Here is a 110,739-nt window from a genome sequence, read left to right as displayed (position 1 = left end):
TTCGATGCCGCGTCCTGTTGGCTGAAACCAGTTGCCGAGACCTGGCCTCGGGCTGGTTCGCCCGCTGAAGCGCTGCAAGCGCCAGCTCGCGCCGGTAGCAGCCGCATGACTTCACCTTCCCTTTGCGCAGGTCACCGGGGCGGACGCTGATGGAACCGCCGCAGCGACACAGGCAGAGAACGGTGCGCCCGCCGAATATCCTGACGTCTGACGGGCCTGATACAGTCAGCCGGCCGAACTGGCAACCGGCCATTTCGATAGGGGCTGGCATGGCTGCGCCTCAGTAGCGAATGGAGACATTGCCGACCTGGCCCCGGGCGATCGCGACGATCGTTGCCTTCGCCTGTTCGTCCGTCAGCCCGGCATGCTCGACCAGCGCGCGCATCGCGGCCGTGTTGATGGCCCGCTTGTGCTGCACGTCGGCCTCGCGGCGGGCTTGCTCGGCGGCCTGCTCGCGCTGCGCTGCCTCGACGCGCTGGCGCTCCTGCTCGATGGCAGCGGCCCGGGCTTGTTCAGCACGCTCGGTCGCTTCGACCTTCTCACGCTCGGCGCGGGCTTCGGCTTCCAGCGCCCGGCGCTCAGCCTCCTGTTGTTCCCGCTGGGCGCGCTCGGCGGCCAGCTTGGCTTCGGCTTCACGCCGACCGGCCTCGGCCAGCTCCGCCGCCACGCGTGCCGCTGCATCAGCCTCTGCGCGCTCTGCTGCCTCGCGGGCAATGCGTGCCTCATGCTCGCGCTGCGCCTGCTCGGCGGCCCGCCGGGCCTCTTCGCGCTGACGGTCGATCTCGCGATCCATCAGCAGCGCGATTTCGTGGTCGGTCTCAACCTGCAGGGCCAGTGCTGCGGCAGCTTCAGCAGCCTTGCGCTCGCCCTCGATGCGGGCCTGTTCCGCCTCCCACTCGGTCAGCGGCCGGCGTACCTCGTCGCGCAGTAGGTCGCACATGTCGGCAAACTCGCGCAGCTCGGTTTCGATCAGCTTCGGCAGGGCCTTGATGGATTTCAGGTACTCGCGGCCAGGCCGCTCGACGGCGGTCTTGCTGCGCGATACCTGGGCGGCCAGAGAGGCGATGCGGTCGCGGCCCCGTTTTGTGGACAGGTCCGGCGCCTCGTTGACACTGGCGCGGATGTGCTCGAAATACTGGCCCAGCCCGGCACCACGGAAAATGGCCGGCGCCGTGTCGGGAGTGATGTCGAGCGTGACGGTGGGGAGGGTTTCCTGCATCACGCGGTCTTTCTGCTCAGTTCGTTGATGGTGTGGTCCAGTTCGGCGAGGAATGCGCGGACCTCGGCCAGCATTTCGGAGATGAACGCGTCATCCCGCATGATTCGGGTCTGGAAATACGCCAGATGCTCGGGCAGCCGGTCGTCGTAGCTGACGAAATCGCACCAGGCACGACCGGTGCATGCCATTTGCGCCTGCATCTGGATGAAGTATTTGCGCTGCGGCTCGCCGCTCTTGATGGTCTCGATGTGCGTCCAGGTGTTCGGGCACTTGATTTCGATGAGGCCGTCACTACCGACCAGTCCATCCGGCGAGGCCGCGAAATTCGCGATTTCCGGGTGGTCGACCAGGCCGGTTTCGGTGACGATTTCGCCGGTCTCCAGCATGTAGACCGCGCGGGCGTCCGGCTCCAGCTCGGTGCCGCGCCGCATGGCCGCATTCACAAAAACTTCCTCCTGCTGGCCGGTCAGCCGCTGGCAGATCAGTTCTGCCATGTAGTTCTGCCGGCTGGCGGCCGGGCCGGATTTAGTGCGAGCCATCAGGTCGGCGACGCGAGACCCGGTTACCTTGCCGAGCCGGGCGGCAAACCACTCGTCGGTGCGCTGTTCCATTACACGCCCTCCTCAAAATCGACATCAATTACATTCGGGGCGCTGGCGACTGCGCTGGCAGCGGCGCCGAGCTGGCCCATTTTTTCGGACCCGATAATGTGGCGGTCCTCACGGGTCAGCTGCTGGAAATGGACGCGTAACGCATCCACATCGCCGGTGTTGGCAATGGCCTCGGCTGCGCGGAGCAGTTCGGCGCGACGCGGGTTATCGGTCTCGCCGCGCATGACGGTACTGGCAGGCGACACATCCCGCTCGCCCTGTGTGATGCGCTCGGCCTCGTCCTGGTCGTAGATGCCGGCAAATCCGAACGCGAGGCGGGCGCACTGGATCATGGCCTTGTGGCGCAGCATGCGTTTCGGATGCGATTGCCACGGTCCGGTGCCACGTTTGCACTCGTCCATGAACTCGGTGACCGCCACCGGGCGACCGCGGTCTTTGCGGTAAATTTTGCAGGTGCATTTCGTGTCGTCCTGCTCGAATTCGATCCCGTCGAAACGGTCATCGCCGTTGATGATGCGGGACCAGCCATCCACGCCGACCACCGGCACGATGCCGTTGTTTTTGTCCGGGAACGCGTAGACCTCCTTCGTCCACGGGTTCAGCCCGTATTGGTTGGCGACGATCAGCAGCGCGGTCATCTGGGCGTCGCTGACGTTTCCCTTGAATGCGGTCTGCTTGAGCGTTTCGATCAGCTCGGTGGAATCGCCGATGTCGAATCGCGCAGCGAGTTTCCCTGTCAGGGTGGAGAGTGCAGTGCTCATGGTGGTTCCTTGGCTCCCGGGTCCGCCCGGGAATAGGGTTCAGTGATGTTTCGGCCCGAACACGGCGCCGATCAGCTCGTCCAGGCCCTCGCGAAAACGCCGAGCATCAGCCCGGCGTCGGTCGTATTCGTTCCCGCGTGCTGGCCCGCCGGCATCGGACGCCCGTCGTTCCCGCGCCCGGCGGATGTAGTCCTGCAGTTGGCGCTGCGTGAACGATGCCCTCATTGCAGGCTGCTCATCAGGTCGTGCGCCGAGTCGATCAGCGCCTGCCGGCCCTCGGCCAGTCGCCCGCGGCGCACCAGGGCGGCAGCGGCCTCGATGTCGGCCACTGCCATATCGGCAGCCGTGGTCAGATCGTCGGCCTCGTCCTGCCGGCACGGGTCGGTGCCCAACCGTGGGTCGTTCGAGTGCCAGGCGGCGCCCAGCGGCGCTTCGATCATTCTCATGGCAGCAGCCTCCACAGCAGATCCAGCGGCACGGCGTCGTAGCAGATGGCGGCCAGGGTGGCAGCAGCAGCGGCGTAGAGCAGGGCGCCCAGCGTGGTGAGCGCGACATCGCAGGCAACGGCCAGCGGTGTGTCGGCCGGGTCGCGGGTGAAAATGCGGCGGCGGATCGGTCCCATCACATCCTCCAGCGGTAGATGAAGAACAGGGTCATGCCGCGCCGGATGATGCATTTCGCGCGATAGCCCTGAGCACGGAGCCGAAGCACCGTGGCGTCGTCCAGTTCGGTCATGACCATGTTGGTCTCCTAAATGAGAAAGCCCGGCGCAGGGCCGGGCAATTTCTTGAATTGTTACTAAGTGTTTCCTAAATTCATCGTAGCCCTACCGGATGGTCCGGAGTGGCTGAAGGCCCCCGGTACGCATGCCCGGGGGCCTTCCCGTTTTCAGCAGCACTGCTTTACCTTGCACCACAAAGCAGTGCTGCTATATTGAAATTGCCCCTGCGTTGAAAGCAAAGCTCATCCGTAGGGACCGGGAAGGCCTCAACTGCTACTCAGCAGTCGGGGCCTTTCCGTTTTTGTGCCCGCGTCTCAGCTCGGCCTCGATCTTCATCCAGGCTGAGTAGGGGATAACGACGTGGGCTCCTGCTCGGACCCGCGTCCATGGATCTACCAGAAATTCCCACCGCCCCTTGTCCATATCTGCAGCCAGGCTTTCTACCACCTGTGCCGATGCAACTGCATCATCGACAGTCGCGAATGGGACCGGGAATCGTTGTTCTGACATGCCTATCCTTTGAGAAAAAAATTTACCAGCGGCAGAAAATTCGGATAGAAATTTTCGTCATGACGCATAAAATGAGCAATGCCATCTAACTAATCATTGGGAGAAATGCTCATGACTACTCCTATCAACACCCCCATCACTTGCCCTGAATGCACTGGCGATAAGCTCAAGTACGCCGAGACAAGCGAAGGGCCGGACAGCTACGCCTGCGTTGGCTGCGGGCATGTTCTTCATCCTGAAGAGATCCACGAAATCACCAAGGCCTTGAGCGAGCGCCTTTTTGCCGGGTTCCTGTCAGGAGCCACGAAGGGCTGACTCCTCGCTCCCATGATCAAGCAGCCCGGCACGCAGTGTCTGCAGATTCGCCGGGCTGACCTTTGGCCACCAAAACCGCCTGTCTCGGCTTTGGTGAGCGGCCTCTGGTGAGGCCGTTCATGCATCGTTGAGAGGGCTATATACGCATTCGATCCGCGTGTAGCATCGGCGAACCGTCCCCCTGCAAGGGGCCGGCCTGGCATAGCAGTGCCAGGCGGCGCGGCTGCTACTGCGCTGAAGGTGAAACCCGCCATGGTCGCCCTTGGGGCACCGCCGGCCGGTCAAGCCGAATGTCAGATTGCGTGCTAGCCGCAGTCAGGCATCCGCCAGCAAGGGCGGAATACAAGTGCTCAAGCGGGTTAAATGCCCGTGGCCACGGGCTTTCAATCAGGGACATCGAATGAAAGCCGTCGTGAAGGTGAGCATCAAGATAAACGTGGCCCAGTGCATTCTCGCATTGACCACGCTTGTTCTGCTGATGCTGTGACCAAGGGGCCCGCTTCGGCGGGTCTCCGAACTTCTACAGCCCTCTCAACGATGCCGGCTCATTGAACCGGCCCTTTGCCCGTTACTTGCCACGGGCCGGCGTTCTGCGTTCCTCCTGTTGAACACCAAAACCGCCTGTCACGAGGCTTTGGTGATCGGCCTCGGGTGAGGCCGCTCCTTCCAGCACACCTGCCACGTCGTCATCTGCGTTAAGACATTTCGCCATCGCGCCGGATTGGGCATCGCCGTCCGACGTCGCGCATGGGCGCAGCGTGTGTGCTGGTTTGTCCGTTCGGCCCGTGCCTGCGATGGGCGGTGCCGCCATTGGCGCGAGGTGGACTCTCGCGCTCTCCCGCTACCGTGTATTCGACCGGCTGTGCCGACGGCGGGTGGTGCTGGGTAGGTTGTGAGAGATCGGCGGCGGTGTGTTGCCGTGGTGTGTCGTCACTATCGCAATTGCGATTATTGTTGTCAAGCGCATTTGCGATAATTCTATCGCTGATGCGATTGGATGCGTGCTTCGGGGAATAAAAAAGCCCGCCGGGTGGCAGGCTGTGTGGGTGCGTGTACGGCTACCGCAGCTGTTTGCGGACCTCAACGGCCGTGCCGATTACAAAGCAGTGGGTTTCGTCGGACCGCAGGGTTGGATAGTCGTCGTTCAATGGCACCAGCTCGAATATGTCATCTCCGTGCTGATCGATGCCGCGCGACCTGTACTTTTTGAACGTAGCCTCTTCCCCGCCGTTTTTGGCAACGACAAAGCTGCCGGGCCGAGGGGCTACCGCCGGGTCGACCACGATCACATCTCCCTCGACAAACTCCGGCGACATTGAGTCACCCCGGATGCGCAAAGCGAACGCGCTATCAGATAGCTCAGAGAAGCTGATGATGTATTCGAACGCCGCCCCGGGCGGGAATGGGTCGGCGATCTCGTGCCACATGCCTGCCTGCACGTAGTCAATGATCGGAACCTGACGGCCTGGCGTGGTGATGGGCCGGACGTTGTTATCCAGCCTTGACGCGGACTTGTCGCCAATGCCATCTGCCAGCCATTCGGGTGAAACATTGAGTACCCGTGCGATTTTCGTGATGTAGGTGCTCCCTCTGTTCCGCCCATTTTCTATGGACGCAACAGTGGCCTGCCCAATACCGACCAATTTGGCCAGCGCAGTCTGACTCAGCCCCTTGTCGGAGCGAGCCTCTTTGAGTCGTTCGGCAAGTGTTTTCATATCGCTATTGTGATACATGCTTCTATCGCAATGGCGCTTGCTATTAAGCGCAAAAGCGATAGAATTGCCAGTATGGACTGGAAACAACTCATCAAAGACCTGGTCGGGCGTGGCCTCACCCAGAACGAAATCGGGAGAGCGGCCGACGTGAGTCAGCCGTACATCAGCGATCTGCTCAATGGGCGGCGGCGGCAGCCGTCGTGGGAGATCGGAGACAAGCTTCTCCGGCTGAGCCGCCGCACCACAAAGAGGCTCGCTCATCGGCAAAGGCAGGTCGCATGAGCAAGTAGTCATTTCGCTGAACTCCGTGTTGTCGTTTCGTTGACTGAAGTATTGCCCGCCAAGCCGGCGCAAAAAATGATCAAAAAGGAAAGTTATGGCCTTGAGCATCAATGATGCCGCCCACAAAACGGTCTATGCCGCCGGTGGGCCAAAGGTGATCGCTGCCCGGCTGGACGCATCCGAGTCCGTCATCCGGGCCAAGGCAAATCCGAATGATGACTCCCGGTGGTTCTACCTGCCGGAGGCGGTGGAGCTGATGAGCCTGACCGGTGACCACCGCATTCTGGAATCGATGGCTGACGAATTCGGCTACCTGCTGACCCAGATCCCCGAGGAAATCGACTCTGCCGACCGGGCGCTGATCCACATGGTGTCCGACTCGATCAAAGGGCAGGGCGACGAGGCCAACATCCGGCGAGCACTGGCGGGCCTCAAGAGCATCAACGGCTCGACCCTGCGCCGGAAAATCAACCAGCTCCAGGCGTACCTGGCTCAAGTCGCGCAGGCCGTCGATGACTGAAAACATCCACTTCCGCAGCGACACGAACGAATGGCCGACGCCGCGCGCGCTGTTCGACGTCCTGAACGCCGAATTCGGATTCACCCTCGACGTGTGCGCCACGCCGGCGAACGCCAAATGCGCCCGGTATTTCACCCGGGCCGACGACGGTCTCGCGCAGGACTGGACTGGCGTCTGCTGGATGAATCCGCCGTTCGGTCACCCCATCAAGCTCTGGATGGAAAAAGCGTTGTGCGCCTCGTGCCATGGCGCCACGGTCGTCTGCCTGGTGCCGGCGCGGACCGACACCCGGTGGTGGCACCGCTATGCGATGCGTGCCAACGAGATCCGCGCACTGGACAAGCGCCTGCAGTTCATCGGCGGCGCGGCCAAGGCGCCGTTCCCGGCCGTGGTCATCGTGTTCCGCCCGAAGGCGGCCGGCGCCCAGCGGCAGCCGGTCACGCTCACGGCCATGGCTGTGCCTGACGAGGCGGGGGGCGTATGAGCGCCAAAATGTCCGGCATGGTGTTCGATCGGTTTCCCGATGGCGGCGGCATCTTCACGCTGGCGCTGGCTATCGCAGACCACGCCCACGATGACGGCACGCACGTATTCCCATCGGTCGCGTCTCTCGCCCGCAAATCCCGCCAGTCCGATCGCTCTGTCCAGTACCAGCTCCGTCGGTTGGAGAAAGACGGCTGGCTGATCCTGGTCGGAAATGCGAATGGCGGCCGGGGAACGGCGCGCGAATATGCCATCAACCCGGCGTGGATTTTGGGTGCCGAGTACGCCGATTTGGCCCCCGAAAAAAAGGGTGCAGAAATTGCGCCCTTTAAAAAGGGTGCAACTGACGACGTAAAGGGTGCAAACCAGAACACAAAGGGTGCAACTGACGACGTAAAGGGTGCAACAGCTATTGCACCCGAACCATCAATAACCATCAAGAACCATCAGGAACCAAAAACAAAGAAGCGCGCGCCTCGTGCCGAGCCGGGTTTTGTTTTGCCTGACTGGGTGCCTGCTGCTGCATGGGACGGGTTTGTCGCCATGCGGCAGAAGATTCGCAAGCCGCTGACCGACCGCGCCGTGGAACTGCTGGTGAAGGAACTGGACAAGCTGCGGGCTGAAGGGAATGACCCGGAATCCGTGCTCGATCGATCGGTGATGAACAGCTGGCAGGGCATTTTCGCACTGCCGGCTGACCAATCTGCCCAGCCAGCACCAGCCGGTGGCAAGGGCGCCAAGTTCGACCCGTCCGCCTACGTCAACAGAAACCGCCAGAGAGGGAATTACGATGAATACGCCGACAACGAGACAATCGACGGCCAGTATCAGCGCGTGGTTTAGGCCCCGGGCGCAACTGGAAAACATCTCGGTGATGACCCACCTGTACAACCGCCTGGACGGCATGTACCCGAATATCTGGCGGGCGAATTTCAAGGGCGCCGCTGCCATTGATAGCTGGGAAAAGGCGTGGGCCGAGGCGTTCGACGAGGACGGAATCAGCATGCAAATGGTGGCGGATGGCTTGAGGGCCTGCCGCGCTCGCCACGACATGCCGCCGAGCCTGCCCCAGTTCATCAAATGCTGCCGGGCCACCGACGACGATCAAGAGAAGGCGTTCTACATCGCTGCCGACCAGATGGTCCGCCGCCATGCTGGCCAGCCGGAGCTGTGGCCGAGCCCGCGCCATTTCTGGGCTGCCCAGCGCGTTGGCGGCGACATGCAGCACCTGTCGTGGCGCGATCTGGCCGGCCGCTGGCGCGCCGCTTGGGAACAGTCTGCCGCCGACGTGAGCAGGCCGATCCCGGCTGCAGCCCCGCCCGAACAGTCGCTGCCGGCGCCTGGCCGTACGACCCGCAACGAGGCGGACGTGTCCCGCATGCTGTCCGAGGCCCGCGACCAGGTACTGGCGCCGCGTGCGTCGAAATACCCGGCCGGCGTCGACCTGAGCTGGACCGAGAAAATCAACGACGCCCCTCGCAACTGGCCGACGATTTCCTGCCGCTACGCCGCCGAGGCCCGCGCGAAATACAACCTGCCCGTCAGCGATACCCTGCGCAAATTCCTTGGCAAGCCACAGGAGGTCGCCGCATGACCACCACCACACGCAACAACGCCTACCGCAACCACCGCGCCAGCGGCCGGGCCGGCACACAGTCCGAGCAGATCCTCGCGCTGCTGCGCCGCAGCCGGGTTCCGCTGCTGCGGGCGGAAATCGCCGGGAATCTGGGCATGTTCCAGTCGAGCGTCTGTGGACGGCTTGATGAGCTGCGCGCCGCAGGTGCTGTGATCGTCGCCGAGAAGCGGCTGAACCCCGCAACCGGTGTGGAGTGCGACACCTACCGAGCCGCGCTGCTGTGGGACAAGACCGAGGCAGGGCAGGTCGACATGTTTGCGGGGGTGGCTGCATGACCAGACGAACCCAGAAGCCGGCCGTTTTCCTGCGCGTCGCCAAGGGCGCACTGGTCCCGGCCGACGCCTATGCGCAGAGCCAGTTGCGGGCGAAGGGCTACACGGTGGGTGATGTCCTCTCGGCCACCCTGAAAAAGCTGAACAACCCGCGATTCCACCGGTTGATGCATCGGATCGGCACCCTGTGCGCTGCAAATATCGATTCGTTCACCGGCATGGACGCACACCAGGTGCTGAAGCGCATCCAGTGGGAGGGCAGCATCGGCTGCGAGGAAATGGGTGTCATGGTCCCCGGCGTCGGTATGGCCATGGTGCGGTTCCCTCTGTCGCTGTCGTTTGAATCGATGGATGACGGCGAGAGGCATGAGGTGGCCCGAGCTATGTGCCGGTACATCAGCGAGAAATATTGGCCGTCGATGCGCCCGGAGCAGATCGAGGAAATGGCAGAAAGCTGGGTGGAAGAGGCATGAGGATCGAGAGCAAAAAGCTTCGTGCGAGCGCGCGCGGCGAGGACTGCACGCTGAACATTGCCGGCGTGTGCTGTTACGACAGCGCCACTGTGGTGCTGTGCCACCTGCCGGATGAGTCCCACGGCATGGCGCGCAAATCGGATGACATCTGCGCTGCATTCGGCTGCGCGGCCTGCCACGACGCCATCGACGGCCGGGCCGGCAGCCTGAGCGCCGAGGATCGGATGTTCTACATGCACCGTGGAATGACGCGGACCTGGCGCCGGTGGATCGAGCGCGGCCTGGTGAAGGTGCCGGCATGAATCGTTGCGTGCAGTGCAAGGAATTCAACATCAAAGCAGCGGGCCCGATGGCCCGCCACGGATTCGGCAAGTGCCGCCACGACGTGCCAGGCGTGTCCAAATCGGTGGAGCACGCCCACGTCTGTGCTCGGTACATCGCATGCGACGCTGAGACGGTCGCAGCCCGGGCGGCCTGGGTGGCGAAACTGGATGGGGGCAGGGAATGACCACGAATGAACTGACGCACGCCCTGCTGCCGGCTGAGGCCATTGCCCGCCTGCAGCGCGCCGCCCGGGTCGAGCCGAGCGCAGCACACCCGGACAAGCGCATGCGGGCGATCGACACGGTAACCGAGGGGCTGCGGCGCGAGCTGCCCAGCCTGTTCAGGGAGGATGACGCCGCATGACCGGACGCATGAGCAGAGACAAGGGCGCCCGCGGTGAACGCGAGCTGGCATCCATGCTGGCCGAGCGCCTGGGCATCAGCATTCAGCGCCGGCTCGGCGCCGCACGGGATGGTGGCCACGACATCGATGTGCCGGGATGGGCGGTCGAGTCGAAACGAACCGAGGTGTTCGCCGAGGCCTACTGGAGGCAGGCCCTGCAGCAAGCCGAGGCGACCGGTAGCCGTCCGGTTCTGTTCTGGCGCGCCAGCCGCCGGCCGTGGGTGGCCTACGTGGACCTGCACGACGTGAGCCAGGCCGCATTTCCGGTGCGCGGCCGGCACCGCTGCGCGATGTCGCTGGATGATTGGTGCCAACTGGCACGCGAAGCCGCCTGAACAACCAAAACCAAAAACGAGACAGGAACAAGAGCAATGATTCGCGAACAGTTCATGGTCAAAGAGATGATCCCGGCCGAGATCAACGAAAAGCTGGAGGCGTGGGGACGCTGGAACAGGCAGCCATCCAGTCGCAGCAGAGGGAATGTGTCAGTCGAGTCCCGGTTCCGCGACAACCGGTGCCCGCTCTGCTACGAGAAGCCAGACCCGTGCGATGCATGCAAGCGCGTCATCAGCATGGGCGAACAGCCTGCGACCCCAGATGTCCTGAACATCGAGCGTATCGTCAGCAGGTACGTCCCTCGGCTGTCTCGCGACCAACTGATCGCACACTACGTGTACCGGTGCCGGCCAGAGGCGACCAGCCGGAAGTTGGGTATCAGGAAGACCGACTACGACATGCTGTTGCGCCGGGGCGTGACCATGGTGGCGAACAACCTGCAGAAAATCTGCACAGGAGCATTGTGCATGATCTGATTTTATGTGCTACTATGTAGCACATAATCTATCCAATCCGCTTATATGCGTGTACTCCTGCCTTGTGGCGGGAGTCGTTCGCCCATCGATCATCCGGTGGGCGTTTTGCGTTTACCGCCCCCGTCCCATGCTGGTCTGGCACTCAACGATCATCCGCCAAGAAATGCTGTGCCCAACGTGATCCAGTGCATTGGATGGGAGTTCGTCGCCTACGTGGCAAGCAACCTCAAAACCACATACTTTGCATCGATAGATCCCGGAACGAGGCGCAGGACTGCCCGGAACTGATACCAAGGTGCTTCTGGTGCTGACCGTGTGGATAAACCTGGTGTCGTGAACAATGGCCATTGGTTGATTATCTGTTTTGGATAATTTTTATTATACAAAATCCATAAGCCATTTTTCTGGCTGTGGTCATGGATGTGTCACGGCTTGGTAAAGCACACCGAACACTCGCCGGGTTCCGATCGGACAACTCGACGTCCTGCCGGCAGACGGCCGCTCAGGCGCTGCAGGCCGACTTGGCGGCGGGAAGGCAGGCGATGAGACCGACCCGTTTGACAGCATGGGCGGCTGAGAGAGCATTACCCTGAATTCTTGGCTTTGCAGGCCTCTTCGGCATCAGCCTTGGAATGAAAGATCCCGTACAGCCGTCGCTCTCGCACCGTGTCATAAAGATAGAACTGCCTGATGGGGATATTGGCACTTGCCTGCGGCCTGCTCCCTTGATGAATTACAGCAGGGTGGACCGACCTGACGATGTACCTTGGCCCCATAAGCGGCTCCTTTATCCATGGCGATGAGAATATTGAGTGGCGTCAATTTTATGCCATTGTCAGCTTGATTTGGTAGCTGTTTTTGATTTCATCCGCAACCCGCTCCGGCGGGTTTTTCCGTTTCTGGAGGGTATGCAATGCAGCAATACATCGGCACCAAGATTATCAACGCCAAGCCCATGACCCGGCTCGCCTACAACCAGTTTCGCGGATGGGAACTGCCGGCTAGCGAGAACGGCACCGATGAAGGCTTCCTCGTCGAATACGTCGACGGCGGCAAGGCCAACACTGCCGAGTACGCCGGCTACGTGTCGTGGTCGCCCGAGGATGTGTTCGAGCGCGCATATCGCCCGGCCGCCGGCATGACGTTCGGGCAGGCCATCGAGGCGATGAAGCTCGGACAGTGTGTCGCCCGCGCCGGATGGAACGGAAAGGGAATGTTCCTGTACCTGATTAAGGGCTCCGATCTGCAAAGCGGCCTCAAGTATGGCTTCGGAGAACTCATCGGCGAGCCGGAATTCGTCAGCACGATTTGCATGAAGACTGCGGACAACAAGCTAGTCGCTGGCTGGCTCGCATCGCAGACCGACATGCTGGCCGAAGACTGGTACATCGTGGGAGAGCCAGCATGAACGACCAGCAAATCGAGCAGGAAATCCAGGCCAAGGGCCTGACCGCGCCGCGCATCACGCCGGCAGATATTGAATCGAACATCGACACCGAGATTTACTTCACCGCAGACCACGGCATCGAAGGAGCTCTGGCCAAGATGGAGCTGCATGCCCGGCACCCAGGTGGCGGACACGTCGGAAGCCTGCGCCTGCTGACCTTCTGCGTCCTCGTCCTGAAGAACGGCTTCACCGTCACCGGAGAGAGCGCGTGCGCCAGCCCTGAAAACTTCGACACCGAGCTTGGCCGAAAGATCGCGCGCGAGAATGCCATCGCCAAGGTCTGGCCGCTGATGGGCTACGAGCTGCGTACCCAACTGTCGCGCCCGGCTCTGACCGAGGCAGATGCCATCGCTGACCTCAATGGCATACCGAGACCGGTAGCCGCCGCATGACCACGATCGCATTTGATGGCCGAACGATGGCCGCAGACGGCCGAGCCACCGCCAATGGCGTGATCGAGCGTGACAACTACGTGAAGGTGTTCCGGCTCGGCGACCGTCTGGTCGGGTTTGCTGGCGATACACGGTACCTGCCGGGCGTGAAGCGGTTCCTGCTGGACGAAGAGAAGTCGCTGCCAACCCCGGCCGGTGAATCTGAATTCGATGTACTGGTATGGGACGGCCATGTGCTGCGTGCCTACACCGACGGCGTTGACGAGCCTGACGACTTCGAATGGCCATGGGCGATCGGCTCGGGCGCCATGCCGGCGATTGCTGCCATGCGGGCCGGCGCTGACGCTGAACACGCTGTCCGCATCGCCATGACCATGGACGTGTTCACCGGTGGCCAGGTGACGACCTTGACGCTGGTCGAGTGAGATTTGCGCGCGGGCGCCTCGGAAAGGGGGTGGTCCGCGCAGCCCCCAAACACAAGTCCGCCACCTGGCTGGTTTCTGTTTGACGGCTGAAATTACAACAACCAACCCCATGAACGAGGTGCATGCACATGGCCCTCTGCGGAGCAAAAACCCGCAGCGGGGAGCCATGCAAGCGCCATGCGGCGGTTGGCTCGACCCGCTGCAAGCTACACGGTGGCCGGAGTACCGGCCCACGCAACCAGACCGGCAACCGCAACGCCGCCCGCCCTGGCAGCCTGTACAGCCGATTCCTGTCAGATGAGGAGCAGGGCATCGCGGCCAGCATCGAGCTGGGCAACGTCGACGAAGAACTGCGGCTGACGCGCATCCGTCTGATGCGGGCACTGCAGCGTGAGCAGGACAAGGGCGACACGCTGGAGGTCGAATCCGAGACGACCGAGCCGGTAGAGATCGATGGCGAGCCGACCGGCGGCGACCTGATCAAGAGAACGGCCAAGGTCCGGGACTACTCGGCGCTGATCGACAAGCTGACTGCGCGCGTCGAGTCGCTGGAAGCGCGCCGAGTCGCCCTGGTGGCTGCTGCGCTGGACGCCGAGATCAAGCAATTGGAGATCGAGAAACGGCGTGCCGAGCTGAAAGACCCCGACGACGACATACCGTCACCGGTCAAGGTGGTGGTCGAGGTAAGGGACGCAAGGAAACCGCATGCCTAGCCTCAACATTCCGCAGGCCTCGTTCCTCGCGATGCCGCACAAATTCCGCGCCTACGTGGCCGGGTTTGGGTCCGGGAAAACGTGGGTCGGCTGTGGTGGGCTGATGCAACATTTCTGGGAGTACCCACGCATCAACGCTGGGTATTTCGCGCCGACTTATCCGCAAATCCGCGACATTTTCTACCCGACGGTCGAGGAGGTGGCCAGAGACTGGGGGCTGCGCTGCAACATTGTCGAGAGCAACCGGGAGGTCCATATCCATGAGGGGCGACGCTATCGCGGGACGGTAATCTGCCGGTCCATGGAGCGGCCGGAGACCATTGTCGGCTTCAAGATCGGCAAGGCGTTGTGTGACGAGCTGGACGTCATGAAGGCCGAGAAAGCACGCCAAGCATGGCGGAAGATCATTTCACGGATGCGGTACCAGGCCAATGGCCTGAAAAATGGCGTCGATGTCACGACGACACCGGAGGGCTTCAAGTTCGTCTATGAGCAATTCGTCAAGGCGGTGCGCGATAAGCCCGGCCTGTCTGCGCTGTATGGCCTGATCCAGGCAAGTACCTACGACAACGAAGCGAACCTGCCTGATGACTACATCTCGTCGCTGTTCGACTCATACCCGCCCGAGCTCATCGATGCCTACCTGCGCGGGCTGTTCGTCAACCTGAAGTCGGGGTCTGTCTACCCGAATTTTGATCGAACGCTGTCTCACACTGATGCCGAAATGGATGAGGGGGAGCCGCTGCACATCGGCATGGACTTCAACGTGCTGCACATGGCCGCAGTGGTCTACGTGATCCGCAATGGCTGCCCGCTTGCAGTGGACGAACTGGTTGATGTGCGCGACACGCCGACGATGGCGCAGATGATCAGCGAACGCTGGCGAGACCGCGGGCACGCGGTGACGATCTATCCGGACGCATCCGGTCAAAACACCAGCAGCAAGCGGGCCAGCGAATCCGATCTGACCATTCTGCGCGCAGCGGGATTCTCCATCTACGTGACTGGCGCAAACCCGGCTGTCCGTGACCGCGTGTTGGCGACAAACGCCATGCTGCTGAATGCAAACGGTCAGCGCCGCATGCGCGTAAACACGCATCGCTGCCCGAAATTCACCGAGGGTCTGGAACAGCAGGCATACGACAAAAACGGCGAGCCGGACAAGTCCAGTGGCATTGATCACGTCAACGATGCGGGCACCTATCCCATCGTGCGGCTGTACCCGGTTGAGCGGCCGGTGACTGCCATCCGTGTTCCTTCACAATTCGCCGCGGTTGACAGAGCCGGCGGCTACTGAGGTATCCCCATGATTGATTCCCCTCTCGACGATGAGATCGCCGAGGCGAGCCGGCGCGCCCAAGCGGAGCGCATGCAGGTATTCGGCTCCCGCCTGCAGGGGCTGATTGACCGTGCAGTGGCCGACAAATCAGCACTGGAACAGCGGTGGCTCGACGACCTGCGCCAGTACGAGGGTCGGTATGATGCCGAGACGCTGTCTGCGCTGGAGCGGGCGGGACGCTCGACTGCGTTTGTCAGGCTGACGCGGGCCAAGTGCCTGGCTGCCGAGGCCAGGCTGGCGGAAATGCTGCTGCCAACCGATGACCGAAACTGGGACATCCAGCCGACACCGGAGCCCGACATGCCGAGCGGCCCGATGGCAACCCAGCGTCAGGCGTCTGCCGATGACGCAGCGGCGCGCATGCGACGCCGTATGGACGATGTGACGGCCGAATGTGACATGAACGGCGTTATGCGCGAGATGCTGCACGATGCGGTCACGCTCGGCACGGGCATCGTCAAGGGGCCCGCAATCGAGAGCCGTACCCGGCGCCGCTGGGCCCAGCGAGAGATTGCGCCGGGGGCATTCGTCAGTGCCATGGAAATGACGCGGGATCTGCGCCCGAGCGTGCAGCGTGTGTCGCCGTGGGATTTTTTCGTCGACCCGACCGCGACCACTCTTGCCGATGCTGAGTGGATGGCTGAGCGTCACCGCATGACGCGGCAAGCGCTGCGTAACCTGGCTCGCGTGCCGGGATTCGACGCCGACGCCATTCGTGAGCTGCTGGAGGGGGAACCCAAGCGGAGCGCTTCTGCGGGCCGGGTCGACGAGGTGGCAACCGACAACGACGGACGCGTGATCGATCGCGGCCGCTACGAGGTGTGGGAATACCACGGCGAAATTGACCGTGAGGATCTGGCTGCCGCTGGTGTCGAAATGCCTGATGACGCGCTACTGCTGGTATCCGGTGTGGTGTGGATCTGCGATGGACATGTGCTGAAGGCATCTCTCAACCCACTCGACAGCGGAGAACCGCCGTACAGCGTGTTCGCATGGGAGCCAGACAGTACACGGCCGTTCGGCCTCGGCATCCCGGCTCTGTGCCGCGACAGTCAGCGAGTGGCCAATGCCGCATGGCGCATGCTGCTCGACAACGCGGCCATGTCCGTGATGCCACAAATCGTGATCAACAGCCAGATCGTGACCCCGGTCGACGGGGAGTGGGTGCTGCGCCCCGGCAAGCTCTGGCAAGTGACCGAGCGCAACACGCCGGTCAATGCAGCATTCGGAGCGTTCCCGGTCGCAGCAAACCTGAACGAGCTGATGCAGACATTCCAGACGGCGGCGCAACTGATCGACGAGGAAACGAGCCTGCCGCAGATCGCTCAGGGTCAGCAGACTCAGGCCACACCCGAGGTCACCAAGACTGCCCAGGGCATGGCCATGCTGCTGTCCGGCGCGTCTACCGTGCTGCGCCGTATCGTCAAGCGATTCGACGACGATATGCTGCGACCCACGCTCAGCCGGCTGTACGACTGGTTCATGCAGTACGACCAGGATGAAACGATCAAGGGAGATATGGAGATCATCGCTCTCGGGTCCAGCTCCCTGCTGGTCCGTGAGCAGACGCAGCAGGGGCTGCTGAATCTGCTTCAGCTCGCGCAATCCTCGCCGGTGCTCGGGCCGATGACCGATATTCCGGCGCTGTACCGCAAGCTGGTGCAGTCGATGAGCATTTCCGCCGACGGGCTGGTGCTGACCGATGAGCAAATGAAACAGAAACAGCCGGCTGGGCCGCAGACGCCGCCACCGGAGATGATCAAGGCACAGGTGGATATGAAGCGCCTGCAACTGGACGAGCAAAAGTTGCAGATGGAGGCGCAGCGGCTGCAGATGGATATGCAGGCCCAACAGGCTGAACTGGCCATGCGCCAGCAAACCGAAATGGCCCGCGCACAGGCTGCCGCTGAGGCGGCACGCGCCGAGCTGGCCAAGGCGCAGTTGGATGCTCAGTTGGATGCGCACGACATGCAGTTGCGTGAGGCAACCGCCGAGCAGGATTCCCAACTGGCTCTACTGCGGCTGCAGTCCGACCGTGAACTGTCCGCTGCGCAGATCCAGGCAGCGCGAGAGGAAACGGAATTGACACTCGACAGCAAGCACAAACTGTTCAATGCCGAGGCGGCACTACGGCTGCAGACGGGGGCAGGCATCTGATGGTCGATATTCATTCCGACACCTGGGGCGCTGTCAGCAAATTCGTGGAGCAGTCCCTGCAGGATGCCCGTCAGCAGCTTGAGTCACCGACGCTCGACCACGACCGGTCGCAATACCTGCGCGGACGGATTGCCGCGCTGTGCGACGTGCTGGCACTGACCCGGGACCCGGCGCCGCTGGCACCCAAGACGACCGGTTACTGACCCGCCTCATGGCGGGTTTTTTTCACCCTGCCGCCGCAAGGCCGCACACCCACCACGCCGTGAAAGGAAACACCGCATGGACACCAATCAACCTGCGCAAACCGCCAATGCCGGTCAGCCGGCAGAACAGCACTTCGAAGACGCCTTTGCCGAGTTCTCGGCCGCACAGGGTGGCAGCGCCCCCCTCGCCACCGAGCCTGCCAGCAAGGGGGGCGATGGCGATCCCGATGCGGGCAACCCGAAAACCGCCACTCCCCCGGACACGGCCATGCCTGCTGCCGAGTCCGGAGACGCGGATCGGCTGAAGGCGGAGCGCGATGCGGCTCTGCAGGCGGCGCGCAGCGATGCCGGCCGGCAGGCAGCGCTGCAACGGCGCCTTGCAGAAGAGCGTGAACGGCGCGCTGCCGCCGAGCGTGCGCTGCAGCAAAAGCTGGAACCGGCCTCGTCGCAAGACGACGCCACCATGGCTCAACTGGAAGCAGACATGCCTGAATTGGCTGCAGTGCTGAAAGCTGAGCGAGAGCGACACCGCGCCGATCTGGCCGCCGTGTCGGCGGCAGCCAGACTCCCGGCGGAGTCGCTGACGCGCGAAAACCACTTGACCCAGCAGTTCGCCGCCCTTGGGGCCGCGCACCCTGACTGGATGCAGGTGGTGAATGATCCGGCATTTCATGGCTGGGTCAATCAGCAGCCACTCCGTGTCCGCGACATCCTTAACAGTGATGACGCCGATGAGAGTGTGTGGCTGCTGTCGCAATTCAAGCGGGAACAGACGCAGGTCCAGACGCAGGCCAAGGCCGCTACCGACAAGGTAGCCGCCGAACGCGACCGGCGCCTGCAATCTGCCGTCGGTGTCCCGGCCAGAGGGGGGCGACCGGAATCGTCCGGCGCGCCCGAAGATTTTGAATCCGCGTTCGAGTTTTACGCGCGGAAACGCTGAGGAATTTTTGAATGGGTACCACTACCTATGGCTCGATCAGCCAGCGCACGGCGGCGTGGGCTGCCAATGAAATGCTGGCGCACGCCGAGCCGATCCTGGTGCTGGGCAAATTCGCCCAGGCCAAGCCGATCCCGAAAAACACGGCCGAGGCGGTCAAGTTCCGCCGCCCGGTTCCGTTCCCGCCGGCTGTCACGCCGCTGTCCGAGGGGGTCACCCCGACGCCCCGGGCCATGAACTACGTTGACGTACCGGCCACGCTGCAGCAGTACGGTGATGTGGTCGAGATCACCGACAAGGTTGCCGACGTGGCAGAAGACCCGGTGCTGAAAGATGCGACCGCGCTGTGCGGCGAGCAGGCGGCCGAGACGATCGAGGTGCTGACCTATGGTGTCCTGCGCGGTGGCACCAACGTGTTCTACGGCAACGGTGCCGCCCGCAACGCGGTCAACTCGGCCATCGGTTTGAACAAGCTGCGTGCAGTGACCCGATTCCTCAAGGCTCAGCGGGCCAAGGAGGTGACCAAGATGCTGAGCGGCTCGACGAACTACAAGACCGAGCCGGTCAGTGCGGCATTCATCGCGTTCGGCCATACCGACATCGAGGCCGATCTGCGCACCCTGCCGGGGTTCGTGCCTGTCGAACTCTATGGACAGTCGATGAAGGCGTTGCCGCACGAAGTCGGCAAGGTCGAAGGCATCCGATTCATCCTGTCTCCTGCGCTGGCGCCGTTCGTGGATGCTGGTGGCGCCAAAGGCGCGATGAAGTCGACCGCCGGCACCAGTGCTGACGTGTATCCGATCGTGATCGTCGGTCAGGACGCCTATGGCACGGTCGCGCTCAAGGGCGCCACGGCCATCACACCGATGGTGCTGAATCCGGGGACTCCCCGTGGTGGCGATCCCCTCGGCCAGCGAGGGACGGTGGGCTGGAAAACCTATTTCACCGCCATCCGCCTGAACGAGGCCTGGATGGCGCGGCTTGAAGTGGCTGTCACTGACCTGTAAGTAACCCGAAGTGCCCGCCCAGTGCGGGCATTTCTCTTTCCAAGGAGCGAATATGGACGAGATCCAACAGACCGAATCCACCGAACCCAAGCAAGCTGCCAGGCAACCCAAGGGCAAAAACGACAGTGTCGTCATCCACATCAGCAAGGAGCGTGGCGAGGCTGGCGATGTGTTCGTCGGCGTCAATGGCGTGAGCTATCTGATCAAGCGGGGTGTCGACGTGACGGTGCCGCGTGCCGTGCTGTCCGTGCTGGAAAACGCGGTTCAGGTCGAGTACGACCCGGAAACGCTCGATCCGCGCGAGGTGCCGAGCTATCCGTACAGCGTGAAGGGCTGATATGACCTTCCTTGACCTGTGCCGGCGCCTGCGGATGGAGGCCGGCCTGTCTGGTGACGGCCCGACCGCAATCGCCGGCCAGGTCGGCATCAACGCCAAGTTGATCGCCTGGGTCCGGCAGGGCTATCAGGACATCCTCAATCTGCCGCGTGACTGGGACTTCATGTGGCGTCAGGTCAGTATTGATCTGCCGGCTCATGCCGTCCGCGTGGATCTGGCTGGCGACTATCAACTGACCGACGTAGGGCGCATCGTCACCGATACCATGCGTATTGGTGGCGCTCGATGCCGGTTCGAGCCTGATTTCAGCCTGCTGTCCGAGATGCTGCCCGGTGCGCGACTCGTCTGGTCCCGGCTCCCTGATCGGCGTATCGCACTGGCGCCCGCCACTGATACGCCGGTCAGTATGGCATTCGACTACTACCGGGACAGCCATGACCTGATTTCGGATGCTGACGTCCCGCTGATGCCGGCGCCGTATCGCATGGCGATTGTCTGGCGAGCGTTGATGCACTACGCCGGGCACGACAGCGCTCCGGATCTGTATGCCACCGGAGAGCGGAACTATCAGCAGTTGCTGGCACAGATGGATGCAACCCAGCGGCAGATGTTACGGCGTGGCGGGGTTTCGCTTGATCGCATCGAATCGTTGCCTGCCACCGCTTATCCACTGGCGTAGGGGGGCGAATGAGTCAGATGGATTACACCCCGCTGGCCGGCGGGCTGGACCTGGCTGCCAGCCCGATGCAGATTGCAGCCGGCAGATGCTTGACTGCGGAGAATATCGAGCAGGTCTATGGCCTGTCCGGGTATCGCCGCGTTGATGGGTACGAACGATTCGATGGCCGCCTGCTGGCATCCACGGCCCGGTACTACATCGCCACGGCCTGCAACATGACCGCACCGTTGTCGGTTGGCGATATTGCCACTACCCCCAGTGGCTCGGCCGAGATCATGGCAATCGAGGATGATGTGCTGGTGCTGGTCAACGTCTCCGGCTCATTGACCGCCGGTCAGACGCTGTCTGTACTGGCAGAAGCCCGGGCAACGCTGGCTACCGATGCAGCCGCAGGCACGTTTGATTCGCCGGATTACCGAGCTCGTCGCCGCGCTGCCGTCGCATATCTGCGCGCCAAGATCGGGAAGGTACCGGGCAGCGGCCCGGTGCGCGGCGTCGCGGTATTCAACGCCCAGGTGTTTGCGCTACGCGACAATGCCGAGGGGACGGCCGCGGCGCTCTATCGGTCGTCGCTGACCGGCTGGCAGTTGGTCTGTGACCTCTTTCGCCCCGGCGGCAGCCTGCAGGCGGTAGTAGCAAACTTCATTGGTGCCACTGCTGGCCGGGCCTGGTATGGCTGCGATGGTGTCAATCCGCCATTCAAATGCGACGGCAGCACAGTGACATTCATGGCGCCAATCATGGGCAGCGAGGCGACCGCGAGCAATGCGGTGACGCCGGCTGCAGGCGACCTGACGTTTACGGTCGTCGAGACGTCGCGCAGTTGGGCGGTAGGTGACGAGCTGGAGGCGTGGGCCCCGGCCGCGCCGGCCAGTTGGCTGAAGGGCAAAGTCAAAAGCTATTCCGGTACGACGCTGGTGCTGACCGTGGCCGAGTTTGCCGGTGCCGCGTCGAGCGCCTGGCGCATTGCCCGCGCAGACCGGTCTGACCGGCCTCGCCGTGTGGCTGAGTTCAAGAACCATCTGTTCCTGGCCTATCCGAACGGGCAACTGCAGCACAGTAACCTGGGAGACCCGATGCGCTACACCACGACTGCGGGGTTGCTCGGGGTCTCTGACGAGATCACTGGCATGGCATCGCTCAAAGGGGATGTGTTCGCGGTGTTTTGCCGGGGCCGGATCGTGTTTCTTACCGGAGCCAGCAAGGCCGACTGGCAGTTGGCCACGCACTCGCAGGACATCGGCGCACGAACCAACTCGGCCGTGGAGACTGCCGGTAACGCGCTGTTTCTCGACTCGCGGGGCCTGACCAGTCTGGCCGCTACGCAGTCGTTTGGCGGATTCAGCGCGGCACTGCTCAGCCACGCGGCGCAACCGCTGATTGACGCAGCGACGACCAGTGCGATTGCTGCACGGGCGGTGAAGCGCAAGAACCAGTACCGGATCTACCTGCCCGGCGGAATGGGGATCACTGCTGCCGTGTGGCGACCGGCGCCAGTGATCGAGCCGAACTCGGTGGCGTTCACGACGTTTCGCTATGAGCACCAGTTCAGCACATTCGCCAATGGCGATGATGCGGATGGCGATGAATTCAACGTGTTCGGCACTACCGATGGCTGGGTGATGCTGGAAGACAGCGGGACATCGTTTGACGGTGCGCCGATTGCCGCCCGGATCGCGCTTCCGTTCCACTACCTCAAGCGGCCGGCGCAGAAAAAGCGGTTCCACCGTATGGCGTTGGAACTCAATGCGGCAGAGCCGATCGAGCTGCTCGCCCGGCACACATTCGACTACGACGGGCTGCGTTATGACCCCTCGATCGTGTACCGCGTCGATGCGCAGCGGCATGGGGCGGCATGGGGCGCCGCCGAGTTCGGTAATGCCATCTGGACCGGGCCAGGGGAGGACAGCCCAGTTGTTCACCTCGATGGGGTCGGTACCAGCATTGGGGCGCTGATCTGGCATGAGTCGGATGACACGCCCGCCTTCACCCTCTCGGGCATCAGCTTGTATTACTCGCTGCGAGGCGAGCAGCGATAACGGAGAACACGATGGCTCTACTGGCCTCAGGCATCAACACCGGCGCCTCCAGTGCGCAGGACGCCTATGCGAAAAACCAGATCAGCGATCTGTACAAGAACGTATTGGGTCGTGACGCCGATCAGGCGGGGCTCGACTACTGGACAAAGCAGATGGCGTCCGGCGGCATGTCCTATGCGGACGTGCAGAACAGCTTTCTCGGCTCGGCCGAAAACCGGGCCAAGAACGACACGTCCTCGATCATCCAGCAAACCTACAAAAACGTGCTGGGCCGGGATGCGGATCAGGCTGGTCTCGACTACTGGTCGAAGCAGGGAGACAGTTCCGGTCTGGGTGGCGTGTTTGATGGTATCCGGTCATCTGACGAGTACCGGGCAAAAAACTCCAGCACGAATGCCATTCAGCAAGATTATCGGAACCTGCTAGGGCGTGACGCCGATCAGGCCGGACTCGACTACTGGTCCGGGCAAAATCTGAGTGGCGCAGACCGCGGCATGGCTTTCCTCAATTCTGCCGAGTACACCGGTGGAAACGGGGCCGAGTGGGCCCGTGACAAGGCTGCCAGCACTGCGGGGACATGGGGTGCGGGATACAGCGGGGTCTACAACCCGAAAACCGGGCAGGTGCAGATCGGCAACCAGTCGTTCGATCCGAATGACTATGCCGGTATCTACGGCGCCGCCCATGCAGACGAAATTGCTGCCAGCGGTCTGTCCGCTACCGATCACTGGAATCAGGTTGGCCAGTTCAAGGGCTACGACTGGGGGCTGAGCGATGGCATGCAGCAGCAAATCGCCAACCGCACCCCTGCGGGACACTACGACGCGAACGTCAACAGTCAGGTCGACGCGGCGAACGAGACCATCGAAGGCCGGCTGAAAAACCTGCTCGACCCGAATAACGCTGTGGTTCGCCAGGCCGGTGACCAGGCACGGATGTCATTCGCCTCGCGTGGGCTGCTCAACAGCAGCATGAGCGAACAGGCTGCCATGGAAGCAATGGTGTCCAAGGCAATCGACATTGCCGGTCCTGATGCGCAGCGGTATTTCCAGAACCGGATGAACAACGTCGACTGGCAGAACAAATTCGCGCAGGACCAGCAACAACAGAGCTATGCCCTGCAGAACATGGCGGTTCAGCATCAGTACAACCGCGACCTGTCCACGCTGAACAACTCGTTTGACACCGGGAAAATCGACCAGACACAGAACTACTCGCTGCGGCAGAACTACCTGTCGGCGATCAGCCAGGCCAACGCGATCTATCAGGATAACGTCGCCCGGCTGCAGGCGGCGCAGATGTCCACCAAGGACAAGCAGACTGCGCTCGATGCAGCCAAGACCCTGCGAGACAGCAACATCGCGCTGATGAACAGCGCATTTGCCGCGCAGCCGGGCTGGGCCAAAGAGTGGAGCGTTGAGGCTGACAACCCGGACGTTAAGGCCGTGCCGACACAGCAAGGGGGGCGCTGATGGCATGGACACAGGGGGGCTCGTTCCGTGGGTTGCTGTCAGCCGGCATGGACGCCGCTGATGCACTCGACGAGAACGGATGGGCGACTGCACCCGGGCAGGAGCGTGGCGGGAATGCAGAGCATGCGGCCGGGCCGGTCAGCGCAGATGCGGCGGCGCGCAGTGCTTCAATGGCAAGTAGCGTACAGGGGGCACTCAACTCGACGGCCGGCCGTTGGGCGCGAGCGGTACTGTCTATTGCGGCGCCGCAATTTGGCGTGATGGCCAACATGATGTCGGTCGACCAGAGCCGCCCGGATGCGAAAGAGGCGACTCTGTCGGCCATGGCCGCGCCGGCAATCGGCATGCTGGGATTCGCCAAACCGGCGCAGGCAATCAGCAGCGCCTATAGCGCAACCAAATCGGCACAACAAGGCGACTACGCTACGGCGGCAGTCACTGGGCTGCTTGGCATGGGGATGCTCAATGGTGTCACTACCGGCAACCCGTTCGGTGACATGGCAGTCTCGCGCGGGCTGCTGGGGATTGCCTCGTTTGCGGACAGCATGCGCGGTGATGATACCGGCGGATGGGGGGTGTCGAGCAGGAACACCAATGCGGCTGTCGGCTTCAACGACAGTCTGGGCGGGCCGGCCAGCAATGGCGCAGCGAGCAATGGTGCGGACAACGATGGCGGATGGGGCGCGAGCCACCAACGATCTGTCAATAGCGCTGTTGGATTCAACAACTCCATGGGCGCGCCGGCATCGAGCAACGACAGCAACAACAGCGACAACAGCAGCACCAGCAGCAGCAGTGAGTAGGAGATAGGAGAAATGATGGACTTTGACTTCGGATTCAGTGGTGCCGGCAATGACAGTATCGACTACCTGTCCGGCCCATCGGCGGAGGCCGCCGCCGGCACGGACATGGTGTCCGGCTCGCCGTTCGGTGACAGCAATGTGGCTGAGCAGATCGGTTTCGGCAGCGGGGTGCTCAGCGGCGGTGATGGCATGTTCGGCTCGCTCGACGGCTCGTTTATGCCGGCGCTGAGCAGCTTTATGGATGGCGTGAAAGACATTGCCAGCAAGGGCGTTGACCAACTGGAGCAACTGGCCGGGAACAAGACCGCCCGGCTGGCGGCTGGCACGATTCTGCCGGCCGTTGGTCAGGCCATGATGGCGAAAGAAGCGATCAAGCAGCGCAACAGACAGCTCGACCGTCAGGAGCGGAATGCCGCGTGGGCGACACCGCAGCGCGAGCAGTTCCGGCAGGTCTCGCGCCCGACAGGATTGCTGGCCGCTGGCCAGCAGGCCGCACAGCAGCAGGCTGTTGCAGCCGCCGTCGCCCAGGCCACGCAACAGGAAAAAATCAAGGGGGTTCGCTGATGGCTGGACTGATCAATAGCGGCATGGCTGAACAGCAGGGGCAAAGTAGCGGTGGGCAACGCATCTACACCAAGCTGGTACTGATGACCCTGCAGTACCTGATGCAGCGTGACGCGTTCATGCAACTGGTGGCGCAGGCCCAGCAGGGTGATGCCGGGCAGGCCATTGGCGGCGGCGTGGTTCGTGCGCTGCTGGGGCAGCGCCAGGCGGCGCAGCAGGCAGGTATGCAGATCGACACCGGCATGCTCTCGGCGGCCAGTGTGGAAATCGCGCAACGCCTGGCGGAAGCATTCGCGCTGCTGGGGGTGGTGCAGGATGCTGAATCGACGGCGCGTGATGCCATCGAGTACGGCAAAACGCTGACGCAGGGCGGGGGCGGGCAGGCAGCTCCTGCCGACCAAGAGCCCGCCGAGCCGGCGCCTGTTGGCGCGCCTGACGAGATGGAGCCCGGCATGTCTGCGAACGAGGTGATGCAATGAGCGGGCTGATCCAGGCGGGAATCTTGTCCGGGCTGGGCGATATGGCAAAGGCCGCATATGCGGCCGATGTCTCTGCCGAAACGGCGCAAGCCAAGGCGCGTGCCGATCTGCAGAAAACCCTGCTTGAACAGCAGCTCAAGAATCAGGGCGCCATGGGGGTGGAGGAAGCCAAAAAGCTGCCGCTCGACATGAGCAACCCACGGGTGCAACAGGCCATTGCGCTGAATACCGGGATGAGTACGCCGGACGTTAAGGGCGTTGTTGACTCCCTGGGAAGTCCGGATCTGATTTCACCCAAGAACGCCAAGCTCATGGGGAATCTGTACAAAAATGTTTCTGCCGCCTATGCGCAGCTCAACCCGGGGCAGGCCTCGGCCGCCAAGAGCCTGGAGGAAGCTCGCGGTGCCAAGATAGGCAACGATCTGGATACGATTACGCTCAACGGCGGGGTGCCATTGGGGGTTCGTCAGCGCTATGAAAGTGCCCGGCGCGGTCTGGCCCCGTACAGCGTGGATGGCGGTGTGCTGTTCAACAGAAATACGGGGGATGTTGGCCAACTACCGGAGGTGCCTGGCGGCAAGGTTGCGGCGGAGAACATTCGCACGGCGAATTCCCTGATCGATCTTGTTCGCAACAACGATACTTATATCCGTCAGTACGAGAAAACGCTGGCGGATCGTTCGGTGCGAGATCAGTCCATTCGCCAAGATGCGAAAGACAAAATTCAGGCGTTGCGCGCAGAAAATGCCGGTTACAAAGGGCAGATCAATTTGTTGCTCGGCTCCGGGCAAGGGACTACCACGTCAACCGGCCGGCAACGTGGCAACGTGACAGGGTTCCTCGGGCAGTAAACAGCACAGCACCCCGCCATGAGCGGGGATTCAATTTTCAGCCTCACGGTTTCCGTGGGGCTTTTTTATTGGCCAACGGCTCAATCACTCTGTGGAAATGAAATGAACAAGCTGACCTTTGAGAATCAACCTCTCCAACTGATAGAGCACGCGGGGCGCCAATGGTTGAAGGCATCCGACATTGCCCGCGCCATGGGGTACACGCGAACGGACAAAGTGACTCGACTCTATGACCGGCACAGAGCCGAGTTTTCTGCGTCGATGACCGCACTTCACCTGACCCCCAGTTTGGGGCAGGGCATACCTCCGGTGGCAAATCGGCTGTTCAGCCTGCGCGGCGCACACCTGCTGGGCATGTTTGCCCGCACGGCCAAGGGGCAAGCCTTCCGGCGCTGGGTTCTGGACCAACTGGAGCGAATCGACGCGCAAAGCTCGGCAAATCGCTCTCTGATGGCCGAGTGGTACGAGGTCAGAGCGGAAATGAGCCAGCAGGCACGGTTCGCCAGCCTGTGCGGCAAGGGCCTGAGCCGCTGGCGCTTCGTCAAGCCGATGCTGACCGCGCGCCTGACCGCGCTTGAGCGGCAGTCGCAGTCATCGCTGCTGCTTGAATGATGGCATGCCGCGTTTTTGCAAAAGCCAATTCTGGCGTTTGCTGCAAAAACAACGTGTTGACGCACTGGCTCAGTAAATCACTTTCATCTCGGCATAGCCGCAGGCATGGCATTCATAGAGCCGGTGCTGTGCCTCATCCCCAAAATCTGGGGCGGGCATGACTCGGGAAACCCTGAACATGTGCTGTCGGCATCTTGGGCACAGCTCATCAATATGAGTCGGCTGCTTATACCTCGCCCCTTGAAGAAGGGTTACCAGCTTTTCGCTCAGATCAGAGAGTATCAGCATGTCAAATGCTCCTGTGCATCAGCCTTGCAGTATTGGTCATGACGTATAAATAGACCACCTGAGATCGTATCGCATCGTCCACCCAACCCGCTTCGGCGGGTTTTTGCATTTTTGGAGACCGGCATGGCCGACACTCAAACCCCGATCACTGGCACTGATGGCGTGGACCTCGATGTATCCGGCCTGCTGAACCTCGCCGGCCAGCCCCCTGTGGGCATGCGCGTGCCAGTCGGTGCGCCTAAGGGCGACTCTCGCGGCCGCGCCGTCACGGCTGCGGACCTGGTTGCTCCGGCTCAATATGCCCCGCTGATCACCGCCGCAGCTCAGCGGCATGGCATCGACGTCGACATCCTGACCGCGCAACTGTTTCAGGAGTCGAGGTTTAACCCGCGTGCGGTTTCTCCTGCTGGTGCCCGAGGCATTGCGCAGTTCATGCCGAAAACGGCGTCGTCCATGCGGGTCGATCCGTCTGATCCGGCCAGTGCCATTGATGGCGCCGCGCGGCTGATGGGCGAGAATCTGGACCGCTACCGCGGCGATTATGCGGCCGCACTGTCTGCTTACAATGCCGGCACCAATTCGACCCGGTGGGGTAACCCGGAGACGCTGGATTACGTTGCAAAAATCCGCGACTACGCACGCACCATCAAGGCAGGTAAAGCCCAGCAGCAAGCTGCCCGGCAAGAGGCCACGGCCGCGCAGAATCATTCGCTCATGCGTGCCACTGAAAATCGCGATGCAGAACAGATCCGTAGCGCAAAACCGGCCCAGGCCCAGCAGACGGCCGGCGCCGCTGATCCTGCATTCCTTGGCAAGGGCATTCTGCCTGGTTTGGTCTCGGCCCTGCGTGACAGTTCCGGTGTGGCTGTTGGCCGTGCAATCGAGGGGGCCGGTGACCTGATTCATGCGATCACGCCGGATGGTTTGCTGCCGGAGGATGTCGGCGGGCGGATTGCTGCTGCCGGCCGCGATCTGGTTGCTCGTCATGAACGCCTGGCTGAAGCCAGCCAGCCCGACATCCAGAACAGGGACTTGCGTGCTGCCTATGGGGGCCTGCAATCGACCGTACGCGCTGTGCCGGCGCTGGCGGCAGCCGTGGCCACGCGCAACCCGAATGTAGCGCTGGGCGTTATGGGGGCCGACAGCGGTGTGCAGGCGTACAGCGATGCGAAAAACGCAGGCCGTTCTACGGCACAGGCCGTGCTACACGGTGCAGCGTACGGGCTGACCGAGGCTGCCAGCGAAAAATTGGGCCTTGGCTTTCTGGCAGAAAAGTTGGGTAAAGCCGGGTTCGCGCGCCTGCTGTCTGGCTACCTGCTGCGCGATATGCCCAGCGAACAGGCTGCGACGATTGCGCAAAAAGCACTCGACTACGCGACACTGACTCCCGAGAAAACGCTGGGTGATTTCAGGTCCGAAATATTGGGGGACATGCGTGATACCGCGATTGCTACCGCAGTACAGGGTGGCATCATGGGTGGAGCAGGCCATGCCGGCGCCAAGCTGTTGAATCGTGGGGCGGATCGTGCCACAGCGAGTGGCGCCCCGGATTTGGCTGGTGCACAAACACAAGCCGCCGCGCCGGATGGCGGAAATCTGGCCGGCAGCCTGTCGGAGACGGACTCCCTGGAAGAGACGCTGCGTGCAGCAGCCCGTGAATATCACGGCGATGTACCGACGCAGGAACCCAGCGACCTGCGTCAGCGCCTCGGCATGGCTCAGCCCGCCGGCACGCCGCCGGCAACCACGTCGATCCAGACGACCAGCGTGCAGCCGGTCGAGGTCCCCGGGGGGGACATGACGCCGGCTGTGTTGCAGGAACAGGCAGCGCAACGCCAGGCGAAAGCGGATGCGACCACTGCACGACAGACGGAGTGGGAAGCGGCGCTGGCCGAGCTCGACGCGCGCAAACAGCAGGAGCTTGATGCGCTGGCGGCGGATGGTCATATCGGTCGCGCCGAGTACGACAATGCCGTGATGGATGCCATGTCGGCATCTGAGCCGGTGCCGACAGTAATGGCCCAAGCCTTTGCTGACGCGCAACAGCGTGATGCTGATCCGGCCGGGCGCAGATTCAGCCTGAATGACAAGGATGAGGCCCCTGACGCCGCGCAGAGCAATGGGTTCACTCCCGACGCCTTGCGTACCACGCTGCAGTCCGGCGACATGGGTGGACTGATCGACGGGCTGATCGACGGCGGTCGTGTTGTGCTGCATGCCGATGCCTCCACGCTGCCCGGCACGGCCCCCGCTGATACGGTCGTGCAGGGGATGACGGATGCAGATGGCACGGTCCACCTGGTGGCGGGCAACCTGAATGCCGACAATGCGACCGCTGTACTGCTGCATGAAGCGTTTCATGGTGGCGGCCAGTCTCTGCTGGGAGACAAGGCGTGGACCGGCCTGATGGCCCGAGTCAACCGCATTGAGCGTGCCATGCGTGGCGGAGCGTTCTGGCGCGCTGCTGCTGAGAGTGTCGGGCATGCCAACCCGGGGGCCTCGCTGCGAACGGAGGAATTTGCGGCCTACGCCATCGAGCACTATGCCCAGGCACCACAGTCTATTCGCAAATGGGTCAGTGACATCATGGGTACGGTGCAGGCATGGACGCAGCGTCGATTCGGCATCCAGATCGGCCGTGTAACTCCCGCGCAACTGCACGCTCTGGCCCGTGCGGCTCTGCAAGTGCCGGCCATGACGGACCGCGCACCCGCCGCTTCGGTTGCCGACCAGAAAGCACCGCCGTTTGGCCAGCGCCAAGGGCTGTTCCAGCTACCACCGATTGAGGCGGTGACGCTGACGGGGCTGGAACTGGGCAATGGGCTGAGCAAGAAGGGGCTGGCTCAGGCGGCTGACAAGCTGCTGCGGGAGATTCAGCATGCCGGAGTTCCGCTGCGTAATCAGGACAGCGGGTGGGATCTGGTGATTGCGAAGGTGGACCGGCAGAAAATGGGTGACAACCCTGGGCTTTCGGCCGCCGACAGCAAGGCGGTTGCTGCAATCCGCGAGCTGGTTGACCGCGCTGTTGTGGCTGAATCGCACGCTGATGCCGAACACGGTAATCCTGATGTACAGGCCATTCACAGGCTATACGCGCCGGCGATCATTGAAGGGAGGCCGTACCGTGTGAAACTGACGGTGAAGGACTACTCGGGAAAATTGGGGAGAAGGAATCTGCATGCAATTGAATCGGCAGAAATAGAAAACGCCCCTATGGGAACCTTGCCGTCCTACTCCACTGCGGAAACCACAGTTCGGACAGCTCAACCAACCTCGGGGCGCACTTTTACTATAGCCGAACTGCTGTCTGGCGCAAAGCGGGATGGAGATGGGCAGTCATTCGTCGATGACGATGCGCGCTACAGCCTTCGCAATCCGCTGCGTGCGGGCCAGCCGGCCGGGAATGAAATTGCGCCCGAGACCTGGACGGAAAAGCAGATCCGCATGCAGGCCAACAGGTTCAGCCGGGTGGAGCGTGTCGAGGCGCAGTTGCGCCGCATGGGAATTGCCGTCCCGGCCTGGCTGTCACCCACAAATGCCGAGATCAGCTATCACGGCCGTCGTGCCGAGAGAATGGCCGATCTGCGCGATAACGAGGTGCAGGCGCTGGCGGATGCCATGGCGCAGAACCGTGTCCGGCCTGACCGATTCGACTGGTATGCGCTGGCTCGCCATGCACCGGAAGGTAACGCACATATTGCGTCGCTTGAGGGCGGCATGCCTGATGGCGGCAGCGGCATGACTAACAGGCAGGCGGCTGACCTGATGGCCGGGCGTGACATCACGATGACCGTGCAGACCGAGAACGAGCATGGCCGGGTGACGGCACGCCAAGTGACGGTGCGCGGATTTTCGCCGGACGAACTGGCGCGACTGAGGACTGTTGCCATTCCGTTTGATGCGCTGGTGGAGAAATCCCGTCAGCTCAATGTTGAGTATGGGCTGGAATCCAAGGAAACCGTAGATGGCTGGCGGCAGATGTTCCAGCACTATGTGCCTTTGGCAGGCAAGGCCGGGAAAGCCGAATTTGGCGGCGCGCCCGGGAAACAGTCCGGGTTCAGCGTGAAGGGTGGTGCCCGGCATCGAACAGGGCGTAGTAGCGTGGCGCCGAACATGACGGAACAGGTGATTCGTCAGGCCGAGGATGCGATTGCTCGTGGTGAGAGCAACCGAGTGGCTGGCGTGTTTGTGGCGTTGGCCCATTCTCTCCGGGGGAACATGCCCGTTGCACCGAATGGCAAACCGCTGTTTGAGCGCGATCCGACCGATCTGCGCCGCTATGTCAAGGATGGCAAGATTGTTCAGGCTGACGTGCCGGCCCAAGTGGGCAGGGATGTGCTGATCGCGCGCATTGACGGCCGGGACGTGCCGGTCCGCATTAATGACCCGGCACTGGTCGAGTCCGCCCGCAACCTGGATGTCCCGCAAATGTCGGCGCTACTTGAGCGGGCCGGGTCCCTGACGCGCTTGCTGTCGATGACCTACACCGCGGCTAGCCCGTCGTTCTGGCCGGTGGCGTTCCTGCGTGACCTGCAGTCGGTCGCGGTTCAAGGTGGGCGATTTGGCAAGGGTATCGTGGGTGGCATGCTGCGCCCGGGTGTGCTGTCCAGCAGTCTGGGGCAGGCATTCCGGCATGAATTCACTGGCCGAGAATCACCTGAATTCAGCGCGTTTCGCCGTGATGGTGGTCGCACCGGGTTTGTTCAGGTCACGCGGGAGCTGGCTGAAAAGCGTGCAGACCTGCTTGGCGCCATCCGTGTTGCGGAGCCCGGCTTTAATGGCCCCAAGGCCAAGTCGGTGATTCGGCGGCTCTGGCGCTACTACCTGGCGACAGGGTCGGCGCTGGAGACTGGCGTGCGGTTTGCCGCATACCAATCGGCCCTGTCTCAGGGCCAGGACAGCGCCTCGGCCGCGCGAGTCGCCAAGGAGATCACGCTCAACTTCAACCGCAAGGGTGCGGGCGAGAACGCTATACGGATGGCAGCGTTGTACCCGTTCTACAACGCCAGTGTGCAGGGCATCCGCAACACCGCCATCACGATGCAGAACCGGCGAGTGCAGACGGCCATGGCCGCGTTCGGTGGCATTGCATTGCTGGCGCAGTTGGCACTGCTGGGCAGCATGGATGACGACGAGCGGGACGATCTGATGAACAACCCGGCGTACCGGGATGATCGCATCGGCAACATCCTGATCCCGACCGGGAATCCGGAGAGACCGTATGCGAAAATTCCGGTTCCGCCAGACTTCTCGTTCGTGACGGCTACGGCCAGCGCCATGACCGACATGCTGTATGGCGGGGAGGGTGCCGGCTGGCGTGCTGCTGGCAGCCTGCTGCAAGGCTCTGCAGTTGCGTTCTTGCCGCCGCCGTTTGGCGACGTCGCACGCGCTGTGACGAATGCACCTAACGGTGCCGGCGGGAAGGCCGCGTTGGTTGCGGCCACGCCAGCGATTGCCAAGCCTCTCGTGCAGACCGCGGTCAACGTGAATTATCTCGGCCTTCCACTGGTGCCCGGCCGAGACGACTCGATCACGCCTGAGGCCTACCGTGCGTATCGGCGGAACCGGACCGGCTGGGCCGCAGGGCTGGCTGACTGGCTTAACCGCAGTACGGGTGGCAATACAGCGCAGTCTGGCCACATTGACATCAGCCCGGAAATGATCCTGAACCTGACCCGGTCGTATGGCGGCGGGATCGCCGGTTTTATTCTGCAGGGGAGTGATGCACTGACTAATCCGCAGAAAAGCTGGCTGGATCTTCCGGTCATTGGCCGGCTGTCGGCAAATCCTGACGCGCTGGATCGCGGGCGGGATTCCGTGGTCAGGGAGTCAATGGATCGTGCTCTGATGGATTCGCGACGGCTGGACGCTCTGTGGGATGCTGGCGAGGATTCCGCTGCCGATAGGCTCGCGACGGAAATGGCTGCTCGGGGTGATGATATTCGGGCAGCCGATGCCCGATCGTTGCGTTCGGAGATGATGGCGTTGAGCCGAGAGGAAAGCCGGCTGGGAACGCAGACAGACCCTGGCGCCATGAAGATCCGTGGCGAACTTGATGTATGGAGAAAGGAGATTACCCGCGATATGAGGGCGGCTGATAAGGCTGCGTCAGCTAGATGAAGGAGGGGCCGGCATGTGCTGGCCCCATCTTGCGTGTGACCACCACACCAGGTATGGTTATACTTTTGTCATTAAAATAACTACGTAAGATACGTTTACGTTTACTTGGGCATTATCATGATATATATGCAAAAAATTCTTTTTTTTGTGGTGGGCATGACATTGTCGATGGTATGCACTGCGTCCAGCATGGTTTTTGCATACAATGAAAATGGGCAATATACTGATATTCTCGGAATTGTTGGCTTGGTTGAAGAATCAAGTTGGCTATGCAGGGATGATCCATCTGTATTGTGTAGATGCCACCCGTCTTTGATGAAAGGACTCGTTGCATCAATTGACTACCAAAAAGGGAGTAATATACCTTTAGGGTTTGTTTTTGAGACTAGAGAAGGGGCTCAGTATATTAATTTGCCCACTGATCTTCGGAGTGAATTGAGTAATGCAGAATCAGGGTGGATTTCTGCTTTGGTTAAAAAAAGAACCACGCTATTAATAGCTGCAGAGATGTGCGGCGCCGGCGGCAAAGCTATTTATGCAAAAGATATTTACAGTAGGAAAATGGTGGAAAAATCTGGATTAAAATGGTGAATGAATAATTTTGGTTATTTTAATTTTATTAATCAATGCATGTTTTTGTTACTTTAAATTTGATACCCCAAGGTTCGTTGCGAATTTTTCGCTAAGAAAGAAACAGAAAATTGTCCCAATAGCTATTTGAATAGATGTTATGTTTTCTATGGCATCATGTAGCATGTAATTGCCTGATATATTGCCAGAGAAGATTACTGATCCTAATATATATGCTAAACATGCTTCAATAGATAAATATTTTTCTGTCGGTTTAATAAACCGCATGGTTGCGCATATTCCCATTAAAATGGCACTAGCAGAAACTGGCAGAGACGACTCTTTCAGAGAAAGCCAAAACATAGGCCATGAAAAATATGGCCCTGAGCTTTCGATTAATCCTGCAATTGCTAGAGCAATTGCGGAAAGAATGAATCCTGGGATTGCGAAAAGGAACGAGATCATATCTGATAGTGTTTTTATTAAAATAATTAACATACACTTTCCACGTGCCGCTGTCATCTGCATGTTGCATACCACCCGACCGTCAAGTTGACAGTCTGTGTCCCTGAGCTGGACAGCACGGGGGGCTGGAACCGGATGTGGTAGAACTGCCATGGTGTAGCCACGGTTGCGGTGGCAAAAAGTTGGTAGATTTTCATGGTGCCAATAAGCTATTTTTAATCAATTGGTTATTTTTAGAGTGTTCCCCGCGGGTGCGGGGATGAACCGGATTGCCAGTTGCTTCGACGCCAGAACAGCGCGTGTTCCCCGCGGGTGCGGGGATGAACCGCCAAGTACACAGTCCCCGCCGGTTCTTGCATCGTGTTCCCCGCGGGTGCGGGGATGAACCGAATGCCGATGCGCTGTCGTTCGACGAGCATATGTGTTCCCCGCGGGTGCGGGGATGAACCGTCGATGAACCGGTTCTCGGCGCCGATGCGCTGGTGTTCCCCGCGGGTGCGGGGATGAACCGCACCGTACGCGGGACGCGTTCCGCGAACTGCTGGTGTTCCCCGCGGGTGCGGGGATGAACCGCCCGTGAGCGGCCCGCCTCACCGCGCTTGAGAGCAGGATGCAGATGCCGCTGCTGCTCGAATGATTCGGCGGCAGATGCCTATGCAGCGTGTTCGGCGTGCTCTTCGATGGCTTCGGCTACCCACTCATTCAGGCTTTTGCCCTGAGCGGCCGCAGAAATGGCGGCGGCGGAGTGAGTGGCCGGATCAATGCGTACGTTGAACCTTCCGGAATAGGACTTGTAGGGCTCGATACCCTTTTCCGCACACATATCCAAGTAGACCCGGAGAGAGGTTTCGCCCTCGGCCTTGAGGCTGGTGACGTCAGCCGCATAAAAGTCGGCTCCACCGCTCAGCCCGATGAACTCGCCGCGGAACATCTCGATTTCGGGATCGTAGGCGATGACGGCCTTCTGGCCGTTGATGATCATGATGTTGTTCATGGCTTGACTCCGTTTTCTTCCAACCACTTGCGGACTGATGCTACGGCACCCTTGTCTGTCTCCGGTGACGGGTGGGGCCGATGAAACACGCGCACCGACCCGAACAGCGTCACGCCGATGCGAGATCCTTCGCGCTCTTCGACGTCGGCGCCCAGCTCGACGAGCAGGGCCTCAATTTCTTTCCAGCGGATGTTGCCGCTGACTGGGCGCTTGAAGATCAGCTCTAGCGTGGATTGGTATTTGCGTTTCATCGCTTAATGGTACCAAATTGTAGTACCAAGTAAAGCCATGATATGGGTAGATGCGATAGTCGGTGGGCTGCTCCTAGCGGCCTGCATGCCGTTGACACGCCGCCCGTCCATGGCGATACTGCGCGCAAGAGTGTCGTAACTCGATTGCAGCCGGATCGCCCCACGCCCGTCAGCCGTGGATTTTTTGCGCCCGTAGTCCGTCCGGACTGCTGGCAGCCCAGCCGATCAATGGCCGGGAGGGTGACGGATACAAGACCCGTAAGGGGAAGAAGTCCAGCGTGCTGCACGCTTACGAACCTCCCGGCCACCCTCATTCCGAGCGTGGTCAACCCGTGTCGTAACGGAGCAGATCATGAACGCAACCCTCTCTCTCGTCCCGCAAGACGTCATCAGCATCATCAACAACGAGCCGCGCACCACCTCTCTGAAGGTGGCTGAAGTGTTCGGCAAGCTGCACAAGAACGTGATGCAGAAGATCGAAAGCCTTGATTGCTCACCTGAGTTTGCGTCGGCTAACTTTTCAGCCAACGTGGAAAATCAGGCAGTTGGCACATCTCGGCGCGACATGAAGTACTACGAGATGACGAAGGACGGGTTCATGTTCCTGGTCATGGGGTTCACCGGCAAGAAGGCCGCACAGATCAAGGAGGCGTACATCAACGCCTTTAACTGGATGGCTGCGCAACTGTTCGGCAGGCCGGTCGCAGCCAAGACCACTACCGACGCTCGTACCCCGCTGCGCGCCGCCGTGAGCATGCTGGTCGGGAAACGGTCTCTGATGTACCCAGACGCCTACGCGCTGGTCCATCAGCGGTTCGGCGTCGAGCATATCGACCAGTTGGCGCCGGAGCAGATCGGTCAGGCTGTCGAGTACGTCCACCGGCTGGTGCTGGAAGGCGAGGTGCTGCCGGCAGAGAAGAAGGGCGCATACCACTTCCCCAAGGAGACCGCTGCGCCGCATGACTTCGAGCGCCGGGCATTCATCAACGTGAACATGACGCCGGACGTGCTGCTGGACAGCAGGAACCGCGCGCCTGAACTGGAGCTGATTGAGGCTCTTGAGCGTGACGGCCACGACGTGGCCGGCGCCAAGATTCGCATTCTGGCGCTGAGAGACGCCGCAGCGTGGCAGGTGAAATTGCTGGCGATGATGGAGGATGTGCGCTGGAGGCTTGGCCATCAGGCTGACAGGATCAGGCAATGCACCGACCAGCGCGGCATGAACGTGGTATTCGACAAGAAGCCCACCAAGAAGATGGTGGCCGCAGCGCAAGGGGCGCTCCCGCTCGGTTCTGCGTAGCCGCCTGACTGAACACACAGCCCGCCTGTCCTAGCGACAGCGCGGGTTTTTTTATGTCCACCGCCCGGCCCTGCGCCGGGCTTTTTCATGGAGGGGTCATGACAGCAAACAATGACTATTTCGATCACCCGAACCGTAATGACCGGCTGGTCGATGGTGATACTGCCCGGGCTCGGGATGTGAACAAGCTGTTCGATGCGGTTAGTTCGGCGTTCACCGCTGTCGAAACGGATCTGAGCAAAACAATCACGCTCCCGGACGGCGCGACGACTGCCAGCATTCCGCCAGCACCAGCAGACCGTGCGCATCAACTGCTGGCGTTTGATTCCAGCGGCAATGTAACTGTGCTGCCGGGCGGAGGCCCGAGCGTCCGGGCGGGAAAGATGCTGATTTATGACCAGAACGGTAACCCGGTGCTGCAGATGGCGATCGACACTGCCACCGTACAGTCGGTGTACAGCGCGGCGGCAGCCGCAGCGGCTTCGCAGGTTTCGGCGTCCGCCAGCCAGGGTGCCGCAGCGGCCAGTGCAAGTCTGGCGCAGGAATGGGCATCCAGCGCAGCCGGGTTTGCTGCAGCTGCAGATTCTGCGCGGCTGCAGGCGGCGGCAGTGGCCGAATCGGTCGCTGACGGGCCGGTGGTGTCGGTCAATGGGCATCACGGCGCCGTGACCCTGAGCGCTGCCGATGTCGGCCTGTCTCATGTCGACAATACCGCCGATGTGGATAAGCCGATCAGTGACGCCCAGCGTACGGAGCTGGATGCACTGCGCCAGTACGTCGACCAGAACAAAACCACTCTCGCCACCATCCAGGCGGCAGCCCTGTCTTTCTGAGGATTCATCATGGCAAAAACTTTTACTGCCCCATTCGCGCAAACTCCGCGCACCGCTACCGCTGTCGTCACGGCGGCGGCCGGCGCGCTGACGACTGATTCTCCGACCGGCGTTGTCGAGCTGCTGACCGCCGGCGCTGACGGCGCGATCCTGACCAGGCTGACGGCCATGCCGCGTGCGACCGTCACGGCATCGTCGCTGCTGCTGTTTCTGTCGTCTGACGGTGGCGTGACAAAACGGCTGATTGATTCCGAGCTGATGACTGCACAGACCGTGTCCACAACTTCGGCTATCGCGGAGACGACGTTCGCGAATTACAGCGAGGTCGCGCCGCTGCGGATCGGTGCCGGTGACAAGCTCTATGTTGGGAGCCAGGTCGCGCTGGCCGGTGGGATTGTGTTTAAGGCGGAGTGGACGGACTTCTGATGCCATATCCATACGGGATGAAAGACAGCATAAGCGGGCTGCAGCATCGTCGAGGTCGCCGACGCGAGCTGATGCCGGCAATGACGACCAATCTCACAGGACCTCGCAACGGCCCGTATTTGAAGCCCGGCGACAACTTCTTCTTGACTGATACAGGCCTCACAAAATGGGAGGTTCCCGCAGATGGTGTGTACGAGGTTGTGCTGGTCGGCGCTGGCGGATTGGGTGGAGGCCGGTTTTCTGCCGGCAATGGTGCTGGCGGTGGTAGCGGCTACATTTTCGGCATTGAAGTGCGCCTGTATGCAGGCCAGCGCATTGATATTGGCATTGGTGTGATGTCATTTACGTCGGACCCAGGCACTAAAACCATTTTCGGCCGATTTGAAGCTAACGCCGGCGAAAGAGGGGGCAATTCATTGGTTTCTGATGGCGGGCGCGGTGGCAATGGCGGACGCGGCGGCCAAGGTGGCGGCAATTTCTATGGCGGTGATGGGGCGCCGGGAGATGGCGGCCTATCTGACACCACCAACCCGTACTACAGCTATCTATCTGGTGCTGGAGCCACCGGCGGATCTGCCGCTAGAGGCAGCGGAGGGGCTGGTGGTGGCGGGTATCGCAAAGGGAATTTTGGTCGTGGTGGCAATGGAGGAACCGATATTAATTCTGGTGGAACCCCCGCTCTCGATGGCTGCATCGACATAACGTATTTGCGCCCATAAAGGACAAGACAAATCATGATCAAAATCCAATCCGGCATCGCCAGGCGCGAGCCGGTCCCGGCATTCCTGATTGGCCTCGCGCCGGAATCGCTGCTCGACCTGTCGTGGACTGATCCGGCGTTGGGCGTGCGCGACTGTGCGTGGTGGCCGGCTGAATATGCCGACACTCCATACGACGACAGCACGCAACGCCTCGGTGCCGAGCAGCTGACTCCAGACCCGGGCCGGCATGTGGTGGTCGTATCCCGTGAGGTCGTGCCGCTGACCGGTGATGAGATTGCGGCAGAGATGGAGGCTCGAAGCACAGCAGAGGCGACGGCCGTCCGTATGCAGCGTGATGCACTAATCGCTACTACAGACTATCTGCTGATGCCGGATTACCCGATTGATGACAAGCGGTTGGCCGATGTGCGTGCCTACCGCCAAGCGCTGCGCGACGTGCCGCTGCAAACCGGGTTCCCGCAGGCCATCGACTGGCCGACGTCACCGATCATCACCGAGTAACGGGCCGCTTGTCAGTTCCACTTGAGCCACGCCGGGTTGCTATCTAAATTCACTGTGACCCCACCGCATGGGCCGGTGCGAGGTCAAGTGGCCCCGGTTTGTGATGCAGATCGGGGCCTCTTCATGTGCCCTCAGCGCGGGCTGACCAGCGGTTGTTGTTTTTAGCGCGCAGGGGCCGGAATGCCTGCCGGCTTATGCCAAGATTAGATCTCCAACCGAGAGGAGGCACGCTATGGGGTTGAAAGAAGGTGATCATGTGTTGCATGCCGAGTCAGGCGCCGAGTTGGTCTTTCTCCGCGAAGTGAAATTTGACGAATTCATCAAACCTGTGCTCTGCGCCTCTCTGGATGTGCGTGGCGCGCGCGTGGTGGTCGAGCAAACTGACCTTGTCGCTCGTCCTCCAAGAGCGTGGGCGAATGTGCCAAGCGTAATACCTATTTCGGAGTAATTATTTCTCAAGCACATAACCCGCCTTGAGCGGATTATTTCTTCAGGCCCGCACAAAGCGGGCCTTTTTGTTTGCCCGCCGCGTGCGGGCTTTTTCACGTCCGAGGGGACTGTATGAGAGACAACGCACTGGAGGTGACAACCTCGACGGTCGCCAGCAAGGTGACCTATGGCGGTGCTGGCGGAACGATGCTCGGCTGGCTGCTGAGCAGTGAGGGCGTGGCGCTTATTGGCCTGCTGGTTGCTGTTGGCGGCCTTGCCGTCAACTGGTACTACAAGATGCGGCAGGACCAGCGCGATCAGGCTGAGCATGCTGCGCGTATGCGGGAGCTGGAATGATGCCACCAGCCCTGAAAACCCGCATTGCGGCTGCCGTCGCCGGCGGCGCGCTGGCGATTGCCGTGCCGCTGACCGGCTATTTCGAGGGCCTGCGCCCCATGGCCTATCTCGATCCGGTCGGCATCCCGACGATCTGCTACGGCAGCACGGCCGGTGTGCGAATCGGTCAGCGCCGGTCGCAGGCCGAATGCGACCGGCTGCTGGCCGGCGAGCTGGGTCAGGCGCTGGCCGTGGTCGACCGCAGTGCGCGGGTACCGATGCCGGATACCCGCCGGGCGGCGCTGGCGTCGTTCGTCTACAACGTCGGGCCGGGCGCATACCAGCGTTCGACCCTGCTGCGCCGGCTGAACGGCGGTGACACTGTCGGCGGCTGCAACGAGCTGCTGCGCTGGAATCGTGCCGGCGGCCAGGTGCTACCCGGCCTGACTGCACGCCGTGAGGCGGAGAGGGAACTATGTCTGATGCACTGATCCGATGGATTGCCGGCGCGCTGGCTGTCCTTGCGCTGCTGGCCGGCGTCTGGTGGCACGGCTGGCACACCCGCGACCAGCAGGCCGAGCGCGCCGTCCAGGACAAGGCGCTGGCGGAGGCCCGCCAGGCGCTGACCGACTTCCGCACCGAGTCCAACCGCCTGAACTCCATCGCCGGCGACATCCAGCAACGCGTCGACCAGATCAACACCAACGCCACCCGGCACACCACGGAGTACCGTACCTATGCGATGCAGAATCCCTTGCCTGCCGATTGCCGTTTTGATGCTGAGCGCCTGCGCCGCATCCAGTCCGCCATCGATGATGCCAATACAGCCATCGCTGCCAGCCAATCTGGCGGCGCCAGCACCACAGATCGAACGCCCGACCAGCGATAACCCGGATGATCTGGTCGAGCGCTATCTGGTTCTGGTGCGACAGTATGTGGTCTGTGTCGTGGAACGGGCAGGGCTGCAACAAGCCGTCACACCATAATGCTGATGCCCTCTCTATGCAGACCCGCCGGACCGTTCAGAAGGGGGGGCAGCACCCAGTTTCTGGCTTTGCGAGTTCACCAGATTGGGCTATCTTCGGGCGGCAGGGAGCGCTGATCCTGCAGCAACTTATTAATGCGATCATGCAAGCCTTGCCGGTACAAGGTTCCACCGATGTGCACCAGAGTAGCAAGGTCATTATCTGACAGGCGCTCCGCTGTTACATCAATCCAACTTGCCAGGACTGCAATGGCGTCCTCAATGGCAGATTCGTCCTCCGCCATATCCAGCAACTCTGCCTGAGCCTCAAATTGCTCGATGATGGGATGCCGGTCATTCATGTTTGTTTCTCCAAATCCATCGGGGGAGAAGCTGCGCGGTTCCTTCAGCTCTTACGACCGATAGCGGCCAAGGCCAATCGGATTCCCTCGCTGGCGTTGCCACCACCTAGCGCCACCGCATGCTGATGGCTGGGGACATCCAGATAGACGGATATGCGCTTCCCGCCCTCTAGCACCCTAGGGTGCCCCGTCTTAGGCCACTTGATTTCATCCAGACGGCCGCGCCAGTAGTGCTCTTGCCCCGGTCGATGATGAAAGCGGTGGTGAGCGAGCTGGGTTCGGTTGCAGTTCAAGACAGCAGAGAACGGTTTGCCATCGAAGTCAGTACGCTCTATGAGCGCCGCAAATGCTTGGGCTGCGGCAGATGCATCTTTTGTGATGGTGACTGAGCTCGGGACGACTTGTTGGTCCGGATTACGCAAAAAGACACGGTACATGGTGGCCGCTTCCCCTTTGTTGGCGCCATTGGTCCCGCCGGCCAGTGTTCTTGAGGCGGTGCCGCATAGAGAAAGATTAGCTACTGGGAGACGCTGACGCGAGCGACAAAAGGTGTTGTCTGCTGAGCGGTACGAGATCACGTGAGACGCCGACGTCGGCTTTCGCGATACAGCGTTCCACCGATGCAGATCAGGGCCGCAATGTCGTGCTGCTGCAGACGAGGTTCCGCCATCTCAATCCAGCCTGCGAGCATAGCAATGGCATCTTCGAGGTTGGATGAGTCTTCAGCAAAGTCCAGCATCTTGGCTTGAACTTCGAATTGGGAAAGTACAGGGGGGTAATTTTCCATGGAAACCTCTGATCAGGGCTATCAGAAGCACATTAGCCCGGACGAGCTCTCATTGCGAGCGATGGGCCACGAGGGTGGCATCAAGATGATCGGACCAATCCTGCATCATTTGACGCCGTTCTGGGAGAAACTCGGCATGGTTATAGGCCGCCTTGACCTTATTGCGCTCCATGTGAGCGAGCTGCCGTTCAATAACCAAGTCCGGGTAGCCGAGCTCATGCAGCATGGTCGATGCCGTTGAACGGAACCCGTGGCCGGAAACGACGCCCTTGAAGCCAATGAATTCAATAACCCGATTGATGGTTGTGGCCGTGATGGAGTCATCAGGACGCCGGGTGTTTGGAAACACATGTGCACGGTGGCCGGTGAGCTTTTGAAGATTCGTCAGAAGGGCTACGGCCTGACGAGACAGCGGAACGATATGTTCCGTTCGCATCTTCATTTTCTCGGCCGGGATGCGCCAGACCGCGGCGGCAAGGTCAATGTCCGCCCACTCGGCTCGCCGGACCTCGATGGTGCGGACAAACGTCATCATCATGAGCTGGGTGGCGGGCTTGGCGACGCCGTAGCCGTGATATGCGTCCAGCGCCGCTAGGAACGCCGGCAGAGTATCAGGACGTAATGGCTTGTGGTGATTGACACCATTGACCTTCACGATCCCTGCCAGCGGGACCGTCGGGTCACTCTCGCAGGCCAGAGAGGCAATGCCATGACGAAACACGGCGCCGATCCACTGTCTGGCGTTTCTGGCGACGGTCGGGGCCCGGCGTTTGATGATCGGCTTGAGCACGGCCAGGACTTGTGCAGAGCTGATGCTCCGGATTGGCAGGGATCCAATTTTCGGCAGGATGTCAGCGTTCATTGTGGTGGTGACCTGCCGTCTGTAGGTCGCGCTCCAGCCATGGTTTGCCTCAATCCACGCGTCAGCCACTGACTGGAAGGTATTGCTGTTTTCCTGAATCCTGGATGCGATGGAGGCTTTTTTGGCTTGGTTTGGGTTGATCCCCTGGGCGACGAGTTGCCGCGCATCCTCTAGGCGCTGGCGAGCCTCAGACAGGCTGACAGCAGGATAGTCTCCGAGGGTGAACATATTGGCATTACCATCCAGCCGGAACCGGTAGCGCCATATCTTCTGCCCGGACGGCCGGACCTCAATCGCGAGCCCTTTGGCGTCAGATAAACGGAAGACTTTGTCCGTCGGTTTGGCTTGTCTTACCTTGGCGTCTGAGAGCATTTTAGAGTCAGTGTGAGTAACGGTTGGTTACTCACAATCTTACTCACTTTCTGGCGCGATGGAGTGGTTCGGCATGACTAATTCTGATGCATGCCTCTCAGCAAACCCTTGCTGCGCAAGGCTATGAAGACATGGATTGACCCCGCATGTAGTGCTGATGCCGCGTTTCGATCATCAGAAGCATATGCAGTACCAAAGCCTTATTCTGTCTAGTGTTGCGCCGGCATGCCGCCCGTCCTGTGGGCTGCCCGTTCTGCCGCGAACCGGGCCGGATGCCGGTGGAAGATCACCGCCAGCATACCATTGCGTTATATGCCGATGCAGTCTCCACTATCCATTTGTCGACGGCCCCGTCAAGTCGGCGTGGTGGCTGACCGCTCAGCACCGGTCGGGCGTGCCCGGGCTGCGTCGGAGCGCAGCGGCTCGTCGACTTGCGTGCTCCCGTCGCTGTCGGCCCGCTCTGAGCCGCGGGGCATCGTCAGGTTGTTTGCCGACGGTTGTCGCGTCTTGCTGCGCGGGCCATCCGGGACCGGATAAAACCGGGCATCCATCCCGGAGAAAACATTCGCGCGACATTCTCCGGCAGCAGGGCTGACATTTCTTGAATCAGGCCGGAACCCTGCTATATTGGGAGTGCCCCCGCGTTGAAAACGCATCCGTGGGGACCGGGAAGGCCTCGACTGCGAGCTGTGCAGTTCGAGGCCTTCCCGTTTTGTTTGTGCACGGGCAGCCGCTTATTCATGCAGCCCCCTCAGCACCACGACACGGCGGCCGGCTTCATTGCTGTCCTGCCGCCACGGATTGCAGTCACTATCGTCTCTGGTCGGCACCCACTCCGGGCCACTTGCACTGCCGACATCGAGAATGACGGAGCCTTCCTGCCCGCCCGGGGGGCGGAACGTGGTTTTGTTGATGCACACCGGCCGCTGGCCGTGGCCCGCGGCGATCAGGTCTCCAAGTATCTGGTGAAGCCGGGCTACGGTCATCGGCATGCCGAACCACCTTTCTGCATGATCTTGCCGTCAATATTGCGCTCCGGGTTCCGCATCGGGCAAACGGGAATCGCGGATCAAAGGTGAGAATGAGTGTGCTTATGGCAGTGAATGATTATCACCTGACGAATTTTCCATGGCATAGCGCTGCAAATCGAATTTCATTATCAATTGCCGTGAATGGATCGAATAAACCATTCATTCTGCTTTCAGTATTGGCTGGATAGACTTGGAAATGCCCCATGCCATTTTTAACTGAATATCAAACAGAATACAGACCATGCATTTTGAAAATATCCGTGATGACACCGAAGTTTCCGCCGGGTTGCTGATCGAACGGGCCCGCGTGGCATCCAGGAGCACCTGGGTCAGCGTCGTCGTCAATCTGTGCCTGACGCTCGCGCAAGTCGGCGTGGGCATCCTGGCCAGGTCGCAGGGGCTGATTGCCGACGGGATTCACTCGCTGTCGGACCTGGTTGCCGACTTCGTGGTGCTGTTTGCCAGTCACCACAGCAAGAAGGAGGCGGACGAAGGGCATCCCTATGGTCATCAGCGCTTCGAGACTGCGGCCTCCCTGGTCCTTGGCCTGCTGCTGCTGGCGGTTGGCGTGGGCATGCTGTGGTCGGCCGTGCGCAAGCTGGAGGCGCCGGAAACCGTGGCCCAGGTGCACATCATTGCACTGTATGCCGCCGGAGGGGCGTTGCTGGCGAAGGAGCTGCTGTTCCGTTACATGCTGGCGGCTGCGAGGAAAGTGAAGTCCAGCATGCTGGTGGCCAACGCCTGGCATGCCCGCTCCGATGCGGCGTCTTCACTGGTGGTTGGCATCGGCATTATCGGCAATCTGGCCGGTTACCCGATTCTGGACCCGATTGCCGCCCTGATCGTCGGACTGATGGTCGCCAGGATGGGATGGACGTTCGGCTGGAGCGCGCTGCACGACCTCATGGACCATGCGGTGGACGAGCAGGAATTGCAGGCTATCCGGCAGACGCTGACCGGAACGCCCGGTGTGCACGATATCCATGATGTCCGTACCCGGAAGATGGGCGACATGATTGTCGTGGACGTCCACATCGAGGTCGATGCCGGCAAGAGCGTGGCCGAAGGGCACGACATTGCCGTGCTTGCCAGGCAGCGCGTGCTGCAACGCCATCCGGTATTGAACGTGATGACCCATGTGGACCCATGGCGGCCTGCCTCTCCGCCGGACGTGGAACGGACGCCAGGCCTCCCCGATCCAGTCAAGGCAACGGAATAAAACATTGTGCTGTTTATGTAAACTGACTATCAATTGTAAGTGCCATAGGGCTGTGTCATCAGCAAGGAATCAGGTGCGGGAATGAGGCGCTTCAGACAAGGTGAGCGGGTCGTGCATGTGGAGTCGGGTGCCGAACTGGTCTGTCTGGAAAACGCCATCGCGATCGAAGGGTTTTCCTGCCCGGTTCTGTGCACAGCGCAGGACAGCTATGGGGCCAGGGTTATCGTCGACGAATGCGACCTTGAGGCCCGCCCGGTTTCACTGCGGGACGGCTGTTCAGAAGCACAAAATGAGGGGCCGGGCGCGTGTCGGGTCCGGCGCCGGCACCATTTCAGCATCGCCATGGAAAAACAATTCGCATTGCGGGAAAAAGCGGGAAAAAATTTTCATGGATGGCATAGACTGTAGATGACATACGGCTATCCCTCTCTGAAAGGAATGTCCATGGCTACCCAGCCCAATACCCCCATCGACTGCCCGGTGTGCAAGGGCAGCACCTTCAAGCCTGCGGACAAGGCGGACAGCTTTGTCTGCACCCACTGCGGACATCTGCTGAAAGCCGGAGCGATTCGCGAGATCACGCGCGTGCAGGCCGAGAACCTGTTCGCCGGTTTTCTGGGCGGGGCAGTTCGCCACTGATGACAGCGGCCCGGCCTCCCGCAAGGGAGACCGGGCCGTGACGGGCATGCCGGCCGGGATGGCGCTGGCTAGACCCTGAACTGGGCGATGGTGGTCAGCATCCGCTGTGCCTGTTCGTTCAGGTTGGCGGCGGTGGCCGAGTTGTTCTGCGAGCTGGAATGGCTTTCTTCGGCCATCTGCGCCACGCGCTCGATCTGCTGGGCGATATTGGTGCTGGCCATCGACTGTTCGCGCATCGAGTGCGAGATCTCGGCAATCTGACCGACCGTGCCGCCGGTGCGGTCGAGAATGCGCTGGATGGCCTCGGTCGCCTGGTTGGCGGCAGCCATGCCGGTTTCGACCTGGCTCACGACATTTTGCATTGAGGTCACGGTCTGATTCGCATCGCTCTGCATCGACGATACGGTGCCGGTGATTTCCTGGGTCGAGATCGCCGTGCGTTCGGCCAGTTTGCGCACCTCGTCGGCGACCACGGCGAAGCCGCGACCGGTTTCGCCGGCACGGGCGGCTTCGATGGCCGCATTCAACGCCAGCAGGTTGGTCTGTTCGGCGATGTCCTTGATCACGCCGACCACGGTGCCGATCGACGTGGTCTTTTCCTTCAGCTGTTCGATCTGGGTGGCCGCGTGTCTGACGCTGTCCGAGGTGCTGCGGATCATGCCGATGGTGTCATTGATGACGGCAGCGCCGATGGCCGCCTCTTCGCCTGCTTCACGGGCGCTCTGGTCGGCCTGGGCCGAACGGTCGGCCACATGGTTGACGCTGACCGTCATCTGCTCGACCGCGGCCGACATGCTGGAGGTCGATTCGCTGACCTGTTCGACCGCCTGTGACATCTGCACCGAGGAACTGGCGACTTCCGATGCATGCCCGCCGACACTCTGGCCGATCCGGGTCAGCTCGACGAAGCTGGTCTGCAGCATCTGCAGCAGCTGGTTGAAGCGTGCGGCGATATGGGCAATCTCGTCCTTGCCGCTGTCGTCGACGCGCAGGGTCAGATTGCGTTCGCTGGTGATCTCGGCAATTTTCCGGTCGAGCTGGCTCAGGGTGCGCTTGACGCTCAGCGCCACCCACAAGCTGGCACCGGTGATCAATGCCAGCAGCAGGACACCAAGCGCCATCAGCGCCTGCTTTGCGCTCTGGCCCGCGGCAATCGCATCGCTGCCTGCCTGCGTGCCCTGCTGCTTGTTGAATTCCACCATCTTGTCGATGGCGGCGTAGGCCTCGGTGGCGACCGGGGAAACGGTCGACTTGCTGAATTCGAGAGCGGCTGCGCTGCCTTCGGCCGTGCCCTTGTCGGACAGGGCGAGGAAGGTGTCCATCAGCTGCTGCCACTTTTTCACGGCGGCGATGGTGGCATCGGTATTGGCACGGTCTTCGTCATTGGTGGCCAGCGTGGCCTTGTAGCTGTCCAGTTCCTTCAGCAGCTGGTCGACGTTTTTCTGGATCTCGGCTTTGGCTTCCTGCTTGCTCGCGGCATCCTGGGCGGCGGTATGCAGGGCCCCCTGGCGGCGTGCCTCAAGGTAGCGCGTCTTGACTTCTTCCGCCGCGATAATGGATGGCATGGCGTTTTGCGTCGCATCCACAACGTGTCCTTCCAGCTCGCGCATCTGCACATACAGTGTCCCCAGCATGGTCGTCAGGCCGATCAGGCTGATCAGGGTCATTCCGTACAGTTTGGTCGAGATTTTCATTCAGTCACCTTGCAAGTCTATGCGTATCAGGATTGCGAGTGCGGGAGTGGGCCCCGTCCTCCATGTCACCCGGCGAATGGCGGTTTTCTTGTCGCCGGTCTCCGTCGCCGGTACGGCCCGGTTCCGGTTCGCCGTCTTCTCACTGGTTTATCGGCCTGAACGCGGCAGACAAAACCCTACGTTGAATATTTTTTTTCATCGAAATGCTTTTGGAATGGCGAAATAAACCTGAATGCCTCAAATCATTGATTTTAAATTGCAAAATTTATGACATTGGCGTGCAAATCTGCGGAGAGATGGACAGGAATGCCTTCCTGTTCAGCACCATTCGCACCGGACATCCGATCCGGGCTGATGGAAAGAGAATAATTTTTCATCCGACATCACGTGCGGCGGGCTGAATCACCCCTCTGGCCCTGGGCCGGCGTGCCGGTTACCCTTGCATCCGGGCGTTGGTGGCAGCGGTCCGCGCGTGAAACGCGCTGTCCGGATGGAGGCGGGAGGCGGTGGTGATGAGTGGCAAGGAGCGGGTGGTGTCGAAAAGGATGGTGCTGGAAGTCAGCATCGTCATTGCATGCTATCGGCTGGCCCAGTGGCTGCCGCCCGGCAGCATGCGGGAGATGTGGGTGTTGTTGCTGCGTGGCGTCATCAACGTTGGCACTATCTATTATGTGCTGCTGAACGTTTGCCAGTTCCTGCTGTGGCTCTATGTGCAGGCAACCCGGGATGAACCGTGAATGGAGGGTGTCATGAACGATTGGCGCAAATGGCCGCTGCTGCTGTCCGTGCTGCTGGGCGGGTGTGTGGGGATGGCCGCCGAGCAGCAGAAGCCGATGCCGGGCTCGGATCGGGATTCACATGGCTGTATCGGCTCGGCCGGTTATGCGTGGTGCACGCGGACAGATCGTTGCGAGCGTCCGTGGGAGCTGGCGCGGAAGCAGGGGCTGGGCGCCGATGCCGCCGCTTTCGACCGCTTCTGCGAGGCGCCACTCGAATAGCTGCCGTCCATGCGGCGGGGGCATGGACAGCCTGATGGCCGCCAGTGACTGGCGGCCATTGTCATTGCTTTTTCGCCATTTCCGCACGCAGCTGTTCGGCAACCACACGGGTCAGCTCGGTGATGGCATCACTGAAGCTTTCCTGCAGCGCCAGTACGTCATGCTGCCTGGTCAGGACCTCCGTGGCACAGGTCTGCCTGAAGGCACTTTCGGCGCGTTTGAATTCGTTCAGGGCTCTTTCCAGTGGCATGCGTCCTCCTCTCGACCGTTCATGCGGTGCCAGACCAGAGTAGACGCCTGATAATTTATTATCAATATTCAGCCCACTGAAAAAACGGGAAAAAATCGACCGTCCGTCAGGTGTCGCAACCCGGCTTGCGGATCGGTACGTATTCGGCCTGGGCCATGCCGTACAGCAAGCGCTCCGGGACCTGGATATCGAGAATGAACCAGTCCTTGTCCGGTGCGGTGCGAACCCAGTGCGGACCGGGGCGCACCTGGCTGGCCGGAATGCTGTGCGGGCTGTTCGCTTGGTTCATCATGGGCCTTTCCTGCTGGTGGATGACGGTGGCTGTCCCGCCAGCATGAGGGACAAATATTGCAGCAAGCGCTGCGGCATCACGTGCCCGCGGATGAAAAATCCATATGGGATATAATGAATCCATTGACTGGATCAAAGTGAATGAGGCATCCGCATGACATGGCTCCCGATTTCCGCTGCCGCCCTGGCCGCCTCACTGTGTGCCACCGGTCTGCTGGCGCTGTCCGCGATGGCACTGGCAGATACGTCCCCCGTGCCGGATGCTGCTGCCAGCGCCCGAATCCGGCTGTTCGGGCAGAATGGCATCAGCGTGAAGTTCTACCGCAACAGCGCCTGCTACAAGAGCGGCCTGTTTGGCTCCGGCGGTGCGGAAGTGGTGTCCGGCGGAGCGGGGGATGCCTTCCTGTCATTGCTGGGGGCGAGTTCGAACACCCGCATCGGCATGCCGGACAGCCCTGCGACCCGCAACCTGTCCGCCCGGAGCGGCGTGCTGTCCAAGGCCTATTTCAAGGAATACAGCGTGGCGGCAGGGGAGCCGCTGACGGTACTGACCTCGTTCCGTGATGTCAGCGGTTATTACTGCAAGAACATTGCACGCAGTTTCGTGCCGGAAGCGGGCGCCGACTACGAAGCGTCCATGGATCTGTCCTTTGCCCACGGCACCTGTGAACTGTCCGTCAGGCGCATCCAGACCGAGGGTGAGCAGGTGGTACTGCTGCCGCTGGACAACGCGGTCAGCGCCGACGAATGCCGCTAGCGGCAGCGTGTCTCTCGTTCCGGGGCAGGGTGGTGGCAAGGGTGGTCAGGGCTTCCGCCGGCATCGGCTGGGCGAACAGATAACCCTGGAAGTACCGGCAGCCATTGCTGGCCAGCAATGTGTGCTGGGCGTCCGTCTCCACGCCTTCGGCAATCACGTCGAAGCCGAACGATTCCGCCAGCGCCGTGATGGCGCGGATGATGACCAGGCTGCCGGTATCGGCAGGCAGGCTGCGGACGAAGGACTGGTCGATTTTCAGCTCGTCCAGCGGCAGTTGCTGCAGATAGGACAGCGATGAATAGCCGGTGCCGAAATCATCGAGCGCAAAGCGCACGCCGTGGACCCTGAGGGCCTCCATGTGGGCGATGGCCAGCGCCATGTCGCGCACCAGTACCGATTCGGTCAGTTCCAGCATCAGCAGGTTCGCCGGCGCGCCGGTCTCGGCCAGTACGCCCATGACCTGGGTGGAAAAATCGCCCTGGTGCAGCTGGACGGCGCTGATGTTGACCGACACCGGCACACTGCCCATGACCGGATGACCACTCCAGGCTGCCAGTTGATGGCAGGCCTCGACCAGGACCCAGTGGTCCAGTTGCTGCAGCAGCCCGGCCTGCTCGGCTGCCCCGATAAAGTGCCCCGGAATCATCAGCCCGTGCTCGGGATGCTGCCAGCGTACCAGCGCTTCGGCCCCGGCGAGGTGGCCCCGTTCGTCGAACTGCGGCTGGTAATGAACGTGGAATTCGCCGCGCAGCAGGCCCTGGCGGATTTCCTCTTCCAGCCGCAGGCGGGAATTGACGGCCTCCTGGAAGGCCGGCACGAAGAAATACCAGGTGTTCTTGCCGGCATCCTTGGCCGCATACATGGCCAGATCGGCCTGCTGCAGCAGCTCATTGGCCGAAAAGGTTTCATTGAACAGCACGATACCGATGCTGCCGCTGCTGAACTGCACATTCGGGCCCAGCTGGTACGGTGCGCGCAGGGCTTCCAGCAACTGGCCGGCCACCAGGCTGGCGGCGCTGTGGGCCTGCTCGCGCACGGTCGACAGCCCGCTGAGCAGGACCGCAAACTTGTCCCCGCCCATGCGTGCCACGCTATGGGTCTCGCGGGTGAAGCTCTCCAGCCGGCACGCGACCTGCTGCAGCATCTGGTCGCCGGCGGCGCTGCCGCGCAGGTCATTGATTTTCTTGAAGTCGTCGAGGTCGATGCACAGCAGGGCGGAGAAGGTCCCGTCCTGGGCGCTGCGGGCCTGCATCTGGGTCAGCCGGTCGATCAGCCGGCGGCGGTTCGGCAGGCCGGTCAGCGGGTCGAAAAAGGCCAGTTGCATGATCTCGGCCTCGGCCGCCTTGTGCGCGGTAATGTCGCGCGCCACCATCACCACGGCCTTGCGGCCGTCCAGATTGATGTCCAGTGCCTGGGCACGGCCTTCGAAGGTACGATGGGTCGCACCGATGTCCAGCGTGTATTCGATGGCTTCCGGCGTTCTGCTGAGCAGTGACTGGCGGACAAAGGCGAGCAGGCGGTCGGCCTTGGCCGTGGGCAGCACGTCGTGCATGCGCCGTCCCTGCAGCCTTGCCGCATCGTCATACAGCAGGTGCCGGTGCTGGACCGGTGACACGATATCCAGATAGCGGCCATCCTCGTCCAGCACCAGCAGCAGGTCGGGAATCGCATGGGTGATGGCCCGCATGCGGGCCTCGCTTTCCTCCAGCGCGGAGCTGGCCTGACTGCGCTGCTGCAGGTCCTGCAGCAGCAGGGCCAGCATCAGGGTGACGACCGGCAGCGTCAGGGTCATGCTGAGGATCAGCACGCTGACCGGGGCCAGGCCGGACAGGACGAGCAGCAGGAACAGCGCCAGCAGGTGGATCAGGAAGCCGAAACCCAGCATCTGCGGAGCACCGCCCCGCACCCAGCGCCGGGACAGCGCATGGCGGTAGGCAAAGCCGAGCAGGGCGGTGATCAGCATGCCTGCCGCGCCGGGAACGGCGCCGGCGCCGCCCAGCTCCAGCCGGTAGGCGACCGCCATGGAGACGGCAAGGCAACCGGCCAGCGGACCGCCGAATACGCAGGCCATGCCCAGTACCGCCAGCCGCGCATCGATAAAGACTCCCGGCGCCAGCCAGATCGGGTCGAGCATGTTGACGATGGCGGTCGCGCCGAACAGCAGTCCGGACGTGACCTGGGCGGGAACGGAACGGCCGCGCCAGAAGCGCGTGTTGACCGATTGCAGCCAGCACAGCGCCAGGATGAGCGTGATGCTCTGGAAGAAGTGTAGAACCATGGCGAGGTACGCTCATTTCCCGGTGCAAGAAGTCGCTTCGCAATCGCTGGGCTTTATGCAGAAAGAATAGCAGCTGACCTGTCACGGGGCTAACCCGGTATTGGCACGCGGGAGACGGACTCCGGCGCTGTCCGCCGGGCGTGGACCGGCGACGCAGGACCGCCGGTCATCCATGGTCTGACGCCGGCCGGAAGCCGGCCGGTTGCGCTGTCAGGCCGGAAACAATCGCCACACCTTGCGGCTGAACGCCAGCTTGCGGCGCAGATAGGCAATCTGGCCGGCATGGTCGATGCCTTTCGGGCAGTTGTCCTGACAGCCGAGCAGCGACATGCAGCCGAACACGCCATCCTCGCTGCCGATCACATGGTAGAAATCATCCAGCGAGCGGCTGTCGCGACTGTCGAGGGCGAAGCGGGCGACCTTGTTGAAGCCGACCGCACCGACAAAGCTGTCGCGCATCTGCGCCGTGGCACAGCCGGCAATGCAGCAACCGCACTCGACACAGCGTTCCGCCTCGTACAGCCGGTCGGCCAGGTCCGGGTCCATGCTGGCCTCGACCGCATGCAGGTCGACTGCACCGTCCTGCGGGTGCAGCCAGGCGGCCAGCCGCTCGGACAGTGCGCGCATGAATTTGCCGGTATTGACCGACAGGTCGCCGATCAGCTCGAAGCCCGGCAGGGGCAGCAGAGTGATGTGCGGCGGGTCGAAGCGGGCGGTCAGCGTGCGACAGGCCAGGGTCGGCTTGCCGTTGATCACCATCGCACAGCTGCCGCAGATGCCGGCGCGGCAAACGAAATCGAACTGCAGCGACGGGTCCTGTTCCTCGCGCAGGCGGTTCAGCGCGATAAACACGGTCATGCCCGGTGTTTCTTCCAGCTGGTAGTCCTGCATGACGGGCTGGCCGCCGCCTTGCGGGTCGTGGCGGAAAATGGAAAAAGTCAGGGTTCTGGCAGCCATGTCACTGGGCTCCTGGCCGGCGCTGGTTGGCCGGGCGGTATTTGGCGGGCAAGGCGTCGGGCAGTGGCTGGTCGACCGGCTGGTCGGCCAGTGCCTGCTGTCGGCGCCGGGTGTCGGGGTGGGCAATGGCATTGTCGGGACCGTAGCCGCGATAGCCGGGCGGGAGTTCCATCGCCATCACGTCGAGGGCTTCGTACTGCAGTTCCGGCCGGGTGGCGTCGGCAGATGGCCAGCGTGCCAGCGTGCGCGACAGCCAGTCGCGGTCATTGCGCTGCGGGAAGTCCTCGCGGGCATGGGCGCCACGGCTTTCGGTACGGGCACGGGCGCCGGCGGCAACGCACAGCGCCACCTTCAGCATGCGCGGCAGGCGCAGTGCGGCGACCAGTTCCGGATTGGCATGGCGGCGCTTGTCGCGCACGCACAGCCGCCGGCTGCGTTCGAGCAGCGCTTCAAGGGCGGCGACCGCCTCGCCAAGCGTGGCGTCGTGGCGGAAGATGCCGACCTTGTCCATCATGATCTGCTCCATTTCGTGGCGCAGGGCGAACACGTTTTCACCGTCGTCACGCGCCAGCAGGGCGTCGATCGCGGCGGCCTCCCGCTCGACGAAGGTCCGGGCCAGCTGCGCATCCGGGCCGGGGGCGGCCAGGCTGGCGTCGGCGACATGCTCGCCCACCACCATGCCGGCGACGACGGTCTCGGCCAGGGAGTTGCCGCCAAGGCGGTTGAAGCCGTGCAGGTCCCAGCAGGCGGCTTCGCCGACCGAGAACAGGCCCTTGAGGGTCGGGCTTTCGCCACGGACATCGGTACGGATGCCGCCCATCGAGTAATGCTGGGTCGGCCGGACCGGAATCCAGTCGACTGCCGGGTCGATGCCGAGGAAGTGCTGGCAGATTTCCTGCACTTCACGCAGGTTCTTCTCGATATGCGCGCGGCCGAGCTGGGTGATGTCCAGCCACAGGTGCGGACCGTAGGGGCTGGGTACGCCCTTGCCGCTGCGGATATGCTCGGTCATGCGCCGCGACACCACATCGCGCGATGCCAGTTCCTTCTTCTCCGGCTCGTAGTCCGGCATGAAGCGCAGGCCATCGACATCACGCAGCACGCCGCCGTCACCCCGGCAGCCTTCGGTAGTCAGGATGCCGGCCGGCACGATGGCGGTCGGGTGGAACTGCACCGCCTCCGGATTGCCGAGCACGGCCAGCCCGGTTTCCAGCGCGATGCCCTGGCCGGTGCCTTCGCAGATGATGGCATTGGTCGATACCGCCCACAGCCGGCCATAGCCGCCGGTGGCCACCGTGGTGGTCCGGGCGATGCACGCGTACAGCTCGCCGGTGATCAGGTCGCGCACCACGGCGCCGTGGCAGCGTTCGCCGTCATGGATCAGCGCCAGCGCTTCCTGCCGTTCGTGAACCGGAATGCCGAGGCCGATGGCCTGGTTGTCCATGGTGTACAGCATGGCGTGACCGGTACCGTCGGCGGTGTAGCAGGTCCGCCACTTGCGCGTGCCGCCGAAATCGCGGGCATTGATCAGCCCGTGCGCGCCGGCCGGTTCTTCCAGCTCTTCCTGGCGGGCATTGATGATGACCTTGCGCTTGCCGGCGCGAATGCGCGTCCATGGCACGCCCCAGGCAGCCGCTTCGCGCACCGCTTTCGGGGCGACGTGGGTGAACAGCCGTGCCACCTGCTGGTCACAGCCCCAGTCCGAGCCGCGCACGGTATCGAGAAAGTGGATGTCCTCGCTGTCGCCTTCGCCCTTGCGGGCATTGGCGAGGCTGGCCTGCATGCCGCCCTGGGCCGCGGCCGAGTGCGAGCGTTTGGCCGGTACCAGCGACAGCACCAGGGTATCGAGGCCACGCTGGCGACAGGCGATGGCGACCCGCAGGCCGGCCAGTCCGCCGCCAATGACCAGGGCGTCGGTGTAAACGGTTTTCATCGTGGGCGCTCCATCGTGGACTGGGTCAGGTAGAGGATCGAGCCGTCCGGCGGCGCCACGCGCCACAGCGCGAGCAGCGACAGGGCGCCAAGTCCGATAAAGGCAAGGCTGAAACCGGTTTTCAGCCGGCGCAGCAGGGTGCGCCGGGCCGGCTGCGGGCCGAACCACTTCAGCGCCAGCCGGTACAGGCCGATCATCGCGTGCAGGTCGGCGACCAGCAGCAGCGGCGCATAGACCCAGATCATGCCGAGATCGCGCACGCGTTCGCCGGAGCGCCACGGGTCGATGGCCTCGGGCTGCAGGATCATGGTCCACAGGTGGACCGGCAGCAGCAGGAACAGGGCAAAGCCGGTCGCCACCTGCCATACCCACAGCCGGGTGTCGCCGTGCGCCTGGGTATCGAGCTGGTGACCGAGCCGGCGCCACTGGCGCCCGTTCTGCGGAAACTTGCGCAGGGCGATGAAGGCATGCAGTGCGATCAGCGCGCCGACGCCAAGCCCGATCAGGCTGACGACCCACGGATAACCGTGCAGCCCGTCGGCGGTCAGAAAGCCGAGTTCCATGGCCTTGACCACGTGATACATCGTCTGCTCGCCAAGCAGGATCGAGGCGACCAGAAACAGGTGTATGCACAAAAACAGCGCCAGCACGGCGCCACTGGCGCTTTGCAGCACATCGAGCCGCGCGTCGCGGCGCGCCCGGTTACAGGTGTCCATCCGGCTATCTCCCAGGGGATTCATGATCAGCATATTGCAACACAACGGAATGCTTATTTTCGGCGGATCATGCCCAAGCCCATCACCGCTGGCAATCGCTGTCAGCCGGTTTGCTGCAGCGCACAGCAATTAGCATTGCGGCATGCAAATTCCGTATGTACAGGCGGTAATTAAGTAGGGGTTTTCCCGCAGAAAAGGCGCGGGCTGTTGCGGCGGCGCAACCTGGCCGGGGTGCCGGTGAAACCGGCGGGCCGGCGCTTCCCGCGGGGGGCCGGTCCGTTGTTGACGTTCCCGATGGCAGGGAGCCGGGTCTGCCGGCCGCATTCGCGGAAAGGATCAATGCCATCCCGGATGGCGACATGCACCAGGCTCGCTATGTTTTCGCAAAGTCTGCTGTGGTATCAAGGCGTCGGCCCGGACCGGGCCTGCACCGCTTGCGCTGTCACCGGGGCGACATCCATCCCGTATAGACTGCGCAACGGTCGTTCCGACATCCATCACAAGAACAACAAGAGGCCTGATCATGTTGCCGCTGTTCGATCAACGCCGCGCCTATCGCGCCTGGCCCGGTGCGGCGCCCAATCGCTGGGACTGGGTGCTGCTGCCGCTGGTGCTGGCCTTGCTGGTCGTTGCCGCCTATGGCGCCATGCAGATGAGCCGGCCGTTCGTGGTCGGCGAGGCACTGCCGGTTTCGCTCGATCCGGTCTACCTGCCGTACTACCTGCTGCGCACCATGCTGCGCATGTTCACCGCGCTGGCCTTCTCGCTGCTGTTCAGCTTCATGTTCGCCGCGATCGCAGCCAAATACCGCAAGGCCGAGAAGGCAATGATCCCGATGCTGGACATCCTGCAATCGGTTCCGATTCTCGGTTTTCAGGCCATCGCCATCGCGCCGTTCATTGCCCTGTTCCCCGGCAACCTGCTCGGGGTCGAGTGCGCGGCGATCTTTGCCATTTTCACGTCGCAGGCGTGGAATATGGCATTCAGCCTGTACCAGTCGATCCGCACCGTGCCGCCGGAACTGAACGAGGCGGCCCGGGTGTTCCGCCTGTCCGGCTGGCAGCGCTTCTGGCGGCTGGAGCTGCCGTTCGCCATGCCGGGCCTGCTGTGGAACATGATGATGTCGATGTCCGGCGGCTGGTTCTTCCTGGTGGCGGCGGAGGCGATCTCGGTGGCCGGCCAGGACATCAAGCTGCCCGGCATCGGTTCGTATATCGCGGTGGCGATCGAGGCGCGCGATCTCGGCGCCATCGCCTGGGCGATCGGGGCGATGCTGACCGGCATCCTGCTCTACGACCAGCTGTTCTTCCGTCCGCTGCTGGCCTGGGCCGACAAATTCCGTTTCGAGGAGTCGCAGGGCGATACCGCGCAACGCTCGTGGCTGCTGGACTGGGGCCGTCGCAGCCGCTGGCTCCATGCACTGACCGACCGCTTCTGGGCCCTGATGCGGCGTGCACTCGGCTGGTTCCCGGCCCGCCATGACGGCCTGTCGCCGCAGTCGTCACCCCGGTCCGCCAGCCCGCTGTGGTCGCGTGCCTGGGACCTGCTGCTGGTGCTGGCCGGCGTCGGCGCGGTCGCCCAGCTGGTGCTGTTCGTGCACAGCGATGTTGGCTGGCGCGAAGCGCTGCACGTGGTCGGGCTGGGCATGGTCACGCTGGCGCGGGTCATGCTGCTGATCGGGATGGCGTCGCTGGTCTGGGTGCCGGTTGCGGTCTGGATCGGTCTGCGTCCGCGCCTGTCGCAGCGGGTACAGGCAGTGGCGCAGTTCCTGGCCGCCTTCCCGGTCAACCTGATGTTCCCGCTGGTGGTGTTCCTGCTGGTGGCGTGGCGCCTGAATCCCAATATCTGGCTGAGCCCGCTGATGGTGTTCGGCACCCAGTGGTACATCCTGTTCAATGTGGTCGCCGGTGCATCGGCGATCCCGAACGAGCTGCGGCTGGCAGCGGACAACCTGGGACTGAAAGGCTGGCTGAAATGGAAGCGAGTCTATCTGCCGGCGGTATTCCCCAGCTATGTGACCGGCGCGATCACTGCCAGCGGCGGTTCGTGGAACGCCAGCATCGTTGCCGAGTACGTGACCTGGGGCAAGACCACGCTGGTGGCCGACGGGCTCGGGAGCTACATCAAGCAGATGACCGACGCCGGCGACTTCCACCGCATTGCGCTCGGCATCGGCGTGATGTGCCTGTTCGTGATGCTGTTGAACCGTTTCTTCTGGCGCAAGCTGTACCTGCTGGCCGAAGACCGCAGCCGTTGAGAGATCGTGATGAACCAGAATGTATTGATTGAACTGGGCAAGGTAGCCAAATCCTTCCTGTCGTCCGACGGCAAGCCGCGCAGTGTGCTGGAAAACGTCGATTTCACGCTGCGGGAAGGCGAGATCATCGCGCTGCTCGGCAAGTCGGGGTCCGGCAAGTCGACGCTGCTGCGCATCATGGCCGGGCTGGTGCCGGCCGACCAGGGGCGGGTCGAATATCGCGGCCAGCCGGTCTACGGGCCGGCGGCCGGCATCGCCATGGTGTTCCAGTCGTTCGCGCTGTTCCCGTGGCTGACCGTGCAGCAGAACGTCGAGCTCGGGCTGGAGGCGCAGGGCGTGCCGCCGGCCGAACGCGAGCAGCGCGCCGACGCGGTGCTGGAACTGATCGGACTGTCCGGCTTCGGCGGTGCCCTGCCGCGCGAACTGTCCGGCGGCATGCGGCAGCGGGTCGGCATTGCCCGCGCGCTGGTCACCAACCCCGACATCCTGCTGATGGATGAAGCGTTTTCGGCACTCGACGTGCTGACTGGCGAGACGCTGCGCGACGATATGCTCGAACTGTGGGACGAGAGCCGCATTCCGACCAAGGGCATCCTGATCGTGTCGCACAATATCGAGGAGGCGGTGATGATGGCCGACCGCATCCTGATCCTGTCCAGCGATCCGGGACGGGTGCGCAGCGAGATTCACGTCGACCTGCCACGCCCGCGCAATGCCGACTCGCAGGAAGTCCGGGCGCTGATCGACGAAGTCTATGCGCTGATGACCATGCGCCCGGCCCAGGGGCCGGCCGTGGGGGCGTCGCCGACGCTGCATCTGGGCTACCGGCTGCCGGAAACCGATATCGGCCGCATCGAAAGCGTGCTGGAACTGGTGGCCGGCGCACCATTCAATGGCCGTGCCGACCTGCCGCAACTGGCCGAGGAGGCCGAACTGCCGGACGAGGCGCTGTTCCCGGCCTGCGAGGCACTGGGCCTGCTGGGCTTTGCCCAGGTCGAGCGCGGCGACATCACGCTGACCGCGCTGGGCCGGCGCTATGCCGCCGTGGCCCAGGTGCAGAAGCAGGAAATTTTCGGCCAGCAACTGCTGACCCATGTGCCGCTGGCGGCGCATATCCGTCGCAGCCTGGAAGCGGAACCGTCAGGCGCGCTGCCGGAAAAGCCATTCCTGGAGCGGCTGGAAGAGTTCCTGAAGGAGGACGAGGCCGAACGCGTGCTGAAGGTCGCCATCGAATGGGGGCGCTACGGCGAAACCTACGAGTACGACTTCCACACCGGCATGCTGAACCTGCCGGAAACGGAACCGGCGCCGCGCGCCTAGATCCTCACGGCGGCAAAGTCCATGTGGTGGCTGAACTCGCGCAGGATCAGCAGCGTGGTGGCCAGATCGTTGCGCGCCGGCAGCCCTTCCAGCGCGGCAGGCCGTCCGAGCGCCACCCGACCCAGCCGGTCGAACAGGCGCTCGATCGCCTCGCGGGACAGGGACACCGCCGGCCGGTCGGGCAGGCCGGCCAGTTGTGCCAGCTCGCGCACCATCGCATCGCTGCAGAACAGTGCGGAACCGGCCACGATCCGCGCACGTGCCGGTGCCAGCGCATCCTCCACCGTCATGATGGCGTTTTCCAGCTCGTCTGCCGTCGGCGGCTCATGGCGGAAGTGCGCGGCGGCGGTGCGCCGCGTACCGATATCCAGCGCCAGCACCGCGTCCGGCACCGGCCCGTGGCCGCTGGCGATCCGCGTCTGTTCCGCGCCGATCTGCAGCACGGTGACCGGTGCGCCGGTTTCGGCCTGTCGCGTCGCGTAGTCGCGGCGCAGGCGTTCGTCGTCCAGGGAAACAGGCATGCGTCCTCCGCTCAGTCGCCCTTGTTCATCAACGCCAGGAATTCCCGGCGCAGATTGGCATCGCGCAGGAAAGCGCCGCGCATCACGCTGTTGGTCATCTTGGCGTGGTCATCCTTGACCCCGCGCCAGTGCATGCAGAAGTGGTCGGCCTCCAGCACCACGGCCAGTCCGTCCGGCTGCAGCTTGTCCATCAGCAGGTCGGCGATCTGGGTCACGGCCTCTTCCTGAATCTGCGGACGGGTCATGATCCAGTCGATCAGCCGCACATACTTGGACAGGCCGATCAGGTTCGAGTGCTCACTCGGCAGCACACCGACCCAGGCGCGGCCCATGATCGGGCACAAATGGTGCGAGCAGGCACTGCGCACGGTGATCGGGCCGATGATCATCAGCTCGTTCAGCCGCTCGACATTCGGGAATTCGGTGCTGGACGGGATCGGCACATAGCGGCCACGGAACACTTCGCGAATGAACATTTTCGACACCCGCCGTGCCGTGTCGCGGGTGTTGTGGTCGTTGCGGGTGTCGATCACCAGGCTTTCCAGCACGCGCTGCATCTGCTGCGCGACTTCGGCCTGCAGCGCGTCCAGCTCGCCGGGCTCGATATGGTCGGCAATATTGTCGTTGGCGTGGAAACGGACGCCGGCGGCCTCGAGCCGGGCGCGGATGCGCTGTGAAACGGGCGGGACGGAAGACGGGGGTTCGATGTCGGTGGGGCTCATTCTGGATTCTTGCCTTGGGTGGTGATGTTTCTTGTCACAGGCAGGGTAAAGCGCGCGCGCGCCGTTGACAAATGCCGGGGCCGGGCCGGCGGTGGCGGGCGGTCCATGAAGCGACGACGACGCACGGCCGCACCCCGCGGGCTTTCCCCCTCCCGCCGTCTTGACATGCATCATGGCTCCGGCCATCCCGATTGGGTTGCGTAATATATTCGGGTATATTTCGCGTCCGCATGGGCCAGGCCAGTCAGGGCTGGCCCGGGTTTCTGATTTTTTTACCTATCGCTATATATTGTTTTATATAGCGAGACAGGAGCGAAATGATTACGCCAGCGTCACCTCCGTTCCCCCGCCGTGTGCCGGGCCCGATCACCCTCAGTCCGTCCGTGCCCGACTGGCGTCGACGCTGGTTGCCGGCGCTGGTCAGTGCGGCCTTCGCCGCCGCACCGGTCTGGGCGGCAGACGGGGTGTTCGAGCTGGGTACCGTGGTGGTCACCGGCAGTCCGGTGCCGCCGTCGGCCAGCGGGGAAGCGGTGGTCAGCGCGGCACAGATGGCGAGCGGGAACCGCGATACCGTTGCCGACGCCGTGGCCATGCTGCCCGGTGTCAGTCTGTCGAAGAACAGCCGCAATGAGGACATGGTGTATGTGCGCGGCTTCGACGCGCGTCAGGTGCCGGTGTTTGTCGACGGAATCCCGCTGTATGTCCCGTACGACGGCTATGTCGACTTTGGCCGTTTCACCACTTTCGATCTGGCCGAGATCCGCGTCGCCAGGAGCGATGCCTCGCTGCTGTACGGACCGAACACGCTGGGGGGCGCCATCAATCTGGTGACGCGCAAGCCGGTCAAGCCGCTGGAAGGGGATATTCGGATCGGCATCGGCTCCGGCGACCTGAGCAAGGTGGCGGTCAACCTCGGCAGCAATCAGGAAAGCTGGTATCTGCAGCTTGGCGCGTCCTACCTGGACGCGAACTCGTTTCCACTGCCGCATGGCTTCAAGGACCGCAAGGCGGTACCGACCGACACCGGCGACAAGCGCGAGAATGCGTACCGTACCGATACCCGGGCCTCGTTCAAGCTCGGCTTTACCCCGAATGCGACCGACGAATATGCGATCGGCTATGTGACCCAGGACGGGGAAAAGGGCAACCCGGTCTATACCGGTGACTCGAACAGCGGCATCCGCTACTGGCGCTGGCCGTACTGGGACAAGGACAGTCTGTACTTCATCAGCAACACCCGGCTGGGCGACAACATTCTCAAGACCCGGCTGTACGAGGATCGCTACAAGAACGGTCTGTATGCGTACAGCGACAGCACGTACTCGACCGAACTCGTAAACAGGAACTTCCCCAGCTACTACGACGACAGGGTGCGCGGTGCCTCGGTCGAACTGACCAGCTATCTGCTGCGCGATCATGAGCTGCGCGTGGCCGCGCACTACAAGGAAGACAAGCATCAGGACAGCAACCCGCTGTCGCCGACCAAGAACTACCGCGACGTGACCACCTCGCTGGCGATCGAGGATACGGTGACACTGGCCCCGGCCTGGCGCCTGCGGCTCGGTGCCAGCCATGACCGGCGTGATGCGAAAGAGGTCTACCAGTGGCCGACCGGGTCGACCAGCGCCACCAATGGCCTGATCGAACTGAGCCATATTCTGGACGACAGCGGCAGCGAACTGTATGCGCTGGCATCGCACAAGACCCGCTTTCCGACCATCAAGGACCGTTATTCGGCCAGGATGGGGGCGGCACTGCCGAACCCGGACCTGAAGCCGGAAACCGCCAATCACGGTGAAATCGGGGTCAAGGGCACGCCGTGGGACGGCGGACGAGGCCAGCTGGCCGTGTTCTACAGCCATATCCAGGATCTGATGCAGAGCGTGATCGTACCGGCGCCGACCGGCACCTGCGGCAAGAACAGCAAGACCTGTCCGCAGATGCAGAACGTCGGTCGTGCCCGCACCGCCGGCGTCGAGCTGTCGATCGAACAGCAACTGCCGGCCAACTGGTCGGTCGGCGGGGCCTATACCTACCTGGCCCGGCGCAACCTCAGCGATCCGGCCACGCTGCCGACCGATACCCCGCGCCACCGCCTGTTTGCCCATGTCAGCTGGGCGCCGGCCAACGAGTGGGTATTCAATGCCACTGCCGAGGCCGAGCAGGGTCGCAAGGTCGCCTATGCCGGTGCCAATGGCTCGACCTTCCGCAGCCTTGCCGGGTATGCGACCTTCGGTCTCAACGGCGAATGGACGCCACGCAAGGACATGAGCCTGCAACTCGGCATGAACAATATCGGCGACAAGTGGTATGAACTGGCCGATGGTTATCCAATGCCCGGAAGGACCTGGTATGCCAATGCCACCTATCGCTTCTGAACCCGCCGTGCGCCGGGTCGCCGCCATCGTGCATGGCGAGGACGAGCAGGGCACGCACCGCCTGCTCGACACCTTCGCCCGCGAACTGCTGCAGCGTGGGCACCATGTGCGCGGCGTGGTCCAGAAAGACGCCGACTATTCGGTACTGACCGGCAAGCGCATGAGCCTGCTCGACCTGGACAGCGGCTGCAGCTATCCGATCTCGCAGGATCTCGGCCCCGGTTCAACCGCGTGCTGCCTGGATCCGGCGGGCATCGCCGCAGCCAGCGTCGTGCTGCGCCGGGCACTGGCCGAACGGCCCGAACTGGTGGTCGTCAACCGCTTTGGCGTGCTGGAGGCCGAAGGCAGTGGCTTTGCCGCCGAGCTGCTGGCGCTGATGGCCGACGGCGTGCCGGTGCTGACCGTGGTCGCGCCCAGATTCCTGGCCGCGTGGCGGGCGTTCACCGGCGATGATGCCGACGAGCTGCCGCCGCAGGCGGAGGCGCTGCGCGACTGGTTCACCCGGGTGGCGGAGCGCGCGCGGTGAAGCGACGCGAACTGCTGCTCGGGCTGGCGCTGGCGCCGTGGCTGACCCTGACTCAAGCCGGGTCGGCGCCGGCTACGGCTACGGTCTTTGGCCGTCCGCCGCCCCGGATAAAGCGCGTATTCGCCGCCGGTGCGCCGGCCGGGGTGCTGGCGTGCGTGCTCGCACCGGATACCCTGCTGGGCTGGCCGATGCCGCTCAGCACCGAAGCGCGGGGCTGGCTGCCGCCGGTGGCGAGGTCGCTGCCCTTTGTCGGCCGACTGGCCGGGCGCGGCACGACCATGCCGGTCGAAACCCTGTTGCAGCTGCAGCCGGACCTGATTCTCGACGCCGGCAGTCTGGACGCCACCTATGTGTCGACCGCGCGCAAGGTCGCGCAGCAGACCGGCCTGCCGTATGTGCTGACCGGAGGCCACCTCGCGCAACTGCCGGCGCAACTGCGCGAGATCGGCCGGCTGCTCGGCCGCGCAACGCGTGGCGAGACCCTGGCCACGCATGCGGAGCAGCTGCTGGCGCAGGCCGCGCGAGTCAGGGCGGCGCTGCCGGCCAGCGCCCGGCCGGGCGTCTATCTCGGCAGGGGCGCCGACGGGCTGGAAACCGGGCTGGACGGCTCGCTGAACATGGAAATCATCGCTGCCGCCGGCGGGCGCAATGTGGCGGCGGCAGCCGGGCAGGGCGGGCTGGCACGGGTGTCGCTGGAGCAGGTGCTGGCGTGGAATCCTGACGTCATCCTGACTCAGGATCCTGCCTTCGCCGCCCGGGCCCGCCGCGACCCGGCATGGCGTGCGCTGTCCGCCGTGCGCAACGGCCGCGTGCACTGCGCGCCGACGCTGCCGTTTGGCTGGCTCGACGGCCCGCCCGGCGTCAATCGCCTGATCGGACTGCCGTGGCTGCTGGCGCGGCTGCATCGCGAGCCGGCCCGGGTGCGTGCGCTGCCGGCAACGGTGTCGGCGTTCTACCGCCTGTTCTACGGCATCGAGCTGACTGCCACCCAGCGCGACCGGCTGCTGGGAGAGGAGGGATGAGCCGGCGCCATCCTCTGACTGGCTGGACCGTGGCGCTGGCGGCACTGCTGGCCACACTGGTTGCAGCCTTCGCCATCGGCAAGTTCCCGGTCGCTCCGGGCGAACTGCTGCGCGGGGTAGTGGCCCGCCTCGGCGGCCCGCCATCCGGCCTGCCGGTCGCCGTGGAAACGGTGATCTGGCAGATTCGCCTGCCGCGCATCGCTGCCGGCCTGCTGGTGGGGGCGGCCCTGTCGGCAGCCGGCGCGGCGTACCAGGGCATGTTCCGCAACCCGCTGGTCTCGCCGGATATTCTCGGTGTGTCGTCCGGCGCCGGTCTTGGCGCGGCATTCGGGATTTTTCTCGGCCTGCCGCTGTCGGCCGTGCAGGGGCTGGCGTTTGCCGGCGGTCTGCTTGCCGTTGGCGCGGTCTATCTGATTGCCGGGCTGGTGCGCCGCCATGACCCGGTGCTGGTGCTGGTACTGGCCGGTGTTGCGGTCGGTGCGCTGCTCGGCGCCGGGATTTCGCTGCTGAAACTGCTGGCCGATCCGTATACCCAGCTGGCGTCGATGACCTTCTGGCTGCTTGGCGGGCTCAATGCAGTGACGGCGGGCGATCTGCTGCTGACCGCGCCGCTGATCATCGCCGGCCTGCTGCCGATGGCGCTGCTGCGCTGGCGCATCAATCTGCTCGGCTTCTCCGACGAAGAAGCCTCAGCGCTGGGCGCCAATGTGACCCGACTGCGGCTGATTCTGGTGGCGGCAGCCACACTGACCACCGCCGCCGCGGTGTCGCTGACCGGCATTATCGGCTGGATCGGGCTGGTCATTCCGCATATCGCCCGGCTGCTGGTCGGCCCGGATTTCTCGCGCCTGCTGCCGGCGTCGCTGCTGCTCGGCGCCATTTTCCTGCTGTTGACCGATACCCTGGCGCGTACCGTGGCGCCGATCGAACTGCCGCTCGGCGTACTGACCGCACTGGTTGGCGCGCCGTTCTTCCTGTTCCTGCTGGCCCGGGGCGGGAGGCCGGCATGACGCCGCCGGTGATCGAAACCCGTGCGCTGGCCATCGGCCATGGCCGACAGCCGCTGGGGCGCGACATTGCCTTCTCGCTGGCCGCTGGTGAGGTGCTGTGCCTGCTCGGTCCGAATGGCAGTGGCAAGACTACTTTTTTCAGAACCCTGCTTGGCCTGCTGCCGGTACTGGCCGGCGAGGTCCGGGTCTGCGGCGAAGCCGTGGCCGGCTGGTCGCAGGCCGCCTTCGCGCGCCAGGTCGGCTATGTGCCGCAGGCGCATGCCGGCGTGTTTCCGTTTACGGTCGCGGAGGTCGTGCTGATGGGGCGCCTGGCCCGAATCGGCCGTTTCTCGGCCCCGTCGCGGCAGGATCGCGACATCGCGGCAGACTGTCTGGACATGCTGGGCATTCTGCCGCTGCACGACCGTGTCTATACCGCGATCAGTGGCGGCGAGCGCCAACTGGTGCTGATCGCCCGCGCGCTGGCCCAGCAGCCGGCACTGCTGGTCATGGACGAACCGACCGCCAGCCTCGATTTCGGCAACCAGATCCGCGTGCTCGACCATATCGGCCGGCTGCGCGGGCAGGGCATGGCCGTGCTGATGTCGACTCATCAGCCCGAGCATGCCCTGCGGGTCGCCGATCGCATTGCCCTGTTCAATGCCGGCCAGGTGATCGCAGACGGCCCGCCGGCCGCCATGATCACCCCGGCGCGGCTCGCGTCCCTGTACGGTGTCAGCGAAAGCGCCGTCTCCGCGAGCCTGTCCCCGTTGTTGTCCCCGGAAAGGAATGTATTGCCATGACCATTGCCGCCATTGATTTCGGCCGCCTGTACCAGGATCACCTGATCGCTGCCGCGCGCGCGCCCAAGCCCGCCAGCGACTGGGATGCCCGCGCAGCCGACATGAAGCGCAAAGTCATGCGCGGCCCGTATGTCGACGCCTTTATCGCCGGCATGAACCTGGATGGCGCCCGCACCCTGCTCGACATCGGTTGCGGACCGGGCACCATCGGTCTGGCGCTGGCCGACCGGCTGGAACGGGTCTACGGGCTCGATTACAGCCGCGCCATGCTCGACATGCTGGTCGCCAATGCCGCAGAGCTGGGGCTGGACAATGTCGAGGCGATCCACCGGGCCTGGGAGGATGACTGGTCCGACCTGCCGCAGTGCGACATCGCGGTTGCCTCCCGTTCCACCCTGGTCGCCGACATGGCTGCTGCGCTGAAAAAGCTCGACGCCAGCGCGCGACTGCGCGTGTACCTGACCCATATCGTCGGCGGCAGCTTTATCGATCCGGCCGTGCTGCAGGTGCTGGGGCGGACCCAGCCCTGCCTGCCGGACTACATCTATATCGTCAATATCCTGCACCGGATGGGCATTCATCCGCGGATCGACTATATCGAGACCCCGAGCCGGCTGGCCGATGCCGTGGATTTCGACAGCTTTGCCGCCCGGGTCGCCTGGTCGCTCGGCGAGCTGGACGACAACGAACGCGCACGGCTGCAGGACTGGTACCAGCGGGAAGGCACGGCGGCGATCGAGCCGATCCGCTGGGCGCTGATCTCCTGGGACGTTCGCCGTCCGCGCCAGGGAGCCTGACATGGCACATCCCCTCTCAAACTGGGTCAGCCACCATCGTCAGACCCATCCTGCCGCCCCGTATGGCAGCACTGCTGCCGGCGACGTGCCGGCAGACATTGTCCATATCCTGGCCAGCGTGCTGCGTCACGTACAGGACGGCGAACTGCCGCTGTTCGCCTGGACTCTCGGTCTGCCGCAACCCTCGCTGCTGTCGCTGATCGAGCGCTGCTTCCCGGAAATCGGCCCACTGGAGCGGATGGACGACAACGACTATGCGGATATTGGCAAGATCGTGCCGGAGCGCTACCGGCAGCTGGTGGCCGCGCTGTCTGCCCATCGCGCCGACAGCCTCAACCCCGAATACGCCGACTGGCTGGCCCGGGCCATTGCCGCCGCTGCACTTGGCCATCGCGAGCTGTGGCGCGACCTTGGCCTGAGCGGGCACGAATCGGTCCCGGCCCTGTTCCAGCGCCATTTTCCGTCCTTCTCCGCCGGCCTGACCCGGGTGCCGGACTGGAAGTCCTTGCTGCTGGCCGCAGCAGCGCCGCACCCCCAGGAGCATGCCGGCGGCGAGTTCGCCAATGCGGTGTTTTTCGACGAGGCGCAGATCGACAGCTGGATCGGAGAAGACGCCCCGCTGCTGGACCTGACCACGCAGTTGCTCGGTATCGGCACCCGGCCGGCGCGCATGCGGCTTCGCTCGCGTCAGGCCACCGTGGTGGCCTGCACCGAGGAGGCGGTCCGGCTGGTCGAGCGCTGCGGCGGGCGGGTCGAGCGTTTTGTTCCCAGCGGCAGCCGGGTGGCGGCCGGCCAGGTTCTGTTGAGTGCGACCGGCCGCGCCGATGCTCTGCTGCGGGCGTGGAAAGTGGCACAGAACCTGCTCGAATATGCGTGCGGCGTGGCCACTGCAACAGCGGCCATGGTCGATGCGGTCCGGGCGGTGAACCCGGACGTGGCGGTACTGACCACGCGCAAGCATCCGCCGGGGCTGCGCAAGCTGGCGCTGAAGGCCACACTTGCCGGCGGGGCGTTTCCGCACCGGCTGGGGCTGGGAGAAACGCTGCTGGTTTTCCCGCAGCACCGGGCGCTGCTCGATGACTGGGACGTGCTGCGCGAACGGCTGGCGCGAGTCTGCGGGGCGCTGAGCGAGAAAAAAGTGGTGATCGAGGCGCATGATCTCGACGACGCATGGCAGGCCCTGGCGGCCGGCGCCAGCGTCATCCAGTTCGACAAGCTGGCGCCGGACGCGCTGCGTGCCGCCTGCAACGCGCTGCGCGCCCATGACGGCGAACTGGCACTGATCGCCGCCGGCGGCATCCATGCCGGCAATGCGGCAGACTATGCGGGTTGCGGTGTCGATGCGCTGGTCACCAGCAGCCTGCATTACGCGCCACCGGCTGATATTGGCGTCGGGATCGAGCCCTGGCCTGCCGCAGATGGAGTGTGATCGACCGGGTTTTCGCCTACACTCGGCGCACCCCCGATCATCACTCAATTCAGGAGCCCGGCATGCAGACCAGTGCGCGCAACCAGTTTGTCGGCAAGGTGTCGCAGATCAAGACCGGCATGGTGAACGACGAGATCGAACTCGTGGTCGCCGGTGGCCAGAAAATTGTCGCGACCGTGACGTGTGACAGCACGGAACAGCTTGGTCTGGTCGTCGGCGGCGAGGCGTTCGCGCTGGTCAAGGCATCGTCGATCATTATCGTGACCGACCAGCAGGGCGCCCGCTTCTCGGCCCGCAATCACCTGCACGGTACGGTCTCGCGACTGCAGACCGGTGCGGTCAACACCGAAGTGGTGCTCGACCTGCCGGGCGGCGGCGCGGTGGCCGCCATCATCACCAACGAGAGCAGTCAGGCGCTCGGGCTGGCAGTCGGCGTGCCGGCCAGTGCGCTGTTCAAGGCAACCAGCGTGATTCTGGGCGTAGCAGCCTGACGGCAGGCGGGCGATACCGGCCATGATATCGCCCACCAGCAAATACCAATTGCATACCACTCCATTGATTTCTATTGTTCATCATGCCCGATGGTGAAACAGAAAAGGAAATGGCATGGAAGTGATCAAGATGGCATCGTCTCAGTGGCAGAACTCGCCGAGAGGGGCTTTCGCATTGACACCCAGCGCGAAAAGCATTCCCGGTCAGGCCATCGACTATGCGCTGTGCCAGATCTGCCGCTTGTCGAAAAAAGACGGGGGCATTGTCAGCAACCCGGCCGATGAGCTTGGCTGGAATCCTTCGACGACAGGAGAGGATGCGATCAAGCTGGCAACGCTGAATCCTGCCAACGGGTGGTTTGTCGACAATCTGTTCCGTGCCGACGCAAAGCAGAACTGCATCTATTTCATGGACAGTTTTGATCCGGCCTCGATCAAGACCATTCTGGACTACACGGCCGACTGCGTGGACAGCGGGACCCGATATATAAGCGGCGGGCCTGCCGCCGGCAGTCCGTTCAGTGGCGCGACCATTGCCGGGAACCTGAGGAACGGCACCATCGTGGCAACCGGCAGCAGTGCCGGAAAACAGGTCTTCCTGCAGGACAGGCCGGACATTGCCGCTGACGACCACCTCGATTTTCGTGTCTATCTGATGTACCGGACGGGAACCGAGCAGAAAAGCGAGTTCGTGACGGTCGGCGGTTTTACCTGGAGCTTTGATGGTGCCGACAAAACCGCCACCTTCGGTGGCTTTTTCACCCGCTGGGCCGACCTGATTGAAGATCTGATGGGCAAGGCCATGCAGTTCCAGAATCAGACCCAGAAAACGCAGTGGTCCTATCGCCAGACGACCGGCCAGTAACGGTCTGTTTGCCGGCGGGCTCCCCCGGATGCCCGCCGACGCTGGCTCAGTGCACCGCCACCTTGTCCAGCATGCGGCCGATACCGTCCATGACCCGCAGGTTGGCCTGCTCCATGGCCTGCAATTCGACCAGCGCCTGATCCCATTCGCCAGCGTAGTGGCACTCGATCGCCCGCCGCGCATGCTGGTGAACGGCGCGGTGCGGCGTTTCCAGCTCGGCGTAGCCGGGCAGGCCGGCAAAGCGCTCGTGGCCTTCGCCATCGTAGTACCACTGGCCGAGGCGGCATTCGGTTTCATCCGGCAACGCGTCCGGACGCAGATCGGACAGGCCGAGCAGCACCTTGTAGACCTCGAGCTTCAGCGTCAGCTCTTCAATGTTCGCCAGCTCGACATTGGACAGCGTTGCCGACGACGATACCGCCCGCTCCATGCCGCGCGACAGCGTCATCAGTTGCTGCATGCTGTGCATGGCCGCTTCGCTGTCGGTCGAATAGCGGCCGGCATCGTCGGCCCCCAGCTCCATCACCGAGCGGGCGGCACTGGTCTCCTGCTGGATGGTGCCAACCAGGGTCGCGATCTCGGCCGTGGCCTTGCCGGTACGTTCGGCCAGCTTGCGCACCTCGTCGGCCACCACGGCAAAACCCCGGCCGGCCTCGCCGGCGCGCGCCGCCTCGATCGCTGCATTCAGCGCCAGCAGATTGGTCTGGTCGGCGACCTCCTTGATCAGGCGGACGATGCCGTCGATCTCGGTCGCACGCTGGTGCAGGCCGTCGACGGTACGTGACGCCTCGTGCATGCGCTCGAACATGGCGCGCAGATTGCCGGCGATGCGCTCGAATGCCTGGCGGTTGCTGTCCGACTGGCTGGCGGCTTCGCGGGCTGCCTGCCGTTCCCCGTTCAGGGTGCCGGCCAGACCGAGAAACGACTGGCGCACGCCGCCGAGCGATTCACCAAAACGACCAAAATTGGCGAACACGCCATCCAGCGTCGCCTGACGTCGGCGCAAGGCACCGGCTTCGTCGCTCAGCCGGCTGCGCTCGGCATCCAGTTCGGCGGTCCGTGCCTGCTCCCGGGCCAGTTGCTGTTGCAGGGCGGCATTGTGCTGTGCGCTTTCGGCCAGCGCGTGTTTGTATTTCCAGAACAGCATGATGGCTCCACGTCCGGGGAGCAGGTGAGGGTGGCAATTAAAGATGAATATAAAATACATGTTTAAATGCGTCAACTCTCTGCACGTGTGTCCCTGCGACCATCAGCCGCATTGCGCGGGAACGGCAGGCTGTTTACGCTACAGATGTTCGTCGCCCCCAGCTGACGATTCACTCCAGGGTTATGCAAGCAGGAACGGCCGGTCAGCCCCCGGCCGTTTTTTCTGCCCGCCCGGCGACGATCTCGCCCTGACTGCCAGCCGGCCATGCAGACCGGCTGCCCGGAATGCGGATTTTGCCACTGCCCAGTCCTCCCCTTGAGCCCAGCCCTTGTCCTGCCTCGTGCCCACCGCTTTCTGGTGGATATCCGGTCGAAGTTTGAAAAATCGGATTTGTCTGATGGAAATCGCTTTGCGCACCGCCGATGATGGTAAGCATCAAGATGCTTGATGTTCTTGCTGCCTCACCTCTGCCCGCACTGTATGAACTTGTCTGGCTTTATCCCGGGGATGGCCAATATTGTTTTGGGAGTGACATGTTTACCGTAAACGATAAAACGTGGCGGAGATCGGCATGAACATTTACGACCCTATTTTCTCACGCAACATGATATTGGGCGTCGTGTTGCTGCCCATGATGGCGATTGCACAAGCCCCACTGCCCCCGTTGGAGTATCTAAAGAGTGATCCACCGACGGAGAAAACCAGTTATGCCTCCCGTATTGCCAACCGCAAAGGGGTACATGACGCAGACCCGCACGTGTATGTCTATAACGCCGAATTTGCCAGGCGCTTCCAGATGCCTGATGAGTGGATTTCGGCAGAGCTCAAGGGCGTCGATGCCGTGGCTTTTCGCGAGGTCCCCCGTCCGTACAAGACCTGCGGCTGGGGTGGAAACCCCAAGGCATGCCGCACGGATGAAGTGCGGTGCGAAATGGACATGTATTTCGACCAGACACGCAATCCGCTGCCGTGGGACGATCGAATGAACCCTGTAGATACTCTCTTTGACATTGCGAAGTCGTCCTGGTTTATCGGTTCATTGGCGAACCAAGAAATGCGCCCTCGCACCAGCTTGTGGGGCGGGGTGCCTCTGCCGCGATCCCCCTTTACCGACCCAAAGACGGGCAAGGAACTCATGTGGCAGGGGGGGTACTGGAATAGTGATAAAGATCGTGGCGGAAGCTACTGGGGGATAGCCAGTTACGACCGGGAACCATTCGCCGGTGTGTCACTGGTAACTGTGGGAGGGGGATGCGGTGAACCGGCAGATGCATGGTGGTTAAGCTCAAATAACACTGGATATGAGGAAAAAGCCCAAACGTACAAGCTGGTCACGTTACCCCAAACCTGGAGAGTTCGCGTGAGACAGGCGCTGCGCGAGTCCAGGGCGCGCGCAGAAGCCTTCTTCAAACGCGAAGGAGAGAAGGCGATGAAGGCGTTAAGTGAATCACCGACGCCCAGCCAATCGATTGTCCCCGTGCAGTGACGATCGGTGCAGAGCTTCAATTCGGTGTTAAATCTTTTGAGGTACATGATGCCAACCTCCACATCTCTTTGCCGGATGGGGAATGAATGCACAAAGGGATTCTGGTCTGGCTGGCATGCTTAATCCACTTGCCCGGCATTGTGCAGTTGGTTGTTGACACTGTTGGCCGGGGCCTATCTGCAAGCAAGCATTGGCTACCCTGCTGGAAGAGCGACATGTTCACATGTCAACGATAAAGCGAGGCGGAGAGCGGCATGAACATTTACGACCCTATTTTCTCACGCAACATGATATTGGGCGTCATGTTGCTGCCCATGATGGCGATTGCACAAGTCCCACTGCCCCCGTTGGAGTATCTGAAGAGTGATCCACCGACGGAGAAAACCAGTTATGCCTCCCGTATTGCCAACCGCAAAGGGGTACATGACGCAGACCCGCACGTGTATGTCTATAACGCCGAATTTGCCAGGCGCTTCCAGATGCCTGATGAGTGGATTTCGGCAGAGCTCAAGGGCGTCGATGCCGTGGCTTTTCGCGAGGTTCCCCACCCTTACAAGACCTGCGGCTGGGGTGGAAACCCCAAGGCATGCCGCACGGATGAAGTGCGGTGCGAAATGGACATGTATTTCGACCAGACACGCAATCCGCTGCCGTGGGACGATCGAATGAACCCTGTGGATACTCTCTTTGACATTGCGAAGTCGTCCTGGTTTATCGGTTCATTGGCGAACCAAGAAATGCGTCCTCGCACCAGCTTGTGGGGCGGAGTGCCTCTGCCGCGATCCCCCTTTACCGACCCAAAGACGGGCAAGGAACTCATGTGGCAGGGGGGATACTGGAATAGTGATAAAGATCGTGGCGGAAGCCACTGGGGAATAGCCAGTTACGACCGGGAACCATTTGCTGGCATGTCGTTAGTAACCGTGGGAGTCGGATGCAGTGAACCGGCAGACGCATGCTGGCTAAGCTCAAGCAGCGTTAGATATAAGGAAAAAGCCCAAACGTACAAGCTGGTCACGTTACCCCAAACCTGGAGAGTTCGCGTGAGACAGGCGCTGCGCGAGTCCAGGGCGCGCGCAGAAGCCTTCTTCAAACGCGAAGGAGAGAAGGCGATGAAGGCGTTAAGTGAATCACCGACGCCCAGCCAATCGATTGTCCCCGTGCGGTGACGATCTGTGTAGGGCTTCAATTCGGTGTTAAATCATTTGAGGTACATGATGCGAATCTCCACACTTGACCGTGATGCCCAGCTAAGCACTCTTTCAAACGCAGCTTATCTGGATGCCCCCCCCATGCAGATCGGGGATTGGAAGTTCATAGGCGACTCAGTATTGTCATCCACCGGGTCTGGCTTCTTCGCCGTGGCCTACATGAACGAGGTTGCCAAGGAAGTTGTCGTGGCCTTTCGCGGAACGGATGGTCAAGGCGACCTGAGCGCCGACAGCACTTTCGTCACTGGCGGCTGGAGCCCGCAGTTCACCGAAGCAGTGGCATTTACTGCGTATATTAAGGGTAATTCTTCCGCAGCTCCTTTGCTTGCGGATAAACGTGGTTACAAACTTCTCTCCACCGGCCACAGCCTGGGCGGAGGCATCGCCCAGATCATCGGCAAAATGTTCAGCCTGAGCGGCAGTACCTTTGAAGCGCCGGGTGCCACCAAAGTCACCGAGCATGCCCAGTACACATTGCTCAAGACACGGTATGCTCCGGACGCTGACGGACAGATAGCAGCAGACTTCATCAACTACCGTGCCGAAAACAGCATTATTTCCGGAACGGGAACACCGATTGGTTTGCAGCAGAACATGGTGAACCTGAATGAGGCAGGGGCAGTCGGATTCGCCAGCGTGGCACTGATCTTCGCCGGTGTTACCACAGGCGGCGCTGGCGGTCTGGTTGCAGGCCTTCTCGGATATGCGGGCGTGAATATCGACGGTTTCCATTCCATGGACGGAATGGAACGCACGATGCATATTGCCGCAGGCTTAGAGAAAGCGCTTGGAACCGGCGAACTAAAAATGTCTACGGTACCGCTCTCCCATGCAACCGAACAGGTATGGACCGGCAATGGAACCGAACCGCGGGTGACAGTTTTCAGGGATGCTGGCAATCAGGTCCAGGCCTACATTCAGCGAGAGAATCAGGGATGGAAGCTGACAACGCCGGATCAGCAAACCAGCATTACCCTCACGCCGGCCTCAGCACCGGGACAGGCCCCCGCATGCGTGGTCCAGGAAGCAGGCAAGCCCGCGTACAGCTGCGTCTTGACCCAGAATGGTCCCGCGATTATTCGCAGCGTGGACACCAATAACGATGGCCACATCGATCAAGTCACAACCACAACGAATGTCGCCAACAAGGTCAGCGAAGTTACCGTCAACACCAATGGCAACCACTTCCCCGAAACCAGTTCCCTGATCGTCAACACCGCTACGGTCTACGACCTCCTCAACTTCAACCGCCGCCAGGATGCAGAATATTTCCTGAACGATCTTAACAGCAGCGGCAGCCTGTCCAATAGCTACTGGAACAGTTTCACCAAGAGCACCGTTTACCAGTGCCTGCGCAACGATATCTTAACGTTGCCGATTCCATCGTACACCGACTCCTGGTTTTTTAACCCGATCGGCGCCTTCTACGACAACCAGAGCGCTGCATATGACAACGCCCCTTCCATCGCCGCCCATATCCCGATGGCGCTTGATGCCTCGAACCATGCACTGACGGTCGCCCGGCTAACGGACCTGGACTCCAACCGCGATGGCAAATTGAGCGGAGCGGAAACTTCGGACCTCAGATTCTGGCGCGACCTCAACGAAAACGGCAGAGCCGACAGTGGTGAAATTTCAACAGTCATGCAGCCTATCGTCCAGGCTGACTACGCTTGCTACACCCAGGGCAACACGACAACAGCGCCTCTCCTCGCACCCACTCCCGGCACCATGCCAGACCATACCCGTCCGGTACCTGCTAGCGGCTACCGGACGCAGCGTGACACAGATGATCTCTATCCCACGTTTTCAAGCATCTTTTTCTGGAAGGCCGATCAAATCAAGCTCAACTGGGGCAGAAACAGCTATGCCTATCTCGTAGGCACAGACGGCAACGACAGCTTTGACGTCAACTATTTCGCATCTGTACCCCGCGCCATGAATCTTGATACCAGCCGGGTGCAATATTTCCTGGCGGGGGACGGTAACGACACCATGGGCGGAAGCAGTCGCAACGACAGCCTCTGGGGTGGTACGGGAGATGACGTGCTGGTGGGCTATGCGGGAGACGACCACCTTTACGGCGAGGAGGGAAATGATGGACTCCAGGGCCGGGCCGGCAACGACTATCTCGATGGCGGCAGCGGCAACGACAGGCTCTTTGGTCAGGCCGGCAACGACACTTTGAACGGCGGTGACGGGGCGGACATCCTGGTTGGCTTTACCGCCAGCAACGAGAGCCAGCAGCACCTCGCTCCGGGCGAGACCGACAACGACGTGCTTTACGGACAGGGCGGCAACGACAACCTCTTCGGAGGCCTGGGCGACGATCTGATGGATGGAGGAGCGGATAACGACATCCTGCTCGGAGACGACGGCAACGACACGCTTTTCGGCGGCAGCGGCAATGACGAGTTGCAGGGCGGCGATGGTAACGATGCGTTACAGGGGCAGGATGGAGACGACAACCTCTTCGGGCAGGCCGGCGGTGATCGACTGTGGGGCGGTGCCGGCAGAGACATACTGCATGGTGGCCTGGGCAACGATACGCTTTTCGGCGGCACGGGGCGTGATGAACTGCAAGGGAGCACCGGGGATGACTGGCTCTCGGGCGATGAAGGCGACGACCGCCTCTTCGGCCAGGTCGGCAATGACACGCTCTATGGGGGTGACGGCGACGACATCCTCGTCGGCTTCACCGGCAGCAACGAGGCCCAGCAGACCCTCAATGCGGGAGAGACTGACAACGACCGCCTTTACGGCGGTGCCGGCAGGGATACCCTGGTCAGTGGCGTGGGTGACGATTACCTCGACGGTGGTGCCGATGCGGATGTGATGATCGGTGGTGAGGGCCACGATGTCTACATCGTCAATAGCGTTAACGACAGCATCTACGAACGGGTCGGAGAAGGCAACGATACAGTCATCACCAGCACCAGTTACCTGCTCGATGCCAACATCGAGGAACTGCGCCTGCTGGAGGGCTTCGACATTCACGGTACGGGCAATGCGATGGACAACCGGATCATCGGCAACCGTCGAGACAACATTATCGATGGCGTTACCGGTGCCGATACGATGGTCGGCGGCGGTGGCAATGATACCTACTACGTTGATAACGCTGAAGACATGGTCATCGAGAAGGCTGACGAAGGGACCGATACCGTTCAGTCGAGCATCGACTACACGCTGGGGACCGATGTAGAAAATTTGATTTTACTGGATTTTTCAAAGCCCGAAGAAGGGCTTGTCGATGGCAAGAAGGTTCTGGTGCATGGCTATCCGAAGCGCAATGAACTTGATTACATGCAGGGCAACGCGGTAGAGAACTACCTCGGAACGTGCGCGCTGACGTCAATTGCCAATCTGCTGACGCAAGCCGGGCGGCCAACAACCGAATCCGAGGTGATCAATCTGGCCATCAGTCGTGACTGGGCGGCGAATGATCCCGACTTGCCCGCGTACAAACTGGGCGGATCGAGCGTAGCGGCACAGCAGGCGATCCTGAACAGCTATCAGGTTCGCAACGATGTCATTTACGGCTACAGCGAAATCGGCGCTGCCAACTTGATCCGCAGTGGGCGAGGCGTAATCATCGGGGTCAATGCAGGCCGGCTGTGGGGAGAGAGCGCCCATGTGGGCAACGGCGCGGCCAACCATGCCATCACTCTTACCGGCGCTGTCCATGATGTTGCCGACGGCAGCCTGGCCGGCTTTTACGTGGCCGATTCGGGGCGTGGTCTGGTCAGCGACATGACGCGATTCCTGGATATCGATGCTTTTCGGCAAGCAGCGAATGTGCCCGATACCTATGCCATCCATAGCATCGAACCCATCAAATTCTGGGAAGAAAATATCAATGGTACCGGCAACGGCCTGGCAAACACGCTGATCGGTAATCGGGGCAACAACGTGCTTCGCGGATTGGCCGGTGACGACATGCTGGAAGGCGGTGCCGGTGATGACACGCTCGAAGGCGGCACGGCTAATGACATTCTGTCCGGCGGTTTGGGGAACGATACTTATGGCTTTTGCCCTGGCGACGGGCATGATGTCTTGCAGGGCGCAGAGGGAACGGACACCCTGGCTTTCGGGGCTGGTATCGGCACGCAGGATGTTACCGTCAGCCGTGTCGGCAACGATATGGTTTTGAGCCTGAATGAACAGGACAGTGTCCGCTGGAACACCACGAATGGCACCGTGGTGGATCGGGTCAGCTTTGCTGACGGCACACTCTGGTATGCAACGGATGATGCCGGCGACTTTTATCCTGGCCGCACAGGCGGCGTGACCCTTGCCGGGGATGCCCGGCAAGGGGCTACCCTGACGGTGCAGAGTACTTTGCAGGATACCGATGGACTCGGTGCCTTCCTGTATCAATGGCAGAGCAGCATCAACGGGACGGACTGGGCAGATGTCGCGGGCGTCTCTGGTGGAAAATTGACGTTGACGCAGGCGCAGGTGGAGCAGTTCCTGCGAGCGCGCATCAGCTATCTCGATGGACGAGGTCAGGTAAAGCAAGCGACCACCGCTGCCAGTGCCGCTGTCTCCAACGTGAACGATGCACCAATCGGTGAGGTGACAATTTCTGGACTGGTGAGGCAAGGCCAGACATTGACGGCGACTCACACCCTGGTCGATGCGGATGAGCTGGGATGGGTGGGCTACCATTGGGAAAGCTCGAGCGATGGCACCGAGTGGACAGCTATCGAAGGTGAAACCGGCCGTATTTTCACCTTGGGTGGGGGCCTGGTGGGTCAGTTCATCCGGGTGGTTGCCAGCTATGTTGATGGACTCGGTACGGAGGAAGCCGTTGCCAGTACCGCCACCGTGATTGGCGATGTGCCGGGCGTTAGCGAACAACAGGACCGTATCGTTTTTGCGGATAACATTCAGCCGGGGAATGTGCGCTTGTTCCGGAGCGACAGCACCCTGCACATTACGATCGATACGTCGTCCGGGCTGGAAAGCCAGAATACCTACCATTTCTTGTGGGATAAAACCCGGGTCAAAGATCTGTGCTTTTCCGATGGAACCACGTGGGGCCTGTCCGATGTCATGAATCGGCTGACAGTGCTCGGCACGAGTGGCAGTGACTGGTTCGGCATAATGACGGTAAATCGTTCTGATCGCTGGTTGCCTGTTGACGGTGCGGCGGCATTCGACCCTGGCGGCGGCGATGACCAGCTTCAGGACAACGTGGGAAACAGCACGACCTATTACTTCGGCCGTGGGGACGGCCAGGACAGAATCACGGAGGCTTACGAGGGCACTTATTATTATGCTGACACGCCCGGCACCTTGACGGGGCCATTGAATTTACATTTCACCGGCGGCGTTGCATGGATCGGCCGCAGGATATATGTCGGAGACAAGCCGCTCCCGGAATTCGATTTGGGGCTGGAATGGAAGGAGGGCTCACGCCAGGGCCAGTTCGATGTCATTGCGTTCAAGCCAGGTGTCGCGGCAGGAGATGTGGAATTCAAACGCTTTGGAAGTGACCTGCAGCTGGCGGTCCGCGGCACCTCGGACGCTATCACCCTCGTGGGGTGGTACGGCGGGGGCTTCAGGCCGCGCCAGATAGAAAAAGTGACTTTTGCGGATGGTACTGCCTGGGATAGCGATTTTCTGCAGCAACAGGCTGCCGGGGCTGTCAACGAGGCGGCTGTTTTCAGAGGCACGGCCGGAAATGATACGCTTTCGGGCAGGGTTCGCCACGAGGGCAATACTTATATCGGTGGCAAAGGCGACGATATCATCCGGGATACGGATGGCGGAAACGACACCTACCTTTTCTCCCGTGGCGATGGCAAGGACTTGATCGAGGACAATGATTTTTTTGCCTTATACAGCGACCGTCTTGTTCTGACGGACATTAGCGCTGACCAAACCTTGCTGAGCCGCATCGATCACAATCTGCTCCTCGATTTTGGCCAGGGTGACCAGGTTACCATCAAGGACTTCTTTGGTTACTCGACCTACAATCAGATTGAGCGTGTGGAGTTCCCGGATGGCACGGTCTGGGGTGTCGACCAGCTGACAACGGTACCTTTCCGAGGAACAGACGGCAACGATGTGCTTTCCGACAAGGCGTTCAACGGGAACAGCACCTATATCGGTGGCAAAGGCGACGACATTATCCGGGACAAGGACGGCGGAAACGACACCTACCTTTTCTCCCGTGGCGATGGCAAGGACTTGATCGAGGACCATGATTTTTTTGCCTTATACAGCGACCGTCTTGTTCTGACGGACATTAGCGCTGATCAAACCTTGCTGAGCCGCATCGATCACAATCTGCTCCTCGATTTTGGCCAGGGTGACCAGGTCACCATCAAGGACTTCTTTGGTTACTCGACCTACAATCAGATTGAGCATGTGGAGTTCCCGGATGGCACGGTCTGGGGTGTCGACCAGCTGACGGCCGCACCTTTACGAGGCACGGACGGCAACGATATACTTTCTGATCCGATATACAAAGGGAACAGCACCTACCTCGGAGGCAAAGGCGACGATATCATCTGGGATGTTGGGGGCGGGAGCGACACCTACCTTTTCTCCCGTGGGGACGGTCAGGACACGATCCATGACTTTGCCTATGACTCTGGAGAGGCAGCGCATGCCGACAAGATCGTCTTTGGTGCGGGCATCGCAGCCGACCAGATTTGGCTGGAAAAAATCGGATACGATCTGAAACTGGATGCTATAGGAACGAGTGATTCCATTACCATCCGGGATTGGTATTCCAGCGCTGGCTTCCGTATCGAGCAGATTGCAACGGCAGACGGTCAGATACTACTCGATGCACAAGTGAACAACCTTGTTCAGGCGATGGCCTCGTTTTCTCCGCCAGCCGCCGGCCAGATGACACTGCCGGAAAACTACAGCCGCGCCCTTGCCCCAGTCATCGCAGCAAGCTGGAAGTAAATTCCTGTGATCGGCCCCAGTTCTCACGGCTTGTCCTTACACGTGCTGCCCCCCATTGATATGAATCTCGGCACCATTGATATATGACGACGCCGGCGTGCACAGGAAATGAATGGTAGAAGCGACTTCGGCCGGGTCGCCGAGGCGTCGCATCGGCACGTCGTGCTCGATGATGTCACTGGTGCCGGGTGACAGGATCGAAGTCTCGATCTCCCCGGGGGCGATGGCATTGACGCGCACGCCATGCGGGCCGAACTCGTGCGCCATCTCGCGGGTCAGTGCCGCCAGCGCGGCCTTGGAAGCGGCGTAGGCGACGCCGGCAAACGGGTGGACGCGCGAACCGGCAATCGAGGTGACATTGACGATGGCGCCCTGGCCGGCCACCAGCTCCGGGAACAGCGCGCGGCCGAGCAGGGCGGTGGACAGCAGGTTCACGTTCAGCACCCGGGTCCAGGTCTGCGCATCCGATGCCAGCACGCCGAGGCGGGCGCCGTTGTCGCCCTTGGGTGAAATGCCGGCATTGTTGACCAGGGCATGCAGCTGGCCATTCGGCAATCGCGAGCGGACCTCAGCCACCAGTGCATCGATGCCGTCCAGATCAGCCAGATCGGCCTGCACATGCGAAGCCCGGGCACTGGGCCAGCGGCAGGCTTCGGAAAACGGCTGGCGCGACACAGTCAGGATATGCCAGCCGTGCGCCTGGAACAGCTTGACGGTCGCATGGCCAATGCCGCGGCTGGCGCCGGTCAGCAGCATGTATCGCGTTTCGGGCATGACAGCCTCCTGTCTGGTCAACCATACCGGGACAGCTTCTCATCCTCCTGCCCGCGCCCGCAAGCGTGGCAATGCCGTTCAGCCGGCCGGAAACGGCCAGTCGGCATCGAAGGCGGTGAAGCGCGCCTGCAGGTACTCGATCAACTGGCGCTGGCGATGGACCGGATAGCGGTTCTGCAGGAACACCAGCTGCAACGGCACGGTTTCCCGGCTCCAGTCCGGCAGCAGCAGGCGCAGGCGCCCGGCGGTCACATCCGCGGCCACGTCGTGCCAGCTCTTGAACGCGATGCCGTGCCCGGCCAGTGCCCAGTCGCGGATCAGCGCACCGTCGTCGCTGCTGCGCCGGCCTTCGGCATGAATTTCGCGGACCTCGTCCCCGGCACAGAAACGCCACGGGCCACGCAGCTGGCCATCGTGCAACAGCGGCAGCAGCGCATGGCGGTGCAGATCGTCCGGGGTCTGCGGCGTGCCATGACGATCGAGATAGGCCGGTGCGGCGACCGCGACCCGGCGGGTCAGCGCCAGCTGACGCCGGACCAGCGGCGAATCATCGAGCTGGCCGTAACGCAGCGCCAGATCGATATTGCTGCGGACCAGATCGGTCAGCGCATCGCCGACGCTCAGTGTCAGGGTAATGCCCGGATGTTGCTCCAGAAACGGGTCCAGCCACGGTCGCAGCAGGTGGCGGCCGAGATCGGACGGCAGCGCCAGCCGGATCGGCCCGGCAAGCTGCTGGCGTTGCGCCGCCAGCGCTGCCTCGCCATCGGCCAGTGCCGCCAGTGCGGCCCGGGCCGATGGCAGAAAGATCCGGCCTTCCTCGGTCAAGCGCATGCGCCGGGTCGAGCGGGCGAACAGCCGTACGCCAAGCCGTTTCTCCAGCCGCAGTACGGCCGCGCTGGCAGCGGCGGCGGTGCAGCCCAGCTCGCGCGCCGCCGCAGACAGGTTTTCCAGCTCGGCGGTGCGGATGAACAGCCGCAGGTCGTTGATCGCATACATGTCAAAAATTTTTTGATAAATGAACGACAATTATCAATTCTAGCAGTCATGGCCAGGCCCGGAATGGAAAGCCCTTGACCCTGTCCCACGGGGCAGGGTTCACACTGCATGCTTTCGGACAGACAAGAGTGGGGCGGCATGAGCGGCAAACGCGTTCTGGTGATTCTCGGCCATCCGGCCAGTGACAGCTTCAACGCTGCGCTGGCCGATGCCCATGCCGAGGCTGCACGGCAGGCCGGGCACGAGGTCAGGGTGCTGCGGCTGGGCCAACTGGTGTTCGATCCGGTTCTGCATGATGGCTACCGCCGGGTCCAGCCGCTGGAACCCGGGTTGCAGGCGGCGACCGAGGCGATCCACTGGGCCGAGCACCTGACCTTTGTCTTTCCGGTCTGGTGGGGCGGGGTGCCGGCGCTGCTGAAGGGGTTTCTGGACCGGGTGTTCCTGCCCGGTTTTGCCTTTCGCTACCGGCCCGGCAAGGCGTTTCCCGCCCGGCTGCTGAGCGGCCGTTCGGCACTGCTGCTGGCGACGATGGATACGCCGCCGTGGTATTTCCGCTGGGTCTACCGCGACCCGGCGATCCGGCAGATGAAGGACACTACGCTGCGCTTCTGCGGCATCCGGCCAGTGCGGGTAGAGCGGCTGGGGCCGGTCCTCGGCGCTACGCCCGCCCGCCTTGAGGCCTGGCTGGAACGGGCCCGCCTGCTTGCCAGACGGCTCTGAACGCGTTATCCAGTCAGCGGTCATGCGCGGGAGGAACCATGTATATCGGGGAACTGGCGAAACGGAGCGGTGCCTCGGCGCGCGCCATCCGGCTGTACGAGTCGCTGGGCCTGCTGGGGCAGGTGCAGCGCCAGGGAAGTTACCGCGTCTATCGTGACGAGAGCGTGGCGCTGGTGCAGATGATCCGCCAGGCGCTGGCCCTCGGCTTGCGGCTGGCCGAACTGGCGCCGGTACTGAACGGGGATGGCGAGCCGGACTGGGACCGGCTGGCGGCGCTGCTGGCGCAGAAACGCGCCAGCCTGCGGCAGGAGATCGCGAGACTCGAAAGGCTCGACCAGGAGCTGATACATATCGAGGCGGAGATCCGTGCCTGCACCGATCTGCAGCAGCGCAGCCCGGCCTGTGAGCCTGTCCGTTCCCGTCATCAGCAGAAAGATGCATCTGTTCTGGAAACCCCTTAAGCTATGCGCGCTTAGTGGTTCCGCCGAAGTGGGCGGAGGAAACAGGGAAGTCGGCAAGCCTTCGGGCGGATACCGCGCTGCCCCCGCAACTGTGAGCGGTGAGTCTCGTGCATGAAGTCACTGGCCTGAAAGGCCGGGAAGGCGCACCGGGATGTCGACCCGCGAGCCAGGAGACCTGCCACGAGACATGCCGATCCCCGGCGTATTCCTCACCCGCATCTCCTCGGAGGGAGAACGATGCATATCGAACCCGGCATTCTCAATGCCGCCAAAGTGCTGTACGCCAACGTCGCCGCCGTCGGCGCGCTGGCCGCCTTTTCACCCAGACTGTTCACCCGGCCCGACAACCTGGTCAAGACGCTGCTGGCTGCCGTGTTCTTCTCGGTCTTCATGGAAATCTTCCACCTGCCGGTCGGCGCGTCGGAACTCCATTTCGTCGGCGCATCGGCGGTGTACTTCATCTTTGGCTTTATCCCCACCCTGTTCGGCTTCGCCATTGGCCTGCTGCTGCAGGGACTGCTGTTCGAGCCGCAGGATCTGGTCCATCTCGGCGTCAACTCGCTGTCGCTGATGCTGCCGCTGGTGGCTGCACACGGTCTGCTGGGCCGCCACTTCTTCGCCGAGGACGAACGCCGCCGCATCCGCTGGGCTGAAGTGGTCAAGTTCGACGCGTTGTACTACAGCGGCGTGGTCGCCATGGTCGGCTTCTGGCTGGCCTTCGGCGAAGAACCGACCCCGCTGTACAACTGGGCGCTGTTCGCCGTGTCCTACCTGCCGCTGGTGCTGTGCGAACCGCTGTTCACCTGCCTGGTGGTACGCACGCTGAAACCGCATGCCGACAAGCTGCTGATCAGCCGCTTTACCTGCGTGAAAACGCTGGCCGTGGCATAGGCACGGGCCTGCAAAAAATGGCGCGAGTGCAGCACTCGCGCCATTTTTCATTGCAGTGAAACCCGCTTACTGCCAGCCGTAGCGGCGGGCGTAAAACCCCTTCATGGCCTGGGTCAGCGCCATATAGGCCAGCAGGGTGGCGATCAGCCACGGGAAGTAGCTCAGCGGCAGCGCCTGCAGCTTGAAGTAGCCAGCCAGCGGTCCCATCGGCAGGAAAATGCCGATGCTGATGATCACCGCCGTCATCGCCAGCAGCGGCCAGGCGGCACGGCTCTGGATGAATGGCAGCTTGCGGGTGCGGATCATGTGCACGATCAGTGTCTGCGACAGCAGCCCTTCGACAAACCAGCCGGACTGGAACAGCGTCTGGTGCGCCGCCGTGTTCGCGCCGAACACGAACCACATCAGCGCATAAGTGCTGATATCGAACACCGAGCTGATCGGGCCAAAGAACAGCATGAAGCGCCCCAGTTCGTCCGGATTCCATTTTTGCGGCTGGCGCAGCGCGTCTTCATCGACGTTGTCGAACGGGATGGCGACCTGGGACACGTCGTACAGCAGGTTCTGCACCAGCAGATGCAACGGCAGCATCGGCAGGAACGGGATGAATGCACTGGCCACCAACACCGAGAACACATTGCCGAAGTTCGAGCTGGCGGTCATCTTGATGTACTTCAGCATGTTGGCGAAGGTCTTGCGCCCCTCGATCACGCCCTGGTCGAGCACCATCAGGCTCTTTTCCAGCAGGATGATATCGGCCGCTTCCCTGGCGATGTCGACGGCCGAGTCGACCGAAATGCCGATGTCGGCCGCACGCAGCGCCGGGGCGTCATTGATGCCGTCGCCCATGAAGCCGACCACATGGCCATTGCCGCGCAGCACGCGCACCAGCCGCTCTTTCTGCATCGGGGACAGTCTGGCGAACACGGTCGCGTTTTCCGCCGCGACGGCCAGCCGGGCATCGCTCATCGCGTCGATATCGGTGCCGACCAGTACCCCCCTGATGGCCAGCCCGACATCGCGGCACACCTTCAGCGTCACCCGTTCGTTGTCGCCGGTCAGCACCTTGACCTCGATGCCATTGGCCTTCAGCGCCGCCAGCGCCGGCGCGGTCGACTCCTTCGCCGGATCGAGGAAGGCGATATAGCCGACCAGCGTCAGTCCCGACTCATCGGCCACCCCATACGTGTCGCGGGCTGCGGGCAGCGCCCGGGTCGCAACGGCAACCACGCGCAGCCCTTCCTGATTCAGCCCGGCGGTCACGGCACGGATGCGTGCCAGCAGCGCCTGGTCCAGCACTCCGGTCGTCTCGCCGTGCCGCACATGGCTGCAGGCCGACAGCACTTCTTCCAGCGCGCCCTTGCAGATCAGCAGGTGGCGATCGTCGTGCTCGCTCACGACGACCGACATCCGCCGGCGGCTGAAATCGAAAGGAATCTCGTCGACCTTGCGGAAATTGCCGGCGGCATCCAGTTTCTGATGCAGGTCCGCATGTTCCAGCACCGCCACGTCGAGCAGGTTTTTCAGCCCGGTCTGGTAGCAGCTGTTCAGGTAGGCCATGTCCAGCACTTCGTCCGAGACGGCGCCGAAGGCATCGGTATGCCGTTCCAGCACAATCCGGTCACGGGTCAGAGTGCCGGTCTTGTCGGTGCACAGGACATCCATCGCGCCGAAGTTCTGGATCGCATCCAGCCGCTTCACGATCACCTTCTTGCGGCTGAGGATGACCGCTCCCTTGGCCAGGGTCGAGGTCACGATCATCGGCAGCATTTCCGGGGTCAGGCCAACCGCGATCGACAGCGCGAACAGCGCCGCCTCGACCCAGTCGCCCCTGGTGAAACCGTTGATGAACAGCACCAGCGGCGTCATGACGAACATGAAGCGGATCAGCAGCCAGCTGACCTTGTTCACCCCGGCCTGGAACTGGGTCGGCGTGCGGTCCTGCGTCGTCACCCGTTCGGCCAGGGCACCAAAGCAGGTGTCGCTGCCGGTGGCGATGACGATCGCCGTGGCGGTGCCGCTGACCACATTGGTGCCCATGAAGCACAGATTGCCGAGTTCCAGCGGATTGCCGTCAGGGCAGGGGCCGGCCTCGCAGAATTTTTCCACCGGCAGCGATTCGCCAGTCAGCGCGGCCTGGGCGACAAACAGGTCCTTGGCCGCCAGCAGCCGCACGTCGGCCGGAATCATGTCGCCCGCCGACAGCAGGACAATGTCACCGGGAACCAGCAGCCGGATGGGTACCTCGACCCGGCGTGCCGCCTGCGGGTGCAACTGGACGCCGAAGTACTGCCGTGCTTCCTGTGCGATTTCCTGTGCCACATCGCGGCGCAGCACGGTGGCCGTGTTGCTGACCATTTCCTTCAGCTTGTCCGCTGCCGAGTTCGAGCGCTTTTCCTGCACGAAACGGAGCAGGGTAGAGATCACCACCATGGAACCGATGACGACAGTGGCCTTCATGTCGTCAGTCAGCCACGAGATGGCGGCCAGCAGTGTCAGCAGCACATTGAACGGGTTGCGGTAACACAGCCACAGGTGCGTGAACCAGCGCATCGGCTTTTCGTGCCCGACTTCATTCAGCCCGGTCAGCTCGCGCTTGCCGGCGGCTTCCGCCTCGGTCAGTCCGTCAGCGTGCGAGCCAAGTCGCGTGACGACCGCGCTGGGCACCAGCCGCGCCAGCGCTTCCAGGCGCCCGGTGAGCCGGTGTGGCATTTCCTTGCCAGCCGCCGCACCGCGCAGCAGGTCGAGAATGGCCTGGCGGCGAAACTGACGCGCACTCAGGCCCTTTTGCAGAAAGGTCAACAGACCCTTTTTCATGATTTCAAAACGCATGCTTTCCCTCCGCCGGGCACGCGCGGATGCGGCCCGGCCATCGCGGGGTCGACCCCGACGGCCAGCAGGCGGCAACAAGGCGCCATCGCCGTTCTGCATGCAGCAGAACGCGACAGATCCTCGCCTGATGGCGACGTCATGAGTCAGGTGATGTATGGAATAGGGGATGAGCCGGACCGAACGGTCCCGCTGATGCCACTACCCGCCTGGTCGGCAAGGGCAGCGGCAGGAAAAGCCTGCGATGTCCTTGCCGTTAGCGGTCGATACCCGATCGACAACTGGAGCAACTGTCCACGGATGGACTCCATCTGAAAAAGACCGGCGCAAGATACTCCGCTTGCGACCTGCCTGTCTATCGCAATGCGGGCGCCGATGGTGGGAATTCATGAAGCAGCATGGAAAAACGTCAAATTTCTGTAAATTGACGCAAATAACGCCATTCTTTGCGGTAGCTATTGGGTCTTATTGCAGCCATTTAATGCCGTATGCATTGAAAATCGGCCCATTGAATGCTATGACATCAGCACTTCAATGACGGAGTTTGAGCATGGCGGTTTTTTTCTGTGTCGATACCGGTACGCAGTATGCCGATCTTTCCCCCTGGATCCGCACGGCGGCGGACCCGGTCCAGGCCAACAATGTCGTCAGCAATCAGGTTCGCGCACCACGCCTGCCAGGCAACCGGTTGTTCGTTCCCGGTCTGAACAGCTGCTCGGCTTATGTGATCGTGACCGACACCCACATATATGTTCAGCACAATGTACAGATTCTGGCCAACGGCACCTTGCAGACGCCGGCCACGGCAGACGCCCGGTTCACCACGTTCTACAACAACAGCCATGACCCGAACGAGGTGGTCCGGCAACGCTTTGCCATTGCCGCCAGCGTTGCTGACAACCAGGACTGGACGCGCCCCGCCTACGTCACGCAGCTGTCCGGCAACGGGGGCACCGTGACGGCACAGATCGATGTGAATACCGTCGCCGTGGTCGCGGTGACCCATGGGGGAGCCGGCTGGACGCTGGCGGCCAACCTGTTTGCCGTCACGCCACGGATGGAATGGGCGACGCCGCAATCGGCACGCGTCGACGTGCCCTGACGCCACGCCGGCAGACCGTAACGCTCATGGCCGGCAGCAGGCTCAGCCAGCTTGCCCGGCCAGGGCACGGCGCCGGAACAGCACAACCTCGGCCCCCAGCTCCGGGGGCAGCAGCAATCGGCTCAGATCGGGGCGCGGCTCCAGATCGAAGTGACGCTGGGATTCGTATTCGGCCCAGTTGCCGCTGGCGAATTTGTGCTGGCTGACAATGGCGATATACAGCTCCACGCCGGGGGTGCGGAATACCTCGCTTTCGAACGGATTCCGCGCCGGTGGCCACGAGCAGAGCACCACTTTCGGTGTGTACTGGCGCAGCGCCGCCTGGGCCGGCAGGCGGACGACGGACTCCGGGAATGCGATCCGGTCCTGCCAGCTGTAATCGTCCGTCGCCGTGATGCGGACGCCGCGTTCGCGCAGAAAGCGGGACAGGGTGCCGTCGCCGGCGGCGATCTCCAGGCAGGAGCGATCGCCGATCAACTGCTGCAACTGATCGATCAGCGCCCGGGAGTAGAAACAGTAGATGCCCTTGCGTTCGGCCAGCGGCATCAGGAAACGTTTTTGCCAGACCAGCGGCCACAGCAGCCGGAACCAGAACAGCGAGGCCGGCTTGCGCTCGAAACCGCGCCGGAACAGCAGCCGTTGCACCAGCAGACCGTTGAACAGACTGAAGCGGACCTTGCCCGAGCTGCGGCCGGTCGCCACCGCGAGGCTGTAGCGCTCGATGGCCAGCGCAGCCATTCGCTGGCGAATGGCCAGTTGCAGGCGCCGGGTCTTGTCCTGTTTGCCGAGCGTGGCTTTCGGCACTTGGGACAGGGGGGGCGGATTCAGCAACCGGTGCAGGCTGGCCGGGTCGCGCCGGGTAATGGCATCGGCCAGTTCCTTTTCCACGACATCCCATTCTTCCGGAAACGCTTCGCGCAGCGCCTGCTGGGAAGGCCTGCTCTGCAACCAGGACAGGACCTTGCGTGGATCATTGAGCTTCACCGAATTACCTTTCGACCATTAAATACCGCGAGCGAGAGGATAACTGGAATTGCTCAACCGGACGGACTTGACAGGAAAAAAACCGGGAGGCGCATCGACCCGTGACGCGCCCCGCCCGGCAGGTCTCAAACGGTGGCGCGCAAGGTTCTGGCCGCTGCCACCATCTGGGTCAGCGCCGGAATGACTTCCGCCCACTGACGGGTTTTCAGCCCGCAGTCCGGATTCACCCACAAGCGCCCGGCCGGGATGCGTTCGGCCGCCTTCTGCATCAGTTGCACGATATGCTCCCGGGTCGGAATGTTCGGCGAGTGAATGTCATAGACGCCGGGCCCGATCTCGTTCGGATACTTGAAGTCGTCGAATACATCGAGCAGTTCCATGTCGGAGCGTGAAGTCTCGATGGTGATCACGTCGGCGTCCATGCCGGCAATGGCGGCGATGATGTCGTTGAATTCCGAATAGCACATGTGGGTGTGGATCTGGGTTTCGTCCTGCACGCCGTTGGCGCTGATGCGGAACGCTTCCACCGCCCAGTCCAGGTAGGCCTGCCACTGCGAACGACGCAACGGCAGTCCCTCGCGCAGGGCGGCTTCATCGATCTGGATGATGCGTACCCCGGCCCGCTCCAGGTCCAGCACTTCCTCGCGGATGGCCAGTGCCAGTTGCTGGCAGGACACCGAGCGAGGCTGGTCGTCACGCACAAAGGACCAGTTCAGGATCGTGACCGGGCCAGTCAGCATGCCCTTCATCGGCTTGTCGGTCAGCGATTGCGCGTAGCGGATCCATTCGACCGTCATCGGTTTCGGCCGGCTGATATCGCCAAACAGGATCGGTGGCTTCACGCAGCGCGAGCCATAGGACTGCACCCAGCCGAACTGGCTGAACGCATAGCCATCGAGCTGCTCGCCGAAGTATTCGACCATGTCATTGCGCTCGGCCTCGCCATGCACCAGAACATCCAGTCCCAGCGCTTCCTGCTCGCGGATGCAGTGGGCAATCTCCGCCTGTATTGCCGTCCGGTAGGCGGCTTCGCCCAGTTCCCCGGCCTTGTACTGACTGCGAACCTGGCGGATTTCCGCTGTCTGCGGGAATGAGCCGATGGTGGTAGTCGGGTAGGGCGGCAGCGCCAGCAAGGCGGTCTGTTTGCGGATGCGGACCGGGTACGGACTCTTGCGCTGGCCCAGCGCCGGGCTGATGCGGCTGACAGCCGCCTTGACCGCCGGATTGGTCACGCGGGGCGAGGTTCGGCGTGCTGCAACGGCTGCAGCGTTCTCGGCAAGTTCTGCCGCCACGGCCGTGCGCCCCCGGTTCAACGCCGTGGCCAGCACGGCGAGTTCGTCCAGTTTCTGCAGGGCAAAGGCGAGCCAGGAGCGGATATCGGCATCCAGCTTCTGCTCGCTGGCCAGATCGACCGGCACATGCAGCAGCGAGCAGGACGGCGCGATCCACAACCGTTCACCGAGCTGCGCCGCGACCGGTTCCAGCCAGTCCAGCACGGCAGCAAGATCGGTTTTCCAGATATTGCGGCCGTTGATGACCCCCAGCGACAGCACCTTGTCCGACGGCAGCAGTTTGAGCAGCGACGGCAATTCGTCACCGGCATTGACCGCATCCACATGCAGGCCGGCCACCGGCAAGCGGCAGGCCAGCGGCAGATTGTCCTGCAGCGAGCCGAAGTAACTGGCCAGCAATACCCGGATGCGATCGGTCGCCAGTTGCCGGTAGGCATGGCCCAGCGCCTGCTGCCAGTCGGCATCCAGCTCGGTCACCAGCACCGGCTCATCGATCTGTACCCACTCCACGCCCTGGGCCGCCAGTTGTGCCAGCAGTTCGGCATAGACCGGCAGCAGGCGTTCCAGCAGGGCCAGCCGGTCGGAATCGTCCTTGGCCTTGCCCAGCCACAGATAGCTGACCGGGCCGATGATCACCGGCTTGGCCCTGACATTCTGTGCCCGGGCTTCGGCAAGCTGTTGCAGCAGCCGGGAAGCGTCGAGCCGGAACGTGGTATCGGCCGTGAATTCCGGGACGATGTAGTGGTAGTTGGTATCGAACCACTTGGTCATTTCCCCGGCGGCAATGCCGGCGCAGCAGGCAGCGTGCTCCTCCGCCCCCTGGGCAGAACGGCCGCGTGCGACCCGGAAGAGATTGTCCAGCGCATCGCCATGGAAGTGACGGGCCCGTTCCGGCAGATTGCCCAGCATGAAGCTGGTGTCGAGCACCTGGTCGTAGAAGGAGAAATCGCCGACCGGAACCAGGTCCAGGGCAGATTGCTGTTCCCAGTGACGCTGGCGCAGCGTTGCGCCGAGTGCGGTCAGCGCGTCGCGCGAGGACTGGCCCTTCCAGTACGATTCGAGTGCGAATTTCAGTTCGCGTCGGGCGCCGATGCGGGGGAAGCCGAGATTGTGCGTGGTAACCATGATGGCCTTTTCAGTGTCCGGTACGGGGATGGACACATCTTAGGGACTGGCTACCCATGACGTAAAATGGCATTATTTCAACAATCAATTACTATTTTTCATGGATAGTCATGCTTGAGCGAGCCCATCTGGTCATCGTGCGCGAAGTCGAACGACAGGGGTCGCTGACGGCCGCCGCCCGCGTGCTGTGCCTGACCCAGTCGGCGCTGAGCCACACCATGAAAAAGCTCGAGCAATCGCTGGGCACCGATATCTGGCTGCGCGAAGGGCGCAACCTGCGCCTGACCCAGGCCGGGCACTACCTGCTGGAAGTGGCCACCCGGCTGCTGCCGCAACTGGACCGGGCGGAAGACCGCCTGCGCCAGTTTGCCCATGGCGAACGTGGCACCCTGCGCATCGGCATGGAATGCCACCCGTGCTATCAATGGCTGCTCAAGGTGGTGTCGCCCTACCTGCTGCAGTGGCCGGACATCGACGTCGACGTAAAGCAGAAATTCCAGTTCGGCGGCATCGGCGCGCTGTTCGGCAACGAAATCGACCTGCTGGTCACGCCTGACCCGCTGTACAAGCCTGGACTGCATTTCGAGCCGGTATTCGACTATGAACAGGTGCTGGTGGTGAACCGCAGGCATGCGCTGGCCCGGGCGACGCATGTCGAACCGGCACAACTGGCTGACGAGGTATTGATTACCTATCCGGTGGAAATCAATCGGCTGGATATTTACAACCAGTTCCTGATGCCGGCGGGCATCAGCCCCAGGCGGCACAAGGTCATTGAAACCACCGACATCATGTTGCAGATGGTGGCCTGCGGACGTGGCGTGGCCGCATTGCCGCGCTGGCTGGTGCAGGAATACAGCGGCAAGATGGAAGTGCAGCCGGTCCGGCTGGGTCCCCGCGGCATCAGCAAACAGATTTTCCTGGGGGTGCGCGAAACGGAAGTGGATATTCCTTATCTGCGCGCCTTTATCGAACTGGCGCGCAAGCCATTACCCCTGGACAGCAAGGCCGGGTTTCCGGATCACGGAAAACAGGATGGCATCGCAGGACCGCTAATACACCCCGATAGCTGAAGGGAAACCGGGACCGATTCACGCGGCGCGACCGGGCGGGCGAGCAGGGCAGGGGCGTGGCCCGGAGCGTGCCGGAGAGCATCCGCTCGATTTCCGGCGAAATCGGCACGGCCAGAAGGACGTGTCGCGCTTCCCGGCCCAGGCCGGCACATTCAGCGCCGGCCAGCCGATCTGTCGGCAATCGTGATTTTCTGCGCCATATTCAATGCATGGCGTTCATCCTGGACGCTTCTCCGGCATGCCGGAGCCCAGGGAAAGGAATCATGATGTTGAACTGGAACGACTATCGCAAACAGCTCATGCGCCGGGTTGGCGAACTCGGAAAACTGTCTCCCGATACCTTGTCCGGCTATCAGGCGCTTTCGGGCGCCGGCCAGAAGACCGGCCATCTGGATGCCAGGACCCGTGAACTGATCGCCCTGGCCGTGGCGGTCACCACGCGCTGCGACGGCTGCATTGCCGTGCATGCGGACGCCGCCATCAAGCAGGGCGCCACCCGCGAGGAAGTGGCCGAGGCACTGGGTGTGGCCGTGGCACTGAATGCCGGCGCCGCCATGGTGTATTCGGCGCGGGTGATGGATGCACTGGCCGATGACAGCCAGGCAACGTGACGGCGGCGGAAGCGGCTGCAAAACCCGCGCTGCGGGGGCCGGTGCGGCAGCACCTGGCTTCCCATGCACAACACTTACTATTATTAAGGTAATAGTAAAAAATTGGCATTAAAGATAACGTAATTTACGTATTACGTTATCTTCATCATGCAACGACATGCGTCGCCGGAAAAACCGACAGATTGCGCAGAAAACAGAAAGACGTTTGCCGGATGGCGCTGCTATCACTTCACCCTGTCCCGATTGCACGCCCACACCTGGAATGGAATCTGCATGAGACCTGTCCTTCCTCCCATGCCAGCCGTGCAACAGCCGGGTCTGCCCGGACCGGGGGCAACGTCCACCATGGTGCGGGACCGCGAACTGGTGCGGAAATTTCCGGACCTTCTCATGCAGCTGCGCGACCCGTCGCCTGGCAGGATCATTCATGACCGGCAGGCGGCAGACACGCGTTGCCGCTTCCCGCCCGGGGAGATTGCCGGACAGCTTTTTGCCGAGGCCACGCTGCCGCCCCCTGACATGGCAGAGGACCATCATCACGTCGCCTCAACGCTGGCGACGGCCTACCGCAGCAGCGAGACATTCCGGCGGCTATTCAACCACGCCTGGGACAGCGATCTGCGTTGCCCGGCGCGGCGCTGGGCGCTCGGGTCGCCTGGCAAGGATCCCGGCGTGGCCGGACACCGCCAGGTCATCGTGCTCGACAGGGCCCGGCTGGAAGCGGCAAGTTATCCCTCAGTCTCCGGTGAACAGCCGCTGGGCTGGACACGCGGTTGCCTGCAGGAAATCATCAGCGGTCTGCTTGGTGTGCCGGATGCCATCGATGCCCGCCATCCGCGTGGCGCGGCGGTGGAATACACCAATATCGTGCTCAAGGAACTCGGCTGCAGCAGCCCTGCCCGCCAGTCGTCCGCGGATATCGATATGCCATCATCCTTGCCCGCCGACAGGCTGACGAGCGCGCTCCGGCTGGCACAGCGTTATGTGCAGTGCGGGCGTCAGCCCGACACGGCGGTGACCCTGAGCGACATGGCAAGCATGCGGGAGGTGGCCAGATGCGAGAACGACAGGAAAACCGGCCTGAACCTGTCGCTGGCCGGCTCGATGGACGAGGTGGTTGCCCTGCTGGCCGGCAAGGCGCCGCCCTTTCATCTCCGGCTTGTTTTCAGGGAGCCGCGCCATGGCTACCATCACGTCTTTGCCGATATCGACGCGCAGCCCGGTCAGCCCCTCTCCGCCATCCTGATAGAAACGGCAGCTGCAGCGAGCGCCCATCCGCTTTATCAGCGCTTTTCGCAGGCGCTGGGACAGTTTGCGGACCGGCATGACGGCATGCTGCTGGCTGTCATCGACAGCCATGTGCAGCGCAGCCGGGGAGACTGCCTGATTTTCTGCATGTCCTTTGCGCTGAAATCGCACAGGCATGCGTCCAGTTTCACCCGGCTTCATCACGACCACCGCAGCGGTCAGCTGGCTTGTGCCAGGGTGAAGGACGACATTTTCAGCGGCATGGACATTCTGCTGCTGCCCAGCGCCTTGCTGCCTGCGGACTTCATCAAGCACACACATTCAGCACAACTGATACGTGAGCGCTTGCTTGCGGGAAATGACGACCAGGACGCGCGCGCCCTGCTTCGCCTCAAGATGGCATCGATCGAAGCAGGCCGTCGGCCGGAGCAGGCGGGGGCCTCTTCCGGCAGCCGCCCCTCTATTGAATACAAGCGGCTGGGTCTGATCCGGCGGGCGATCGCGGCGGTCTCCCGGCCCGATGACGGGCCGGCCGGGTCATAAGCCGCTTCAGTCGGCGAATTTCGGTGTCGATTTACTCATCTGCGCCAGGATGGCGACCTGGATATCGTCGGAAACCAGCATGGCGGCGTTCCAGTGGGCAACAAAGGCCAGTCCTTCGGCAATGCTGTGATCCCGGCTGTAGTTCATTACCTGCTTGGTGCCACGCACGGCCAGCGGCGACTTGGTGGCGATTTCGCAGGCCAGGGCATCGGCGGCGGCCAGCACGGCTTCGGCGTCCGGATGGCAGCTGTTGACCAGGCCGATGCGCCCGGCCTCCGCGGCATCGATCCTGCGGCCGGTCATGGCCAGTTCCCGTGCCCTGCCCTCACCGACATTGCCGGCCAGACGCTGCAGTGTACCCAGGTCGGCGACCATGCCGACATCCACTTCCTTGACCGAGAAAAACGCATCTCCGGCGGCCAGGCGCATGTCGGCCGCCAGCGCAATATCCAGCCCGCCGCCGACGCAGGCGCCATGAATGGCGGCGATGACCGGCTTGCGACAATGCTCGATGCTGCTGACGGCGCGCTGCAGACGCTCGATGGTCAGCAGCAGTTTTTCCCGCTTGCGGGCTTCACAGTGATCCTGAATCTGCTGCTGCAGGCCGATCAGCATCTGCAGGTCAATGCCGGCGCAGAAATGCTTGCCATTGCCGGACAGGACAACGGCGCGGACTTCCGGCGCGTCACTTGCCCAGTCGAATGCCTGGTGAAGCTCACGCCACAGCGTGTCATCCATCGCATTGGCGCGATCAGGGCGGTTCAGTTTCAGGTGGGCAACCTGGTTTTCAACGGAAATGGCAATCGATTCAAGTTTCAACATGATTCCCCGATAGGCAAGTGCTGGACAGCGGCCATCATACCGTGCTGCAGCGAACTTGCGACGAATTGCATCGCCAGGTTCATTATCGGAAGCAGCGCCGCAAAAGTGAAACTGAATTGAAACAGCAGTACGATTCACTCCTCATTGTTGAATAAATCGAGCAATTCCTTGGGAATGGATTTTGCTGCCGTTCTGGACGGTTTTCCCGTCCTGTTCTGACGGTTTGCCGGAGCAGGCGATTCCTGGGCGGAAGAAGACGGCGCAGGTTCGGCCGGAACGTGCGACTTGTTGCTCAATGTGGCCTCAAGTTCGATGTCGAACTTGGCGGCCAGCTGCTTGACTGCATTGATGGCTTCAAGCCGTTCGTGCTTTCTGAGGGAGGCTATCTGTTCCTGAACGACATCGGCCAGGCTGGACAATTCAAACAGATTCATGTTTTTCACAAGCTGTTTCATGTCCTTGGTCGACATGCCACTGCCTTTTGCATTGTGTGTTGTCATTTGTGTATTCTCTTTCTCACCAATTCAATGGCGTCCGGATCCCGGTAACGGGTACCGCGCCCGCTGTGTTTGCCGGGGGCTGTTCATTACGCAAGCCGTTGCATGACAGTATATTCCGGACCGCAGGTGGGCCCGGAGGAAGGGAGGCGGATCCGGCGTCTCGCCCCCGCAAGGATGGGGGCCTGAACAGCGGTCTTCAAGCGCATGCCGTTAACAGCTGTTGTGTGCCCCTCGTCCGAATGGTGGACACCCTTGCATGATTAGCCATTTTTCAATGGTGATCAATCTTTTGTAAAAAAATTTTCAGCGTTTCCGCCGGACGGAAATCCGGTAATGCGAAACCGGCACCATCCTCACCGGCAATATTGCTGCGATTCAACGCCAGCCCCTGCCATCCTTTGCTATTCTTGCAACTTCCTGCAGGACCGTGACGCGACATGACATCCCGCCTCCGGCCTGTGGCGATGGCTTTCTTGTTATATTGAGGCGGCGAAGCGCAAGCCGTCTTGCGTTCAATGCGTTGATTCTACAATAAAAGTTGGCTCAAATTGAAGATTCCGTTTACCAAGATGCAGGGCCTCGGCAACGATTTTGTCGTGCTGGACGGGGTACGCCAGTCCATTTCGCTGTCCGCTGAACAGATCCGTCGACTGGGTGACCGTCGCTTCGGCATCGGATTCGACCAGTTGCTGCTGGTCGAACCAGCCCGGGAAGCCGGCCATGATTTCCGTTACCGGATTTTCAATAATGACGGCAGCGAGGTCGAGCAATGCGGCAATGGCGCGCGCTGTTTCGCCCGCTTCGTTCACGACCAGCATCTGACCGACAAGGCCGAGATCAGGGTCGAGACGGCGCGTGGCGTGATCGTGCCGAAGCTGGAAGCCGACGGGCTGGTCAGCGTCGACATGGGCAGTCCGCGTTTCATACCGGAGCAGATCCCGTTTCTGGCCGAGGCAGACGCCATTATCCACCCTTTGGAGGTGGCCGGGCGCACCATCGACCTGACGGTCGTGTCGATGGGCAACCCTCATGCGGTACAGGTGGTCGATGATGTCGATACCGCGCCGGTCACGGCCATCGGCGCGCTGATCGAGGCCCATCCGCGTTTCCCCGCCCGGGTCAACGCCGGCTTCATGCAGATTGTGTCCCGCAGCGAGATCCGCCTGCGGGTATTCGAACGCGGCGCCGGCGAGACGCTGGCCTGCGGTACCGGCGCCTGTGCCGCCGTGGTGGCCGGTATCCGGCGCGGACTGCTGGATGACACGGTCCTGGTGCATGCCAGGGGCGGGGACCTGACCATCCGCTGGCAAGGCGACCAATCGCCGGTGCTGATGACCGGACCCGCCGTCACTGTCTATCAAGGGGAAATTGCTCTGTGACTCCGCAAGCCGTAGCCGAATGGCTGATCGCCAACCCTGATTTCTTCGACCGTCACCCCGAAACCCTGCTGGAATTGCGCATTCCGGCACCGGCGCGCGGCGATACCATTCCGCTGATCGAACGACAGGTGCTGGCGCTGAAGGATCAGGCGCGGCAGCTGAATGTGGCCATGGCCCGCCTGATGGCCTACGGCGAGAGCAATGGCAATATCGTCGCCCAGGCGCACCGGCTGGCGGTCGGCCTGCTGGCCGCGCGCCGGGTCGAGGACATCATGGCTGCCGTGCGGCGCTCGCTGGAAGACGATTTCCAGCTGCGTGGCTGGGCGATCCGGCTCTGGCATCCGAAGGCAGAAGCTTTCGGCCTGCACGCGGCGCCCTTGCCGCTGGCGGAGCGCACCGTGGCAGCGCCCTATGTCGGTCATTACCTGAGCCAGCAGGCGATGGACTGGCTGCCCGGCCACCATGTCTGGCAGTCGTTCGGCCTTGCCGTACTGAAAACCGCCGACGGTGAACCGTTTGGCGCGCTGGTGCTGGCCAGCGAGGACGAGCAGCGCTTTGCCACCGACATGGAAACCCTGCTGCTGGCCGATATTGCCGAACTGATCGCCACGGCCCTGACGCGCGAACTCGACCGGGCATGAGCCTGCTGGTGGCTGCGGCACTGCTGCCGCTCATCCTGGTCCACCTGCATGCGCTATGGCTGATGGTTTCGCGCCGCGACGGTATCGCCATTGCCTGTAGCCTCGCCGCCTGGCTGGTACTGGCCCTGCTGTTCAAGGCGCTGCGTCCGTCGATGCCACTGGCCGCCGTCTGGCTGCCCGGACTGTACCCGTACGCGCTGCTCGGCATCAGCGGCGTATTCTGGTCGATCAGCCGGGCACAGGGCGATACGGCGCGGGAAAAATGGAACTGGCTGCTGTCCCCTGCCCGGCCGGATGGCCCGCATGCGCTGTTCCTGTCGGTGCTGATCGGACATGCCGGCTTCGCCGTGCTGGCGCTGTGGGCGCGGCCGGCCCTGCTTGCCTACCTGTATGCACCGTCAGCGACGGCACTGTGTTTCCTCTGTTATTTCCTGATTCTGGGCGGGTACCAGTCCCGGCGGCATGGCCGGCGCCTGGGCGGGCTCTTTGTGTCGCTGTCCATTCTGGTGCTGCCGCCGGCCGCCATTGTCTTTTTCTCCGCACTGTCGTCCTGGTGGCAGGGCCGCTGACGGCTTCAGTCGACAGGGTATTTGACCACGACGTGATTGCGGTACAGCCGTTCGGAATGCAGCAGCACCGGGTCGTGACCCTTGCTGTACACATCGCGCCAGATTTCATTGTGCCGGAACACGGTTTCGCCCTGGCGAACAAAGCGGTGCGCTTTCTGATAGACGTGGTATTTCCTGTCGCGGGGCTGGTTGCACAGCAACTCCCCCTCAAGCTGTTCCCCGGTCATGTTGAACACCAGTTGAAACGTGCTGGCCGTCGGGTTGTGAAAGACCAGGTCCACGTAATTGTAGAAAATGGCGGCGCCGGAACCGAATGGCAGAATGCGCCCTTCGTCGGGAAACGGGTCGAAACTGTGATTGGCGCGTTCTACCACCACCAGCGGCGAATGCATGATCATCCAGTGGATCAGGTTGCTCAGCTGGCAAATCCCGCCCCCGACCCCGCTGCGCGCCTCGCCCATCGACAATTCCATGCCCTCGACAAAACCCCGCTTTCGGGTCGGTTTTCCGACCAGCCGGCAGAACGAGAAATACTCGCCCGGGCCGATGGTCGTGCCGTGGATGGCGGCGCTGGCCAGCCGCAGATTGATCACCTTGTTATGCTGCAGGCGGATATCGCTGTCACCGAGTTTGCGTATCAGCTTTGACGTGTGCTTGATATGGCGATAGGCGAGTCGCTGCATCGGCGTGCGGGTACGCGCATAGCGGCGGGACGACAGCCACCAGCCGAGACGACGATACGTTCTTTTCTGCAGCACGCGCAGCCAGTACAGCACGGGATGGTACGAGGACAGCGGCCTACGCATGCCGCGTTACTTCATGAATCATGGGGTTCTGGTGCTCGGCGGAAACAGTTTCGCCGGCACCTTAGCGTATCCGGAACAGGGCGTCCATGCACTGCCCGGGCGGGCCAGGCGTGAGTCTGCCTGGCCCGCCCGGGGGACTCAGTTGCGGATCGCGGCCAGTTTGGCGGCAGCATCGCGCAGTGCGGTGCGCAGCCCTTCTTCCACCACCGGGTGGTAGAACGGCATCGCCAGCATCTGTTCGATGGTCAGCGACTGCTGATGGCTCCAGGCCAGCAGGTGGGCAATGTTTTCCGCACGCGGCCCGGCCCATTCCGCGCCGAGGAAGCGACCGCTGTCACGATCGGCGTAGACATGCATCAGCCCGCGATTTTTCAGCATGACCCGGCTGCGGCCCTGATCGGCGAAATCGACTTCACCAACCACGATCCGTTCCGGGTCCAGTTCGGCATGGCGCTGGCCGACCATCGCGAGTTGCGGATCGGAAAACACCACGGCGATCGTCGAGCGACGGCGCAGTGCCGACAGCGAGGGCCATGCCGCTGCGTTTTCGCCGGCCAGCCTCCCCTCGTCGGCGGCTTCGTGCAGCAGCGGCAGGACATTGTTGGCATCGCCGGCAATGAAAATCGGCGCGTCGCCACATTGCAGCGTGGCCGGATCGAACAGCGGCACGCCGCGCGCATCCAGCGCCAGGCCGGTATTTTCCAGCCCCAGCCCGCGCACATTCGGCGCCCGTCCGGTGGCAGCCAGCAGGTAGTCGAAGCGCTCTTCGACCTGTTCGCCGGCCAGATTCACATACGGAATCACGATCTCGTCGCCGTCGCGGCGGATCTCGCCGACCGTGGCCGCCGGGTCGAGATAGAACTCCTGCTGGAACAGCGCGGTGACATGGTCGCGGATGGCCGGGTCGGACAGCGGACCGACACTGCCGCTCATGCCGAACAGGCGCACCTTGACCCCCAGCCGCGACAGCGCCTGACCGAGTTCCAGCCCGATCACGCCGGGGCCGAATACGGCAACCCGACCCGGCAGCGTGTCCCAGGAGAACACATCGTCATTGATGATCAGGCGATCGCCGGCAGCGCGGAACGGCGGCGGCACGACCGGCGACGAGCCGGTGGCCAGCACGATGCGCCCGGCGCGGACCCGGATATCGTCGCCGACCTGCAGCGTGGTGTTGTCGATGAAGCGGGCAATGCCGGACAGCTTGTCCGTGGCCGGAATGTCGTCGACACCGCGCACAACAAAGCCGACAAAACGGTCGCGTTCGCGCCGTACCCGTTCCATGACGGCGCGACCGTCCACTGACACGCCGGCCACCTGCACGCCGAACGGGGCGGCATGGCGGGCTTCATGGGCGGCTTCGGCGGCGGCGATCAGCAGTTTGGACGGCATGCAGCCGACACGGGCGCAGGTAGTGCCGTGGGCATAGCCCTCGATCAGGACAGCGGTCTTGCCGGCAGCCTTGACCGCGCGATAGGCAGCGAGGCCGGCAGTGCCGGCACCAATGATGGCGACATCAGGACGAATCTCTTGCATTTTGCTCTCCGTGAAAAGGGGGGCGAACCGGAAAATGGCAACACGGCGGCAGCGAACTGCGCTGGCATGTTCGGGCTCGGGTCAGGATCAGGGGAAAACCGGGAAAGACATCCGGCCGGCGGAAGCCGCCGGATGTCGCGAACGCAGGCAAGGACGCCGCATCCTGTCCCGCCCGCGCCGGACGGCGCAGGCGGGGTATCACGCATCAGGCAGCGAGGAACTTTTCCAGCGCTTCGGCATTGCCGATCAGGCGGCCGTTGATGAAGATCTGCGGCGCGGTCATTTCACCGGACACGGCGCCGAGCACCTTGCCGCGGATCTTGTTGTCCAGCGGCACGTCGGCGTACACATAGCCGTTCTCTTCCAGCAGGCGCTTGGCTCTGGCGCAGAACGAGCAACCGACCTTGGAGAACACCACGACCTGATCCGGCTTCTTGGCGTTCGGGTTGATGTAGTCCAGCATGGTATCGGCGTCGGACACCTTGAACGGATCGCCCGGTTCCTGCGGCTCGATGAACATCTTCTCGACCACGCCGTCCTTGACCAGCATGGAATAGCGCCAGCTGCGCTTGCCGAAGCCGAGGTCGGCCTTGTCGACCAGCATGCCCATGCCGTCGGTGAACTCGCCGTTGCCGTCCGGCACCATGACGATGTTGCCGGCTTCCTGGTCCTTCGCCCATTCATTCATGACGAAGGTGTCGTTGACCGATACACACAGGATGGCATCGACGCCGTTTTTGGCGAAGGCCGGGGCCAGTTCGTTGTAGCGCGGCAGGTGGGTCGACGAGCAGGTCGGCGTGAACGCACCGGGCAGCGAGAACAGGACGACGGTCTTGCCCTTGAAGAGATCATCGGTGGTGACATCCTTCCACTCGTTGTTTTCACGAACACGGAAAGTGACGTTCGGTACGCGTTGGCCTTCACGATGGGTCAGTTGGGTCATGTTCATCTCCTTGGGTTGACGTTGTCTGGGGTGCTTCGATGGGATGCAGTATCCTGCCAGCCACAGTATGCGTCTAATTTATTATCATCAAGGTGTCGATTGTAATTGGCTATGCTGTGGTGGCGGGGTTCGGTTCGCCGTGTCCGTCACGTAAAATACCCTGATCGACAAACAGCAAACGGATGGCGGGCTTACGTGAAAATACTGGTTCTGGGCGGTGGGCAGGTCGGCGCCAGCGTGGTCGAGAATCTCGCCAGCGAAGCCAATGACATTACCGTGATCGATCTGGACGCGGCGCCACTGAAACTGCTGCAGGACCGGCTGGACATTCAGACCCTGGTCGGCAACGCCGCCCATCCGTCGGTGCTGCAGGCGGCAGGCGCTGCCGACTGCGACATGCTGCTGGCGCTGACCCGCGATGACGAGACCAATCTGGTCGCCTGCAAGATTGCCTCCAGCCTGTTCAATGTGCCGACCAAGATCGCCCGGGTCCGCTCCGCCGACTATGTCGAGCATGGTGACGGTCATACGCTGGAACAGTTCGGCGTCGACACCACACTGTGCCCGGAACAGATCGTGACCGACAACCTGTACCGGCTGTTTACCTGTCCCGGCGCCCTGCAGGTGGTCGAGTTCGCCAACGGTCGCGCACAGCTGGTCGCGGTTCGCGCCCATACCGGCGGCGAGCTGGTCGGCAAGACGCTGGACACCATCGCCGACGACATTCCCGATGCCGAGTGCCGGATCAGCGCTGTCTATCGCGGCGACCGGCTGATCATTCCCGATGGCAAGACCGTACTGGACAGCGGCGACGAGGTGTTCTTCGTCGCGGCGACACCGCACGTGCCGGCGATCCTGCGGGCGCTGCGTGCCAGCGAAACGCCGATCAAGCGGGTCATGATCGCCGGTGGCGGCAATATCGGCTTCCGGCTCGCCAGCCGGCTGGAAACCGATTTCGAGGTCAAGGTGATCGAGAAGCGCCGCGAGCGCTGTGAGTGGCTGACCGAACGACTGGGCAGCACGCTGGTGCTGCATGGCGAGGGCACCGACGAGGAGTTGCTCGAGCAGGAATACATCGACGAGATGGACATGTTCTGCGCGCTGACCAACGACGACGAGGACAATATCATGTCCGCGTTGCTGGCCAAGCGCATGGGGGCCCGGCGGGTGATTGCGCTGGTCAACCGGCTGTCGTACGCCGACCTGCTGCAGGGCGACCGCATTGACGTGGTGCTGTCCCCTCACCTGTCGACCATCGGCTCGCTGCTGGCCTATATCCGCCGCGGCGACATCGAGGCGGTGCATCCGCTGCGGCGCGGCAAGGTCGAAGCGCTGGAGGCCATCGTCCACGGCGACCGCAAGACCTCGCGCCTGGTCGGCCGGATGATCCAGGACGTCGATCTGCCGCAGGGCTGCTATATCAGTGCCATCGTCCGCGATGAGCGGGTGATGATGGCCCACCATGACCAGGTGGTCGAATCCGGCGATCACCTGATCGTCTTCGTGGCCCGTCGCCGCCAGGTGCGCAAGGTCGAACAGCTGTTCGAAGTCAAGCTGGGGTTCTTCTGATGTACAAGCTCATGCCCATCCTGCATGTGCTGTCCAAGCTGGTCATGCTGTTTTCCGGGCTGTTCATCTTCCCGTCGCTGGTGTCGATCTATTACCACGATGGCGCCCTCGACGATTTTCTGGCCTCGATGTTCGTCGGTCTGTCCGTCGGTCTGTTCCTGTGGGCGGCGACCCGCCGCTACGAGCGCGAGCTGAGGCCGCGGGACGGCTTCGTGCTGGTATCGCTGCTGTGGATCGGCTTTGCCGCGACGGCCACCACGCCGTTCCTGCTGTACTACCCGCACATGAATGTCGCCCAGGCCTTCTTCGAGGCGATGAGCGGACTGACCACCACCGGCGCCACGGTGCTGTCCGATCTCGACAGCCTGCCGCAGTCGATCAATTTCTGGCGTCACTTCCTCAGCTGGCTCGGCGGCATGGGCATCATCGTGCTGGCGGTCGCGGTGCTGCCGCTGCTCGGCGTCGGCGGCATGCAGCTGTACAAGGCCGAGATGGCCGGGCCGATGAAGGACAGCAAGCTGACACCGCGCATCATGCAGACCGCGAAAAACCTGTGGACGGCCTATGCGGCGCTGACACTGGCGGCCTTCCTGTGCCTGCGTCTGGCCGGCATGAGCTGGTTCGATGCGCTGTGCCATGCGTTCACTTCGCTGTCGCTGGGCGGATTCTCGTCGCGCAGCGACAGCATTGCCTACTTCGATTCGCTGGCGATCGAGCTGGTGATGATCGTGTTCATGCTGCTCGGCGCCATGAACTTCGCCAATCACTTCCTGGCCTTCCGCAACCGTTCGATCCGCCATTTCCTGCACGATGCCGAAACCCGCAGCGTGCTCGGCGTGATGGGCGTCAGCATCATCGGCCTGTCCGGCTACCTGGCCTGGCACAGCAATTACGACTATTTCACCGCCATGCGCCTGGTCAGCTTCAACCTGGTGTCGGTGGCAACCGGTTCCGGCTTCGTCAGCGCCGACTTCGGCAACTGGCCGCTGTCGGTGCCGCTGTGGATGCTGATGCTGTCCTGCTTTGCCGTCTGCACCGGCTCCACCGGCGGCGGCATCAAGATGGGCCGGGCGCTGATCCTGTTCCGCCAGGCCTCGGGCGACATTATCCGTCTGCTGCACCCGACGGCCGTCGTGCCGGTCAAGATCAATCAGCGCGTGGTGCCACCGCAGGTGGTGCAGTCCATACTGAGTTTCATCTTTGCCTACATCGCCTGCATGGTACTGTCGACCTTTGTCTTCATGATGAGCGGGCTGGATTTCCTGTCGGCCTTCACCGCCGTCATTGCCTGCATCAACAATACCGGCGTCGGGCTGGGCGTCGTCGGCCCGTCGTCGAATTTCAGCGTGCTGAACGATTTCCAGATCTGGATGGGTTCGCTGCTGATGCTGCTCGGCCGGCTGGAAATTTTCACCCTGCTGATCATCGTTACCCCGGCGTTCTGGCGCAAATGACCGCCTGTTGCAAACCGTTTATGAATCAAGTTGAGCCATGATGACGTTTCCCCGACTGACACTGACCACCCTCGCCTGCCTCGCCGTTTTCTCGCTGCCGGCCTGTGCCGGTGATGCCGACATCGTGTCCGCACGCGACGCGGCACGACGCAATGACAGCGTGGCGCTGGATGCCGCCGCTGCCGCGGCGCAAAACGACCTGCTGGCCGGCTATCCTCAGTTCTGGCGGCTGGCCCGCTCGCTGGACCGTGCCTCCCCCACGGAAGTGCATGGTTTTATCGACCGCAACAGCGACGGCCCGCTCGGTGAACAGCTGCGCCTGCTGTGGGCCAAGCAGCTGGCGAAGTCCGGCCTGTGGCGGGATTTTGCCGCCGAGTATGCGGCACTGCCGGAAGCGGCACGCGATGATGAAGTCGAATGCTATGCCCTGGCCGAGCGCATTCTCGACAACAACGACAAGGCGGCCGTCGCCACCGCACTGAAAACGCGCTGGCGCATCGGCAGGGCCCAGTCCGCCGGCTGCGAAACCCTGATCCGCACCGTGGCCCGCAGCGGCATGGTGACCGACGACGACCTGTGGCTGCGGGCCCAGGCATTGCTGGCAGCCGATCGCACCACGGCTGCGCGCGAGCTGACCGCCGGCACCGCCACGCCGCTGACCGCCGCCGGCATCGCCCGGCCTGAACTGGCCGACATGTCGACCCCGGCCGGCCGTACGCTGCGGCTGTATGCAATCCAGAAACAGATGCGCAAGGACATCACCGGCGCCGCGGCACAGCTGGCCTCGCTGCAGGACCGGCTGCCGGCACGGGACGTCGGCGTGCTGTGGGGGCAGATCGGACTGGCGTCGGCCCGCAAGCTGGACACCATTGGCGCCCTGTCGTACTTCGCGCGCGCCGACAAGGCGTCGCTGAGCAATGAACAGTGGGAATGGTGGGCACGTGCGGCGCTGCGCGAAGGCCGCTGGCCGACGGTACAGAGCGTGATCGAGTCGATGCCCGCCACGCTGGCCGACAACGCCAGCTGGCTGTACTGGCACGGCCGCGCCCTGGCCGCCCAGGGCAAGCCGGGCGCGAACCGCGATTACCAGCGCGCCAGTGACACCGGCAACGGTTTCTACCCGCTGATGTCGCGCGAGGAGCTCGGCAGCAGTTCGCAGCCGGCGCAGTCGGCCTGGAAGCCCGATGCGCGCGAAATCGACAAGGTGCGCGCCCAGCCGGCGGTGCAGCGCTCGCTGGCGCTGCTGAATATCGCCAACAGCTATGCCCGTCCGGAATTCCGCGAAGATGCCAAGCGCGAATGGCGCTGGGCCATGCGTGACAAGAACGACGCCTGGCTGCTGTCCGCTGCCGAAATCGCCCGCCAGGCAAATTTCTACGACATGAGCATTTACAGTGCCGACCGCACCCGCAGCCAGCACGACTGGAGCCTGCGCTACCTGTCGCCGTTCCGCGACGTGACGCGGCGCTACGCCAGCCAGATGGGGCTGGATGAAGCCTGGATCTATGGCCTGATCCGCCAGGAAAGCCGCTTCGTCAACGTGGCCCGCTCCGGCGTCGGTGCCTCCGGCCTGATGCAATTGATGCCGGCCACCGCCAAATGGGTGGCCAGCAAGTCGGGCATGGGCAGTTACTCGGTCAACGATATCGAACACAATATCCAGCTCGGCACCTGGTATCTGAACTACGTGTATACCTCGCTGGGCGACGCCGTGCGGGCCACGGCCGCCTATAACGCCGGCCCGGGCCGGGCGCGGGCCTGGCAGGCCGAGCGGCCGCTGGAAGGCGCGATCTATGCGGAAACCATTCCGTTCACGGAAACCCGCGATTACGTGCAGAAGGTGATGGCCAACGCCGTCCACTATGCGTCGGTATTCGGCCATAGCCGGATTGCACTGAAGGACCGCCTCGGCGTCATTCCGCCGCGTGGTGGCGCAGCCGTCGCCAACCCGTCCCCGTCTCCGGACGGCAACTGATTTGTCCCTTGCGGAGAAACGACCATGTACCCACTGCAACGCTTCTGCCTGATCGGCGGTAGCGGTTTTATCGGCACCTATCTCGCTGAGCGGCTGATCCGCGCCGGCAAGCGGGTCACCATTCCGACCCGGCAGTTCGAACGGGCGAAGCGGCGGGTGCTGTCGCTGCCGCAACTTGAGCTGGCCGAAGTCAATATCGGCGACGCCGATGCGCTGGCTGCCCTGCTGCGCGGCCATGATGCCGTGGTCAATCTGGTCGGCATCCTGCATGGCAGTCGCCAGGATTTCGAGCGGGCCCATGTCGGCCTGACCGGCACGATCCTGCGCGCCTGCCAGCTGGCTGGCGTCCGCCGCTATGGCCATATCAGCGCCATCGGTGCCGCCCCGGACGCTGCCAGCGACTACCAGCGCAGCAAGGCGCAGGCAGAAGCCCTGGTGCGCGACTCCGGGCTGGACTGGACCCTGTTCCGGCCGTCGGTGGTGTTCGGACGCGAGGATCACTTCCTGAACCTGTTCGCCAGCCTGCAGCGCTATCTGCCGCTGCTGCCGCTGGCCGGTGCCGATACCCGTTTCCAGCCGGTCTGGGTCGATGATGTCGCCCGGGCCATCGTGGCCGCGCTGGCCTGCGATGCCGCGGTCGGCAAGACACTGGAGCTGGTCGGACCCGATATCCTGACCCTGCGCGAACTGGTGAAGAAAGTCGGCCGCTGGAGCGGTCATCCCCGGCCGGTCATCGGCCTGCCGACCGGACTGGCACTGCTGCAGGCCGGGTTGATGGAGTGCCTGCCGGGCCAGCCACTGATGTCGCGCGACAATGTGCGTTCGCTGGCCACCGACAATGTCGGCAGCCAGGGTTTTCCGTCCGGCCTGCTCGGCTTTGCACCGTCGTCATTGAATGCGATTGCCCCCGGCTGGCTGGCGGGTGGCGACAGCGCCTTCGACCGGCTGCGCGCGGGCGCCCGCCGCTGAGACGCGGACAGGCACGTTTGTCGGCATGTCACTTGCCGTGATGGCGGGCTTTCTATGCTGAGAGCTGTCAATGCGCCTGCCACTGGAGCATGCGATGCCAACGCTCCCAGACATGCCGACGGCCCATCGCTGCGCCGGCACCCCGACCGTCACTGTCCACGACAATCGTCTCCTTGCCGTTCGCGTCATTCGCTACCACCGCACTGACGACGAGGCCGCCGACGAGCGTATCGAGCGCCACACCTTCTCGCACACCGGCTTCCCGCTCGACAGCAGTGATGCCCGACTGGCCGACAGCGGCCAGTCGGCCAACTTCCGTTACCTGTGTTCGCTGTCCGGCCGCGCGCTGGCCACCGCCAGCCAGGATGCCGGCGCCAGCCAGGTCCTGTTCGATATCGAGGGCGCTTCGGTCTGGAACCGCGATGCCCTCGGCAATTCGCAACGCTTTGCCCACGACCCGCTGCACCGCCTCAGCAGCGTCAGCGACAACGGCGTCAGCAGCGAACAGCTGGTCTACGGCGAAACGGCCGTCGTCGCCGGCGCCAATCGCCGCGGCCAGCTGCTGCAGCATGACGACCCGGCCGGACGCGTCTCCACACCCGCCTACGCGCTGGCCGGCCTGCTGCTGACCGAACAGCGCCAGTTCCTCGGCGACGATGGCAAGACGCTGGAAACTACCGTCTATACCAGCCGCTACCATTACGACGCACTCGGTACGCTGCGGCAGTTGACCGATGCCGTCGGCAACCGCCGCCGGCAGACCCTGAACATCGCCGGCCAGCTGGCGGCACGCGACCTGCAGTGGGCGGGCAGCAACGACTGGCTGCCCTTGCTGCAGAGCATCGACTACGACGCCGCCGGCCAGGTGCGGCACGAAGTCGCCGGCAACGGCGTGGTCAGCGACTACGACTACGAACCGCAGACCCGCCGTCTGGGCACCCTGAACACCACCCGCCCCGGCAAGCCGCTGCAGGCACTCAGCTAATCGGAGCTACCAGTATGACGCGCTGTACCAGCTGGTGCAGGCCACCGGCCGGGAACAGGCCGGGCAGCAGACTGCGGCACTGCCTGCGCCGCTCCCCATCATCGATGACACCGACCTGAGTGCCTATACCCGGACCTACGACTATGACCGCGGCGGCAATCTGAGCGCCATCCATCATCAGGGCAGCCAGCCGT

113 protein-coding genes, 1 CRISPR repeat array and 1 riboswitch are annotated in these 110,739 nt (G+C 62.6%); of the genes, 76 read left to right on the top strand and 37 right to left on the bottom strand.

The genetic code is table 11. The features are described 5' to 3' along the window. Positions 1 to 280: 280 nt before the first annotated feature. From DFO50_RS12640 to DFO50_RS12615, 5 genes are all read right to left on the bottom strand, one after another. Positions 281 to 1,219 carry a hypothetical protein gene (locus DFO50_RS12640; RefSeq protein ID WP_112692651.1) on the bottom strand — a complete coding sequence of 313 codons (939 nt, stop codon included), beginning with the start codon at positions 1,217 to 1,219 and terminating at the stop codon, positions 281 to 283. Next, positions 1,219 to 1,830 carry a lambda exonuclease family protein gene (locus tag DFO50_RS12635; protein WP_112692650.1) on the bottom strand — a complete coding sequence of 204 codons (612 nt, stop codon included), beginning with the start codon at positions 1,828 to 1,830 and terminating at the stop codon, positions 1,219 to 1,221. Before DFO50_RS12635 ends, DFO50_RS12640 begins: the two co-directional genes overlap by 1 nt. Beyond that, the gene (gene bet / locus DFO50_RS12630) at positions 1,830 to 2,591 is read right to left on the bottom strand and encodes a phage recombination protein Bet (RefSeq protein ID WP_112692649.1); all 762 of its coding nucleotides are present in this window, start codon (positions 2,589 to 2,591) and stop codon (positions 1,830 to 1,832) included. Before bet ends, DFO50_RS12635 begins: the two co-directional genes overlap by 1 nt. A 221-nt stretch (positions 2,592 to 2,812) precedes the next feature. Further along, positions 2,813 to 3,037: a hypothetical protein gene (locus tag DFO50_RS12620; RefSeq protein ID WP_146745080.1), complete on the bottom strand. Its 225-nt coding sequence runs from the start codon at positions 3,035 to 3,037 to the stop codon at positions 2,813 to 2,815. Beyond that, positions 3,034 to 3,213: a hypothetical protein gene (locus DFO50_RS12615; RefSeq protein ID WP_112692646.1), complete on the bottom strand. Its 180-nt coding sequence runs from the start codon at positions 3,211 to 3,213 to the stop codon at positions 3,034 to 3,036. The genes DFO50_RS12620 and DFO50_RS12615 overlap by 4 nt, the downstream gene beginning before the upstream one ends. 720 nt (positions 3,214 to 3,933) lie before the next feature. Between DFO50_RS12615 and DFO50_RS12610 the strand changes: the two genes are divergently transcribed. Next, positions 3,934 to 4,137, top strand: coding sequence for a hypothetical protein (locus DFO50_RS12610; protein ID WP_146745079.1), 204 nt, complete (start codon positions 3,934 to 3,936; stop codon positions 4,135 to 4,137). Positions 4,138 to 5,195: 1,058 nt separating this feature from the next. Here the strand turns inward: DFO50_RS12610 and DFO50_RS19995 are convergent. Next, positions 5,196 to 5,852, bottom strand: a complete 657-nt coding sequence (locus DFO50_RS19995) for a S24 family peptidase (RefSeq protein ID WP_158537453.1) — start codon at positions 5,850 to 5,852, stop codon at positions 5,196 to 5,198. Positions 5,853 to 5,882: 30 nt separating this feature from the next. Here DFO50_RS19995 and DFO50_RS19990 point away from each other — a divergent pair, with 30 nt between their 5' ends. From DFO50_RS19990 to DFO50_RS12450, 29 genes are all read left to right on the top strand, one after another. After that, positions 5,883 to 6,134 carry a helix-turn-helix transcriptional regulator gene (locus DFO50_RS19990; protein ID WP_112692644.1) on the top strand — a complete coding sequence of 84 codons (252 nt, stop codon included), beginning with the start codon at positions 5,883 to 5,885 and terminating at the stop codon, positions 6,132 to 6,134. Positions 6,135 to 6,234: 100 nt separating this feature from the next. Further along, entirely contained in the window at positions 6,235 to 6,654 is a 420-nt protein-coding gene (locus DFO50_RS12595; protein WP_146745078.1) for a phage regulatory CII family protein, read from the top strand. Then, entirely contained in the window at positions 6,647 to 7,138 is a 492-nt protein-coding gene (locus DFO50_RS12590; protein ID WP_112692642.1) for a DNA N-6-adenine-methyltransferase, read from the top strand. The genes DFO50_RS12595 and DFO50_RS12590 overlap by 8 nt, the downstream gene beginning before the upstream one ends. Continuing rightward, on the top strand, positions 7,135 to 7,980 hold the full coding sequence (locus tag DFO50_RS12585; RefSeq protein ID WP_112692641.1) for a helix-turn-helix domain-containing protein: 846 nt from the start codon (positions 7,135 to 7,137) through the stop codon (positions 7,978 to 7,980). The genes DFO50_RS12590 and DFO50_RS12585 overlap by 4 nt, the downstream gene beginning before the upstream one ends. A 31-nt stretch (positions 7,981 to 8,011) precedes the next feature. Continuing rightward, on the top strand, positions 8,012 to 8,731 hold the full coding sequence (locus tag DFO50_RS12580; protein ID WP_112692640.1) for a replication protein P: 720 nt from the start codon (positions 8,012 to 8,014) through the stop codon (positions 8,729 to 8,731). Continuing rightward, on the top strand, positions 8,728 to 9,048 hold the full coding sequence (locus tag DFO50_RS12575; protein WP_112692639.1) for a hypothetical protein: 321 nt from the start codon (positions 8,728 to 8,730) through the stop codon (positions 9,046 to 9,048). Before DFO50_RS12580 ends, DFO50_RS12575 begins: the two co-directional genes overlap by 4 nt. After that, positions 9,045 to 9,518, top strand: a complete 474-nt coding sequence (locus DFO50_RS12570) for a hypothetical protein (RefSeq protein ID WP_112692638.1) — start codon at positions 9,045 to 9,047, stop codon at positions 9,516 to 9,518. The genes DFO50_RS12575 and DFO50_RS12570 overlap by 4 nt, the downstream gene beginning before the upstream one ends. After that, positions 9,515 to 9,820 carry a nuclease domain-containing protein gene (locus tag DFO50_RS12565; RefSeq protein WP_112692637.1) on the top strand — a complete coding sequence of 102 codons (306 nt, stop codon included), beginning with the start codon at positions 9,515 to 9,517 and terminating at the stop codon, positions 9,818 to 9,820. The genes DFO50_RS12570 and DFO50_RS12565 overlap by 4 nt, the downstream gene beginning before the upstream one ends. 202 nt (positions 9,821 to 10,022) lie before the next feature. Beyond that, positions 10,023 to 10,205: a hypothetical protein gene (locus DFO50_RS12555; protein ID WP_112692635.1), complete on the top strand. Its 183-nt coding sequence runs from the start codon at positions 10,023 to 10,025 to the stop codon at positions 10,203 to 10,205. Positions 10,206 to 10,213: 8 nt separating this feature from the next. Then, positions 10,214 to 10,579, top strand: coding sequence for a hypothetical protein (locus tag DFO50_RS12550; RefSeq protein WP_112692634.1), 366 nt, complete (start codon positions 10,214 to 10,216; stop codon positions 10,577 to 10,579). A gap of 36 nt (positions 10,580 to 10,615) precedes the next feature. Continuing rightward, on the top strand, positions 10,616 to 11,056 hold the full coding sequence (locus DFO50_RS12545) for a hypothetical protein (RefSeq protein ID WP_112692633.1): 441 nt from the start codon (positions 10,616 to 10,618) through the stop codon (positions 11,054 to 11,056). Between the two features lie 913 nt (positions 11,057 to 11,969). Continuing rightward, entirely contained in the window at positions 11,970 to 12,464 is a 495-nt protein-coding gene (locus DFO50_RS12535) for a DUF2829 domain-containing protein (RefSeq protein WP_112692631.1), read from the top strand. After that, positions 12,461 to 12,895 carry a Gp49 family protein gene (locus DFO50_RS12530; protein ID WP_112692630.1) on the top strand — a complete coding sequence of 145 codons (435 nt, stop codon included), beginning with the start codon at positions 12,461 to 12,463 and terminating at the stop codon, positions 12,893 to 12,895. The genes DFO50_RS12535 and DFO50_RS12530 overlap by 4 nt, the downstream gene beginning before the upstream one ends. Beyond that, positions 12,892 to 13,320, top strand: a complete 429-nt coding sequence (locus tag DFO50_RS12525) for a hypothetical protein (RefSeq protein ID WP_112692629.1) — start codon at positions 12,892 to 12,894, stop codon at positions 13,318 to 13,320. Before DFO50_RS12530 ends, DFO50_RS12525 begins: the two co-directional genes overlap by 4 nt. A 128-nt stretch (positions 13,321 to 13,448) precedes the next feature. Then, entirely contained in the window at positions 13,449 to 14,033 is a 585-nt protein-coding gene (locus tag DFO50_RS12520) for an HGGxSTG domain-containing protein (RefSeq protein WP_199489826.1), read from the top strand. Further along, the gene (locus tag DFO50_RS12515; RefSeq protein WP_112692627.1) at positions 14,026 to 15,330 is read left to right on the top strand and encodes a terminase large subunit domain-containing protein; all 1,305 of its coding nucleotides are present in this window, start codon (positions 14,026 to 14,028) and stop codon (positions 15,328 to 15,330) included. Before DFO50_RS12520 ends, DFO50_RS12515 begins: the two co-directional genes overlap by 8 nt. A gap of 9 nt (positions 15,331 to 15,339) precedes the next feature. After that, positions 15,340 to 17,529 carry a hypothetical protein gene (locus DFO50_RS12510; RefSeq protein WP_112692626.1) on the top strand — a complete coding sequence of 730 codons (2,190 nt, stop codon included), beginning with the start codon at positions 15,340 to 15,342 and terminating at the stop codon, positions 17,527 to 17,529. After that, entirely contained in the window at positions 17,529 to 17,732 is a 204-nt protein-coding gene (locus tag DFO50_RS12505) for a hypothetical protein (RefSeq protein ID WP_112692625.1), read from the top strand. Before DFO50_RS12510 ends, DFO50_RS12505 begins: the two co-directional genes overlap by 1 nt. Positions 17,733 to 17,808: 76 nt before the next feature. After that, positions 17,809 to 18,672 carry a hypothetical protein gene (locus tag DFO50_RS12500; RefSeq protein ID WP_028498297.1) on the top strand — a complete coding sequence of 288 codons (864 nt, stop codon included), beginning with the start codon at positions 17,809 to 17,811 and terminating at the stop codon, positions 18,670 to 18,672. A gap of 11 nt (positions 18,673 to 18,683) precedes the next feature. Continuing rightward, positions 18,684 to 19,676, top strand: a complete 993-nt coding sequence (locus DFO50_RS12495; protein WP_028498298.1) for a N4-gp56 family major capsid protein — start codon at positions 18,684 to 18,686, stop codon at positions 19,674 to 19,676. Between the two features lie 52 nt (positions 19,677 to 19,728). Then, complete coding sequence (locus DFO50_RS12490; protein WP_036385242.1) at positions 19,729 to 20,013, top strand: hypothetical protein; 285 nt, start codon at positions 19,729 to 19,731, stop codon at positions 20,011 to 20,013. A 34-nt stretch (positions 20,014 to 20,047) separates the two neighbouring features. Then, positions 20,048 to 20,692, top strand: coding sequence for a hypothetical protein (locus tag DFO50_RS12485; protein WP_158537451.1), 645 nt, complete (start codon positions 20,048 to 20,050; stop codon positions 20,690 to 20,692). A gap of 8 nt (positions 20,693 to 20,700) precedes the next feature. After that, a complete protein-coding gene (locus DFO50_RS12480) occupies positions 20,701 to 22,731 on the top strand; it encodes a hypothetical protein (RefSeq protein WP_233495252.1) in 2,031 nt (676 codons plus the stop codon). An 11-nt stretch (positions 22,732 to 22,742) separates the two neighbouring features. Further along, positions 22,743 to 24,203, top strand: coding sequence for a DUF4214 domain-containing protein (locus DFO50_RS12475; RefSeq protein ID WP_112692623.1), 1,461 nt, complete (start codon positions 22,743 to 22,745; stop codon positions 24,201 to 24,203). Between the two features lie 47 nt (positions 24,204 to 24,250). Beyond that, positions 24,251 to 25,006, top strand: coding sequence for a hypothetical protein (locus DFO50_RS12470; protein WP_146745077.1), 756 nt, complete (start codon positions 24,251 to 24,253; stop codon positions 25,004 to 25,006). A 12-nt stretch (positions 25,007 to 25,018) separates the two neighbouring features. Beyond that, positions 25,019 to 25,570: a hypothetical protein gene (locus tag DFO50_RS12465; RefSeq protein WP_112692621.1), complete on the top strand. Its 552-nt coding sequence runs from the start codon at positions 25,019 to 25,021 to the stop codon at positions 25,568 to 25,570. Then, the gene (locus tag DFO50_RS12460; protein ID WP_028498304.1) at positions 25,570 to 26,049 is read left to right on the top strand and encodes a hypothetical protein; all 480 of its coding nucleotides are present in this window, start codon (positions 25,570 to 25,572) and stop codon (positions 26,047 to 26,049) included. The genes DFO50_RS12465 and DFO50_RS12460 overlap by 1 nt, the downstream gene beginning before the upstream one ends. Next, positions 26,046 to 26,900: a hypothetical protein gene (locus DFO50_RS12455; protein WP_112692620.1), complete on the top strand. Its 855-nt coding sequence runs from the start codon at positions 26,046 to 26,048 to the stop codon at positions 26,898 to 26,900. The genes DFO50_RS12460 and DFO50_RS12455 overlap by 4 nt, the downstream gene beginning before the upstream one ends. A 102-nt stretch (positions 26,901 to 27,002) precedes the next feature. Continuing rightward, on the top strand, positions 27,003 to 27,512 hold the full coding sequence (locus tag DFO50_RS12450) for a BRO family protein (protein ID WP_112692619.1): 510 nt from the start codon (positions 27,003 to 27,005) through the stop codon (positions 27,510 to 27,512). Between the two features lie 69 nt (positions 27,513 to 27,581). On the opposite strand, the gene DFO50_RS12445 is transcribed toward DFO50_RS12450, so the two are convergent. Further along, a complete protein-coding gene (locus DFO50_RS12445) occupies positions 27,582 to 27,800 on the bottom strand; it encodes a hypothetical protein (protein ID WP_112692618.1) in 219 nt (72 codons plus the stop codon). 123 nt (positions 27,801 to 27,923) lie between these two features. Between DFO50_RS12445 and DFO50_RS12440 the strand changes: the two genes are divergently transcribed. Both DFO50_RS12440 and DFO50_RS18925 read left to right on the top strand, forming a co-directional pair. Beyond that, positions 27,924 to 33,920 (top strand): LPD38 domain-containing protein, encoded by a 5,997-nt coding sequence (locus tag DFO50_RS12440; protein WP_146745076.1) that lies wholly within the window; start codon positions 27,924 to 27,926, stop codon positions 33,918 to 33,920. A gap of 126 nt (positions 33,921 to 34,046) precedes the next feature. Beyond that, on the top strand, positions 34,047 to 34,511 hold the full coding sequence (locus tag DFO50_RS18925; RefSeq protein ID WP_146745075.1) for a hypothetical protein: 465 nt from the start codon (positions 34,047 to 34,049) through the stop codon (positions 34,509 to 34,511). A 48-nt stretch (positions 34,512 to 34,559) separates the two neighbouring features. Here DFO50_RS18925 and DFO50_RS18920 read toward each other — a convergent pair whose 3' ends face one another. The 3 genes from DFO50_RS18920 to DFO50_RS12430 all read right to left on the bottom strand — a co-directional run bounded on the left by DFO50_RS18920 (position 34,560) and on the right by DFO50_RS12430 (position 36,200). After that, the gene (locus DFO50_RS18920) at positions 34,560 to 35,018 is read right to left on the bottom strand and encodes a hypothetical protein (RefSeq protein WP_146745074.1); all 459 of its coding nucleotides are present in this window, start codon (positions 35,016 to 35,018) and stop codon (positions 34,560 to 34,562) included. A 175-nt stretch (positions 35,019 to 35,193) separates the two neighbouring features. Then, positions 35,194 to 35,528: direct repeats of the CRISPR family, unit length 29 nt; unit sequence GTGTTCCCCGCGGGTGCGGGGATGAACCG. Positions 35,529 to 35,607: 79 nt separating this feature from the next. Then, the gene (locus tag DFO50_RS12435) at positions 35,608 to 35,949 is read right to left on the bottom strand and encodes a type II toxin-antitoxin system HicB family antitoxin (protein WP_112692616.1); all 342 of its coding nucleotides are present in this window, start codon (positions 35,947 to 35,949) and stop codon (positions 35,608 to 35,610) included. After that, entirely contained in the window at positions 35,946 to 36,200 is a 255-nt protein-coding gene (locus DFO50_RS12430; RefSeq protein ID WP_112692615.1) for a type II toxin-antitoxin system HicA family toxin, read from the bottom strand. The genes DFO50_RS12435 and DFO50_RS12430 overlap by 4 nt, the downstream gene beginning before the upstream one ends. Positions 36,201 to 36,552: 352 nt before the next feature. Here DFO50_RS12430 and DFO50_RS19585 point away from each other — a divergent pair, with 352 nt between their 5' ends. From DFO50_RS19585 to DFO50_RS12390, 9 genes are all read left to right on the top strand, one after another. Beyond that, positions 36,553 to 37,500 carry a Rha family transcriptional regulator gene (locus DFO50_RS19585; protein ID WP_233495251.1) on the top strand — a complete coding sequence of 316 codons (948 nt, stop codon included), beginning with the start codon at positions 36,553 to 36,555 and terminating at the stop codon, positions 37,498 to 37,500. A 98-nt stretch (positions 37,501 to 37,598) separates the two neighbouring features. Further along, complete coding sequence (locus DFO50_RS12420; protein ID WP_112692614.1) at positions 37,599 to 38,333, top strand: hypothetical protein; 735 nt, start codon at positions 37,599 to 37,601, stop codon at positions 38,331 to 38,333. Positions 38,334 to 38,342: 9 nt separating this feature from the next. Further along, a complete protein-coding gene (locus DFO50_RS12415; RefSeq protein ID WP_112692613.1) occupies positions 38,343 to 38,759 on the top strand; it encodes a hypothetical protein in 417 nt (138 codons plus the stop codon). An 80-nt stretch (positions 38,760 to 38,839) separates the two neighbouring features. Next, entirely contained in the window at positions 38,840 to 39,478 is a 639-nt protein-coding gene (locus DFO50_RS18915; protein WP_146745073.1) for a hypothetical protein, read from the top strand. A gap of 15 nt (positions 39,479 to 39,493) precedes the next feature. After that, entirely contained in the window at positions 39,494 to 39,982 is a 489-nt protein-coding gene (locus DFO50_RS19395) for a tail fiber assembly protein (protein ID WP_199489825.1), read from the top strand. A 232-nt stretch (positions 39,983 to 40,214) separates the two neighbouring features. Next, positions 40,215 to 40,430, top strand: a complete 216-nt coding sequence (locus DFO50_RS18910; protein WP_146745072.1) for a hypothetical protein — start codon at positions 40,215 to 40,217, stop codon at positions 40,428 to 40,430. A 113-nt stretch (positions 40,431 to 40,543) separates the two neighbouring features. Continuing rightward, on the top strand, positions 40,544 to 40,768 hold the full coding sequence (locus tag DFO50_RS12400; RefSeq protein WP_112692611.1) for a holin: 225 nt from the start codon (positions 40,544 to 40,546) through the stop codon (positions 40,766 to 40,768). Beyond that, on the top strand, positions 40,765 to 41,238 hold the full coding sequence (locus tag DFO50_RS12395) for a lysozyme (protein WP_112692610.1): 474 nt from the start codon (positions 40,765 to 40,767) through the stop codon (positions 41,236 to 41,238). Before DFO50_RS12400 ends, DFO50_RS12395 begins: the two co-directional genes overlap by 4 nt. Then, positions 41,223 to 41,636: a hypothetical protein gene (locus DFO50_RS12390; protein ID WP_112692609.1), complete on the top strand. Its 414-nt coding sequence runs from the start codon at positions 41,223 to 41,225 to the stop codon at positions 41,634 to 41,636. Before DFO50_RS12395 ends, DFO50_RS12390 begins: the two co-directional genes overlap by 16 nt. Before the next feature lie 173 nt (positions 41,637 to 41,809). Here DFO50_RS12390 and DFO50_RS12385 read toward each other — a convergent pair whose 3' ends face one another. The 5 genes from DFO50_RS12385 to DFO50_RS12370 form a co-directional block, all read right to left on the bottom strand. Continuing rightward, entirely contained in the window at positions 41,810 to 42,073 is a 264-nt protein-coding gene (locus DFO50_RS12385; RefSeq protein WP_107890130.1) for a hypothetical protein, read from the bottom strand. A 44-nt stretch (positions 42,074 to 42,117) separates the two neighbouring features. Continuing rightward, on the bottom strand, positions 42,118 to 42,510 hold the full coding sequence (locus DFO50_RS18905) for a hypothetical protein (protein WP_146745071.1): 393 nt from the start codon (positions 42,508 to 42,510) through the stop codon (positions 42,118 to 42,120). 137 nt (positions 42,511 to 42,647) lie between these two features. After that, positions 42,648 to 42,860 (bottom strand): hypothetical protein, encoded by a 213-nt coding sequence (locus DFO50_RS12380; RefSeq protein WP_107890129.1) that lies wholly within the window; start codon positions 42,858 to 42,860, stop codon positions 42,648 to 42,650. Between the two features lie 49 nt (positions 42,861 to 42,909). Continuing rightward, positions 42,910 to 44,094, bottom strand: coding sequence for an integrase arm-type DNA-binding domain-containing protein (locus DFO50_RS12375; protein ID WP_112692608.1), 1,185 nt, complete (start codon positions 44,092 to 44,094; stop codon positions 42,910 to 42,912). A gap of 734 nt (positions 44,095 to 44,828) precedes the next feature. Further along, positions 44,829 to 45,086 (bottom strand): hypothetical protein, encoded by a 258-nt coding sequence (locus DFO50_RS12370; RefSeq protein ID WP_112692607.1) that lies wholly within the window; start codon positions 45,084 to 45,086, stop codon positions 44,829 to 44,831. A gap of 280 nt (positions 45,087 to 45,366) precedes the next feature. On the opposite strand from DFO50_RS12370, the gene DFO50_RS12365 reads away from it, so the two are divergent. The 3 genes from DFO50_RS12365 to DFO50_RS12355 all read left to right on the top strand — a co-directional run bounded on the left by DFO50_RS12365 (position 45,367) and on the right by DFO50_RS12355 (position 46,983). Then, complete coding sequence (locus tag DFO50_RS12365; protein ID WP_112692606.1) at positions 45,367 to 46,344, top strand: cation diffusion facilitator family transporter; 978 nt, start codon at positions 45,367 to 45,369, stop codon at positions 46,342 to 46,344. 81 nt (positions 46,345 to 46,425) lie between these two features. After that, on the top strand, positions 46,426 to 46,752 hold the full coding sequence (locus tag DFO50_RS12360; RefSeq protein WP_112692605.1) for a hypothetical protein: 327 nt from the start codon (positions 46,426 to 46,428) through the stop codon (positions 46,750 to 46,752). A gap of 36 nt (positions 46,753 to 46,788) precedes the next feature. Next, complete coding sequence (locus DFO50_RS12355) at positions 46,789 to 46,983, top strand: hypothetical protein (protein ID WP_107889919.1); 195 nt, start codon at positions 46,789 to 46,791, stop codon at positions 46,981 to 46,983. A 68-nt stretch (positions 46,984 to 47,051) separates the two neighbouring features. Here DFO50_RS12355 and DFO50_RS12350 read toward each other — a convergent pair whose 3' ends face one another. Beyond that, a complete protein-coding gene (locus DFO50_RS12350; protein WP_107889918.1) occupies positions 47,052 to 48,677 on the bottom strand; it encodes a methyl-accepting chemotaxis protein in 1,626 nt (541 codons plus the stop codon). Between the two features lie 512 nt (positions 48,678 to 49,189). On the opposite strand from DFO50_RS12350, the gene DFO50_RS12345 reads away from it, so the two are divergent. Next, positions 49,190 to 49,414 carry a hypothetical protein gene (locus tag DFO50_RS12345; protein ID WP_107889917.1) on the top strand — a complete coding sequence of 75 codons (225 nt, stop codon included), beginning with the start codon at positions 49,190 to 49,192 and terminating at the stop codon, positions 49,412 to 49,414. 12 nt (positions 49,415 to 49,426) lie between these two features. After that, on the top strand, positions 49,427 to 49,675 hold the full coding sequence (locus DFO50_RS12340; RefSeq protein WP_199489824.1) for a hypothetical protein: 249 nt from the start codon (positions 49,427 to 49,429) through the stop codon (positions 49,673 to 49,675). A 61-nt stretch (positions 49,676 to 49,736) separates the two neighbouring features. On the opposite strand, the gene DFO50_RS12335 is transcribed toward DFO50_RS12340, so the two are convergent. After that, positions 49,737 to 49,925 carry a hypothetical protein gene (locus DFO50_RS12335; RefSeq protein WP_028499706.1) on the bottom strand — a complete coding sequence of 63 codons (189 nt, stop codon included), beginning with the start codon at positions 49,923 to 49,925 and terminating at the stop codon, positions 49,737 to 49,739. 106 nt (positions 49,926 to 50,031) lie between these two features. Next, positions 50,032 to 50,217, bottom strand: a complete 186-nt coding sequence (locus DFO50_RS12330) for a hypothetical protein (RefSeq protein WP_028499707.1) — start codon at positions 50,215 to 50,217, stop codon at positions 50,032 to 50,034. 153 nt (positions 50,218 to 50,370) lie between these two features. Here DFO50_RS12330 and DFO50_RS12325 point away from each other — a divergent pair, with 153 nt between their 5' ends. Beyond that, on the top strand, positions 50,371 to 50,973 hold the full coding sequence (locus DFO50_RS12325) for a hypothetical protein (RefSeq protein WP_112692604.1): 603 nt from the start codon (positions 50,371 to 50,373) through the stop codon (positions 50,971 to 50,973). Here DFO50_RS12325 and DFO50_RS12320 read toward each other — a convergent pair. The 4 genes from DFO50_RS12320 to DFO50_RS12305 all read right to left on the bottom strand — a co-directional run bounded on the left by DFO50_RS12320 (position 50,951) and on the right by DFO50_RS12305 (position 56,857). After that, positions 50,951 to 53,251, bottom strand: a complete 2,301-nt coding sequence (locus DFO50_RS12320; protein ID WP_051528935.1) for an EAL domain-containing protein — start codon at positions 53,249 to 53,251, stop codon at positions 50,951 to 50,953. The genes DFO50_RS12325 and DFO50_RS12320 overlap by 23 nt on opposite strands. 210 nt (positions 53,252 to 53,461) lie before the next feature. Further along, positions 53,462 to 54,208, bottom strand: a complete 747-nt coding sequence (locus tag DFO50_RS12315; RefSeq protein WP_028499709.1) for a fumarate reductase iron-sulfur subunit — start codon at positions 54,206 to 54,208, stop codon at positions 53,462 to 53,464. Position 54,209: 1 nt separating this feature from the next. Continuing rightward, entirely contained in the window at positions 54,210 to 56,141 is a 1,932-nt protein-coding gene (locus DFO50_RS12310) for a fumarate reductase flavoprotein subunit (RefSeq protein ID WP_107889915.1), read from the bottom strand. Beyond that, a complete protein-coding gene (locus DFO50_RS12305; protein ID WP_112692603.1) occupies positions 56,138 to 56,857 on the bottom strand; it encodes a fumarate reductase cytochrome b subunit in 720 nt (239 codons plus the stop codon). The genes DFO50_RS12310 and DFO50_RS12305 overlap by 4 nt, the downstream gene beginning before the upstream one ends. Positions 56,858 to 57,380: 523 nt before the next feature. On the opposite strand from DFO50_RS12305, the gene DFO50_RS12300 reads away from it, so the two are divergent. Both DFO50_RS12300 and DFO50_RS12295 read left to right on the top strand, forming a co-directional pair. Further along, complete coding sequence (locus DFO50_RS12300; RefSeq protein WP_107889914.1) at positions 57,381 to 59,114, top strand: ABC transporter permease subunit; 1,734 nt, start codon at positions 57,381 to 57,383, stop codon at positions 59,112 to 59,114. 9 nt (positions 59,115 to 59,123) lie between these two features. After that, positions 59,124 to 60,434, top strand: a complete 1,311-nt coding sequence (locus DFO50_RS12295; protein WP_036386278.1) for a nitrate/sulfonate/bicarbonate ABC transporter ATP-binding protein — start codon at positions 59,124 to 59,126, stop codon at positions 60,432 to 60,434. Here DFO50_RS12295 and DFO50_RS12290 read toward each other — a convergent pair. Next, the gene (locus DFO50_RS12290) at positions 60,431 to 60,955 is read right to left on the bottom strand and encodes a hypothetical protein (protein ID WP_107889913.1); all 525 of its coding nucleotides are present in this window, start codon (positions 60,953 to 60,955) and stop codon (positions 60,431 to 60,433) included. The genes DFO50_RS12295 and DFO50_RS12290 overlap by 4 nt on opposite strands. An 11-nt stretch (positions 60,956 to 60,966) precedes the next feature. Beyond that, the gene (gene folE, locus DFO50_RS12285) at positions 60,967 to 61,677 is read right to left on the bottom strand and encodes a GTP cyclohydrolase I (protein ID WP_051528936.1); all 711 of its coding nucleotides are present in this window, start codon (positions 61,675 to 61,677) and stop codon (positions 60,967 to 60,969) included. Between the two features lie 383 nt (positions 61,678 to 62,060). Between folE and DFO50_RS12280 the strand changes: the two genes are divergently transcribed. From DFO50_RS12280 to DFO50_RS12240, 9 genes are all read left to right on the top strand, one after another. Next, positions 62,061 to 64,055: a TonB-dependent siderophore receptor gene (locus DFO50_RS12280; protein WP_199489823.1), complete on the top strand. Its 1,995-nt coding sequence runs from the start codon at positions 62,061 to 62,063 to the stop codon at positions 64,053 to 64,055. Continuing rightward, positions 64,030 to 64,581 (top strand): DUF2478 domain-containing protein, encoded by a 552-nt coding sequence (locus tag DFO50_RS12275; protein WP_169735654.1) that lies wholly within the window; start codon positions 64,030 to 64,032, stop codon positions 64,579 to 64,581. The genes DFO50_RS12280 and DFO50_RS12275 overlap by 26 nt, the downstream gene beginning before the upstream one ends. Then, on the top strand, positions 64,578 to 65,603 hold the full coding sequence (locus tag DFO50_RS12270; protein WP_112692600.1) for an ABC transporter substrate-binding protein: 1,026 nt from the start codon (positions 64,578 to 64,580) through the stop codon (positions 65,601 to 65,603). Before DFO50_RS12275 ends, DFO50_RS12270 begins: the two co-directional genes overlap by 4 nt. Continuing rightward, positions 65,600 to 66,613 carry an iron ABC transporter permease gene (locus DFO50_RS12265; protein ID WP_036386282.1) on the top strand — a complete coding sequence of 338 codons (1,014 nt, stop codon included), beginning with the start codon at positions 65,600 to 65,602 and terminating at the stop codon, positions 66,611 to 66,613. Before DFO50_RS12270 ends, DFO50_RS12265 begins: the two co-directional genes overlap by 4 nt. After that, positions 66,610 to 67,395: an ABC transporter ATP-binding protein gene (locus DFO50_RS12260; protein WP_112692599.1), complete on the top strand. Its 786-nt coding sequence runs from the start codon at positions 66,610 to 66,612 to the stop codon at positions 67,393 to 67,395. The genes DFO50_RS12265 and DFO50_RS12260 overlap by 4 nt, the downstream gene beginning before the upstream one ends. After that, positions 67,392 to 68,192, top strand: coding sequence for a class I SAM-dependent methyltransferase (locus DFO50_RS12255; RefSeq protein WP_028499719.1), 801 nt, complete (start codon positions 67,392 to 67,394; stop codon positions 68,190 to 68,192). Before DFO50_RS12260 ends, DFO50_RS12255 begins: the two co-directional genes overlap by 4 nt. A gap of 1 nt (position 68,193) precedes the next feature. Next, positions 68,194 to 69,621: a ModD protein gene (gene modD, locus DFO50_RS12250; protein WP_112692598.1), complete on the top strand. Its 1,428-nt coding sequence runs from the start codon at positions 68,194 to 68,196 to the stop codon at positions 69,619 to 69,621. Positions 69,622 to 69,683: 62 nt separating this feature from the next. Next, positions 69,684 to 70,112, top strand: a complete 429-nt coding sequence (locus DFO50_RS12245) for a molybdopterin-binding protein (RefSeq protein ID WP_084300151.1) — start codon at positions 69,684 to 69,686, stop codon at positions 70,110 to 70,112. A gap of 115 nt (positions 70,113 to 70,227) precedes the next feature. Continuing rightward, the gene (locus DFO50_RS12240) at positions 70,228 to 70,977 is read left to right on the top strand and encodes a hypothetical protein (RefSeq protein ID WP_028499721.1); all 750 of its coding nucleotides are present in this window, start codon (positions 70,228 to 70,230) and stop codon (positions 70,975 to 70,977) included. 46 nt (positions 70,978 to 71,023) lie between these two features. Here DFO50_RS12240 and DFO50_RS19945 read toward each other — a convergent pair whose 3' ends face one another. Continuing rightward, positions 71,024 to 72,124 (bottom strand): methyl-accepting chemotaxis protein, encoded by a 1,101-nt coding sequence (locus tag DFO50_RS19945; protein WP_028499722.1) that lies wholly within the window; start codon positions 72,122 to 72,124, stop codon positions 71,024 to 71,026. A gap of 202 nt (positions 72,125 to 72,326) precedes the next feature. Then, positions 72,327 to 72,560, bottom strand: a complete 234-nt coding sequence (locus DFO50_RS18900; RefSeq protein ID WP_146745070.1) for a hypothetical protein — start codon at positions 72,558 to 72,560, stop codon at positions 72,327 to 72,329. A 135-nt stretch (positions 72,561 to 72,695) separates the two neighbouring features. Here DFO50_RS18900 and DFO50_RS12230 point away from each other — a divergent pair, with 135 nt between their 5' ends. From DFO50_RS12230 to DFO50_RS12220, 3 genes are all read left to right on the top strand, one after another. After that, positions 72,696 to 73,610, top strand: coding sequence for a hypothetical protein (locus DFO50_RS12230; protein ID WP_036386286.1), 915 nt, complete (start codon positions 72,696 to 72,698; stop codon positions 73,608 to 73,610). A gap of 254 nt (positions 73,611 to 73,864) precedes the next feature. Next, a complete protein-coding gene (locus tag DFO50_RS12225; protein WP_146745069.1) occupies positions 73,865 to 74,779 on the top strand; it encodes a hypothetical protein in 915 nt (304 codons plus the stop codon). A 123-nt stretch (positions 74,780 to 74,902) separates the two neighbouring features. Then, positions 74,903 to 81,748: a calcium-binding protein gene (locus DFO50_RS12220; protein WP_304598479.1), complete on the top strand. Its 6,846-nt coding sequence runs from the start codon at positions 74,903 to 74,905 to the stop codon at positions 81,746 to 81,748. A 36-nt stretch (positions 81,749 to 81,784) separates the two neighbouring features. Here DFO50_RS12220 and DFO50_RS12215 read toward each other — a convergent pair whose 3' ends face one another. Further along, positions 81,785 to 82,522: an SDR family NAD(P)-dependent oxidoreductase gene (locus DFO50_RS12215; RefSeq protein WP_112692595.1), complete on the bottom strand. Its 738-nt coding sequence runs from the start codon at positions 82,520 to 82,522 to the stop codon at positions 81,785 to 81,787. A gap of 78 nt (positions 82,523 to 82,600) precedes the next feature. Continuing rightward, complete coding sequence (locus tag DFO50_RS12210; RefSeq protein ID WP_028499725.1) at positions 82,601 to 83,518, bottom strand: LysR family transcriptional regulator; 918 nt, start codon at positions 83,516 to 83,518, stop codon at positions 82,601 to 82,603. A 138-nt stretch (positions 83,519 to 83,656) separates the two neighbouring features. Between DFO50_RS12210 and DFO50_RS12205 the strand changes: the two genes are divergently transcribed. From DFO50_RS12205 to DFO50_RS12195, 3 genes are all read left to right on the top strand, one after another. Continuing rightward, positions 83,657 to 84,238: an NAD(P)H-dependent oxidoreductase gene (locus DFO50_RS12205; protein ID WP_028499726.1), complete on the top strand. Its 582-nt coding sequence runs from the start codon at positions 83,657 to 83,659 to the stop codon at positions 84,236 to 84,238. A 38-nt stretch (positions 84,239 to 84,276) separates the two neighbouring features. Then, the gene (locus DFO50_RS12200; RefSeq protein ID WP_051528937.1) at positions 84,277 to 84,699 is read left to right on the top strand and encodes a MerR family transcriptional regulator; all 423 of its coding nucleotides are present in this window, start codon (positions 84,277 to 84,279) and stop codon (positions 84,697 to 84,699) included. After that, a riboswitch (cobalamin riboswitch) is annotated at positions 84,698 to 84,897 on the top strand. (Overlaps the previous gene by 2 nt.) Positions 84,898 to 84,936: 39 nt before the next feature. Then, a complete protein-coding gene (locus DFO50_RS12195; protein ID WP_028499727.1) occupies positions 84,937 to 85,590 on the top strand; it encodes an energy-coupling factor ABC transporter permease in 654 nt (217 codons plus the stop codon). Positions 85,591 to 85,656: 66 nt separating this feature from the next. Here DFO50_RS12195 and mgtA read toward each other — a convergent pair whose 3' ends face one another. Continuing rightward, complete coding sequence (gene mgtA, locus DFO50_RS12190) at positions 85,657 to 88,422, bottom strand: magnesium-translocating P-type ATPase (protein ID WP_112692594.1); 2,766 nt, start codon at positions 88,420 to 88,422, stop codon at positions 85,657 to 85,659. A 547-nt stretch (positions 88,423 to 88,969) separates the two neighbouring features. Between mgtA and DFO50_RS12185 the strand changes: the two genes are divergently transcribed. After that, complete coding sequence (locus tag DFO50_RS12185; RefSeq protein WP_112692593.1) at positions 88,970 to 89,521, top strand: hypothetical protein; 552 nt, start codon at positions 88,970 to 88,972, stop codon at positions 89,519 to 89,521. 42 nt (positions 89,522 to 89,563) lie between these two features. Here the strand turns inward: DFO50_RS12185 and DFO50_RS12180 are convergent, their stop codons facing one another. After that, the gene (locus tag DFO50_RS12180; RefSeq protein ID WP_112692592.1) at positions 89,564 to 90,505 is read right to left on the bottom strand and encodes an SAM-dependent methyltransferase; all 942 of its coding nucleotides are present in this window, start codon (positions 90,503 to 90,505) and stop codon (positions 89,564 to 89,566) included. Positions 90,506 to 90,630: 125 nt separating this feature from the next. Further along, the gene (gene metE, locus DFO50_RS12175) at positions 90,631 to 92,922 is read right to left on the bottom strand and encodes a 5-methyltetrahydropteroyltriglutamate--homocysteine S-methyltransferase (RefSeq protein ID WP_028499730.1); all 2,292 of its coding nucleotides are present in this window, start codon (positions 92,920 to 92,922) and stop codon (positions 90,631 to 90,633) included. A gap of 110 nt (positions 92,923 to 93,032) precedes the next feature. Here metE and DFO50_RS12170 point away from each other — a divergent pair, with 110 nt between their 5' ends. From DFO50_RS12170 to DFO50_RS12160, 3 genes are all read left to right on the top strand, one after another. Beyond that, positions 93,033 to 93,995, top strand: coding sequence for a LysR family transcriptional regulator (locus tag DFO50_RS12170; RefSeq protein ID WP_084300153.1), 963 nt, complete (start codon positions 93,033 to 93,035; stop codon positions 93,993 to 93,995). Between the two features lie 263 nt (positions 93,996 to 94,258). After that, positions 94,259 to 94,606, top strand: a complete 348-nt coding sequence (locus DFO50_RS12165) for a carboxymuconolactone decarboxylase family protein (protein WP_199489822.1) — start codon at positions 94,259 to 94,261, stop codon at positions 94,604 to 94,606. Between the two features lie 147 nt (positions 94,607 to 94,753). Further along, entirely contained in the window at positions 94,754 to 96,397 is a 1,644-nt protein-coding gene (locus DFO50_RS12160) for a PipA/GogA/GtgA family type III secretion system effector (protein ID WP_112692591.1), read from the top strand. 6 nt (positions 96,398 to 96,403) lie between these two features. Here DFO50_RS12160 and DFO50_RS12155 read toward each other — a convergent pair whose 3' ends face one another. The 3 genes from DFO50_RS12155 to DFO50_RS19190 all read right to left on the bottom strand — a co-directional run bounded on the left by DFO50_RS12155 (position 96,404) and on the right by DFO50_RS19190 (position 98,158). Beyond that, positions 96,404 to 97,219: a crotonase/enoyl-CoA hydratase family protein gene (locus DFO50_RS12155; RefSeq protein WP_028499733.1), complete on the bottom strand. Its 816-nt coding sequence runs from the start codon at positions 97,217 to 97,219 to the stop codon at positions 96,404 to 96,406. Between the two features lie 134 nt (positions 97,220 to 97,353). Next, entirely contained in the window at positions 97,354 to 97,719 is a 366-nt protein-coding gene (locus DFO50_RS12150) for an H-NS histone family protein (RefSeq protein WP_107889896.1), read from the bottom strand. 271 nt (positions 97,720 to 97,990) lie between these two features. After that, complete coding sequence (locus DFO50_RS19190) at positions 97,991 to 98,158, bottom strand: hypothetical protein (protein ID WP_156952550.1); 168 nt, start codon at positions 98,156 to 98,158, stop codon at positions 97,991 to 97,993. 130 nt (positions 98,159 to 98,288) lie between these two features. Between DFO50_RS19190 and dapF the strand changes: the two genes are divergently transcribed. The 3 genes from dapF to DFO50_RS12135 are packed head-to-tail and all read left to right on the top strand — an operon-like array spanning position 98,289 to position 100,308. After that, on the top strand, positions 98,289 to 99,098 hold the full coding sequence (dapF, locus tag DFO50_RS12145) for a diaminopimelate epimerase (protein WP_233495254.1): 810 nt from the start codon (positions 98,289 to 98,291) through the stop codon (positions 99,096 to 99,098). Then, positions 99,095 to 99,739: a DUF484 family protein gene (locus DFO50_RS12140; RefSeq protein WP_028499736.1), complete on the top strand. Its 645-nt coding sequence runs from the start codon at positions 99,095 to 99,097 to the stop codon at positions 99,737 to 99,739. Before dapF ends, DFO50_RS12140 begins: the two co-directional genes overlap by 4 nt. Then, positions 99,736 to 100,308 (top strand): hypothetical protein, encoded by a 573-nt coding sequence (locus DFO50_RS12135; protein WP_112692590.1) that lies wholly within the window; start codon positions 99,736 to 99,738, stop codon positions 100,306 to 100,308. Before DFO50_RS12140 ends, DFO50_RS12135 begins: the two co-directional genes overlap by 4 nt. A 5-nt stretch (positions 100,309 to 100,313) precedes the next feature. Here DFO50_RS12135 and DFO50_RS12130 read toward each other — a convergent pair whose 3' ends face one another. From DFO50_RS12130 to DFO50_RS12120, 3 genes are all read right to left on the bottom strand, one after another. Then, the gene (locus tag DFO50_RS12130) at positions 100,314 to 101,114 is read right to left on the bottom strand and encodes a VanW family protein (protein ID WP_028499737.1); all 801 of its coding nucleotides are present in this window, start codon (positions 101,112 to 101,114) and stop codon (positions 100,314 to 100,316) included. A gap of 138 nt (positions 101,115 to 101,252) precedes the next feature. Further along, a complete protein-coding gene (locus tag DFO50_RS12125; RefSeq protein ID WP_112692589.1) occupies positions 101,253 to 102,650 on the bottom strand; it encodes a dihydrolipoyl dehydrogenase in 1,398 nt (465 codons plus the stop codon). 205 nt (positions 102,651 to 102,855) lie between these two features. Further along, on the bottom strand, positions 102,856 to 103,593 hold the full coding sequence (locus DFO50_RS12120) for a glutathione peroxidase (protein WP_199489821.1): 738 nt from the start codon (positions 103,591 to 103,593) through the stop codon (positions 102,856 to 102,858). A gap of 195 nt (positions 103,594 to 103,788) precedes the next feature. On the opposite strand from DFO50_RS12120, the gene trkA reads away from it, so the two are divergent. From trkA to DFO50_RS12095, 5 genes are all read left to right on the top strand, one after another. After that, positions 103,789 to 105,162 (top strand): Trk system potassium transporter TrkA, encoded by a 1,374-nt coding sequence (gene trkA / locus DFO50_RS12115; protein ID WP_028499740.1) that lies wholly within the window; start codon positions 103,789 to 103,791, stop codon positions 105,160 to 105,162. Then, on the top strand, positions 105,162 to 106,616 hold the full coding sequence (locus DFO50_RS12110; RefSeq protein WP_028499741.1) for a TrkH family potassium uptake protein: 1,455 nt from the start codon (positions 105,162 to 105,164) through the stop codon (positions 106,614 to 106,616). The genes trkA and DFO50_RS12110 overlap by 1 nt, the downstream gene beginning before the upstream one ends. Before the next feature lie 37 nt (positions 106,617 to 106,653). Next, positions 106,654 to 108,591, top strand: a complete 1,938-nt coding sequence (locus DFO50_RS12105) for a lytic transglycosylase domain-containing protein (RefSeq protein ID WP_112692587.1) — start codon at positions 106,654 to 106,656, stop codon at positions 108,589 to 108,591. A gap of 24 nt (positions 108,592 to 108,615) precedes the next feature. After that, positions 108,616 to 109,560, top strand: coding sequence for a complex I NDUFA9 subunit family protein (locus DFO50_RS12100; RefSeq protein WP_036386291.1), 945 nt, complete (start codon positions 108,616 to 108,618; stop codon positions 109,558 to 109,560). Between the two features lie 94 nt (positions 109,561 to 109,654). Further along, the gene (locus tag DFO50_RS12095) at positions 109,655 to 110,545 is read left to right on the top strand and encodes an RHS repeat protein (protein ID WP_146745068.1); all 891 of its coding nucleotides are present in this window, start codon (positions 109,655 to 109,657) and stop codon (positions 110,543 to 110,545) included. Positions 110,546 to 110,739 lie beyond the last annotated feature (194 nt).

The sequence above is a fragment of the Microvirgula sp. AG722 genome (assembly GCF_003269145.1).
Classification (GTDB): Bacteria; Pseudomonadota; Gammaproteobacteria; order Burkholderiales; family Aquaspirillaceae; genus Microvirgula; species Microvirgula aerodenitrificans.
The sequence above is the reverse complement of the archived record's forward strand: the minus strand, read 5'-3'. Positions and strand labels throughout refer to the sequence as shown.

Coding starts and splice junctions, on each gene's coding strand:
- DFO50_RS12485 (WP_158537451.1), top strand. CDS start 20,048: ATGGAGGCCGGCCTGTCTGGTGACGGCCCGACCGCAATCGCCGGCCAG.
- DFO50_RS18905 (WP_146745071.1), bottom strand. CDS start 42,510: ATGTACCGTGTCTTTTTGCGTAATCCGGACCAACAAGTCGTCCCGAGC.
- DFO50_RS12365 (WP_112692606.1), top strand. CDS start 45,367: ATGCATTTTGAAAATATCCGTGATGACACCGAAGTTTCCGCCGGGTTG.
- DFO50_RS12525 (WP_112692629.1), top strand. CDS start 12,892: ATGACCACGATCGCATTTGATGGCCGAACGATGGCCGCAGACGGCCGA.
- DFO50_RS12555 (WP_112692635.1), top strand. CDS start 10,023: ATGACCACGAATGAACTGACGCACGCCCTGCTGCCGGCTGAGGCCATT.
- DFO50_RS12490 (WP_036385242.1), top strand. CDS start 19,729: ATGGACGAGATCCAACAGACCGAATCCACCGAACCCAAGCAAGCTGCC.
- DFO50_RS12245 (WP_084300151.1), top strand. CDS start 69,684: ATGCAGACCAGTGCGCGCAACCAGTTTGTCGGCAAGGTGTCGCAGATC.
- DFO50_RS12325 (WP_112692604.1), top strand. CDS start 50,371: ATGACATGGCTCCCGATTTCCGCTGCCGCCCTGGCCGCCTCACTGTGT.
- DFO50_RS12315 (WP_028499709.1), bottom strand. CDS start 54,208: ATGGCTGCCAGAACCCTGACTTTTTCCATTTTCCGCCACGACCCGCAA.
- DFO50_RS12380 (WP_107890129.1), bottom strand. CDS start 42,860: ATGGAAAATTACCCCCCTGTACTTTCCCAATTCGAAGTTCAAGCCAAG.
- DFO50_RS12570 (WP_112692638.1), top strand. CDS start 9,045: ATGACCAGACGAACCCAGAAGCCGGCCGTTTTCCTGCGCGTCGCCAAG.
- DFO50_RS12335 (WP_028499706.1), bottom strand. CDS start 49,925: ATGCCACTGGAAAGAGCCCTGAACGAATTCAAACGCGCCGAAAGTGCC.
- folE (WP_051528936.1), bottom strand. CDS start 61,677: ATGAGCCCCACCGACATCGAACCCCCGTCTTCCGTCCCGCCCGTTTCA.
- DFO50_RS12100 (WP_036386291.1), top strand. CDS start 108,616: ATGTACCCACTGCAACGCTTCTGCCTGATCGGCGGTAGCGGTTTTATC.
- DFO50_RS12155 (WP_028499733.1), bottom strand. CDS start 97,219: ATGTTGAAACTTGAATCGATTGCCATTTCCGTTGAAAACCAGGTTGCC.
- DFO50_RS12530 (WP_112692630.1), top strand. CDS start 12,461: ATGAACGACCAGCAAATCGAGCAGGAAATCCAGGCCAAGGGCCTGACC.
- DFO50_RS12590 (WP_112692642.1), top strand. CDS start 6,647: ATGACTGAAAACATCCACTTCCGCAGCGACACGAACGAATGGCCGACG.
- DFO50_RS12370 (WP_112692607.1), bottom strand. CDS start 45,086: ATGCCGATGACCGTAGCCCGGCTTCACCAGATACTTGGAGACCTGATC.
- DFO50_RS12415 (WP_112692613.1), top strand. CDS start 38,343: ATGGCAAAAACTTTTACTGCCCCATTCGCGCAAACTCCGCGCACCGCT.
- DFO50_RS12220 (WP_304598479.1), top strand. CDS start 74,903: ATGCAGATCGGGGATTGGAAGTTCATAGGCGACTCAGTATTGTCATCC.
- DFO50_RS12535 (WP_112692631.1), top strand. CDS start 11,970: ATGCAGCAATACATCGGCACCAAGATTATCAACGCCAAGCCCATGACC.
- DFO50_RS12585 (WP_112692641.1), top strand. CDS start 7,135: ATGAGCGCCAAAATGTCCGGCATGGTGTTCGATCGGTTTCCCGATGGC.
- DFO50_RS12330 (WP_028499707.1), bottom strand. CDS start 50,217: ATGATGAACCAAGCGAACAGCCCGCACAGCATTCCGGCCAGCCAGGTG.
- DFO50_RS12355 (WP_107889919.1), top strand. CDS start 46,789: ATGGCTACCCAGCCCAATACCCCCATCGACTGCCCGGTGTGCAAGGGC.
- DFO50_RS12610 (WP_146745079.1), top strand. CDS start 3,934: ATGACTACTCCTATCAACACCCCCATCACTTGCCCTGAATGCACTGGC.
- DFO50_RS18900 (WP_146745070.1), bottom strand. CDS start 72,560: ATGCTTACCATCATCGGCGGTGCGCAAAGCGATTTCCATCAGACAAAT.
- DFO50_RS12225 (WP_146745069.1), top strand. CDS start 73,865: ATGAACATTTACGACCCTATTTTCTCACGCAACATGATATTGGGCGTC.
- DFO50_RS12615 (WP_112692646.1), bottom strand. CDS start 3,213: ATGGGACCGATCCGCCGCCGCATTTTCACCCGCGACCCGGCCGACACA.
- DFO50_RS12390 (WP_112692609.1), top strand. CDS start 41,223: ATGTCTGATGCACTGATCCGATGGATTGCCGGCGCGCTGGCTGTCCTT.
- DFO50_RS12135 (WP_112692590.1), top strand. CDS start 99,736: ATGAGCCTGCTGGTGGCTGCGGCACTGCTGCCGCTCATCCTGGTCCAC.
- DFO50_RS12385 (WP_107890130.1), bottom strand. CDS start 42,073: ATGAATGACCGGCATCCCATCATCGAGCAATTTGAGGCTCAGGCAGAG.
- DFO50_RS12130 (WP_028499737.1), bottom strand. CDS start 101,114: ATGCGTAGGCCGCTGTCCTCGTACCATCCCGTGCTGTACTGGCTGCGC.
- DFO50_RS12205 (WP_028499726.1), top strand. CDS start 83,657: ATGAGCGGCAAACGCGTTCTGGTGATTCTCGGCCATCCGGCCAGTGAC.
- DFO50_RS19990 (WP_112692644.1), top strand. CDS start 5,883: ATGGCGCTTGCTATTAAGCGCAAAAGCGATAGAATTGCCAGTATGGAC.
- DFO50_RS12450 (WP_112692619.1), top strand. CDS start 27,003: ATGAACAAGCTGACCTTTGAGAATCAACCTCTCCAACTGATAGAGCAC.
- DFO50_RS12360 (WP_112692605.1), top strand. CDS start 46,426: ATGAGGCGCTTCAGACAAGGTGAGCGGGTCGTGCATGTGGAGTCGGGT.
- DFO50_RS12455 (WP_112692620.1), top strand. CDS start 26,046: ATGAGCGGGCTGATCCAGGCGGGAATCTTGTCCGGGCTGGGCGATATG.
- DFO50_RS12620 (WP_146745080.1), bottom strand. CDS start 3,037: ATGAGAATGATCGAAGCGCCGCTGGGCGCCGCCTGGCACTCGAACGAC.
- DFO50_RS19945 (WP_028499722.1), bottom strand. CDS start 72,124: ATGCTGTTCTGGAAATACAAACACGCGCTGGCCGAAAGCGCACAGCAC.
- DFO50_RS12350 (WP_107889918.1), bottom strand. CDS start 48,677: ATGAAAATCTCGACCAAACTGTACGGAATGACCCTGATCAGCCTGATC.
- DFO50_RS12495 (WP_028498298.1), top strand. CDS start 18,684: ATGGGTACCACTACCTATGGCTCGATCAGCCAGCGCACGGCGGCGTGG.
- metE (WP_028499730.1), bottom strand. CDS start 92,922: ATGGTTACCACGCACAATCTCGGCTTCCCCCGCATCGGCGCCCGACGC.
- DFO50_RS12170 (WP_084300153.1), top strand. CDS start 93,033: ATGCTTGAGCGAGCCCATCTGGTCATCGTGCGCGAAGTCGAACGACAG.
- DFO50_RS12515 (WP_112692627.1), top strand. CDS start 14,026: ATGCCTAGCCTCAACATTCCGCAGGCCTCGTTCCTCGCGATGCCGCAC.
- DFO50_RS12545 (WP_112692633.1), top strand. CDS start 10,616: ATGATTCGCGAACAGTTCATGGTCAAAGAGATGATCCCGGCCGAGATC.
- DFO50_RS12445 (WP_112692618.1), bottom strand. CDS start 27,800: ATGCTGATACTCTCTGATCTGAGCGAAAAGCTGGTAACCCTTCTTCAA.
- bet (WP_112692649.1), bottom strand. CDS start 2,591: ATGAGCACTGCACTCTCCACCCTGACAGGGAAACTCGCTGCGCGATTC.
- DFO50_RS12240 (WP_028499721.1), top strand. CDS start 70,228: ATGGAAGTGATCAAGATGGCATCGTCTCAGTGGCAGAACTCGCCGAGA.
- DFO50_RS12500 (WP_028498297.1), top strand. CDS start 17,809: ATGGACACCAATCAACCTGCGCAAACCGCCAATGCCGGTCAGCCGGCA.
- DFO50_RS12265 (WP_036386282.1), top strand. CDS start 65,600: ATGAGCCGGCGCCATCCTCTGACTGGCTGGACCGTGGCGCTGGCGGCA.
- DFO50_RS12430 (WP_112692615.1), bottom strand. CDS start 36,200: ATGAAACGCAAATACCAATCCACGCTAGAGCTGATCTTCAAGCGCCCA.
- DFO50_RS12635 (WP_112692650.1), bottom strand. CDS start 1,830: ATGGAACAGCGCACCGACGAGTGGTTTGCCGCCCGGCTCGGCAAGGTA.
- DFO50_RS12580 (WP_112692640.1), top strand. CDS start 8,012: ATGACCCACCTGTACAACCGCCTGGACGGCATGTACCCGAATATCTGG.
- DFO50_RS19395 (WP_199489825.1), top strand. CDS start 39,494: ATGATCAAAATCCAATCCGGCATCGCCAGGCGCGAGCCGGTCCCGGCA.
- DFO50_RS12460 (WP_028498304.1), top strand. CDS start 25,570: ATGGCTGGACTGATCAATAGCGGCATGGCTGAACAGCAGGGGCAAAGT.
- DFO50_RS12165 (WP_199489822.1), top strand. CDS start 94,259: ATGATGTTGAACTGGAACGACTATCGCAAACAGCTCATGCGCCGGGTT.
- DFO50_RS12120 (WP_199489821.1), bottom strand. CDS start 103,593: ATGACCCAACTGACCCATCGTGAAGGCCAACGCGTACCGAACGTCACT.
- DFO50_RS12320 (WP_051528935.1), bottom strand. CDS start 53,251: ATGGTTCTACACTTCTTCCAGAGCATCACGCTCATCCTGGCGCTGTGC.
- DFO50_RS12295 (WP_036386278.1), top strand. CDS start 59,124: ATGAACCAGAATGTATTGATTGAACTGGGCAAGGTAGCCAAATCCTTC.
- modD (WP_112692598.1), top strand. CDS start 68,194: ATGGCACATCCCCTCTCAAACTGGGTCAGCCACCATCGTCAGACCCAT.
- DFO50_RS19995 (WP_158537453.1), bottom strand. CDS start 5,852: ATGAAAACACTTGCCGAACGACTCAAAGAGGCTCGCTCCGACAAGGGG.
- DFO50_RS12640 (WP_112692651.1), bottom strand. CDS start 1,219: ATGCAGGAAACCCTCCCCACCGTCACGCTCGACATCACTCCCGACACG.
- DFO50_RS12465 (WP_112692621.1), top strand. CDS start 25,019: ATGATGGACTTTGACTTCGGATTCAGTGGTGCCGGCAATGACAGTATC.
- dapF (WP_233495254.1), top strand. CDS start 98,289: ATGCAGGGCCTCGGCAACGATTTTGTCGTGCTGGACGGGGTACGCCAG.
- DFO50_RS12550 (WP_112692634.1), top strand. CDS start 10,214: ATGAGCAGAGACAAGGGCGCCCGCGGTGAACGCGAGCTGGCATCCATG.
- DFO50_RS12575 (WP_112692639.1), top strand. CDS start 8,728: ATGACCACCACCACACGCAACAACGCCTACCGCAACCACCGCGCCAGC.
- DFO50_RS12310 (WP_107889915.1), bottom strand. CDS start 56,141: ATGAAAACCGTTTACACCGACGCCCTGGTCATTGGCGGCGGACTGGCC.
- DFO50_RS18915 (WP_146745073.1), top strand. CDS start 38,840: ATGACGACCAATCTCACAGGACCTCGCAACGGCCCGTATTTGAAGCCC.
- DFO50_RS12435 (WP_112692616.1), bottom strand. CDS start 35,949: ATGAACAACATCATGATCATCAACGGCCAGAAGGCCGTCATCGCCTAC.
- DFO50_RS12290 (WP_107889913.1), bottom strand. CDS start 60,955: ATGCCTGTTTCCCTGGACGACGAACGCCTGCGCCGCGACTACGCGACG.
- DFO50_RS12395 (WP_112692610.1), top strand. CDS start 40,765: ATGATGCCACCAGCCCTGAAAACCCGCATTGCGGCTGCCGTCGCCGGC.
- DFO50_RS12200 (WP_051528937.1), top strand. CDS start 84,277: ATGTATATCGGGGAACTGGCGAAACGGAGCGGTGCCTCGGCGCGCGCC.
- DFO50_RS12160 (WP_112692591.1), top strand. CDS start 94,754: ATGCAACGACATGCGTCGCCGGAAAAACCGACAGATTGCGCAGAAAAC.
- DFO50_RS18925 (WP_146745075.1), top strand. CDS start 34,047: ATGCAAAAAATTCTTTTTTTTGTGGTGGGCATGACATTGTCGATGGTA.
- DFO50_RS12300 (WP_107889914.1), top strand. CDS start 57,381: ATGTTGCCGCTGTTCGATCAACGCCGCGCCTATCGCGCCTGGCCCGGT.
- DFO50_RS12105 (WP_112692587.1), top strand. CDS start 106,654: ATGATGACGTTTCCCCGACTGACACTGACCACCCTCGCCTGCCTCGCC.
- DFO50_RS12215 (WP_112692595.1), bottom strand. CDS start 82,522: ATGCCCGAAACGCGATACATGCTGCTGACCGGCGCCAGCCGCGGCATT.
- DFO50_RS12480 (WP_233495252.1), top strand. CDS start 20,701: ATGAGTCAGATGGATTACACCCCGCTGGCCGGCGGGCTGGACCTGGCT.
- DFO50_RS18910 (WP_146745072.1), top strand. CDS start 40,215: ATGGGGTTGAAAGAAGGTGATCATGTGTTGCATGCCGAGTCAGGCGCC.
- DFO50_RS12565 (WP_112692637.1), top strand. CDS start 9,515: ATGAGGATCGAGAGCAAAAAGCTTCGTGCGAGCGCGCGCGGCGAGGAC.
- mgtA (WP_112692594.1), bottom strand. CDS start 88,422: ATGCGTTTTGAAATCATGAAAAAGGGTCTGTTGACCTTTCTGCAAAAG.
- DFO50_RS12470 (WP_146745077.1), top strand. CDS start 24,251: ATGGACGCCGCTGATGCACTCGACGAGAACGGATGGGCGACTGCACCC.
- DFO50_RS12275 (WP_169735654.1), top strand. CDS start 64,030: ATGCCAATGCCACCTATCGCTTCTGAACCCGCCGTGCGCCGGGTCGCC.
- DFO50_RS19585 (WP_233495251.1), top strand. CDS start 36,553: ATGAACGCAACCCTCTCTCTCGTCCCGCAAGACGTCATCAGCATCATC.
- DFO50_RS12475 (WP_112692623.1), top strand. CDS start 22,743: ATGGCTCTACTGGCCTCAGGCATCAACACCGGCGCCTCCAGTGCGCAG.
- DFO50_RS12340 (WP_199489824.1), top strand. CDS start 49,427: ATGAACGATTGGCGCAAATGGCCGCTGCTGCTGTCCGTGCTGCTGGGC.
- DFO50_RS12095 (WP_146745068.1), top strand. CDS start 109,655: ATGCCAACGCTCCCAGACATGCCGACGGCCCATCGCTGCGCCGGCACC.
- DFO50_RS12510 (WP_112692626.1), top strand. CDS start 15,340: ATGATTGATTCCCCTCTCGACGATGAGATCGCCGAGGCGAGCCGGCGC.
- DFO50_RS12505 (WP_112692625.1), top strand. CDS start 17,529: ATGGTCGATATTCATTCCGACACCTGGGGCGCTGTCAGCAAATTCGTG.
- DFO50_RS12125 (WP_112692589.1), bottom strand. CDS start 102,650: ATGCAAGAGATTCGTCCTGATGTCGCCATCATTGGTGCCGGCACTGCC.
- DFO50_RS12345 (WP_107889917.1), top strand. CDS start 49,190: ATGAGTGGCAAGGAGCGGGTGGTGTCGAAAAGGATGGTGCTGGAAGTC.
- DFO50_RS12305 (WP_112692603.1), bottom strand. CDS start 56,857: ATGGACACCTGTAACCGGGCGCGCCGCGACGCGCGGCTCGATGTGCTG.
- DFO50_RS12440 (WP_146745076.1), top strand. CDS start 27,924: ATGGCCGACACTCAAACCCCGATCACTGGCACTGATGGCGTGGACCTC.
- DFO50_RS12195 (WP_028499727.1), top strand. CDS start 84,937: ATGCATATCGAACCCGGCATTCTCAATGCCGCCAAAGTGCTGTACGCC.
- DFO50_RS12210 (WP_028499725.1), bottom strand. CDS start 83,518: ATGTATGCGATCAACGACCTGCGGCTGTTCATCCGCACCGCCGAGCTG.
- DFO50_RS12375 (WP_112692608.1), bottom strand. CDS start 44,094: ATGCTCTCAGACGCCAAGGTAAGACAAGCCAAACCGACGGACAAAGTC.
- DFO50_RS12520 (WP_199489826.1), top strand. CDS start 13,449: ATGGCCCTCTGCGGAGCAAAAACCCGCAGCGGGGAGCCATGCAAGCGC.
- DFO50_RS12150 (WP_107889896.1), bottom strand. CDS start 97,719: ATGACAACACACAATGCAAAAGGCAGTGGCATGTCGACCAAGGACATG.
- DFO50_RS12420 (WP_112692614.1), top strand. CDS start 37,599: ATGACAGCAAACAATGACTATTTCGATCACCCGAACCGTAATGACCGG.
- DFO50_RS18920 (WP_146745074.1), bottom strand. CDS start 35,018: ATGCAGATGACAGCGGCACGTGGAAAGTGTATGTTAATTATTTTAATA.
- DFO50_RS12400 (WP_112692611.1), top strand. CDS start 40,544: ATGAGAGACAACGCACTGGAGGTGACAACCTCGACGGTCGCCAGCAAG.
- DFO50_RS12110 (WP_028499741.1), top strand. CDS start 105,162: ATGTACAAGCTCATGCCCATCCTGCATGTGCTGTCCAAGCTGGTCATG.
- DFO50_RS12255 (WP_028499719.1), top strand. CDS start 67,392: ATGACCATTGCCGCCATTGATTTCGGCCGCCTGTACCAGGATCACCTG.
- DFO50_RS12230 (WP_036386286.1), top strand. CDS start 72,696: ATGAACATTTACGACCCTATTTTCTCACGCAACATGATATTGGGCGTC.
- DFO50_RS12185 (WP_112692593.1), top strand. CDS start 88,970: ATGGCGGTTTTTTTCTGTGTCGATACCGGTACGCAGTATGCCGATCTT.
- DFO50_RS19190 (WP_156952550.1), bottom strand. CDS start 98,158: ATGTCGCGTCACGGTCCTGCAGGAAGTTGCAAGAATAGCAAAGGATGG.
- DFO50_RS12260 (WP_112692599.1), top strand. CDS start 66,610: ATGACGCCGCCGGTGATCGAAACCCGTGCGCTGGCCATCGGCCATGGC.